The sequence below is a fragment of the Paenarthrobacter sp. TYUT067 genome, from assembly GCF_023656375.1.
Lineage (GTDB): Bacteria > Actinomycetota > Actinomycetes > Actinomycetales > Micrococcaceae > Arthrobacter.
Window position 1 is genome coordinate 1 of record NZ_JAMOIT010000007.1, and the last position, 111,974, is coordinate 111,974.

A 111,974-nucleotide genomic window follows, 5' to 3' on the forward strand; every position below is an offset into this window, starting at 1 on the left:
GGCGATCCAGCCAACACAGGCTGGATCGCCGAGTGGTATGCCGCCGGCCTCGACGCCGGGACCAACCCAGCGAACCCTGACCGCTGGCCGACGCCAAGTGAGCTGGGGCAGGCGAAGGTTGAGGCGGCGTCGTTGGCTGTTGGCTTGGCGCTGACCCGCGACGTCCTGTGGGACAAATTGCCGGAGCGCGTACAGGAACAGCTCATTGCCTGGTTCGAGACCGTGATCGGTGAGGAGTATCCGCCTATCAATTGGGTGTGGTTCCAGATTGTGGTGGAGACCTTCCTGGCTTCGGTTGGTGGCCGGTATTCGGACGAGGACATCGACGCCGGACTCGCCATCCACGACTCCCTGTACCGGGGCGGTGGCTGGTTCGCGGACGGGCCAGAGCGCGCCTACGACCATTACGTCGGCTGGGCCTTTCAGGTGTATCCGCAGCTCTGGGCGTTGATGGCGCCTTCTGATCCCCGGGTTACCGCGCGGAAAACGCTCGACGGCGACCGGCTGGCTGACTTCCTGGACGACGCCGCCTACCTTGTTGGCGCCAACGGAGCACCGCTCATCCAGGGCCGGAGCTTGATCTACCGGTTCGCTGCCGCGGCGCCTTTCTGGGTAGGGGAGTTGTCGGGGCACACGCGTTTGGCTCCGGGTGTTTCCCGGCGAGCTGCTTCAGGAATGCTCGACTACTTTGCCCGGCATGGATCGATCACCGAGGACGGGCTTCTGTCCATTGGTTGGCACGGGGAATTCGCTGGGATGAAGCAGGCCTACTCCGGATTTGGCTCGCCGTATTGGGCGGCGAAGGGGATGCTCGGATTGGCAATGCCCGCCGATCACCGGGTGTGGACTTTCGTTGAAGAGCCCTTGCCCGTTGAAGTTGCTGACACTCAGCGGCTGATCGCGGCTCCGGGCTGGCAGGTTGATGGAACTCGTGCCGACGGTGTGGTCCGGATCCGGAACCATGCCACGGATCACGCTGTTGTTGGGGCCGTGGTGGCTGATTCGCCCCTCTACGCACGGCTTGGCTATTCGACGCACACGTTCCCTGACTTGGTACCGGAGTCCGTGGACAATGCGGTGGCGTTTGTTGATTCCTCTGGCCGGCTGACGCATCGGACGGGTTTTGAGCACCTCGGCTCGTTCTCCGAGGACGGCTTCCAGGTGGGGGCGTCCCGGTTCACGGCTCATTGGATTGAACCCGATCCCGACGCCGGCCCGGATCACGGCAGCGGCGTCGCCGGCACTGCGACTCCTGGGCCGTCGGTGACGGTGGTTTCGGTGACGCGCGGGGCCGTTGAGCTTCGCCTGGTACGTGTTTCCGGTGCTGGGGATTCGGGTGGCTCCCTCCGGATAGGCGGCTGGCCGGTGGATGCTGCTTCGTCCGTGGTCAGCTCGGTGCTTCCCGCGCCGGGCTTCGGCATGGCGTTGGATTCGTCCGGGACGTTTGCCCGCTCCGGCGCCCACCCCATGGGTTCGGAACTCACCATTCCATGGGTGGGCACGTCGGGAACCGCGCACGACGGCGACTACGCCGCCGTCGTGATCCTCGCCGGCGAAGGAGGTGCTTCGCCGGATGCAGGTGTCACGTATGCCGATGGCCACTTCGAATTCCCGGACGGCAAGCGCCTCACTGGTGATCTGCTTGCCCGATTCGATGCCTAGCTGCCGAACGTGCCGTGCGCACGGCACAGTGCGCAGCAAGCCATCGAAGCGGGCAACACCAGGACTTCCAGTAGGCTCGCGGAATGAGCCACAGCGAAGACCGCGCACGTTTCCTTGCCGCCTACGACGCCAACCTGCGCACCGACGCTGAGACACCGAGTGCCCTCAAGGTGACCCGGCACGGGCCCCTGCGCTGGGTGACTTTCATGAAGGGCCGCGGCTTCGTCACGTATCAGGACCTCGGTGGTGCGGATGCGGACACCATCACACGGCTCGTGGCTGATTCAGTGGGCTACTTCCGTGCTAAACCTGACATCACCAGGGTGGAGTGGAAATCCCGCGGGCATGACCACGCGCCGGGTTTGCACGAGGCCCTCATCCACAACGGTTTCACGCAGGATGAGCCGGAATCGATCATGATCGGCGAGGCCCAGGCTTTGAGCGCAGCTGTGCCACTTCCTGACGGCGTGACCCTCCGGCAGGTGACGGAGGAAGCCGACGTGCGGGCCATGAGCGCCATGCAAGACGAGGTCTTCGGCGAGCCGGTCTCAGATGAGATGGCTGATGCCTTGTTGCATCGGCTCTCGCTAGGTGACGGAATGCAGCTGTGGGTGGCCGAGGCTGACGGGCAAATTGTCAGCGCCGGACGTTTGGAGCCAGTTCCCGGCACGGACTTCGCAGGTATCTGGGGTGGTGCCACGAGGGAAGAGTGGCGCGGCAAGGGGATCTACCGGGCATTGACGGCCCGCCGCGCGCAGGCCGCACTGGAGATGGAAAAGACCCTCATCCACAGCGACTCCACGGAATTCTCTCGACCAATCCTCGAGCGTTCGGGACTGCTCAAGGTCTCGACGACGACGCCGTACCGCTGGGCGCGGAGCTGAAAGCTTAGACGGCTTTGGCGGCCAACCGCCTGTTCAGTCGATCTACCTCATCCAAGACTTCCATCGCTGCCCAAGCGCGATTCCGCTGCGATTGCGAGACGAGGGACAGTACACCGGCTTCGGTCATTCGGTTCAGGGTTTTGTATATGGACGTTTCCTCAACACCAGCGATGTATGCTGCCCGGTGCGCTTCGAAAACGGGCTGTTCCAGCAGCCAAGGGATGAGCTTTGCTTCCGCAGAGTTTTTCCTGGGGCGGAGCAAGTCGGTCCACAATGCCGGGAGCTCATCGAGAGCCGCGACCGATTCACTGGCGGCTTGGGAAGCACGCATCGCTGACTTTGCCAGATAGAGGACGAATGGATCCACGTCACCGTTGCGGTAATTGTTGAGTAAGGAAAAGTAGGTCTCCACGTCCGCTACCATCGCAGAGGCTATGGGAGTGACCGTGTTCTTGGTCAGTCTTCTACGACGTGAAATTGAACCGATCAGAGCACGTCCTATGCGGCCATTACCGTCGGTAAAAGGGTGGATGGACTCGAAGTGGGCATGGGCAATGGCCGCCTGCGCCACGATGGGGATGTCCTTCCGGGCACAGAATGCCATGAGGTCGTCCATGAGTTCGGGTACCAGCGCCGGGGGAGGGGGAACGTGGATGGCTCCTCGAGGTGAATAGTCACTTCCGCCGATCCAATTTTGCACATCCCGGAATGAACCAGCGTTGTGCCCGTCCATTGGGTCATCTTTCATCAGGGCCTTGTGGGCCTTAAGCAGAGCCTCCACACGGACCTCGCCAGTGTCCCCCGCATCGCTGATCATGCTCTGCACGGCCTCCGCTGCTGCGACCATGGATCTCGCTTGATCGGTGGCCTTCAGCCCGATCATGGCACGGGCGTAGTCGTTTCGATTGGCGTCGACGTGTTCGATCTTTGAAGAGGAGACCGCTTCGCTTCGCAGCAGAAAGCCGCTGATGGCAGCCATGCGAGAACCCGCCGACACGTCCAACGATGCGACGGCAACAGCGGCCTCTTCGAGTGCCACGATCGTTTCCCGGCTGGGTTCGAACCAAAGCCCCGCAATTTTGGGGGGAAGTGAAACTTCGACTTCGGTGAACAAGCGGTCCTCCCGTGGGGGACGACCTGACGATTTCCAGGGCATGACCTTGTTTCTATGCGCCGGCCAAGCTGCCAAGAGGTGCTCCAAAGCCTAGCAGGGTGTCCTTTACTGTTATTTTAGCCTTTAAATAACAGTAAAGGACACGTAGCTGTTCATTTGCCCGTCTGCATACCACTTGTGTGAAGGCACAGTGAGGCCCCTCAGGATCAGAATCCCAAGGGGCCTCACTAGCTCAGAATTTTCTTATTTCCCAGCCGCGAAGCTGCTCACGCACTGCCCCTGGTTCGTGAACACGGGCTGCGGGCTCGTCTTCCAGCCATCGTTCTTGCACGCGTCCTTGCCCGTGGACACCGTCACTCGGTACTCCTTCGTGGAGCCGTCCGGCGCTGTCACGGTGACTACCGCCGTCGGATTCTCCGCGGTGGGCTGCTGAACTGTCACCTTGGCGTTCGTGTCCAGCGGGTAGCCGACGACGGCGGGAGTCGCCGACGTCGTCAGCGCCCGGTAGTCGGTGGTCGCCGGGGCGAACCCCACAACTGAGGACTGGTTCACGAGGAGTCGGCCAAGATCGGCAAGCCCGGCGTGGGCCAAGCGGGAACCGGCGATAGCTACTTCAGCGATCTTCGTATAAGACGCCGTGGTCACGAACGAAACCCTGATCCCGCGTGTGGTGACGGGATCGAAACGGACGGTAGTCGGTGAAGAGATGGAGAGTCCTGTGATGGTTCCCGCGGAGGTGTCCTTCCAAGCTCCAGAGGCGTCCTGGTACTGGACCTTGAGGCTCTGTGCTGCCTTTTCCGCGGACGTCACGGTCACTGAGGAAACGGTGTAGTCGCGGCTGAAGGAGTAGCTCAGGCTGTCACCGGCACGGCCACCGCTCACCCAGTTGGACCACCGCGTGGAGCCGTTGGCATCGCAGGTGTTCTTGGCGATGTAGGAGCCTTCGGTGTAGCTTGCGGTGGCCGTGGTGGTGGGGTCGTCCTTGCAGATGTTGGCTACTGGAACACGGTCCACCACAATGATGGTCAGCATGGCCGGGAGGCCGTTGGCGGTTCCGGGTACCGTAACGGTTCCCGGAGTTTGCAATGAGGAATCGGAGACTGAGGACCAGTCCCAGGTCACCGCGAGCGGGTTCCGGGCGGGACCATCGGCGATCTGTCCGGGAACGCTGGCCGGAGCCAAGGCCTGTATGGAAGCCACCGATGATCCGGTTCCCACGGTCACGGAAACAGGGTCCGTGGCGATGTAGGAGCCCACCGTGACCGTGAGAACGGCTTCGAAGGTTTGACCGTACGGGTCAACCCCTGAACCGTAGACCGTTTCTTTGCCGGCTTTCTGCCATGAGGAAGGATCCACCGGTGCCCAGGTGACGGCCAACTGCTTGCCGGGGCCTGCCTCGTAAACGGGGGTGACAGTTGCGGGCAGGGCAGGTGCCGTACCTACGGGTGTGCTCAGCTCAACAGGGGAGACACCCAGGAGCTTGAGATCTGCAATGTCCGTGAAAGCCCACGACTGATGAGGGCTGGCCAGGGCTGTTGCAGTGGTGCCGGTAGAGGATGCCAAGGCCACGGACGTACCCGCCGCTGTCTGGTTGCCGGAAACCTGCAGGGCAATCGCCGCCCCGGCGTTCACCAGGGACCACTGCTTGCCGTTCTCCGTGGTCACAATCCACTGTGCAGAAGGAGTGGCCTTGGCTTGCTCAAGAGTCATGGAAGCCAGGGAAGCAGCACCGCTTTGGCTGCCATTCAGCACTCCACCGTTGCCTGTAAGGACCCGTCCGTCTGCGCTGGAAACAACCCAGCGGCGATCGTTGGCGAAGTCATTCCCGCCAACGGCGTTGAACGTCCACATCTGCGGTGCCACGCCGGCAGCGTCCATACCCAGCTCCTCGATCGACGCCGTGCCGTTAGCTCGCGCCGTCAGGTACTTGCCGCTCGCCTCACCGCTGAGGTGGTAGCTGTGGCCGTCCTGCACAGGCGTGGCATCCTCTGAAACTCCACTGACGCCGTCGACGACGAACGTCACCACTGATGCGGCAGGAACCTCGAGCGTGGCGGACTTAGCCGCGGTGTCCACGGCCACCGGCGTACCCTTCACCAGGGCGTTCTTCTCAATGTCATCCAGCGGCGACTTGGTGGTGACCACGGGAGTGACCTTTGCACCGGGTGCGATTGCACCGAAGCGGCTGAGGTCTATGGTGACCTTTTCCGGCGTCGGGGTGTCATTGAAGTGGACCAGTGTGGCGCCGTTGCCGTCGGCGCGGAGGGCGCTGGCGGTCTTGGCGTTGTCATTTTGGATGAGGAAGTCGCCGGGCCGGATGTAGTGCGTGAAGTTCCGGGTGGTGTTGTACTTCTGGTTGGTCAATACCTTGCATTTGGCGTTGTCCAGGGTGGCGCCATCGTTGATGCGGCGGTTGGAGAATCCTTCGCGGCCCTCGTAGTTGCAGTCGAAGTCCACGTAGATAGAGCCCCAGCCTTTGTCGGCCTTCTCTTGCTTGTACGTGTCCTCCACGGGCTGCCAGAACACCCAGGCGTCGGGCTCGAGTTCGCGGAGGTCGTTGACCATGCGGCCTGCGATGCCCAATCCGTTGGTGATGTTGGAGCGGTCCCAGCCGCTGGTGGAGTCGCCGAGCGCTGGGTTGCCCGTCCAGAAGCCCCCAACCTCACTCATCCACAGTGGCTTGTCCGTGGAGCTGGCGAGGTCCCGGACCCGGCGGCGATCATTGGTGCCGTAGGTGTGGACGTCGAGCTGCGCAACGGCGTCCTTGGCCTCCTGGCTGTAACCGTTCCAGTTGGTCATGAACTTGCTGGGATCCGTCTCGTCCATCGCAGAGATGACGGCGTCCGTGCTGCCCTTTTCCAGTTCTGCGGCCAGCAGCTTGGTCACGCGGTCCTGGGCAGCCGGGTAGATCAACGCCCCCTCCTGCTTTTGCGTGTAGGTGGTGGGCGGCTTGCCGGTGGCAGCGCTGATGTCCGTGCCCCAGTAGCCGGAGTTTGGCTCATTGAATGGATCGATGGTGTCCACGGTGATGCCGCTGCCTTTTTCGAGGAGCTCGACGGCGTTCCTCATGTAGGCGGCGAACTTGGCCTCCGCTTCGGGCAGCAGATTCTCGCCCTTGGCGGTGTTCACCTGGCCGGACACGTAGCCGCTCTTGGTCATGAACCAGGGCGGGGAGTTGCTGAAGGCTTCCCAGTGGGTGATCTGCTGGTCCGCGGCGAGGCGTTCCACCCACCAGCGCTGGTTCTGATCGGCGTCGGGGTTGTAGGAAGCGGGATCGTCCGGGTTCCAGGCATTGAGGAAGGCGAGCTTGTTGGCTTGCGTTGCGTCCACGCTGCCGTCAGGTTTGTAGAGGTTCGACGCCGGCTGGCCGGGTTGCGCTTGGGTCACCGGCTTCCACCATCCCTCCACAGCGCTGCCGTCGTTGAGGTAATCCTTGACGTCCGATGCGTTGCCGCCGCCCACGTTATAGCGGGCAATGTTGAGGTTCAGGCCGTCCTCGCCGAAGACCTTTTGGTACAACTCCTCACGCAACTCCGGGGAGTATCCCGCCGTCGCATTCGCGAACCAGACCAAGCTTGTGCCCCAACCTTCGAATGCCTCGCTACGGCTTGCCGGGTTGGGAGTGATGGTGACGGCGGTTGCGTCGGCTGCGTGTGCTTGCGGTGCAGTTGCCGGGCTGAGCGCAAGGCCGGCCGCTGCAGTAACGGCTGCCGCCAGCACTGCCACAGGCCTTCGGATTCTTCGAGCGGTAAACGCCATGGGTGGACCTCATCTTTGGGGTTTCAACGGGTGCTGCCCGGTTTGCGGGAAGCCCGGGCAAGCCGAGACTATGAGGCTCTTGGGGCCACAACAAGGCATTCGAACAGGCTCGTTCGTGGTCAGTCAGAAGTGGTCGCAGGTGTAACCCTTTGCGTGGTCCTCCAAGCTGGGTGTATAGATGTATACAAGTACACTTCCGAGCCGAGGCAGCGATATATGGCGGATCCACAACCACGAAACACAGGGGCACACGTCGTCTACGGCGAGCTGAAACGCCAGATCCTCAGTTTGGAACTCAAACCTGGTGCGCGAATCTACGAGCCCGCCATGGCCGCGGCCCTCCAAGTCAGCCGAACGCCACTGCGGGAAGCCATCCGGCGGCTTATTTCTGAGAGCCTGCTCGAGCAGCAGGCCACCGGGGGAGTTGTTGTTCCGACGCTGGAAAGGAGGGCGATTTCCGAGCTGTACGACGTCCGTGCCGCCCTGGAGTCGCTGATGGCTCGGGAAGCGTGCGCCAACGCAAGTGCCGCGGACCTTGAAGAGCTTCGGGGAATCGTGGCCCGCAATGCCGCGATGGTGGAGTTCGCCGATGAAGCCATGAAGTACGGGGTGGCCCTCCACGCAGCCATCGCCAGGATCGCCGGAAACTCCTGGGCCCAGCGCTTCCATGGGCAGATCAGCAGTCAGGTTGAACGCTACAGATACTTCACCAACAACGCTCCCGAACGCCGCGATGAAGCTCTCGCCAATCACCGGCTCCTGGTCGAGGCCATTGCATCCAAGGATCCGGAAAAGGCCGCAAAGATTGCCTTCGATCACGTGATCGGCGCACGTGATGAGACTTTGCGCGTCATCTCAAGCACCGGCCTGGTGGTCGAATGATCGGCGTCGAATGATCGGCGAACTTGGACGGCGTTCCTCCACCGCACTCCTGATTCACTCGGCACTCATCCAGGCCGTCACGTTCCTGGTCCGGCCCGCCACCACGTACCGCGCGCTTGAATTGGACGTTCCAGGGTTCGCTTTGGGTCTTCTTGCCGCGAGCTACGCGGTGTTCCCCCTGCTGCTTGCCTTGCCCATCGGCGGACTGGTGGACCGCCTCGGTGAGCGCAGGCTCATGGCCATCGGGGCCGCCGTCGTGCTGGGCTGTTCTGCGTTTCTGTTGTTCTGGGGGTCCTCGGTTCCGGCGCTCGTGGCCGGGACAGCGCTTCTGGGTGCGGGGCAACTGGCCTGCGTGGTGGGGCAGCAAGCGGTGGTGGCGAACAATGCTGCGTCCTCGCGCCTGGACTCTGCCTTCGGATATCTGACCTTCGCCGCATCGCTGGGCCAGGCATTGGGGCCGTTGGCCATTTCCGTGGTGGGCGGCGCGTCCGTTCGGCCGAATACGCAGGCCATCTTTGTGCTCGCCACGGCCATGAGCTTGGTGCTGTTCCTGACTACGTTCGTGATTTCGTCAAACGTCAGCAAAGGGAGGCGCACCGCCAAGGGCGGACCAAAGGGCAGTGCGGTGGCACTTCTCAGGACTCCCGGCGTCGTCCGTGCTCTGGCAACCAGCGCCACTGTCCTGGCAGTAGTGGATCTGACCGTTGTCTATCTGCCGGCACTCGGTGCTGAACGGGGCCTGACCGCAGCAACCGTGGGCCTCATGCTGACTGTTCGCGCCCTGTTTTCCATGGTTTCCCGGCTGGGTCTGGGCAGCATGTCCCGCAAACTGGGCCGGATGAAGCTGCTGGTCCTGAGCCTGGCCATCTCCACCGTTGCCCTGGGTGTCGCAGCCATTCCGATGCCGGAGTGGTTGCTGTTCATCGTCATGGCATTCCTCGGCTTAGGGCTCGGAATCGGTCAGCCACTGACCATGTCCTGGCTCTCGGCCCAAGCGCCCGAAGGCCAACGCGGGCGGGCGCTAGCCCTGCGGTTGGCTGGAAACAGGATTGGACAAGTGGTGCTGCCCAGCGCAATCGGCGTGGTGGCGGTAGGCCTCGGTGCGGCGGGCGTGTTCCTGGCATCCGCCGTTGCCGTGGGCGGAACCATGCTCCTGCTGCGGGGTGTGAGGCTGGACGACTGAACCCCTGCTGAGATTTTGTACAGATAACGCGCTTATGGGGTGGCCTTAGGGGCATCAACTGTACAAAAACCAACTACTCCGCGAACAGCGCCGCGAGGTCGTCCGCCGTCAACGAGCCACCGGCCAAGGCATCGCCTTCCATCACGTCCGCGAACAGCTGTGATTTCTTGGCCTTCAACGCCATGACCTTCTCCTCGATGGTGTCCTTCGCCACCAGCCGGTAGACCATCACGTTCCTGGCCTGCCCAATGCGGTGGGTTCGGTCCACGGCCTGGGCTTCGGACGCCGGGTTCCACCAAGGATCCAGCAGGAACACGTAGTCTGCCTCGGTCAGGTTGAGCCCGAATCCACCGGCCTTCAGCGATATCAGGAACACCGGAGCGGCACCGTTCTTGAACTCGCTGACAACATCACCACGGTTGCGGGTGGAGCCGTCGAGGTAGCAGTACTCCACGCCTTCGGCATCCAAGCGCTCCCGGACCTTGCCCAGGAACCCGGTGAACTGGCTGAAAATCAGGGCGCGGTGACCCTCGGAAATGAGGTCTTCCAGCTGCTCGAACAGCACGTCCAGTTTGGAGGAGCGAACACCGGACAACGAGGAATCCACCAACGAGGCATCCAGACTGAGCTGACGCAGCAACGTCAGCGACTGGAAGATGGTGAACCGGTTCTTGTTCACATCATCGATCAAGCCCAGGATCTTCTGCCGTTCGCGCTGCAGGTGCGTCTGGTAAACCTTTTGGTGCCGCGGGTTCAGCACCACTTCAAGGATCTGCTCCTGCTTGGGCGGCAGGTCCTTGATGACTTGCTCTTTGGTGCGGCGCATCATGAGCGGACGCACACGACGCCGGAGCTTGCCCAGCTGGGCGGAGTCGCCGTTCTTTTCCACCGGCTTTTGGTAGTTCTCCGCGAACCGTTTGGGGCTCGGGAACAGTCCCGGCGCCACAATGGAGGTCAGCGCCCAAAACTCCATGAGGTTGTTCTCCAGGGGCGTGCCCGTTATCGCCAGCTTGAACCGCGCCGGCAGCTTGCGAGCGCACTGGTAGGCCTTGGACTGGTGGTTCTTCACGAACTGCGCTTCGTCCAGCATCAGCCCGGCCCACTGGAAGGACGCGTAGGCATCGTAATCAATGCGGAACAGTGCGTACGAGGTAATGACGACGTCGGCACCTGCCAACGCTTCGGCCGGCGACAACCCGCTCTTGGCGAAGGTTTCACCGACGGTCCGCACTACCAATCCCGGGGCAAAACGCTGTGCTTCAGCCGCCCAGTTGCTCACCACGCTGGTGGGCGCAACCACTAGGAAAGGAGCCCGCGGGGTTACCTCGGAAGAGTCGCCCTGAGCGGCAGCAGTAGTTTCCGCGGCCAAGTCCTTCGCCGCGCAGATCAGAGCAATGGCCTGCACGGTCTTACCCAGGCCCATGTCGTCAGCCAGCACGCCGCCCAGGCTGTGCTTGTACAGGAAGCTGAGCCAATTGAATCCTTCGAGCTGATACGGACGCAGCTCAGCGTTAAGGCCCGCCGGGAGGGGAAGTCCGGTCACGCCGTCGTCGAGCAGCCCGCCAACGGCTTCGCGCCACGCGGCGGCCTGTTCGTCCACGATTCCCAACTGCGCCAGCTCGTCCCAGAGGCCGGCCTGGAAGCGGCTGATCTGCAGGGTGCCGTCCTTGTTGTCGGGGTTGTCCTGCAGGGACCGGGCTTCGTCGATCAGCGCGCGGAGCTGGTGCAACTCCGGAAGGTCCAGCGAGAAGTAGGCACCGCTGGGCAGCAGCATGCGGCTCATTCCGGCGGCGAGCGCGGAGAAGACTGCGGCGAACGAAACCGGCTCGCCCTCCAGCGTGATCACGATTCCGAGGTCGAACCAGTCGCCGCTTGCCGTTTCCTTCGTGGAGATGGACACCACGGGTGCTTCGGCGGCCTCACGGTAATCGGCGATGTCGCCGGAGGTTTCCACCACGACGTCGGGCAGGTCCTGAAGCGCGGGCAGCACCTCCTCGGTGAACGCCAACGTGTCCAGGCCACTGAGCTCAGCCGAGGCAGCGATTCGGGGAGCACCCCAGCCGCCTGTTGCCGATTCGGCCAGTGCGGGCACCACGTCCCATGGCCGTCCGAGTGACTCCAGAATCCGTGCTTCTTCAACGTCGTCCCGGTAGCCGCGATCGTCCGGGTGCCGCCACAACGGCTGGGCGGTGACGAGGGTGCCCGATTTGTAGTGCCACTCCCAGTGCAGCCGGACCTTGTGATCGTTGCCGTAGTTGGCCAGCAGGGACAGTGTGGGGACGGCCAGCGTGGGCAGCTCCACCGATTCGTCCGCGGCCTGCACGGGCGTGGACTGCCGCAGCTTCGGGTAGAACGAGGTCAGGAACCGGCTCTCGTCCTCGGCCGGGATCTGCAGCGTTTGGCCATCCATGACAAACTCCAGCAGCTCGTCCGTGATGCCGCCCTCGATGGGGGCAAGGGTGATGAGGTTCTTCTGCTGGGGCACGCCGGGCAGGGTTTCCCCGGAGTGCGTGAAGAAGATTCCGTTGGCCGGTTTGCCCAGGAAACCCACGGATCCGGGATCCACGGCTTCCCCGCCCAGGGTGACTGACGGCGCAAGCTGCAGGCCGCCGTCGGGCGCTTCGTGCTGTGCGGTGTCCGAATCGGTGGCCAGGCGCGCCAAACTGAGGCCGACGACGGCGGGTTGCGTCTCGACGCGAACGGGCTCGCTACCAGCGGAATGGATGAGTGGGATGCCGGCTTTGGTTGCCTCGGCGAGGAGGGTCCAGAGGTTTTTGGCGGCGAAATCGTTCAGGCTCAGCCACATGGCGCCGGAGGGTTGCTGCCGGCCGTTGCTTGAACCGTGCGCAGCCAGGAAAGTCTGAAGCCATTCGACGTGGACCTCGTTGAATTCGCGCCGGAAGCTAACGTAGCTGAGGTTGTTCCAGGAGACGTCGCCGCGGATCCATTTGCCCTTGGCACCCATCATGACCGGGCGCGCTTTGAGCTGGCGGACACTGCGCATGGGATCGCGTCGGCCCGTGTAGGAGAAGTGGGCCGCCGGCTCCTCCACCTCGAACTGAAGCGCCAACTGGATACCCGCCGCGCTGGGCGCTGTGCCGGGCTTGGTGATCAGCCTGTTGAGGGCTTGTTCCCAGGCAGGACGTGCCGAGCCGCCCTGCTGGCCCGAGCCAACCCGTGAGGTTTGAATGCCGGGGGCCTGGGAGAGAAGCTGGGCGCGGATGGTGGGGTGGTCCTCCGCCGTGAAGAGCAATGCGGCCACATGCTTGCAGTCCTTACGGACCGGGCAGCTGCAAATACCCACAGTGCAGCTCCAGCCGCTGGGCTTGCGAACCAGTTTTGCCGACGTCGAATACGGCTGCGGACCGGTACCGCGAACCTTGCCCATCAGGAGGCCTGTGGCCGCGTCGAAAGAAATCCCGTTCACGCGGCTGCCCATGGCATAGGCCAGTCCGGCCGCGAGCGAGCGGTCCGTGATGGCAGGAGTCTGAATGGCCAGTTCCCAGTTTTCGTCTGTGTGGGACGGCATGCGCAGGGCTACTTTCGGCAGGAGGATATCTGTTCAATCTTAGTCAGCAGAAAACGGCTCCCAAACTTCGCCCTCCGTTAACCTCATCCTCGATTGCCGCGCCGCTCCCGCGCGTACGTTGAAAGTGTCCGGAGCACCATCAGCTTTCAGCAGTGAGGATTTCCCATGACTACCAACGAGTACCCCGTTGTCCTGAACAAGACCAGCTTCGAAGCCGGCAACGCGGATGTGGTGGATTCCAATGTCAACGTGGTGAACCACATGTACCAAGAGCTCCTCAACAGCGACGAAATCGCCGCCGCAGCGCTCAACAGCTACTTCGTGGATTTCTACCTCACCCAAGCTTTGTCGGGCGGCTTCGCTCAGTACGTCTTCACCGCGCCGGAGCGTGAAGAAGTTGATTCTTTTGTGCGGGCAGGGCTTGTGGGAATGGGCGCCGTCCGCCACCTTGATCTGTTCAACCGCACCGCGTCGGCGTTTGACGCTTTGAGCGACGACGAAGCCGAGGCCTACCTCGACGGCGAACTGGACGAGTCCGAGACCCCGCCGGCTTCCGTGGTTGCCTTGGACGAGCTCGACGGCGAGTTTGAAGCGCTGTTGGAAGAAGAGGACATCATCGAACTCAGTGCCGCATACCTGCGCGATCAATCCGCCCTGCTGGTGCTCTCCGACGAAGAAATCGAAGAGCACATCGCCCAGCGCGTGGCCCTGATCCCGGACCTCGCAGAGCGCCAAGCCGAAGCAGACGAAGAGGCCCTCGCCAACGCCCCCGAGTTCGAGGTCATCATCCGCGAACTGTGTGACGTTGCCGGCTACGCCCTGGAAAAGATCACCATGGGCGACCCCAACTACGAGCACGACGGCGTCAAGACCCTCGCCTGGCACTTCGCCACCGACCACGGCGACTATCTCATGATCGAGGACGACGACGAGGCCTTCATGATCCACCCGGAGACCAAGGAGATCATCGCGGCCGTAGAGTTCGAAGAGTCCGAGGAATTCGCCGACGCCTAAGCCTTCTCTGCCGAGATCGCCGGAACGCTGCGGAATCGCCGTAGCGTTCCGGCGGTCTCGACGCGTTTCCGGCGAATTCGGCGCTCTAGCGTGGTCTGGCTTGGCGGAACTTAAGGAAGCCCCACACAATGGATGCCTGCCAGCAGACCAACAGGCCCACCCAGATCCAGTCCAGGCCACGCTCAGTGGCATTGATAATCATGGCCACGAGCCCCAAAGTCCACGCGAGTTCCTGCACCCCCAGGAACGTCAAGGTTGGCGCCTTTTTGCTGCTGATGTCCTGTGTCATGTCCTCTCCCCACTGAGTAGCCTGCAGTCTAGCGGACCCATTTGTGGGCATGGACCTCCGAGTTCGCGGGAAGCTCGCGTCTTCGTGCGGAGGCCTCCAGCGAATTCACCGCATTCCCGGAGTTTCGGCGCGGCGCTTTCCACATAGCCGGAAATGCCCGTTCCGGCCACGGTCCGCGGTGGCCAAGCTGAACCGATGAACACACCTTCAACGCGCAAAGGCGACACCCCGGCGGCCTCGGCACTACCTTCGCGGGGCCACATGTGGAGAACAGACGAGTTACTCCGTTTCGGTCTCAACAGTCGAAATATCAAGGCCTTGGTGGACTCCGGCGAACTGCTTCGCTTGAGATATGGCTGCTACATCCTGAGTGACACATGGAAAGCCTTGGGCCCCAGGCGGCAGGCTTTGGAGCGCATCCTGGCACATGCTCATGGAACGCTGACGTCGTCAACAGGTGGTTTCGTCTATAGCCATTTGTCGGCGGCACGACTCCACGGCCTGTTCGTATGGGGTGTTGATGACAAGGTTCATATCCTTCACTCCGCCAGGCCTTCCTCTGACCGTTCGGGGAAGGATGTTAGAGGACACACGCAAAGCTTTACCGAAGACCATGTTGTGGTGGTTCAGGGTTTGCGGGTGACTACGCTTGAGCGCACGATGTCTGACTGCGCCAGGATGCTGAGTTATCCGAAAGCGCTGGTGATCATGGACCATGGATTGCGTGTGGGCGCAGACCGCAGGGTACTTTCCCAGCTGGCGGCAGTTTCGGCCGGAAAACGCGGTGTCCGCACGCTGCGCAAGGCCTTGGACAACGCGGATCCGCGCGCCGAGTCTGCAGGAGAAACGCTGACCCGTGAGTTGATGCAGAGGCTGCGCATCAGGCCTCCACAGCCGCAGTTTGAGGTGCAGTCCCGCCTGGGTCGTCATCGCATGGATTTCGCTTGGGAAGAGGAGAAACTAGCTCTGGAGTTTGACGGGCGCACCAAATACTTCGATTACAGACCAACGGATGAGGTCATCTTCCAAGAGCGGCGTCGGGAAAAGGCTCTCACGGAGGCAGGCTGGCGGTTTATCAGGATCGAGTGGAAGGACCTGTTTCAAGAGCGCGACTTCAAGGAACGTATCCTGCGGGAACTCAGGTGATTGCGCCGAAAACCAGATCGCGGGAAACTTGCGTGGCCGCAGGGAACCTTCCGGTGACGTGGCAGGCTTCCCGCGACCTCGCGTCCCACGGTAGCCCTGGCCGGTTACGACGCCGGTGGGGGAAGAATGGTTCATGAAGCTGAACCTTTTCCTTGCATGCATCGTCGTATAAGCGAAGGGGCAGCGGAGAGAAGGAGGTGGCTATGCCGTTGGACGAGGATGTGGTGGCTGCGATCTACCGCGAGCACGGCACCGCCCTCAAACGCTTCGTACTGAGTTGCACCTCGGACACCCACCAGGCCGATGACGTCGTGCAGGAAACCATCCTCAAGGTGTGGCAGCACGCTCCGCAGATCACGGGGAGTTTGCGCAGCTACCTGTTCCGGACGGCGCGCAACGTGATCATCGACAACTACAGGAAGGCGCAGCGCCGGCCCTCCGAGGCAGGCGAACAAGACCTCCCGGACCATCCTGCGACGGAACGCGTTGATGAACTCCTGAACAGGGTCCTCATGGAGGAGGCGCTGATCCGGCTCAGCCACGAACACCGCCAGGTTTTGGTGGCCCTGCACTACCAGCGGTTCACCGTCACCGAGGCAGCATTGCAGCTGAACATCCCGGCTGGAACCGTGAAATCCCGGGCTTTCTACGCCGTGAAAGCTCTCCGAACAATCCTTGATGAGATGGGGGTGGAACGATGAACGGCAACTCCGTCCACCACTTGCTGGGTGCCTACCTGCTGGGTGGCCTCGAGCCACAGGAGGCGCGCTTGTTTGAAGACCACCTCGCCGCATGCGCTCAATGCCGCCAGGAGTTGGAGCAACTGGAGAGCGTGCCCGCATTGCTTGACGCCGTTCCCGCAGCCGACGCTGTGGCCCTGACTGTCGCCGGTGGCGCGAACGCACTCTCGCCATTGGAACCGAAACCCGAGGTGCTTCCAGAGAAGGTCCTGGTTGACTTGTCGGTCCGCAGACGCAAATCACGACGCCGGTGGGCGGCTCTGGTGGGTGCCGTTGCCGCTGCCTGCCTTGCGGTTGGTTTCCTCGCCGGGCCGCTGCTGAATCAGCCGCCGAAACCGGACGCCAGCTACTCGGTACAGTCAGACGACGGGCTGCAGCTGACCGTTGGCATGGTGAAGAAGAACTGGGGGACCGAGCTCGAGGTGGAGGGACGCAGCATGCCGCTGGAGGGCACTCTCTACCTGTGGGTGAAGGGCCGGGACGGTGCCGAGGAACGTACCTGCGGATGGACGGCCACGGCCAGTGGCCGGATCAAGATCACAGGTGCCACACCGGTGCAGTTGGCTGGCATCGCCGGTGTTGAGCTTCGCGACGAAGCCCAGAAAACGGTGGCCTCGATTTCGGTGCCGTGAGGCTTACCGGTCCGTAACCTCGTTGGCCTGGGTGCGGAGCTCGGCCACCAAAGTTTGGTCTTCGCAGGCCCGGGCGAATGCCTCGATCCGACGCTCAATTTCCCGGCCGAGCACCCAGCTGCCGATCCCCTCGGCTACGGGCTTCAGGAATGCGGGGCGGCAGGAAAAAGTGTACTTCCAGACTGCCCGTGTGCCGTCGCCGTCCGGGGTGAACCGCCAACCGCCTCCGAAGTTCTCAAAGAACCAAGGCCCGGAAACCATGGTCATACCAACATTCCGTGGAGGTGTGTAAGAGACGTATTCGCTGACCATTTTCAGGCCCATGCGCGAGACGGTCCGCGTCCGGACGCCTTTACCGGCTGCCGTGGCTCCGTCCAGAAAAGCCTGGGCTGAGATGAACGGATCCCATTTGAGCCTGAACTCACCGGTGGTCTGGGACAGTGCGAAGGCCATTTCCGGATCCAACCGAATGAACCGCTCGGCGCGTACCTGCGGCATTTAGAACCCCTGACCTGAGCCGAGCACCAGGAACACCATGAGGACAATGCCAAAGATGTTGACCGCCATGATGGCCAATCCGATGATGCCCGTGATGCGTCCTGCGTTCATGCGGCCGGCACGAAAGACGGCGATCAGCCCGCTCACCACAGCAACCAGGGCCAGTAGGACCGCGACACCCGCCAGGATGAGCGCACCAAACCACCAAGCGTCGTTGCCTTGGTTGTATCGGCTAATTGATGAAGCAATGGCTGCAATGCCCAACGGAATGCTGACTACTGCCGCGATCGGCGAGAGCACGGCTGCGACGATGCTCGTGATCCCGGCGCCCAGCCCCCGGTTCCCGGAACGTTGCGGTTGCTGGTAGTACTCGATCGGTGGCTGATAGCTCATGATTCCCCCAAAGTCCTGCGGTTAGATTTTGCGGTAGGTGAGGTCAAAGATCATGCGCCCGGCCTCGTGGGCTTTGTTCTCGAAGCTTGTCCGGATCCGGCCATCGAACCGGGGAGCCCAGCCGCCTTCAACATCCACGCCCTCGTTCGGTCCGGTGTGCTCGGTGCTAACGGGCGCGCGACCTTCCCTGACCGGTGCACCGCCCACCACAGATTCGACGCCGGATTGCCACACCTGCGTCAACGGGCTCTCTTCGCCGCTGCGCTCGCCTTCGTGCATATTCTCGAACTCTGTGGACCCTGCCAGCACTTCGCGAACGTGGACTGCGTAGTTGGACCAGTCGGTAGCGATGCGCCAGTAGCCGCCCGTGACCAGTGCCTTGGCAGCTACGGAAGCGAAAGCAGGCTGGATGAGCCGGCGCTTGTGGTGCCGGGCCTTGTGCCACGGATCCGGGAAGAACACCCAAAGCTCGCTGACCGACCCCTCCGGGAGCATCGACTCCAGGACCTCGGGAGCGTTGGCTTCCACTACGCGCACGTTGGTCAGCCCGCGGCTGTTGATCTTGATGATGGTGTTGGCCAGCCCCGGCGTGTAGACCTCTACGGCAAGGAAGTCCTTGTCCGGGTTCTGCTCCGCGGCGTGAACCACGGCGTCACCCAGGCCGGACCCGATCTCCACGATCAGGGGTGCCTTGCGTCCAAAGACTGCCTCGGCGTCGAAGGTGTAATCAGGGTGAACGGACGTATTGGCTACGTGGCGCGGCACCTGAATGGCCCAGCGCTCGGCGTGCTCTTCCCACGCGGCCTGCCTGCGGCCCTGCAAACGGGTGCCACGGCGCACGAAGCTGACCGGGCGGCCACCGTAGGTTCCGAAGGAGGCCTGGGTGCCGGGCGTGACGGGTCGCGGGGAATCTGGGGTTTCACTCATCACTTCCAGAATACTTGGGTTCGGATGCGAGGATCCTCTGCGTTCCGGATCAGACGATCAGCGCCGGTCCACGGCCGTGGCAGGGAGAGTTGTGACCCTGTGGGTAGAGTTGCCTGATGCTTGAGATCCGCCCGAACTGTGAATGCTGCAACCGTGACATCCCGCCCTCTGGAGAGGCCTACATTTGTACGTTTGAGTGCACGTGGTGCCCGGACTGTGTTGACCGGTTCCCTCATCGGTCTTGCCCGAACTGCGGTGGAAACCTTCAGCTACGCCCTGTCCGGCCCGCTGCCGCCTTGGTCAACAATCCTGCCAGCACCACGCGGGTTGTTTCTCCCGGCTGTCTCGGGCAATGAATACAAGCGAGGAGACGCTGGAGCGGGTTCTGGGATCTCTGGTGGCGGCCACCAAAGGGCGCACCCCTTTTACGCTCGGTTTCCTGGGCACCACGGGAACGGACGGAGGAGCGCGGGTCCGTGCGGTCATCATCCGGGAGGTGGACCGCGCCGCTTACCGGGTCATGGTGGCCACCAACTCCTTGTCCCGTAAGGTCTCGGAGATTGGCCACCAGCCACGGGTGGCACTGACCTTGTACGACGACGAGCGCGGGGTTCAGCTGCGCATCAGAGGTGACGCTGCGGTGGTCGACGATGAGAAGGAACGACGCCGGGCATGGGAGCGGTTCAGCCCGAACAGCCGGCACCTTTATGCGTCCCGGCTGGTTCCGGGGACTCCCTGCCCGGATGAGCGTGTTGATGGCCCGGGTGATGTTGAGACGGCCATGGAGCGTTTTGCCTGGATCAGAATCGACATGACGGATCTGGACTGGTTGGACCTGTCGGGCGATGCCCACATCCGCTGGCAGTTCACCCGCGACGACGACGGCTGGCACGGACAGGAAATTGTTGCCTGAGATCCGGTCACATCCCGGGCAATGGCTGCCAGCTGGGGGCTTAGGAATCACTGGCTGACAGAATAGGGCGGGTGACCTCCTCCAAGACCCCCGGCTACCCAGAGAAGTCTGTCCTCCCTGAGATCGCGGTGGACGCGGAGATCGACGAAGAGCCGGCACCCGATCCCACCCAGCTCCGAGGCAAGAGGGGCCTGGTTTACCTGGGCATCTGCCTGGTCCTGATCGGTCTGAACCTGCGGACGGTCTTCTCCAGCTTCTCCGCCGTCCTGCCGGAAATAACCTCCGACGCCGGTCTGCCGGGCTGGTCGCTGGTGGTCCTCACCACCGTGCCGGTGACGTTGCTGGGCGTCTTCGCCCCGCTCGCCCCCATTCTGGCCCGCAGGTTCGGCGCAGAACGGGTGCTCCTCGGGGCCATGGCTGTGCTTACCGCGGGGCTGGTGATCAGGCCCCTGGAGATCCCCGGCGCCGGACACCTCCCCGCACTCCTCGCCGGAACCGCCGCCTGCGGTGCTGCAATCGCCTTGTGCAATGTCCTTCTTCCCGGCGTGGTCAAACGGGACTTTCCGCACCGCCTGGGTCTGATGGGAGGCCTCTACACCACTGCGATCTGTGCGTCGGCTGCCCTTGGCGCGGGCTTCACGTATCCGGTCTTTACGGCAACCGGCCACTGGACTTCGGCGCTGTGGTTCTGGGCGGTGCCCGCCGCCGTCGTGCTTTTGCTCTTTCTGCCGCTGGCAATCCGGCAACCTTCCGTGAAGCACCAGGCAGTCCACGGCGGCGTGAACGTGTGGCGGTCAGCCGTGGCGTGGCAGGTGACGATGTTCATGGTGCTGCAGGCCATGATGTCGTTCAGCGTATTTGCGTGGATGGCGCCCATACTCCGCGACCGGGGGATCGACGGGGGAACGGCGGGGCTGATCGTGTCGGTGTCGATTGTGCTTCAGATGCTGGGCTCACTGTTTGCCCCTGCGCTGGCTACGCGTTTCAAGGACCAGCGGATCATCAACATGGTGGTGGCTCTGATGACGGGTGGCGGTTTTGCGCTCACGATCTTTGGCCCCACGGAACTCATCTGGATCTGGACCGGGCTCAACGGCCTGGGCCAGGGGTCGTTGACCGCCGTGGCCCTCACTATGATCATGGTCCGTACCCGCGACGCCCACACTGCCGCGCACCTGTCCGGAATGATGCAGGGCGTCGGCTACGGAGTGGGTTCCCTTGGCACGTTGATGGTGGGCCAGCTGCACCAAGCCACAGGAGGGTTCGCGGCCGCCGGAATCCTGTTCCTGGTGGTCGGTTCCCTGGCGGCCTTCTTCGGATACCGGGCCGGCCGCGACCGCTTCGTTTAACGTTGTGAGGCCCACTCTGCATCCCAAAAGCCCAGGGAAGAGCGCAGAGCGGGCCTCACAACGAAAGCCGGAGCAGCTAGACCGTGAGGTCCTTGCCCTTGGTCTCCGGGATGGAGAAGGCAAACGCGATGCCCACCAGCAGCAGGATCACTGCGTACACGTTGAACAGTTGAGCTTGCCCGATGGTGCCGAGCCACGTCTGCAGGTACGGAGCCGTGCCACCGAACACGGCGACGCAGATGGAGTACGGGACGCCGACGCCGATGGTGCGGATGTGAGTGGGGAAGAGCTCTGCGTAGACGGCCGGGACGATCGCAGCGCTGCCGGCGATGAAGAACAGCATCACGGACATGGACACTGCCAGCTGCCAGGGTGAGTCTTTGAGGAGCCACGTCATGGGGAAGTGCATCAGCGCGGCACCTGCGGAGGAAGCGATGATCACCGGTTTACGGCCGATGCGATCGGACAGTTTGCCCCAGAACGGCAGGGCGGCAATGAACACCACGTTGGCGATCACACCTGCCCAGAGCGCCTCTCCGCGGTCCATCTTCAGGGAGGTTGCAGCGTAGCTCGGTGCCACCACGCCCCAGATGTAGTACACAACGGTCAGGCCAACAGTGAGGCCGATGACCTGCATCGCCTGCTTGCGGTACTTCACGATCTGCGGCCAGATGGGCAAGCGCTTCTCGTTGGGAGTCTCAGCCTCAAAAGCCTCGGTTTCCTTCATCTTGGCCCGCATGAACAGGGCGTAGATGCCCAGTGCGCCACCGATCAGGAACGGGATACGCCAACCCCAGGCGCTCATATCGTCCTTGCTGAGGGTCGCGGTGAGGATAGCGCCCAGCAGCGTTCCGGCGAGGATGCCGGCAGTGCCGGAGGTGTAGATGAGGGTGGCCCAGAAGCCGCGGTGTTCCTTGGGCGCCATCTCGGACAAATACGTTTGCGACGACGGCAACTCGCCACCGTGCGCCAGGCCCTGGATGAGCCGGGCCACCAGAAGCGTCACCGAAGCGAAGGCGCCAACAGCAGCGAACGTTGGGGCGATGCCGATGAGGAGGCTGCCCACCGCGCCCAATGCCACAGCCACCGTCATGGAGGTCTTGCGGCCAATCCTGTCGCCGATCCAGCCGAACACGAACCCACCGAACGGACGGGCAACGAACCCGACGGCGAAGATCGCCAAGGTGGACAGCACGGCTGAGGTGGGGTCGGCTTGGCTGAAGAGAGCACTCGCGATGAACGGCGAGAACGTGGCGTAGATTGCCCAGTCGTACCATTCAACGGCGTTGCCGATGCCGGTGCCAACCAGCGTGCGCATGTGGGATTTGTGGACCTTGACGTCGGGGGACGTTCCTACGGTGGTGCTCATGTGGTTCTCCAAGATCAGGCGGGCAGGGAGTTAGTTGCCGGCGAGGGCAGCGATGCGGGATACGGCAAGTTCGGCATACAGCGCCGCGCCGTCGGTGAGGACGCCGTCGTCGAACAGTGCGTACGGCGAGTGGTTGAACGGCGACGTCGTGTGGTCGGCGCCGGGGGCAACGGCGCTGAGCCCCACAAAGGTGCCCGGGACTTCGGCGAGGACGCGGGAGAAGTCCTCGGAACCGCTCAGGGGAGTTGCCATGCGGGTGTGGCGGGATTCGCCGAACATTCCGGCGATCACCTTCTCCGCGGTGGTGGTTTGGTCCTCGTCGTTGATGGTGAGGGGGTATTCCTCTTGGTAGTGCACGTCTGCCTCCAAACCGTGGGCTGCCGCGATGCCATGCAGAAGCCTGGGCACTGCTTCCATCATCTTGCGGCGGGACTCTTCGGAGAAGGTCCTGATGGTGGCTTCGATGCGGGCGGTCTCGGGGATGACGTTGCGCTTGGTTCCTGCATGCAGGACGCCGACGGTCAGGACTACGGGATCGAACATGTTGAACTGGCGCGTGACCATGACCTGGAGTGCGGTGACCATCTCGGCAGCGGCGGTGACGGGGTCCTTGGCGGAGTGGGGGGCGGAGCCGTGGCCGCCCGCGCCAAGCACGGTGACAACGAGTCCGTCGGAGGAGCTGAGCATGACGCCGGGCTTGGTGACGAACTGGCCATGCGGTTCGAGCGCGGAGAACACGTGCATTCCGTAGGCGGTGTCGGCGCGACGACCGGCAGCATCCAAAACGCCTTCCTTGATCATGTAGCTCGCACCGTCAAAGCCTTCTTCGCCGGGCTGGAACATGAGGATGACATCGCCGGCCAGCTGATCGCGACGCTCCGCGAGCAGGGTGGCCGCGCCGGCAAGCATTGAGGTGTGAAGATCATGGCCGCAAGCGTGCATCGCGTTGTCCCAACGGGAGGTGTAGTCCACGCCGGTCCTCTCCTGCACAGGGAGTCCGTCCATGTCGGCGCGCAACAGCACCACCGGCTTCTCGGCTGAAGCGTGAGCTGCACCGCCGCGCAGAACCGCAGTGACCGACGTCGTCTCCTTGCCGAGGGTGATCTCATACGGAAGTCCGTCCAGCGCCTTGAGTACCTTCTCCTGCGTGCGGGGGAGCTGCAGCCCAATCTCCGGTTCGCGGTGGAGGTCGTGGCGGAGGCGGACGATGTCGTCCCGCAGTTCCTTGGCTTCGGAAGCGATGGTCATGAGTTCTCCTGGTCTTTCCCGGTGACTGGTTCCTTATGCCATTCTGAGGTGATGTGATTCACAAGTTCCCAAACAACTGTAAATATGCACATGCAGCCATCATTTGACAGGAAACATGCATGGTTCTGAGAAAATGTACTCATGGAACTCAGTGAGGAAGACCTGCGCCTGGTCAACGCCCTACAGATCTCACCTAGGATCAGCTGGTCCGACGCCGGCCAAGTCCTGGGCGTCCACGCCACCACGCTGGCGTCCCGATGGGAGCGCCTCCGCGCTGCCGGGGCGGCGTGGACCACCGCACACCTCATGGGAGACCCCAAGGACATGTGCCTGGCCATGGTGGACATCGACTGCGAAATGCACCTCAGGCCGGACGTTACCTCGGCCGTCGCTCAGCTTCCCGAGGTGATCACCGTGGAAGAAGCTGCCAGCAACCGTGACCTCATGCTGACGGTGATCACCCAGGACCTGGGGCAATTCAGCACTCAGGTAGTGCCCAGGCTCAAGGAAATTCGAGGACTCACCAAGTACCACACAGCTCTCTGTACGCGGATTCATACCAGCGGCTACGCGTGGCGGCTCAACGTCCTCAGCAAAGCGGAACAACAAGCGCTCAAGGCGCTCGCCGGACCCGAATCAGCAAACCCGTACGACGCCACGGTGGCCCCACTCCCGGACACCCACTTGGCTCTCATCCCGTTCCTGGCTCGCGACGGACGGGCCACGGCAGCAGAAATCGCCCGTGCCCTGAACAGAAACCCCGCCACCGTCCAGCGGCAACTGGGCAGGGTCCTGAGCAGCCGGATGCTGTCCTTCCGCTGCGAAATTGCTCAGCAGTTCTCCGGCTTCCCCATCACGGTCCAGTGGTTCGCGAACGTGCCCGCAGGCGAGCATGAGGCCGCCGCCACGGAACTCAGGGCCATCCGGAACATCCGCTTCTCCGCGTCCACCACGGGCCGCACCAACTTCACCATGATCATGTGGCTGCGATCCCTGGCTGACGTCATGGAAATGGAGCTCACCATCCAGCAACGGATCCCGGGCATCGAACTGGTGGAGAGTGTGGTCATGCTGAACACGGCCAAGCGCGTCGGCTGGATGCTGAACCCGGACTCCACCGCCACCGGAACAGTGGTGCCACCCTACGGTGAGCTACTTCCGTCCGGTATTTAGACGCGCCGGTGTTTAGGCGTGCTTCCTTGCTCTCAGGACTGTGTCCAACGTGGTGCCGGACTCACCGTTAGGTCCTTCAATAGTCCGCGCCCTGTCCGTGAGGACCTCAACAAACCACGGCTCGCGATCCAGCCGCAGGGCACCCGCCAACTGCTCCGGCGTGAAGAACATGCCGGACTCGCGATGGTGACTCCACGGAGGGAGCCCGTGCGGGTGATGCCCCACGATCAACAAGGTGCCACCGGGTGCGACGGCGGCCGCCGCTTTTGACGCCGAGTCCCGCCACGGCAACAAGGGGGAGTGCAGGAACTGTGCCGAGACCAAATCAAACACCGGCTCCGGCTCCCACTCGGTGAGGTCCTGCTGCTGCCACGTGATCCGGTCCGCGTGATCGGTCTCCGCTGCATGGGCTGCTGCCCGTTCCAGCGCGACGGCGGACACGTCCAACGCGGTGACAGTCCAGCCCTGCTGTGCCAACCAGATAGCGTCGCCGCCTTCCCCGGAGCCCAGATCCAGCGCCTTCCCCGGCTTCAGTCCAATGACCTCGGCAACCAGCTGCGTGTTGGGGTTCCCGCTCCAAATTCTGGCGCGTTCCCGGTACATGCCGTCCCACATGTCCACGGCATTGTCAGCTTCCTCGTGGAGGTTCAGGCCGCCCTGCTGAGAGCCATCATGGGTGTGCTGCGCCCCTTCATGGGTGTGCTGACCGTGGTGGTGAGTGCCGGCGTCGTGCGTTTGTTCAGTCATAACCCAAGCGTGCCGCGACGCTGCGCTCAAAGGCAATGCCTGTTGCTATTCCGGCAAAGTCCAACGCTGCGCGCCCGCACCGGAGGCTCCGAGCTCGTCCGACGGATTCTGCAGCGTGCACGACTTCAGGCTCAAGCAGCCGCAGCCGATGCACCCGTCCAGGTCATTGCGAAGGTGCTGGAGGGCTGCGATGCGCTGGTCCAGTTCCTCGCGCCACCGCTGGGAGAGCCTGGCCCAGTCGCGTTTGGTGGGTGTCCGGCCGTCAGGCAGGGAATCCAGCGCCTCGCGGATGTCCTTCAGGGGCAGGCCCACCCGTTGGGAGGTCTTGATGAACGCGACCCGCCGCAGCGTTTCGCGGCGGTAGCGCCGTTGGTTGCCGGCCGTCCGGTCTGCTTCGATGAGCCCGTTCCGCTCGTAAAAATGAAGGGCCGACGCCGACACTCCACTTCGCTCGGACAACTCACCGATAGTGAGGGGCCGGTGCGTTGTGGCTTGTTGCATGGGTTCGCTTTCCTGGCGGGCGGTGGATTGACCTCAACATTAGTTGAGGTTCTAGGCTGGCGTCCATGACCTCTGACACCTCAACGGCCGGGATACTGCGCCGCCCATACCTGCTGGCCACCGTGGGGGCGTGCGCGCTCGTGTTCCTGAGCGCGTTCGAGTCCCTCGCGGTGACCACCATCATGCCGCTCGTCAGCCGCGACCTGGACGGAGCCAGCCTGTACGCGCTGGCCTTCGCAGGCCCGCTTGCTACGGGCGTGATGGGCATGGTGGCCGCGGGTAACTGGTCGGATCGTCGTGGTCCCGCGGCGCCGCTGTACACCTCCGTAGCATTGTTCGTGGCTGGCCTGTTGATCGCCGGAATGGCCGGAACCATGGAAATGCTGGTGCTCGGACGCTTGGTCCAGGGGCTTGGTGGCGGCGCAATGACCGTGGCCCTCTACGTCCTGGTGGCCCGCGTATACCCGCCTGTACTGCACCCTAAAATCTTTGCCGCCTTCGCCGCCTCCTGGGTGGTACCGTCCCTGATTGGTCCCTTTGCCGCGGGTGTGGTGGCCCAGCTCAGCAGTTGGCACTGGGTGTTCCTCGGGGTTGTGGGGCTGGTTGTCCCGGCATTGCTGATGGTGGTGCCGGCCGTGCGGGGGATGGATACGCGGCCTCCCGAGGAGCCTGTCCCCTGGGCCTTCGGCCGGATGGGGTGGGCGGCGCTCGCAGCCGCCGCCGTCCTCGGACTGAACCTGTCCGCAGAGGTTCCGGGCGTGGGTGGGGCGATTGCCGTCGTCGCTCTTGTCCTTGCTCTGGTGGCTGTCCGCCCGTTGGTTCCGCGGGGGACCCTCACTGCCCGGCGCGGCCTGCCCAGTGTGATCCTGGTGCGCGGTTTGGCATCGGCGGCGTTCTTCGGGGCCGAGGTGTATTTGCCGTATTTGCTGACTGAGCGCTACGCGTTCACCCCCACCTTCGCCGGGCTGACGCTGACTGGTGCCGCGTTGGCATGGGCCGGGGCATCGGCCATCCAAGGGAGGCTCGGTGCGCGGCTGGCGGACGATCTTGCCGTCAAGATCGGCGCTGCCTTGGTGCTTATTGCCGTGATCTCCACCCTGGTGACCGCGGCCTTCAGCCTGCCCGCGGCCGTGGCCATTGCCGGGTGGATCCTGGCCGGCGGCGGGATGGGGCTCATGTACCCGAGGCTCTCCGTGATGACGTTGGCGCTGTCCACAGAGGAGAACCAAGGCTTCAACAGTGCGGCCATGTCCATCTCCGATTCCCTCGGCGGGGCACTGTCCCTTGCGGCAACGGGGCTCGTTTTCGCGGCTTTTGCGGCCAGCCCGTTCGCTGCGGTCTTTGCGCTTACCGCAGTGATCGCCGTCGTCGGGGTGGTCATTGCACCCAGGGTTGCCGCCCGCTCTGCCGCGCCCGTGCCTCGTGACGCCGAACCGGAGCTCACGCGCCACTCCTGACCCGTTGTGAGGCCTGCTCTGCGTGCATTGGCGGCCTGGAAGGGCGTAAAGCGGGCCCCGCAACGGGAGGGCGTGTGTTGTGAGGCCTGCTCTGCATGGTTTGGGGGCCGTGAGCCATGCAAAGCGGGCCTCGCAACGGGAGGGTATGTGTTGTGAGGCCTACTCTGCGCACTATGCGAGCCCGGAAGGGTGCAAAGCGGGCCTCGCAACGGGAGGGTATGTGTTGTGAGGCCTACTCTGCGCACTATGCGAGCCCGGAAGGGTGCAAAGCGGGCCCCGCAACGCGAGCCTGAACAGCCCCGATGCGGGTCCGCCGTGGAATCACTGCTAAGCTAGGAACACTTGATGTGCGGTGACGCCCTGAAGCAGGTGGCCGGAAAGGCTACGCGGCGGGGCATTTTTCATGTGAGAGGCACATCCTGCGTCGATGAACGCGTTCTATTTGGTCCCGGCCACCGCTGCTAAAGCGAATCGGTAGACCACCTGACTTTTCCTCGGCGAACCCCTGGCCCAACCGGCGTCGGGGGCCGATGTCCGCACCTGGACACCGCCCGAAAGACATGAAGTTTATGACTACTTTTGCTGCCCTTGGCACGCCCAAGCCCATTGCTGAATCCCTCGCCGCAGATGGCATCGAAGAGGCATTCCCCATCCAGGTCAAGACCCTCCCGGATACGCTCGCAGGCCGCGACGTCCTGGGCCGTGGCCGCACCGGTTCCGGTAAGACCATTGCCTTCGCCATCCCGCTCGTGGCCCGCTTGGCCGAGCGCGAAGCAAAGCACTTCCGCAAGCCCGGCCGCCCCATGGGCCTCGTCCTTGCACCGACCCGCGAACTGGCAACCCAGATCAACGCCACCATTGAGCCGCTGGCCAAGGCCATGGGCCTGAACACCACGGTCATCTACGGCGGCATCTCCCAGGCACGCCAGGAAAAGGCGCTGCGCGCCGGCGTCGACATCGTCATCGCCTGCCCGGGCCGCCTCGAAGATCTGATCCGCCAGCGCATCCTGACCCTCGAAGCTGTTGAGGTCACCGTGCTGGACGAGGCAGACCACATGGCTGACCTCGGCTTCCTCCCGGTAGTCAAGAAGCTCATGGACATGACCCCCACCCAGGGTCAGCGCCTGCTCTTCTCCGCCACGTTGGACAACGGTGTTGACAAGCTGGTCAACCGTTACCTCTCCAACCCGCTGACGCACTCCGTGGACGATCCCCAGGCCGCTGTCACCACCATGGAACACCACGTCCTGGTGGTCAACGATCAGACCGTCAAGAAGCAACTCATTGTTGAACTGGCTTCCGGCGCTGGCCGCCGCGTCCTCTTCATGCGGACCAAGCACCACGCCCGCAAGCTCGCGAAGACCCTTACGGATGCCGGCATCCCCGCCGTCGACCTTCACGGCAACCTGTCGCAGAACGCCCGCGACCGCAACCTTGCCGAGTTCTCCAACGGTGACGTCCGCGTCCTGGTGGCCACCGACGTCGCAGCCCGCGGCGTGCACGTTGACGACGTCGAACTCGTCATCCACGTGGACCCGCCCACAGAGCACAAGGCCTACCTGCACCGCTCCGGCCGTACGGCCCGCGCCGGTTCCGATGGCACCGTGGTTACTCTGACGCTCCCCGAGCAGCAGAGCGACGTCAAGAAGCTCATGAAGGCTGCCGGCGTTGACGTTTCCTTCGAGCGCGTCACGGCGAACTCACCGCTGGTTTCCAAGCTCGTGGGCGACATCGCTGACAAGGTTGATCCCCGCACCCGTGCGGCCCTCCTCGCTGCGAAAACCCAGCAGGGTGGGGGCACCTCCACCGGCGCCAACGCCCAGCGCAAGCGCGCCCGCCGTTCCACGCAGGCTGCTCCCACCGCTGGTGGCCGCGGTGGTCGGAACGGTCGCGGCAAGGTTGGGGCTGAGCCGGTTCGTACGGACACCAACCGTGCAGATCGCCGCGCAGCAATGAACGACGACGTCGCACGCAGCCCCCGCGGTCGCGGCAAGGCCGGCGCTACTCACCGCAATGACGTTCCCGGCTCGCAGGGCCAGAACGGCCGCAGCGGACGTCCGGCTACCGGACAGCGCTCAGCTTCGACTCCGCGCACGGCATCCACCACGAGCACCCGTACCGGCGGAAACAAGGCCGTTTGGTCTTCCGCAACGGGCGCTACGTCCGGCGGATCCTACGGTTCAGGTGCTTCCGGCAACTCCGGTCGCGGTGGCTCGGGCGCAGGTCGTCCGGCACGCAGCGGCCCGCGTCGTGCATCGGCTCCCGCGTCCAACGAGCGTCGCGGCCGCTAAGTCTCGCGTTGTGAGGCCCGCTCTGCACCCTATTCCTTGGGTTTAGGACGCAGAGCAGGCCCCGCAAGTTACCAGCCTCGGGCGCGCCACTCTTCAAGGTGTGGCCGCTCGGCACCCAGTGTCGTGGGCAATCCATGGCCCGGGTGAACCAGGGTTTCGTCCGGATAAGCGTCGAACAGTCGCTCCTGCACGTCGTTCAACAGAGAAGTGAAGCGTGCGGAATCGTTCTGTGTGTTGCCGACGCCACCCGGAAACAACGAGTCGCCACTGAAAATGTGGGCCGGCCCGTCCGGATCCTGGTACACGAAAGCGATCGAGCCCGGGGTGTGTCCACGCAGGTGGACCGCCGTGAGCTCAACATCGTCAAACCGCTCAACGTCGCCGTGACCAAGGCGGACATCCACCGGAACCGGCAACGCATCGGCGTCGTCCGCTCCAGCTGAGGTGCTTGCGCCGGTGACGGCGACCAACTCAGGCAGCGCACGGACGTGGTCCCAGTGCTGGTGGGTGGTAGCAATGCGGACCAGCTTGGGCTGCGCGGCCGTGTCAGCGGCACTGTCCATCAGAAGCTGCTGAATGGCAGGGAGGTCGTCGGCGGCATCGATCAGCACCTGCGTACCCGTGGACTTGGAAGTCAACAGATACACGTTGTTGTTCATCTCGCTGACAGAAATGCTGCGGATAGTGACGTCACGCAGTGAGTGAATAAGTGAATCCATTCGTTCAGCCTACGTTCTTGGCTTCGCGGCCCTGTGACACCCAGTTGGGGTCGGCGGATCGTGAACCCACGACGGCGGCCGCTGCTTGGTCGAGTACCTCAAGATGTGCTGTCCCCAGTTGCAGGGACAGTGCCCCCAGGTTCTCGTCGATCCGGTGCGTCTTGCGCGTGCCGGGGATGGGAACCACCGAAATCCCGAGGCGCTGACCTTGGGTGAACAGCCAAGCCAGGGCTACCTGGGCCGGAGTTGCATCCAGCCCGCTGGCTACCTCGCGAACCGCAGCCACGACGGCCTGGTTCGCATCAAGTGCCTCATCACCAAAACGGGGGATCTTATGGCGGAAGTCATTCTCCCCAAGGTCGCTCGCGCTAACGGTTCCCGTAAGGAAACCGCGGCCAAGCGGCGAATAAGGCACGAACCCAACGCCAAGTTCCTTGGCTGCAGGAACAACGTTGAGCTCAACATCCCTGCTCCAGATTGACCATTCACTCTGGACCGCGGCAATGGGATGGACGGCGTTGGCCTGCCTGAGCTCCTCGGCTGTCACTTCAGACAAACCGAGGTGCCGGACCTTGCCCTCACGGACCAGCTCCGCCATGGCCTCCACGGTTTCCACTATCGGAACGCGGAGGTCACGGCGGTGCATGTAGTAGAGGTCAATCACGTCAGTGCCCAGACGGCGGAGGCTCGCTTCCGCCGCCTGCCTGATGTAAGGCGCATCCCCGCGGACTCCCGTGTACCCGTCCGCGGGGTTGCCCTCAATTCCAAACTTTGTGGCTACTTGGATGTCGTCGCGCCGCTCCTTCAAGAGCCTGCCTACGAGTTCCTCGTTGCTGCCTGCGCCGTATACATCTGCGGTGTCGATGAACGTAATACCGGCGTCCACCGCGTGCCGCAGCGTTTTGAGCCCTTCATCAGGCTCGATTCCGCCATAGACCGGGGTCAGGGCCATTCCGCCGAAACCGAGCTGGCTTACAGTGAGGCCATCGCCGAGTTGAACTTCAGTCATGAACTTCTCCAATACGCGTAGGTGTTCCAGAGTGCCCTTTGATGGCGTGAACCCGGCTACGGGCGCGGGTATTCCTGCGCTCCTTCCCAGTTGGTCCGGTGTTGCCCGGTTTGTTGGCTCGACGGATCCCGTATTTCCGGGGTTTCCGTTTGCTGGTGGAGGGGTGCTGGGGGAAGCAACCGGGATGGAGCGCTGCGGTGCAGGAGACTATTCGGCCTTCGCGGTGGCTTTCTCAGCAGGCAACGCCTTCAAACCAGCAGCACAGCCCACGATTCCCGCGATGAACAGCAACTTGAGCGGGCTGGCAGATTCAACACCCGTGATCATGGCCCAGCCAACGGTCAGTGCCGCACCAACACCCACCCACACTGCATAGGCAGTGCCGAGGGGGATACGTTTGACGGCAATGCCCAGCCCCAGCATGCTGAGGACGGCAGTGACGGCGAAAACCACCGTTGGCGTGAGTTGCGTAAAGCCGTTGGACAGGCCCAAAGCGGTGGCCCATACGGCTTCGAGCAGAGCTGAAGCCAAGAGGATGATCCAGAAGATTCCGTTGCTGGTGTTCTTAGTGTTTCCAGTGTTCTCAGTCATGGCTACGCCACCACCTTCAGGCCGATGACACATGCGCCGATGCCCGCAAGCAAAAGCAGCCGGGCCGTCGTCGCGCGTTCAACTTTGGTGACCATGGCGTATGTGGCGGTCAGGACCACGCCCACGCCAACCCACACTGCATAAGCCGTGCCCGTGGGAATGGATTGCATCGCAATGGCGAGTCCGGCCATGCTGGCTACAACGGACACCAGGAATACAACGGTGGGGACAGGTTTGCGGAAGCCTTTGGAACGGTGAAGAGCCGCAGCCCACACGGCTTCGAGTGCTCCGGAGAGAATCAGAATTATCCACGACATGACGTTTTCCTTTGGCCAGTCTTGTCGCGTGCCGGGTACTGAACCGTCGTCCGGAGGTTCCGGAGGGGAACCTTCATTTCAGGCTAGCAACTCCCATGCGGGGTGGCCACTTCTGGTGGTTAACGTCACCGGTTCAGGAATGCGACGGCTCCACGTGATCGATCGAGATCACCGCTACGAAGCCCCGGCCTGAGATCTCGGGACTGCGGATATCCGAGCCAACCACGGCGTCGTATCTGGACAACTCGACAGGTTCGATGACGCTGGGTGCCCCGCCGTCGTCGTCGGACTTTCCCTCCACAGCGATGTGTTCCTCCACAGCCGTGCCGGGCGCCACCGTGGCCTTACCCTCAAGCAGGACGGCCAGCTGGCCCTCGAAGACCGGGTGCGCGCGTTTCTTGGAGATCTCCACAATGGAGGTGTAGCCCTTGAAAGCACCTTCGCGTGCGATGACGTTCAAATCCCGGATGTCGCCAGTGGGAAGGGTGGCCGAGGATGCAGCCTCGCCCGAGAAACGGAACGGACGGTACTTCTCCAACGGATGCTCCGAGCCGTCCACCGTGAGGAGCAGCAGTTCGCCGTCGATGATGGTGATGACCCGCTCCATGCCCGGAAACACAGAAAATTCCCCAGCCTTGGAAACGTCCGCGATGCTGACGCGCCAATCCCAGGTGCCATCCTGTGCGGAGGCGGCCTTCGGATGGCTAGCGAGTTCGCGCGTCACCCCGCCCCCATTACGCCACGGTTCGGGACGGATGTCGGCAAAGCGGATAATCTCCATTCGACCAGCCTAGTGGTGGACGCGGCTTCTGCGTTGGCTTTGCAGCTTGCTAACGTCATATGTGGAAAACGTTCTGACTACGGCTGGAGGCATGGGAATGTTCGTCAAAGTGTGCGGCTTGAGCACGCCCGAATCCGTCCGTGAAGCGGTGGACTCCGGTGCGGACGCGGTCGGGTTCGTACTCACCGCCAGTCCGCGCGAAGTCAGCCCGGACCAGGTGCGCATTTTGCTGCCGCTGGTGCCGGAGGGTGTCCATGCTGTGGGTGTTTTCCGGCATGAGGAAGCCGATGCGGCGGTGGCTACGGCTCGTGCCGCCGGCCTCGAATGGGTGCAATTGCACGGTCACCGGACAGCCAACGACGTCACAACAGTGCACGACGCCGGGATGCGGCTCATCCGGGCCGTCACCATGGGTGCCTCGCAAGATGAGTTCGCTGATCTGGGCGAGGACATTTTCCTGATCGATGCCGCTGTTCCCGGCTCAGGGGAGTCGTGGGACTACGCCTCCGTGCGCGCAAAAGAGCTCGATGGGCGCGAGTGGCTCCTTGCCGGCGGGCTTGAACCCGGCAACGTGGCCTTCGCAGCAGCGGCGGCCGGTGCATGGGGAGTGGACGTGTCCTCTGGCGTCGAAGCATCCCGCGGAGTGAAGGACCTGGCCAAGATCCGTGCCTTCGTCGAAGCAGCCAAGGCCTGACGCTCTCTCACTTCTCGTTGGCTTTTCGCGGACGTTCTCGCACTTCCCGTTGGCTTTTCGCTGACGCTCTCGCAGTTCCCGTTCTTCCTGGTGGTGATGTGAGAAGGATCGGTGGAAACCCGCGATTTAGTGAGAGAGGATCGGTGGAAACCCGCGATTTAGTGAGAGAGGATCGGTGGAAACCCGCGATTTAGTGAGAGAGGGTCTGCCTGTCGCGGGCACCCCCTAGACTCACTTCCAAGAGCACGATTAACCTCGAAACTTCGAACCCACGGAAGCCAGGAGTCACGCAATGAGCACCGAACAGCACACCTTGACCATGAGCCGCGAATTCGATGCTCCGCGCGAGAAGGTTTTTGAAGCCTGGATGGAGCCGGACAAACTCACCCAGTGGTTCGGGCCCGTGGAAGTGGAGGCTCCCCGCGATCAGATCATCGTTGAGCCCCGGGTTGGCGGCGTGTGGCAGGTAGTCATGGTGTGGTCGGATGAGAACGGCGAGCAATCGGCGCCCATCGAGGCCACCATCACCGAGCTCAACAGTCCGGCTCTCCTGGTGGCGCAGGCCAAAGCTGCTCCCGACGCTGATCACGAGTACGAGGAAATGCACCTCGAATTCGAGGACCTCAACGGACGTACCCGGATGAATCTCACCCAGGGGCCGTTTGCGTCCGAGGAGTGGGTAGAGATGACCCGCGACGGCTGGGCTACCTCGTTCGACAAGTTGGACGGCGTCCTGGCCGGCTGAGTCGATGCCCTGTGGCGTGACACAGGAGTACGCGCGCCACTGGGCGCCGCTGGAAGTCAGGGAAGATTCAGGGCAGACCCCTAGGCTTTTTGTCGGGCCTGCAGGGGAGAATGAAGACTATGAAAACGCTCCTTAACATCATCTGGCTTGTCTTCGGTGGGTTCTGGCTGGCCTTGGGTTACTTCGCGGCAGGCATCATTTGCTGCGTGCTCATCGTCACCATCCCGTGGGGCATCGCTTCGTTCCGGATCGGTGCTTACTGCCTGTGGCCCTTCGGCCAAATGGTGGTTGAGAAGCCGGGCGGTTCCGGGGTGTTTGCGCTCTTGGGCAACGTGATTTGGCTTCTGGTTGCAGGTATCTGGATTGCGATCGGTCACGTGGTCACGGCAGTTGCCATGGCCATCACCATCATTGGAATCCCGCTAGCCATTGCCAACCTGAAACTGATCCCGGTATCGCTGATGCCCCTCGGTAAGCAGATTGTGCCCACCAGCCAGCCGTTCGTCAGCACCTACCGCTAAGCAGCACCTACCGCTAAGACGCAACCACTGCGCCGGTGAGCAGGTCGAACCGGAAGGTGCGCTCCGAAAGCACCCTTCCGGCGTCGGCCTCTGCCGTGAAAGTGAGGTCCAGCGTTTTCCGGGCCAGATCGGTCTCCGTGATGGTGTACGTCGGGGTGGAGTACAGCGCGTGTTCGCCGGGTTGCAGGTCCGTTGGCGGGAAATTGTCGGGGTTGTTGTGCGGTCCGAGAAGCACGACGCCGGCAGCCGGCTCGGTGCCGCGGTTGCTGATGCGTCCGGTGAAAGCCAAGATGTCCCCGGCCTTGTAGCCAGCGATGATGGGGCCGTAGTTGAGGTCTTGGGCTTCGCGGGTGCCAAGGACCTGGTTACCGGCGTAGCCTTGGCCGATTTCCTTCCAGGTCTGCACGTCCCATTCGCCATCGCTGTTGGCCGGAATCACGTGGTAGTCACCCGCGTTTTGCCATTCCGCGGGCCTGCCCGGAGTGATGGACCGCAGCTCCATGTCGAAGACGAGCCCCGCAGTGTCCGAAGAGTCCTGAACCGCTGCAGCTCGGTGAAGCTGCCCCGTCAGTTGCCGGGCAGGGATCGACGCGAACACGATCTCGCGGTAGCCGTGCCGCTCGTACAGCACCCCGATGTTTCCATTTGGCAGCCGCGTAACCGTCGAGTAAGCGGAACTGCCCTCGCACAGCAACAGCTTGGCCGGCCAGGTGGCGCCGTTGTCGGGGGAGAGGCTCAGGACCGTGTTCCGACGAAGATGAGGGTCCTGATTGTTGCTGGCGATCAGCCACTTGGAGGTCGCAGGTGTCGCGTAGGGATCAACGCTGGGAAGGCCGTCGAAGCGCGCCACGGAGCCGTTGTCACTGGGGTCGGGTAGTTCCGGGATGGCCTGCAGCGGGCTCCATGTCTGACCGCCGTCCTCGGACACAGCAGACAACCTGCACGGCGTTGCCCGCGAATGCAGGAGCAGCCGGCCATCGTCCAAGCACACAACCTTGTTTTCGTTGGGCCCAATGCCGCCGGGACCGGTTCCGATCATGTCTCCGAGGGACCAGGTCCCGCCGTGGTCGTCGCTGTATGCGGACGCAGCCATGATGGCTCCGTCTGCCAACAGCACATACTGTTGCACCAGCCGGCCTGCAAAAGGGCCGGTGTGTATCTGGATTCCCTGACCAGCCGCGGCGAACAGTCCAGTGACGGCACCGTGCTTGAGCTGTCCGGTGAGCCGGCGGTGTTGCCAGGTGTCGCCGTCGTCGTCTGAGAAGCTGACGTCCGCATGCTGCACCTCGTCCTCGGGCTCCAAGCCGGTGACGGCTTCGAAGAAGCCCGCATGCGTGCCTGCGGCGTGGAACATGAAAATCCGCCCGGTTTCCGTGTCAACCAGCAAGCTTGGATCGCCGAAGCCGTGGAGCCCCGAGCCCGTGCGCACAAGCTGCTGAGGCTCCCAGGTAACTCCGTTGTCGTAGCTGCGGCGCAGGAGAAGATCTATGGGATTGGGGAGGTCGTCCAAGTTGGGTCGGCCGTCGTAGGCAGCCAGCACGGTTCCCCGAGTACTGACGGCGAGGGCCGGGATGCGGTACTGGCGGTAGCCGCCCACGCCGCGGACAGCCAGGACGTGTTCGACGTCGGGTACAGCCAGCGGGAGTTTGGGGGAATCCAGGAGGTAGGAGGTCACACCTCCATGGTAGCCCCGGCCGCAAAGACCACCAGAAACGTTGTGAGTAATCTTGGCGGGTGACCACCAAAGCCCAGCCCAGCGCCCAGCACCGAGCCGAAGCACTTAAGGAGCGGGTCTATGTGACCTTCGCCGGGCTGGCGGTTGTCCTCGCCCTGCAGTCGCACGCGGAGACACTCACTCCAGGGGAAGCCGCTTCGACGCTGGCCATCACAGTGGTGGGAACATTGCTGGCGGTGTTCGTGGCCGACTTCGTCTCGCACCTGGCCGTGCATGCGAAGACCCCCAGCCGTTCTGAGCTGGCGCATATGGCGCGGACCAGCTTCGGCGCCTTCGGGGCGATTGTTCTCCCATTGATCTTTATCGCGGTGGCCGCCATGGGCCGGTGGAGCGTCGAAACCTCATTGCGCGCATCAACGGTCGCCCTGATTACTGCCCTGGTCCTCATCGGCTATCTGGCGGTTCGCCGGGTGAAGATGTCTTGGTGGAAGAAGGTGATTGTGCTCGGTGCGGAGTTCCTCCTGGGCTTGGCGGTGGTAGGACTGGAACTCCTCGCGCACGGCTGAAGCGCGGAACTCGCGCGGGGCGTCGAGCGAACCGCTCACCCGAGTTCGCCGGTGAGGTTCCGTCGCGCGGCCGTCAACCAGAGTGCCTTGGCGCGTTCGCTGTGGAACAGGGGATCCAGCCTCAGGAGGTCACGTACGACGGCGGCGCGCCCCTTCGCGAAGTCGTCGTCACTGACGTGGGCGTAGTCTTCGCGGACGGCGGCACGATAGCGGGCATAGGACTGCTGGTCGCTGCCGAGCACCGAGAGGTCTGCGTCGCACAACATTGCACCCGCGTAGTCGCCTGTCTTTGGACTGTGTGTGGCGGTGAGCCGGACCAAGCGTGCCACCTCGGCCACCTCGTGCGGAGCCAAACCAGTGGACGTTAGCCGGTCCTCTGCCAAGCGAGCGGACTCTTCTTCGTCCTGCCCGGCCACACCTTCATAGACGGCATCGTGAAACCATGCTGCCAGCAGGACGGTTCGGGCAGGCTGGTCCGGTTCGGCCAGCACATCCAAGGCCTCAAGGACTGCCAGGAGATGTGTCCGGCTGTGGTACTTCCTGCGGTCCTCTCCCCAGCGTTCCAGCAACTCAAGGCCCAGCTCCTCGTGGCCGGGATAGGTGCTGTTCCATCGTTCCATTAAAGGTATTGTCAAGGCCTTGCTCCGTTCACGAGCGGGGATGCGGAGTCCGCTGGCTATGAGTTTGCGGACCAGGATGCGGGCCTCCACAGGGATGGCGCCCGCGGATACGAGGTCGTCGTATCGTCGTTCGGGGACGTCGTAGTGGTCTCCGTCGAAGGCTCGTTCGGGAACGCCGGCGGAGGCTGCGAACGAGTGCAGCTCTTCCAGCGACGTGTCCGAAACCAGGTGTGAAAAAACGGTTCCATGCGCTGGCCACAAGGGCGGATCCACGTAGATGGCCATGGCCAAAGTGTAGTCCCGGACGATCCTTCCCAGTTGCCGGCCATCGGGACGTCTACCGCCGTGCTACCGTCCCGGAAGTACAGGCTTCACTGCCCGCGCTGATCACGGCAACTGGGAAGGAGTGCAGGAAACTCAGCGCTCGGCCGGCAGGATGTTCTGGTTGCCGCGGAACACGTTGTCGGGGTCGAACTCGCCCTTCACCAAGGACAGCCGGCGGTAGTTCTGTTCGCCGTAGGCCGCCATGATCCGGTCTTGACCCTCGTCACCAATGAAGTTCAGCCATACGCCGCCCGTGGTGTGGGGAGCGATGTCCTGCCGGAACTGTTTGACCCAAGCCTTGGCTTCCTGCCCGCCCTCACGGGTCTCGGACAGGCCGAACGGGTGGCTGACCCACGAGGCTCCGCGGTGTTGCAATGGTGTGTTCGCGGCAGCCGGTCCGCCCACGGCTCCGCCCCAACGAGCCACCAGCTGCTGCGAGTGCGGGCCTGGAAGGCGCTGTGCCGAGTCCACCAGGAGGTCCAGGGCAGCATCGGACAGTTCGTCGTGGTAGTCGGCGCTCCAGTAGTTGTAGAGGTCCGGAGGGTCATCGATCATGCATTGGAAGTCCGCGTATCCCATGGGTGAAACCAGGTCCACCGAGGGGCCGAGGTCCTTGAACGGCTTTGCATGCTCCTCGCCGGCCTCAAGATCGCCCGCGTAGATGTATGCCATCCCGACGGCGAGCTTGCCCACCATCTCTTCGGGGACGAACTCTTCCGGCGGGGCGGTGAGGTACACCAGTGCTGTCCCCACGGCGTCGGGTGCCTCCAAAGCAATCTGCCGGTAGGCGCGCGACAGATCCGGTGCGTCGTCCCCGGGGAACAGCATGAGGCCGGCCACCACCGAAGGTCCGAGGTCGTGGAGCTGGAACGTCAAGGACGTAGCCACGCCAAAGTTTCCGCCGCCTCCGTGGAGGGCCCAGAACAGCTCCGGATTCTCGTCCCGGCTGGCGGTCACGCGATCGCCGGAGGCTGTGACGAGGTCTACCGAGAGCAGGTTGTCGCACGCGAATCCGTATGAGCGCTCCAGCCATCCGGAACCACCGCCAAGTGTGAAGCCCGAGACTCCCGTGGTAGAGGCGCGTCCGCCCGTCACGGCCAGCCCGTACTGCTGGGTTGCGCGGTCGAACTCGCCCCACGTGAGTCCAGCGCCGGCCGTGGCGGTCTTGGAATCGGGGTCCACGCTGATGGACTTCATGGGGCGGACGTCAATGACCAAGCCGTCGTCGTTGGTGGACATGCCGGCCACCGAGTGCCCGCCCGAGCGCACAGCGACGTCCAGATTATGGTTGTGCGCATAGAGCAGCGCTTCGGCAACCTCGCCGGAATCCGAGCATTTAGCGATGACAGCCGGCCTGCGGTCGATCATCGCATTGAAGAGTTTTCGGGCGTCGTCGTAGTCCGGGCTGTCCGGCCGAATCCATTCCATGGGACGTTCCTTTGAATATGAAACTCTCCCCTAGAACAGGGTACGGCGGCCGGTCCCCGTGGACCATGGGTAACGCAAAGAAGTACGACGACGGCGGCGCACCACTTTCCGCCATGCGCACCAGAGCTTACGGAAGCGTCGGGCGGCATCGGATGCGCCAAGAATGCAAAAGGCTGCGGGCGACGGAAAAGGGTGCAGCCAACGGGCGGCCCGCTGTCCGCGGTCATCTTTTGTTTGCGGATCAACAGGTGCCCCAGATCCGCAAATACGGCACTATGATGCATTTATGCCGCACATACGAATTTCCGAAGCCGCGCGTTTCCTAGGTGTCAGCGACGACACCGTGAGGCGATGGACGGAAAATGGAACTCTCACTGCCCTGAGGGACTCAGCCGGGCGGCTCGCGGTGGATGGACTGGAACTGGCCACCCTTGCCCGCGGGCAGTCCCATCTCCCTGATGATCCTTCCCGCGCGGCAAGCTCAGCACGTAACCGCTTCGTCGGCTTGGTCACTGGCATCACCGCGGACAAAGTGATGGCCCAGGTTGAGCTTCAATGTGGCCCGTTCCGCGTGGTGTCGCTGATGAGTAGCGAAGCCGTCCGGGAACTCGGGTTGGAGCTCGGCTCGGTAGCCACAGCCGTAGTGAAGGCCACCACTGTCATCATCGAAACACCGCAGGGAAAGAGCGTCATATGAGCATCCTCCGCAAGCCTCTTGCCGCACTAATGGTTGCAGGTGCGGTCGCGGCAAGCTTGGCGGCCTGCGCCTCGGGCACCACACGTCCGTCCACAGGCTCGGCCAACCCGGGGTCGTCCATGTCCGGAGAGATCACCGTTTTCGCTGCGGCATCCCTGAAAACCACCTTCACCCAGTTGGCCAAGGACTTCGAAGTTCAGCACCCGGGCACCAAAGTGACTCTCAGCTTTGCGGGCTCCTCAGATCTGGTCACGCAGATTACCCAAGGCGCTCCCGCGGATATTTTCGCTTCGGCCGATACCAGGAACATGACCAAGCTCGCCGACCAGGACCTTGTGGAGGGCACCGCAACCAACTTCGCCACCAACGTCCTGGAGATCGCCGTCCCGCCCGGCAATCCGGCGTCGATCTCTTCTTTTGCGGACCTTGCCAAGCCTGGCGTCAAAGTGGTGACCTGCGCCAGCCAGGTTCCCTGCGGCGCTGCAACGGAGGCCGTTGAAAAGGCCGCGGGAACAACGTTGAGCCCGGTGAGCGAGGAATCGTCAGTGACCGATGTCCTTGGCAAAGTCACCTCGGGCGAGGCTGACGCCGGCCTGGTCTACGTTACGGATGTAAAGCGGGCCGGCGACAAGGTCAAGGGCATAGCATTCCCGGAATCGGACAAGGCCGTCAACACTTACCCGATTGCCACGGTTGGCACTAGTAAGAACAAGGAACTCGCAGCCGCCTTCATCGCAAACATCACCAGTGAAGCAGGCAAGAAGGTCCTCAGGGATGCCGGCTTCGGAACGCCTTAGCGGAGGCCACGGGGAATGATCAGGCATAGCGGCTACCACGGCGTCCCGCGCTGGATTTATGTGGTCGCGGCCGGGGGTGGACTTTTGATGGTGCTTCCCTTGGCGGCGATGGTGTTGCGGGTGAACTGGCCACAGTTCATCCCGCTCATTACCTCCGAGTCCTCGCTGGCCGCGCTTGGCCTGAGCCTGCGGACCTCGGCAGCCAGCACCGTTCTGTGCATCGTGCTGGGTGTTCCTTTGGCGTTGGTCCTGGCGCGTGGCGATTTTCCGGGGCAGCGGTTACTGAGGGCGTTCGTCCTCTTGCCGCTGGTGCTGCCGCCGGTGGTGGGGGGCATTGCGCTCCTGTACACCTTCGGCCGGCAGGGTCTCCTCGGCAAATCCCTGGAGCTGGTGGGAATCCAGATCGCGTTCACTACTACCGCTGTTGTTCTGGCTCAGACGTTCGTGGCCTTGCCGTTCCTTGTGGTGAGCCTGGAAGGCGCGCTCCGTTCAGCTGGAAGTAAGTACGAGGCCGTCGCGGCTACCTTGGGCGCACGGCCCACCACCGTTCTTCGTCGGGTTACGCTGCCGCTGGTTTTGCCCGGGCTTGCGTCCGGAGCAGTGTTGTCATTCGCTCGCAGTTTGGGCGAGTTCGGCGCTACCTTGACCTTCGCCGGCAGCCTCGAAGGGATTACCCGCACCTTGCCGTTGGAAATCTACTTGCAGCGCGAGACCGACGCCGATGCCGCCGTCGCACTTTCCTTGGTGCTGGTGGCGGTGGCAGTGGCGGTGGTTGGGCTGAGCTACGGTCGCCGCCGCAGCGCCCAGCCCGCGGAGGTCCGGCCATGAGCTTCGAGCTGCAGGCCAGCATGCCTGGCAGGAACTTCCACATGTCCCTCAGCCTCCGCGAGGGCGAGACGGTGGCCGTCCTGGGACCCAACGGCGCGGGCAAGTCGACGCTGCTGGGGGTCATTGCCGGATTGCTGCGGCCGGACACCGGTTCGGCACGCATCGGGGATAGGGAGCTCTTCAGGCTCGACGGCGGAACCCGCCTGTGGAGCCCGCCGCACCTTCGCGGGACTGCGCTTTTGGCCCAGGAAGCGTTGCTGTTTCCGCATTTGACCGCCCTGGACAACGTGGCTTTTGGGCCGCGCAGCTCCGGCATTTCGAAGGCAGCGGCCAGGGAAACTGCGCGCCACTGGCTTGCTGAGGTGGACGCCCTCCCGTTGGCTGACCGCAAGCCTGCCCAGCTGTCTGGTGGGCAGGCTCAGCGGGTGGCGGTTGCCCGGGCCTTGGCCGCCGATCCCGAACTCCTGCTGCTTGACGAACCGATGGCCGCGCTGGACATCCATGCTGCCCCGTTGCTGCGCCGTGTGCTCAAGCGGGTCCTCAGGGATCGCAAGGCCATTGTTGTCACGCACGATGTCCTGGACGCCTACATGCTGGCCGACCGCGTGGTGGTGGTGGAGGGTGGCTGCATCACCGAAGAAGGGCCCACGCGCCAAGTGCTTGAACGGCCACGAAGCCACTTCGCCGCCGGACTCGCAGGGCTGAACCTCGTCACCGGGATCATCACCGAGGAAGGAATCACGACGCCGGATGGCCGGGTTTTCGCTGGCCAGCACGATCCTGACTGGTTACCCCTGCCCGGCCAGGCAGGCGTGGCCGCGTTCCCGCCGTCGAGTGTTTCCGTCTTTTTGGGTGAGGTGCACGGAAGCCCGCGCAACTCTTTTCCCGTGGTCATCACTGACCTTGAACCGCATGGTGATCAGATCCGGGTTCGCGCAAGGACCGGAGATCCCGTCCAGGCTTTGTCCGCCGACATCACTCCGGCAGCGTCCGCTGACCTGGGCCTGGCGCCGGGCATGGAGGTGCGGTTCGTGGTGAAGTCCGCGCTGGTGTCCGTCTACCCGGCCTGAGCCCATGGTCATTCCCGGTACATCCTTTCGGCGTAGGACGGCCCGTAGTAAGACTCCAGGTCTTCCAGCGGCGTTTCGGGCTGGGTGTAAGTCTTGGCGAGGGCCGCGATGCTCGGCAGGCCGTCGGTACCCCAGGTTTCGGGCTGCCACAGGCCACTGCGCATGAACGCCTTGCCGCAGTGCGTGAACACTTCCTCCACCGAAACTACGACGGCGGCGCGCGGCCGGTGCCCTTTGACCACCATGAGATCGAAGAAGTCGGCATCGCGGACAATCTGTGCGGTCCCGTTGATCCGGAGGGTGTCGGTGCGGCCCGGGACGACGGAAAGGATGCCGACGTTCGGGTTTTCAAGGATGTTGTGGAAGCCGAACACCAGCTTGTTGCCGGGCCGCTCCGGGATGGCGATGGTGTGCTCGTCCAGGACCTGAATGAAGCCCGCGGGATCGCCCTTGGGTGAGGCGTCCACGCGACCCTGCGCGTCCGTCGTCGAGATCACGCAGAAGGGGCTGGCTGCCAGCCATTGGCGGTCGAAATCGCTGAGGACTGTGCGCACCTTTTGGCGCACGCGATCGAGGGGCAATCCGATGAGTTCTTCAAGTTCGGCCGCGGTTGAAATGGTCTCCATGGCCCCAGCCTACCCACACGATTCCCGCGGACTCTGGACACTGGTTTCGCCGTGGGCAAACATGGAACACAGTGGGCCAAAATTAAAGTTGAGCGTAGTAGACTCAACTTTGAAAGTATTGGTTCAACTCCAGAAAGGGAGCACTCTTTGGACGTCAAATTCACCACCAAAAGCCAGGAGGCCCTTTCTGCGGCCGCCATGAACGCCTCGACTGCGGGCAACCCGCAGCTCGAGCCCGCCCACCTGCTGAAGGCCCTCATGGACCAGCGCGAGGGCGTCGCTGTGGCACTGCTGCGTGCTACCGGTGCAGACCCTGATGCAGTGAGCGTACAGGCCAGCTCGGCCATCAAAGCGCTTCCCTCCTCCTCGGGTAGTTCGGTCCAGCAGGCGCAGTTGTCCCGCCAGTCCATGCAGGCCATCCAGGCGGCCCAAGCCGAGGCCGACAAACTCGGTGACTCCTTCGTGTCCACCGAGCACTTACTGCTGGGGCTCTCGGCCGGAAGCGACGCCGTCGGGAAGTTAATGCGCGACGCCGGTGCCTCCCATGAGGCGCTGCTCGCCGCCTTGCCGGGTGTCCGTGGCGACAGGAACGTCAACTCGCCGGATCCGGAGAACACCTTCCAGGCCTTGGAGAAATTCGGCACTGACCTCACTGCTGTGGCCCGTTCCGGCAAACTGGATCCCGTCATCGGGCGCGACAGCGAAATCCGACGCGTCGTCCAGGTCCTGAGCCGCCGCACCAAGAACAACCCCGTGCTGATCGGCGAGCCCGGCGTTGGCAAGACTGCCGTCGTCGAAGGCCTCGCCCAGCGCATGGTGGCCGGTGACGTTCCGGAGAGCCTGCGTGGCAAGACCCTCATCGCCTTGGACCTCGCCTCCATGGTGGCCGGCGCCAAATACCGTGGCGAGTTCGAGGAACGACTCAAGGCTGTCCTTGAGGAAATCAAGAACTCCAACGGTCAGATCGTCACGTTCATTGATGAGATCCACACGGTGGTGGGGGCTGGCGCCACAGGTGAGAGCGCCATGGATGCCGGCAACATGCTCAAGCCCATGTTGGCCCGCGGCGAGCTGCGCCTGATTGGTGCCACCACTTTGGATGAGTACCGCGAGAACATCGAGAAGGACCCTGCGCTGGAGCGCCGCTTCCAGCAGGTCTACGTCGGCGAGCCCAGTGTTGAGGACACCATAGGCATTCTGCGCGGCTTGAAGGAGCGCTACGAGGCACACCACAAGGTGGCTATTGCCGACTCAGCGTTGGTGGCAGCCGCAACACTGTCCAACCGGTACATCTCTGGCAGGCAGCTTCCGGACAAGGCAATCGACCTCGTTGATGAGGCCGCGTCAAGGCTCCGCATGGAAATCGATTCGGCGCCGGAGGAGATCGACCAGCTTCGCCGTGCCGTGGACCGTCTGACCATGGAGGAACTGGCCCTCCAAGGCGAGACCGATCCTGCCTCGGTGGAACGATTGGCGGCGCTCCGTGCGGACAAAGCCGACAAGAACGAAGAACTGAGTGCCTTGAATGCGCGCTGGGAAGCCGAGAAGGCCGGGCTCAACCGAGTTGGTGATCTTAAAGCGAAGATCGACGAACTGCGTTCCGTCGCGGACAAAGCCCAGCGTGAAGGCGACCTCGAATCGGCGTCGCGGATCCTTTATGGCGAGCTGCCGGCCCTGGAGCGGGAGCTGAGCGCCGCTGCCGAGGAGGAGTCAGCCCGCAGCGATTCCAAGCCCGAGCTCATGGTGGCGGAGGACGTGACTGCGGACGACATCGCCGAGGTCATCTCCGCATGGACCGGGATTCCGGCCGGACGCATGCTCCAAGGCGAATCGCAGAAACTGCTGCACATGGAAGAGGAACTCGGCAAGCGGCTCATCGGACAGACCAAAGCCGTCCAAGCTGTGTCCGACGCCGTGCGCCGTGCCCGTGCCGGCATCAGCGACCCCAACCGTCCCACAGGTTCTTTCCTGTTCCTTGGGCCCACCGGTGTGGGTAAGACCGAGCTGGCCAAGGCACTCGCGGACTTCCTCTTTGACGACGAACGCGCCATGATCCGGATCGACATGTCCGAGTACAGCGAGAAGCACTCGGTGGCCCGCCTGGTGGGTGCCCCTCCGGGATATGTCGGCTATGAGGAAGGTGGCCAGCTGACCGAGGCTGTCCGCCGCAGGCCCTACTCCGTGGTGCTGCTGGACGAGGTGGAGAAGGCCCACCCCGAGGTTTTCGACATCCTCCTGCAGGTTCTGGACGACGGACGACTCACCGACGGCCAAGGCCGCACCGTGGACTTCCGCAACACCATCCTGGTGCTGACGTCCAACTCCGGCAGCCAGTTCCTGGTGGACCCGACCATGGATGCCAAGGCGAAGCGTGAGGCTGTCATGGCGGTGGTCCAGGCATCCTTCAAACCGGAGTTCCTGAACCGCCTGGACGAGATCGTGCTGTTTGATCCGCTGTCCGTGGAGGAACTGGCCCGGATTGTTGAGTTGCATGTGGCCGAGTTGGGCAACCGGCTCCGTGAGCGCCGCCTGAGCCTGGAAGTCTCTGATGGCGCACGTGCGTGGTTGGCCATGTCCGGCTTCGATCCCGCCTACGGTGCACGGCCACTACGCAGACTGGTGCAACGGGAGATCGGCGACCGCCTCGCCAAGGAGATTCTTGCAGGCGAAATCAGCGACGGCGACACCGTGCTGGTGGACACCGCCGCTGATCTGGACGAACTCACCGTTGAGGGCTTCGAAGCGCTGACGGGTCCCGACGGCGGCACTCCCGCCGGTACGGGCCTCACGGTCCGCAGGAAGCAGGGATAGCGGGCTACTTCTTGAGGAGATCCTCCTTGATGGTGTTGCCTGAATCCACCACGATGAAGCAATCAACGCGGCGGTCGCCCCGATCCCAACTAGTGGTGCTCGGGTAGACGTTCTGCTGGAGCAGTACGTAGTTGTCGGCCGCCTCGTTGAGCTTCACGTCCTTGCAAACCTCGCGTCCTTTGTCCCTCAGGGCGTTGGTTCCCGGGAAGGACTCATCAGCCGCATAGCTAAAGACGGCACCCAGTTGGGCGGAGTGCTCCGTGTCGCAGGCAACGGTTCTGGCTTTTGAAGAGTTGGCATCAAAGTCTGAGAAGCAGTCGCCCACTTGGAAGTCCTTGGCCTCCGCGTCGCGGGGGAGCGGCCCGGCTGTGGGGGCTGCGCTGGGCGTAGACACGGCCGCTTCAGGGCGCGTCCCCAGCAGGTTGAGCAAAACCCAGATGACAACACCAATAAGTATGAGAACGCCCACGACGATCCCGCCGATCACCAAACGTTGGCGCTTGATGGGGTCTCCGTGAGGTTCCGGCTGCCCATCCGGGGCCGGCCATTGTTGTCCTGGGTAAGGTTGCTCGCTGGTATACGGCTGCTGGCCTGAATAGGACGGCTGTGCGTACGGCTGCTGGCCCTGGTAAGCCTGTGAGCCCGGCTGCTGGCCCTGGTAAGGCTGTGAGCCCGCGTAAATGGGTGCGGCGCCGTCTTTGCCTGAGTCTGCTTCCGTGGGTGGCAGCGCGGGGTCGGGCTGCTCTGCCGGGTTGGGCACAAAATCCGGGTCAAGCTCAGGGGCGGGATCCGGTTGAAGGCCTGACGGCGGCGCCCAAGGAGCTGCTGGCGGTTGTTGGCTTGGTGACGGCGGCGTTTGGGGCGCGGAAGGTACTCCATCCTCGCCTTGATCGCGTGGTGAACCATCGCGGGGTGAAGTGTTGTCCTGGCTCATATTCCGGGGTGTGCCTTCCTGCTGTGGAGCCGCATTGAGGCCGACTCTACCCAATTTTCGCCTCTCTTGGAGGTGCGTCGGCGTGGTTTCGACTGTAGTCGGCCCGGGCGCGGGCTCCCGGTGGCGCGCAGGCACCCTCGAAAGCATGTAATCTAGACATACGACAAATTGACCAAACATTCCGGGGCCTCACCGATAGCCAAGGTGACCACCTCCGGTCCAAGTACAAAAGGGGGTCACGCCATGGGGCGCGGCCGTCAAAAGGCAAAAGCTACCAAGCAGGCTCGGGATATTAAGTACTACTCCCCGAACACTGACTATTCGGCACTTGAGCGGGAGCTCACGGGTCCGTCCAGTCGTGTAAAGAGCCACTTCCCCGACGATCCCCCGGAGCCGGACTACTCGGCCTACGAGGATAAGTACGCGGAAGATGACGACGACGAGGTAGACACCCGTCGGATCGGATAGCTGTCGCAACCAACAGGTGCCTTTGGCGCTGAGTTGCGGACCGCCGTCGTACATTACGGTCATCGCGCATTTTTGAATGCCGTATTTCTTTTGAAAAGGGCCCTCAGGCCACGCCGATCATTGGCGTACCCTGGGGGTCCTTTTTTGCGTAGGCTGGAGTCCGAGCGCATCGAAAGGGTAATCCATGCCGGAGGTCCAGAGTTATCAGCAGGGAACGCCGTGTTGGGTGGACCTGTCCTCCACCGACATTGATGTTTCCAAGAAGTTTTACAGCGACCTCTTCGGATGGGAGCTGGACGCCATGGATGCTGGAAATGGCATGACTTATTACATGGCCAAACTCCACGGCCGCTACGTGGCCGGGATGATGCAGCACCAGCCTGATGCACCCGAGGGAATGCCCTCCTATTGGGCCAACTATCTTGCGGTGGACTCCGCCGACGAAGCCGCACGGCGGGTGGAAGCTGCGGGTGGGACCCTTCTCTTCCCGCCTGACTCGGTTCCTAACGGCAGCGGCCGTATGTTCTTCGCCACAGATCCCACCGGTGCCCAGATTGGTTTCTGGGAAGCCGGCAGCCATCCCGGGTCGGGTCTGGTCAATGAGCCGGGAGCCATGATTTGGAATGAACTGCAGACAAATGATGTCCCCAAAGCCGTAGCCTTCTACGAAGCTGTGACCGGGTGCAGCAGCGAAACCGGGCCAGCCGGTGAGCTGCAGGAGTACACCAGCCTGCTGGTGAGTGGGAGACGAATTGCCGGTGCGCTCAAGCTGCCCATTGAGGGGCTGTCCCCGTTCTGGATGACGTACTTCAACGTGGTGGATATTGACGCCACGGTGGAGCAGGCCGTTGAGCTGGGGAGCCACGTGATCGCCCCGGCCTTCGACGTAGCGGGAGTTGGACGAATGGCAGTTCTCATGGACCCTGCGGGCGCAGCGTTCAGCATCATGACAGGTTTGACGGCATGAGCTCCCGCAAGCATTACGCCAGTGGTGAGCCGTGCTGGGCCGACCTTCAGACGAGGGACGTCGCGGCAGCCAAGACCTTCTACGGGCAGGTGTTCGGCTGGACCTTCAAGGACCTGCCCACCCCGGACGGCCGCAGCTATGCGCAGGCGTTCGTCAAGGATCAGCTGGTGGCCGTCATTGCGCCGCAAAATCCGAGGCAGGAGGCCGCTGGCACGCATGGCCAGTGGAACATCTATTTATCGGCCACTGACACCGACGAGATTGCCGAGGACGCGGTCCACGCTGGTGGCAAGCTTCAGTTCGGTCCCGAGCCCGTTGCGGACACGGGAGTCCTGGCGTTCATTGAACCTCCGGGCGGTGGGACCACCGGGATCTGGCAAGCCGGAACCCACACAGGTAGTCATTTGTTCAACGAGCCAGGGGCGTTGGCGTGGGCTGAACTATTGACGCCTGAGCCGCAGGCCGCCGTCGCGTTTTTCCAGCAGCTTTTCAAGCACGAAGTCACTGAATATCCCCAGGACGACGGTGGCAGCTACAGCACGTTGATGGTCAACGGTGACGAAGTGGCCGGCGTTGTTCCTGCCGATGAGGGCGATGACGCCGGCTGGCAGATTTACTTTGGCGTAGCGGATCTGCGCGCAGCAGCTGAGGCGGCCGTGGAAGCCGGGGGAGAGCTTCTGGTGGAGCCGGAAGACAAGCCTGAGACGGGCTCCCTCGCTACCATCCGGGATCCGCAAGGCGGGGTACTGAGCCTGATTCAGGTCTAGGAAGAGCAAAAGAGCAGAAGGGGAGCGGCCGGGCACTGCCCGGCCGCTCTCTCTACAAAGCAATAACGCGCTTAGGCGTAGGCGTTCACCAAACGGACAGCGCCGCCGTCGACGCCCTTGGCGCCCTGGACGTAGTCCGGGCCGGTCTTGTCGATCGAGTCAGAGTCCGCGGAAACGGTGCCCATCACCCAGGACGGCAGGCCGCGGTCGTTGAGGCGGGCCACTGCGGTGTCTGCTGCTTCGGCCGAAACAATGGCAACCATGCCCACGCCAAGGTTCAGCGTGCGCTCCAGGTCGGCCAGCGGAACGTTGCCCAGCTCGGAGACCAACTTGAAGATGGCGGGCAGTTCCCAGGTGTTGCGGTCAACCGTGGCCACCAGGCCCTGCGGGAGGACTCGGGCCAGGTTGGCGGCCAGGCCACCGCCTGTGACGTGGCTGAAGCCGTGAACCGCGTTGGCCGAGTGCACCGGGAAGGCGCGGGCCAGGTCCAGGCAGTCGGCTGCGTAAACGCGGGTGGGCTCCAGAAGTTCCTCGCCCAAGGTGCGTCCGAGTTCGGACACCTGGCGGTCCAGGGCCCAACCGGCGTGGTTGATGACGCGGCGGACCAGGGAGTAACCGTTGGAGTGCAGGCCGGAGGAGGCCATGCCGATTACGACGTCGCCGGCGCGGACGCGGTCCGGGCCCAGCAGGGCGTCGGCCTCCACGATGCCGGTAGCGGCACCTGCCACATCATACTCGTGTTCACCCAGGAGGCCCGGGTGCTCAGCGGTTTCGCCACCCACCAGGGCGGTCCCAGCTACGGAGCAAGCAGCAGCGACACCGCGGACAATGTCAGCGATGCGCTCCGGGACAACCTTGCCGCAGGCGATGTAGTCGGTCATGTAGAGCGGCTCAGCACCCACCACAACGATGTCGTCCACCACCATGCCCACAAGGTCGAAACCGATGGTGTCGTGAATGTCCATGGCCTGGGCAATGGCCACCTTGGTGCCAACACCGTCAGTGGAGGTTGCCAGCAGCGGCTTCTTGTAGGTCAGCAGCTTTGAGACGTCGTACAGGCCAGCGAAACCGCCGACGCCGCCAATCACCGAGGTGTTGTGGGTCGCCTTGATGGCGCCCTTCATGAGTTCGACGGCGCGGTCTCCCGCTTCGACGTCGACACCCGCGGAGGCGTAGGTGATACCGGAGTTGTTCTCAGCGGCGGGTGTTGCGGAGCTCATACAGACTCTTTCTTGTCGGCGTCGGTCAAACGATCAGCGTCGGTAAGCAGGTTTTCGAATTCAGCGTCAGGTCCGGGATCGCAACCCGTGGCACCCGGCTTGTCGGCAGGGTCCTCGGTATCGTCCACGGACTCGGTCTGGGCGGCCGATTCCAGGCCACCAAGATCGGTGCGCTCCAGCAGGTTCTTGCCCAACTTGTCCGCGTGCGGCAGCTCGATGGGGTATTTGCCGGTGAAACAGGCCGTGCAGAGGCGTTCGCGCGGCTGCTGGGTAGCGCCGATCATGCCGTCCTCGGAGATGTAGGCCAGCGAGTCAGCGCCGATAGCCTGGGAGATCTCCTCAATGGTGGCGCCGTTCGCAATGAGTTCTGCGCGGGACGCGAAGTCGATGCCGTAGAAGCAAGGCCACTGAACCGGAGGGGAGGAGATCTTCACGTGCACGGCTGCCGCACCGGCTTCGCGGAGCATCCGGACAATGGCGCGCTGGGTGTTGCCGCGGACGATCGAGTCATCCACCACAACAATGCGCTTGCCACGGATCACGGATTCCAGGGCGTTGAGCTTCAGGCGGATACCCAGCTGGCGCAGCGTCTGCGAGGGCTGGATGAAGGTGCGGCCCACGTACGCGTTCTTGACGAAGCCGTGCGCGAACGGGATGCCGGACTGCTCAGCGTAACCAACAGCCGCGGGGGTACCGGACTCGGGAACTGGAATGACCAGGTCTGCCTCATGCGTGTTTTCGCGGGCCAACTGGCGGCCCATCTCAACACGGGCCTCGTACACGGAGCGGCCGGCAATGGCAGCATCCGGGCGGGCGAGGTAAACGTACTCGAAGACACAGCCGGCGGGAGTTGCCTCGGCGAAGCGCTGCGAACGGACGCCGTCCTCGTCGATGGCAATGAATTCGCCGGGCTCGATCTCACGGATGAAGCTGGCGCCAACAGTAGCCAAGCCGGCTTGCTCAGAGGCGACAACCCAGCCGCGCTCCAGGCGGCCCAGACACAGCGGGCGGATGCCGTACGTATCGCGGGCTGCGTAGAGGGTTCCTTCATCCATGAAGACGAAGCAGAAGCCACCCTTGATCTTGGGCAGCAGCTCCAGTGCGGTCTGCTCCAGGGTCTTTCCCTCTTCGCCCTCAAGGAGAGCGGTCACCAGTGCGGTGTCCGAGGTGTTGCCCTGCTTCATTTCACCAGTCAGCTGGCCGTCGTTGCGCTCCAGGATCATTTCCCGGAGTTCAGCGGTGTTGGTCAGGTTGCCGTTGTGGGCCAGGGCAACAGTGCCTGTTGCGGTAGCGCCCAGGGTGGGCTGCGCATTGGCCCAGTGGCTTGCACCGGTGGTGGAGTACCGGCAGTGGCCAACGGCCAGGTGCCCGGTCAGGGTGTTCAGGGTTGTCTCATCGAAGACCTGGGACACAAGGCCCATGTCCTTATAGACATTAATGCGCTTGCCGTCACTGGTAGCAATACCAGCCGATTCTTGTCCGCGGTGCTGCAGCGCATACAGCCCGTAATAGGTGAGTTTTGCTACTTCTTCACCGGGAGCCCAAACCCCAAAGACGCCACAAGCGTCCTGAGGGCCTTTTTCGCCGGGGAGAAGATCATGAGAAAGTTTTCCGTCGCCACGTGCCACTGGTCGATTGTCTCATGATGTAGGCGTGGTACGTTCCCCCGCGGGCTATGTGACCCCGCGAACTGGCGTGTTCCCAAGAAAATGCGGTGTGTCTCACATCCGACGAGCCTCCGAAGAGGCGGGTCAAGCGCCTGACTCAGCGGCCGTCGTCGTGCTCTGGCCCTTCATCCGGAACCGAGTCCGGAACGGGCTCAACCACGGCGCGCTGGGTGCGCTTGACGCTGATGCGGTCCAGGATCAAGGCGAGAATCGAGAACAGGATGACGCCGCCGCCCGCGCAGACGATCAGGAAGAAGCCGAACACTGTGCCGGCGTCGAAAGCGGGATCGGCCTGGCGGCCATAGGCGATAATTGCGGCCACGATCGCACCAACCACGGCCCCCAAAATCATGAAGGGTACAAACTTGGGTGCCCGGCGAACCGTGATCTCGCGTCGGGCGGAGTTGGGGGTGGTGTCCTCTGAAGCCATGCCTTCAAGCGTACCGTTCCGCGTTTGTGTACAGATAATGCCCCTAAGGAGACTCCTTAAGGGCATTATCTGTACACAAACTGCTGGAGTTAGCTGCCGCGGTACGTCGAGAACGCGAACGGGCTCAGCAGCAGGGGCACGTGGTAGTGCTCGCCGGCGTCGGAGACTGTGAAGTTCAAGTCCACTTCCGGGAAGAATGTTTCGGTGCCCAGGCCTTCGTAGTAAGCACCCGTGGCGAAGTTCAGGCGGTAGGCACCGCCCGGAATCCGTTCCGGTCCGAGCGTTTTGATGCGGCCGTCGGCGTCGGTTTCGCCCTTCGCCACCAGGGTCCAGCCGTCACCTTCGCGGACGTAGAGTACGACGGCGACACCCGCCGCCGGGCGTCCGGAACCGGTGTCGAGAATATGGGTTGTTACTTGTGAAACGCTCATGCGTTGGCTCCTTCGCTGATCAGTCCGGAGAGGCGCAGCAGTGCGATCTCCCGCAACTGGCCAGCCACGATCGTGTCTTCTTCTTCAGGGGTGTGGGTGATGCGCTCCTGCAGGGTGCTGAGGATTTCCTCGGCGCTGCGACCGGCAGCACGAATCAGGAAGACCCTGCCGAACTTCTCCTCGTACGCCCGGTTGCCCTCGGCGAGTGCGGCTGTTGTGTGATTGTCGCCGGGATCAACTCCTGCCTGCTCCGAACGCGACATGGCCGCCTCGGTGGTCTGGGCTTTGGGGCGTTCGCCGATTCGGGGGTGGTGCGCCATGGCGGACTCCACCTCGGCCGCTGTGAATGGCTCGGCGGCACGCTGGGCCTGCCCCAGCAGTTCGTCGACGCTGGCGTAGGGACGCGCGTCCACGATGGTCTCCACCCAACGGCTGATATCCAGGCAAGGGGTGAGGGTCCTGATGGCCTGGTCCCGGTCAACACTGTTGAATACTGCAAGCTCCATGCTTGTGTCATCCTCATGCAAAATGCTGGCATCCATGGTGTGGGCTATGCGGAACCCCTGCTGCTGCAGGAGGAAGCCCGTGCTTCAAGCTTCCGCATCATGGAACTGTTATTTCAGCATACGTAATTCAGTTAAGCCGAGTTGGCGGGTCGGTGTCAAGAGGCTACCGCGCTGTGACGGCGCGTTCGCGCCGTGAGGTAGAGGCGATGCGCCGTGATGACCAACGCCAGCCAAGCGATGCCAATAGCCCACGCCGCCAAGACATCCGTCAGCCAGTGGTGGCCAAGGTAAACCCGACTCAGGCCCATGGTGAAGGCGAACACCGACGCGACCAGCACGGTGATAACCCTCGCTTTGGTGGTCTTGAGCCTCAGGATGATCAAGTAGGCCACGATTCCGGCAATCACAATCGAGTTGAGCGAATGGCCGCTGGGGAATGATGCCGAGTGTTCGTAGGGTGGAATTGCGTCGGCGATGTCCGGGCGGCTGCGGCCGAAGATGGGCTTGCCCAGGAGGGTGATGACCAGAGAACCCAGCCCCGCTGCGAGCATCAGGATCACAGGAGTCCACGACCTCCGTTTGGTGGCGAGGAATATCATGATGCCCACGGCGATGAGGGGCATGCCTACCGTTCCGCCGATGTTCGTATATGCCGTGGCAGCCACGTCCAAGGCGGGGGAGCGCACGCTCTTGGCTGCTGCCAGCACGGGATCATCAAGCCCGGCGACGCCGTCCGCCTCCGTCACGGACTCATAGACCTCACCAAACACCAATGCCAGGGACAAGGCAACGGCAAGTCCAGCAACAAGGGTGATGATCAGCGCTGCGTAGGGGCCCAGTAGGGAGGTGACCTTCTCAGCGCCTCCGGCCAGTATCCGTCCAGCAGGGGATTTCCAGCGCGTCAGATCCTGGCCGGCGACGAACCGGTCCTGGCTAACCTCGCCCGTGACGCCTTGCTCGGGTGCCCCGTTGCCTTCGGTTTTTCCTTCAGTCGTCACTCTCGTCCCCTATCCGTGGCGGCCTCAGTATTGGTGAGTAACCTTAGCAGTTAGGCCTTGGAGGATTGGTTTTGGCCCTCTCCCAGAACGTTGCGAGGCCCACTCTGCGCGCTATGGGGGCGTTTTAGCGTGCAGAGCGGGCCCCGCAACGTTGGGTGGGGCAGAATGACCTCAAGCAACTGAAGGAGTTCGCACATGCCCGAGATTCTGACGTCCAGGTTCCTGTTTGGTCCCGGCCCCAGCAATTGCTACCCCGAAGCCATGGCCGCCCTGGCCTACCCCGTGCTGGGCCACCTCGATCCCGTGTTCATCGAGCGGCTGGACCGCACCTGCGAGGGCCTCCGCACCGTCTGGGGTACGGCCAACGCGCGGACGCTTCCGTTGAGCGCCACCGGTTCCGGCGGCATGGAAGCGGCCTTCGTGAACACAGTGTCCGACGGCGACGTGGCAGTGATCGCTGTCAACGGACTTTTTGGGGTGCGGATGTGCGAAGTTGCGCGACGCTGTGGAGCCACAGTGGTCCGGGTTGATCACGAATGGGGCCAGCCCGTGGATGCCGAGCGGGTACTCGCAGCGCACCCTAATCCAAAGGTGATCGCTGCCGTCCATGCCGAGACGTCGGTGGGGGTGCTCTCTGACATCGCCGCATTGGGTGCCGGCAAAGGGGATGCGCTGCTGATCACCGACGCCGTCACCTCCATCGGCGGTTTGGAGCTCCGGGCAGACGACTGGGGGATCGACGTCGGATATGCCGGCACCCAGAAATGCCTCGGTGTGCCGCCGGGCTTGTCTCCCTTCACGGTGTCTGACCTTGCTTTCGACCGTCGCATCAAGGACCCGCGCTCCTGGTACTTGGACATTGGGCTGCTCGGCGGGTACGTCGGCGCGGCCAGCGGCGCACGGACCTACCACCACACCGCGCCGGTCACCATGATCGCGGGCCTGGAAGCCGCGCTGGACCGCATCCTCGCCGAAGGGCTGGATGTTGTCCAGGCCCGGCACCGGGCGGCTGGTACTGCTTTGCAGGATGGGCTGCAGGACATGGGGCTGGAACTGTTCGCCGCCGAGGGTTCCCGGTTGCCGAGCCTCACCACCGTCAAAGTGCCCGACGGCGTCAACTCGGCCGCCGTCCGCGCTTACCTTTTAGAGAACTTCAGTATGGAAATCGGCTCGGGCGTCGGAGAGTTCGCGGACACGGTGTGGCGCATCGGCATGATGGGCCCGAACGCCAACAGCGCCTCCGTGACCCTGGTGCTCGGCGCGCTGAAAGAGGCCATCGCCAAAGCCTGATCCTCTCTCACATCCAGGGCGTTTAACCGGATCGCTCTCTCACGTTCCGGGCGTTTAATCGGATCGCTCTCTCACCCCGTCCGGCGCCGACGCTCAATCGGTGACGTTACCGGCGTCGTACGTTAAGGTCGCCGATGCGGCGGTGGTTCCTTCCGCGGGTTGGATCGACGTGACCGTCAGCAGGCCAGCACCCGGAAGGGTGACCGACTGCCCCTCGCGGAAGGCCTGCTTTCGCTGCTGTTCGGCGGTCCGGATCCAGAACTGGATGGCCGGAGCGCCGTCCGCGATGCCGATTTTGACCACTCCGACCTTGACGCCGTCGAAAGTGGGCTGCATGCCTTGCTTGACTGTTACCAGCTGTTCCACGGCCATCCTTACTTCACGTCCACGGAGTACACGGAGTCAAAGTTTTCCTTGTACTCATCCTCGGTCAGTTCCAGGGTGCCGGACTTGAGGTCGTCGTCGCCTTCCATGTAACCGCCGGAGGGTCCCCACGGGTTGGCCAAGACGATCACTTTTTCGCCGTCGTCGTTGGTTTTCACATCAACCACAACGTACGCATGGTTGGGCACGACGTCGGTTCGGTTGACTTCGTCGGACTCCCAGACCCAGTCGAAGTCGTCGTCCTTGACGTCCTCGGTGCCCACGGAAATGGCCTGGCCGTCCGAGAGTTTGTCCTCAATAGCATCAAAGTTCAGTTCGCCATCCTTGTCAGCGGACTGCCCGGTCATCAGCTCCATGGCTTCGTTGCTGAAGCCGCCGTCGATGTCGTCATAGGACCCGCCGCGGTGCTCGGCTGCCGCGCGTTCGTAGATGGAGAGCCAGTTGGGTTCGCCGTCGGCGCCGCGGACTCCGCCGTCAACCGACTTGGCCTCCACAGTGACCTCCACGGGTTCGCCGTCCTCGTAGAGGGTGACCACCCAGTGTGTGGGCGGGTCGCCCACTGGACGCATGTGTTCTTCGAGGAATTCGTCGAGTTTGCCTTCGCGCTCCAGCACCTGGGCCACCGAACCGATTCCTGCCAACAGCCAGCAGTCGCCAATCTGTCCTTGATTGATATCGCTGGGATCGCCGGCATCAGGGTCATTGCGCACATCGCCGGGCACATCGACGTCGGGTTTGTCCGGGTCCAGCGGGCCGGGGTCGCCGGGAGGGTTCGAATCTCCCCGCCCGGAGTGATCCGCACCAGAGGACCCCGAGCTGGATTTGTCCTGCTCGTCGGCGTTGCGCGTCAGTTCAGTGGCTTGATTCTGCAACTCGCTGGAGATTTTCCTCAGCATGGGACGGTGCTCGGAGTCCCAAGCGGTGCGGAACATCACGGCGTCGCGACCATCCCACGGCGCGTTGCTGATGAGGTTGCCCAGTTCCATGGACAGCGAGGTCAGCCGTTCGGACTGCCTCGACATCGTTTTGGCGAGTGCCCGCAATTGGGCAATATCAGCACCGTAGAATCCCGCCATTTATCTGTCCCCCTGAGGAATTTCGTTGGAATCGCAGTTCTCGGACTGAACCGGAACCGATATTCGCAGGTACGCCGGGCTCTTGGATTCGATGGTCACCGTGGCCCCGGAGCCATTCGTGCTGCGCGTGACCACCCAGCCGCCGGGTACTGGATCTGTGCCGTCGAAGGCAGGGAATCCGTGCTTTTCCAGGACGGGATCGGCTGCGGCGAAGACGTCCTCAAAGTTCTTGGAGGGCTCCACGATGTCTGCGCTGCTTTTCATGCTTCGCGGCGAGAGCATGCACCTGCCGTCTTGGGTGCGGCTCATCCTTGCCGGATCATCCACGGTCCAGGTGATGGCCGGCATCTTCGCTTCCAAGGCTGCAATGAGGTCAGCGGTCAGTGCGTTGTACCTGGCGGCGCTTTCGGCCACCGGGCCAGGCTCGGCAGTAACGGGCGGCGCCTCGCTGGGCACCCGTTTGGGTTCGTCGGGGGTGTTGCTGCAACCTGCAGCAACAGTCACCACCGCAAGGGCAGCGGCCAACGCCCAAGCGTTTCGGTGCATGCGGCGGTTCATTTCGTTCCCCAATGTTGTTAGTGCTCGACGGCGGATCTCACCGAATGCTGTCACGCTTAGTTGCGCTTTGGCCATGGGCAGAACAACCCGTTGCACTTCAATGTTCGGCTCAAGCGGGTGGGATGTGAGAGAGCGTGCGGTTATGACCGGTGGGATGTGAGAGAGCGTGCGGTTATGACCGGTGGGATGTGAGAGAGGGTTAGGTGTTGCGGGTGAGGATCCAGGTGTTGGTGCCATCCTGGCGTTCGAAGGTCACTGTGGTCACCAAGGCTTCGATGAGCGCCAACCCACGCCCGGACTCCGCCTCCGCATCCGGCATGGACGCCTGCATGTCATCCGCGAAGGGCTCCCGGGCGTTGTGGGCGCTGACCCGGGCAATCAGCCGGGAGGGCTGGACGCTGATGTCGACGTCGATCTCCACGGGCTTCTCCGCCACAGGCTCCGCATGCTGCACGATGTTCGCGGCGGCCTCGATCACGGCCGTAGCGAACGTCATCCGGTCCATGTCCGGCACGAAGGATGCGTCGTCCCAGAGGGCATCAAGCTCGTTGTGGATGGCTTCGATTGCTTCCTCATTGGACGGCCCGTGGAATCCCCGGCGGGCAATGACCTCAGTCATCGCCGAACGCCTCCTCGGCTGAAGGGTAGGCCGTGAGTACCCTGTCCATGTTGGTCAGTTCCAGGACCATCTTGACCTGTGGCTGAACGCCGGCGATCCGGAGGTCCCCGCCGGCTTGTCGGGCGGCTTTAAGGCAGCCGATCAGGGCGCCGAGCCCGGAGGAATCCATGAAGTCGGTCTCGGCCAGGTTCACCACAACACGGCTGGACCCACCGGCCACCACTTCGTTCACTACTTCGCGCAGCTTGGGCGCAGCAACCATGTTCAGCCGGCCCACGCTCTTCACCTCCGCGTAGGAGTCTTTGACCTCGTAGCTAAACTGCATCTGCATTCCTCTCCTCGGGGCGCTCGGGCCCAACACCTTCAGGCTCAAAACCCTTGTACAAAACTGCCTTGACCAGAACGCTCAGGACCACAAGGTCGAACGCAACCCATGCCACGTTCACCAGTGTGCCCAAGGGCTCGGACATTCCGGCAAGAAGCCGGATAAGGCCAACAACCAGCGCTATGGCAAGCAGCACCGCCACAATGATCTGGGGACGGATGAGGCTCCAACTGGGTCCACCGCTCTGGCGTGCCTTGGGGGTGACCGCGAACCCGAGGGGACGCCCGAACCAAACGTTCCGCGCCGCCGTCGTGCAGGCCTTGATCCAGGTGGGGAACAGCGCAAGGCTGTACTGCTGCCCGCGCCAGGTGGGAATGCCGTGCCCGGCCACAAGGAACAAGAGTTGGTTCACCACCATGAACGGGATGAAGCGGATGAAGAAGTCGTAGCTGAGGCTGCTCACCGGGAGGATGCCGAGCGTCAGGTAGATGATAGGCGCGGCGAAGTAGACGACGGCCGCGAATCCGCTCAGGTAGCTCCACATGGTGGAGAAGTACATCAGCCTCTGGCCCCACGTGAGCCGGCGTTGCACCAGCGGATTCTCGCGGAGCAGCACCTGCATGGTGCCCTGGGCCCAACGGAGGCGCTGGGTGAGCATGGTTTTGAGGTCCTCGGGCGCCAGACCGTTGGCCAGGATTTCGTGGTGGTACACGCTCTTCCACCCCAGGCCGTGCAGGCGCATGGCGGTGGCCATGTCCTCCGTGACGGAGATGGTGGCCAGCGGCATGATCGGCTGGGCTTCGTCGGAGCGTTCCACGGAGATGGCGTCAAGGACGGCGTGAACCGACTCGAGCGCGCCCAAGGGGGACCAGTCGCGTCCGGACATGCGGTCGACGGCGTCACTCGCCACGGTGGTCACGCCCGACTCTCCGACGTGGGCGAGTTCCATGGCGGCGATCTCTTCGAGGTCGGATTGGAGTGCGGAGAAGTCGGCGGCCACGAGGGTGCGCACAGCGTCATCCACTTGGCGGCGGACCCGGTAGGTGATTTCGCTGAGGGATGCCCCGGCTTCGAGTTCCTTCTGTGCGGATTCGGTAGCAGCCTCAACCTCGTTGAGCATCTGCTCCACCAGCGGATTCTCCGCCTCGGGTGACCGCCGGGCCTTCTTGATGGCGGTCCGGGATGCAGCGAGGGCACGCCGGATACTCTTTTCGGTGGCTTTGACGTAGCCCACCAGGCCCAGTTGCATGAGGGCCTCCCGGCGGAGGATCGCGTTGGAGCCGCAGAAGAACGCGGCGTTCCACCCGTCCTTGCCCTGCTGGATGGGTCCGTAGAACAGAGGTGCCTGGCTGCCCAGAGGGTCGTCGGCGGGGACGTTGATGAAGTATTGCGGGGTCTGGACCAGTGCCACTTTGTCGTCGTTGAAGTAGCCCAGCGTCTTGTCCAGGATGTCCGGCTCGGGGATCTGGTCGGCGTCGAGGATCAACAGGTACTCGCCCGAGGTGAGCATCAGCGCGTTGTTCAAGTTGCCCGCCTTGGCGTGCCGCGGCATGTCCGGGGTCCAATCGGCGGTTCGCGTCACGTAACCGATCCCGTTCGACTCGGCGAGTTCGCGCATCTCCGGGCGGTTGCCGTCGTCCAGGATCCAGGTGCTGTGGGGCCAGCGAATGTCCTTGGCGGCCAGGGCGGTGGTCATCACCAAGTCCAATGGCTCGTTGTAGGTGGTGATGAAAACGTCCACGGTGGCAGTCTCGGGGGCCGGAGGCGGTGGCTTGCGAAACTTGATGTTCCACACCGTCAGGCCGAACAGCATCACGTCGATCAGGCTGTATGTCTCGGCCAGCACCAGCGGGACCGCGATCCACCACGCGTCCCAGTTCAGCGAGGCCATCCAGCGCCACGCAACATAGTTGACGCCCAAAATGACTGTGAGAAGAACGATCAGCCGAGTCCAGAAACGTGTCACAAATCCCCCCTTTTGTTATCTACAGTTCTGCGTGTGGTTTTCGGCGTACGACGACGGCAGTTACATCATCTTCAGCGGTTGACGCCGGTGCCAACTCCAGCAGGGCGGCGCACACGTCGTCTGACGTAGGCCCGGTGCGCGCCACTTTCTCCACGTTCCGTTGGAACTCCTCCAGGGAATCGTGCGCGTCCAGCACGCCATCGCTGACGATCACCAAGGAATCGCCCGGCTCCAGTTGCAGCTCCGAAGCAGGCCACTGTTGGTCGTCCAGGATGCCGACAGGCGGGCCCGCGGAAACCAACCTCCGCGCCGCCCCCTCAGCAGGAACGTGCAGTGCGAGGCCGTGACCGGCGTCGATGTAGCTCATTGTCCCGCTGGCGCTGTCCAGCCGCGCGTGGAACATGGTGACGAAGGACCCCGACTGGTCCAAGTCAGAAGTGATGGTGGCGCTGGCTGAGCCAAACGCGGCGTCAATGGCCGGGGTGTCAGCTACCGAGCGCATCACTGCACGGACCGTTGCTGCGATGAGGGCGGCTCCCATTCCTTTGCCCATGGCGTCGGCGAAGGTGAGGTGCATGCCGTCGCGGGTCTGGTACCAGTCGTAGAAGTCCCCGCCCACGCTGCGCGAAGGGCGGAAGGCGCCTGCGACGTCGTAGCCCTTGAGGCGGACCGTTTCGCGCGGCAAAAGGCTCTGCTGCACCACCGCTGCGCGGGCGAGCTCGTCCGTTTGGCGCTGATCCTCGGCGGGTGCGGCAGGCGTGCGGGCCCGGCGGAACAAGGCGCGGATACGGGCCTGAAGTTCCTTGGGGCTGAACGGTTTGTTGATGTAGTCGTCGGCGCCTGTGTCCAGGCCGTTGAGCCTGTCGATCTCGTCTGCCCGGGCCGTGAGCATCAGGATGTACGCGTCCGAGAATTCGCGGAGTCGGCGGCAGACTTCCATGCCATCGATGTCCGGAAGGTTGATGTCCAGCGTCACCAATTCGGCGTTGGTTCTGCGGACAGCCTCGACGCCGGAGAGACCGTCAGGTGCTTCGGTCACCACAAAGTCGAGCTGCTCCAGTACGAGGACGAGGAGGCCGCGGATGTCAGCGTCGTCTTCAACAACGACAGCATGGCGCACGGGTGTGGGAGAGACCATGGCTCCATTAACTAATGCTGCTGGGTATTTGTCACGTTTAGTCACGACACATGAAACGCCCGCTCACAAAAGTGGGCGGGCGTTACACGTTTTGTGCAGTTATATGAGAGAGCGATTCGCTCAAGCACGCGGGATGTGAGAGAGGGTTAGACGCCCAGCTCTTCCTTGAGCGCCTGGACGTGGCCCTGGGCGGCAACCTGGTACTGGGTGAGCTTCACGGTGCCTTCGCCGTCCACCACAACGGTGGAGCGGACCAGGCCTTCGTGGATTTCGCCGTCAACCAGCTTCTCGCCCCAGGCGCCATATGCCAGGGCAACCTTGTGGTCTTCGTCGGAGAGCAGCGGGAAGGTCAGCGCAAAGTCACCCGTGAACTTGGACAATGCCTCCGGAGCGTCCGGGGAGATCCCGATAACCTCGTAGCCCTTGCCCTGCAGGCTGGCCAGGTTGTCGCGGAAGTCGCAGGCCTCGGTGGTGCAGCCGGGGGTGGCGGCCTTCGGGTAGAAGTACACAATGACGTTGCGTCCGCGGTAGTCGGACAGCGAGACCTTGGTGCCGTCGGCGTCGAGAAGCGCGAAATCAGGTGCTTGCGTTCCGACGAGGAGTTTCTGGGTCATGGCGATCCTTTACGTTTCACCGGCAAACAGCCGGCATTCATCATTCAAAAAACGGATTGTCTATAGGACAGAACAGCGAACTTAGATGCTGTATTCCGCAGGTCCGCGCACTGTGGCATAGGGGCCTGGCACGAACTGGTAGCCGCCACCACGGACGGTGGCGACGGTGTGTCGGGCGGAGCCGAGCTTCCGCCGCACCCTTCCAACATAAACGTCGATCGAGCGAAATGCCGCGCCGGGAAGGTCAAATGACTCCAGAAAACGTTGCAATTCTTCACGACTGATGGCCCGGGAGCAGTTCACCACGAGGTAGCGGAGCAGCTTGTATTCCATGCCAGTAAAGGCAACCGGCTCGCCGTCCAGCAGCACTACTTCAGCGGCGAGGTCTACCGCAAGTTGGCTGCGGCGGCTCGCCAACGTTACGGGCTCGACGGCGGTGCTGTCACCCGTTTCGGTGCGTCCCCCACTACCGGTTTCGGTGCGTCCCCCTCTTCCGGACAAATCACCCTCGCGTGCGCTGGTGAATTGTCCGTTGGAGGGTGAATTTCCGGCAGCGCGGGCGTCCGAACGGGCGTCCGCGAGGGCATCGGCGAGTGACAGCGAATCGTTGGTACCGGCGTCGGCGGCTTCCTGCGGAGTGCCGCCCCAGGAAGTGTCGCCGACGCCGGAGTGCTCTGCCCCGGTGGCGGGCCAGATGCGGACTTCCGCCTCCGGGGCAAGTTTCATGGCACGGGCCAGCACAAGGCGTGCTGCCCGCTCCCAGACTTCAGGATCGATCTCGTCGCCCTCGGCGGGGTTGACCCAGAGGGCCAGCCCGTGCGCTGTCAGGCCGGCGCGCCGCGCGGAGACGCCGCGTGCTGCGGGTCCTCGCGACGGCGGTGGCCCGTAGGCATTGACTGCCATGACGGTTGACCTAAACGTTGCCGCGGCGGAGCAGCTTGCCGCCGGGGTTCTGGCCGTCGATGGGGGTGCCGCGCAGGTAGGTCTTGCGGACGACGCCGGCCAGCGGACGGCCGTCGTACGGCGTGATCGGATTCTTGTGCTTGAGCTTAGTGACGTCCACAACAAAGGCTTCGTCCGGGGCGAAGACGGAGAAGTCGGCGTCATAGCCCAGAGCGAGCTGGCCCTTGTTGTGCAGGCGGGCCAGGGCAGCGGGCTTCTCGGCCATCCAGGAAACAACCTGTTCCAGCGGGATGCCGCGGTGACGGGCTTCGGTCCAGATGAGGGACAGGCCCAGCTGCAGCGAGGAAACGCCGCCCCAAGCGACGGCGAAGTCGCCGTTTTCCAGGTCCTTCAGGTCCAGCGTTGAGGGGGAGTGGTCCGAGACGATGCAGTCGATGGTGCCGTCCTGCAGTCCCTTCCAGAGGAGCTCGCGGTTGGAGGCTTCACGGATGGGCGGGCAGCACTTGTACGCCGTGGCCCCGTCGGGGATTTCTTCGGCCATGAGCGTCAGGTAGTGCGGGCAGGTCTCAACGGTGAGGTTGACGCCGTCGCGCTTTGCCGAAGCGATCATCGGCAGCGCGTCGGAGGAGGAGAGGTGCAGGATGTGGGCGCGGGCGCCGGTCCAGCGGGCGCGCTCGATGACCTCGGCGATTGCCTTGTTCTCGGCGCCGCGGGGGCGGGAAGCCAGGAAGGTCTCGTAGTGGTCGCCGCCGGGGTGCGGGGCGCGGTCGATCGCGTGGGAGTCCTCGGCGTGCACGATCATGAGGGAGTCGAAGGACTTGAGTTCCTTCATGTCCTCTTCCATCTCGTCAGCATCGAGGTGCGGGAACTCGTCCACGCCGGAGTGCAGGAGGAAGCACTTGAAGCCGAAGACGCCTTCGTCGTGCAGCGGGCGGAGGTGGGCCTTGTTGCCCGGGATGGCACCGCCCCAGAATCCGACGTCCACGAAAGCCTGGTCCTTGGCGACCACGCGCTTCTGCTCCAGGCCGTCCACGGTGGTGGTGGGCGGGATGCTGTTCAGCGGCATGTCGATGATGGTGGTCACGCCACCGGCAGCTGCGGCACGGGTGGCGGAGGCGAAGCCTTCCCACTCGGTGCGGCCGGGCTCGTTGACGTGGACGTGGGTGTCCACCAGGCCGGGGATGAGGGTTTCGTCGTCTGCGAGTTCGATGACCTCGTTGCCCGTCAGGCCGTTGCCCAGGGGTTCGATGGCCACGATGATGCCATCGCGGATGCCGACTTCGCGGGCTGCGATACCGGCGGTGGTCAGGATGCGCTGGCCCCGGATAACGAGGTCATAGGCGCCGATTGCTTCAGACATTGAGGTACTCCTTGTTTTCGGTCCGTTCCGCCAGGTACACGCCTATGTGCTTACCTAATTGTTCAAGCAACGGACCTGCTTCAGCGATACATTTTTGGACATCTTTTTCCAGATCGGTCAGTGCGTGGACCGTGTGGAAGCCGGCATCCGTGAGTTGTTCCCGGCTTAGGGTACTCCGCCCGCACACTGCGATCACGGGAACCCCGTTCCGCTGCGCTGCACGCGAGACGCCCATGGGGGTCTTGCCTAGCAGGCTTTGCTCGTCCAGGCTGCCTTCTCCGGTGATCACCAGATCGGCGCCCTTCAGGCGTTCTTCCAGTTCAGTGAATTCAAGCACGACGTCGATGCCCGGCCGCCGCTCTGCCTTCAGCGCCGCGATGGCAATGTAGCCAACGCCGCCTGCTGCTCCTGCGCCTTCTGCCTTGGCCGCGAATTTGGCATGTTGCCCGGTTGTGGATGCAAGGACGTCGACGAAGTGGCTCAGTGCCGCATCGAGCGAGGTGACGTCGTCCGGCGTCGCGCCCTTCTGCGGACCGAAGATGGCTGGGGCTCCGCTGGCCCCCAGAAGGGGATTGTCGACGTCGGACGCCAACACGAACTCCGTGGCCTCAACGCGGACGTCGAAGTTGGAGAAGTCGATGCTGCTCAGCTGTGCCAAGGCGGCACCGCCGCCGGGGAGCTCGTTGCCGTTCTCGTCCAGGAAGACGGCGCCGAGGCCCTGCAGGACTCCTGCGCCGGCGTCGGTGTTGGCGCTTCCGCCGACACCCAGAATGATCTTGCGGCAGCCGAGGTCCAGCGCGGCGCGGATGAGTTCGCCCGTGCCGATGCTGGTTGCTGTCTTGGCCGTTTCCGACGTGGGGCCGTCCGGGAGGAGGGCCAGGCCGGAAGCCGCCGCCATCTCGATGACAGCTTCCTGGTCCCGCACTGCGAAGTCGGCCTTCACAGGCTCGCCGAGCGGGCCGGTGACGGTGGTGGTCCGGCGGGTGAAGCCGGAGCCGATGGCGGCGTCGATGGTTCCTTCGCCGCCGTCGGCCACCGGAATGCGTGTTGCTTCAATGCCCTGGCCGAACCCCGCCTGCAGGCCTGTTGCCAGGTGCGTGGCGACGTCGGGCGCGGACAGCGAGCCCTTGAATTTGTCCGGGGCGATGACAACGCGCATTCCGGTGCCTCCTTACTGTTTTCTCTAGGCCTTGGTCAGGATCGCGGTGGGTGCGTCCGCCGCGGTCTCTGCCAGCTCTTCGAACTCGTTCACGCCATTGATCTCAACGCCCATGGAGATGTTGGTGATCTTTTCCAGGATCACTTCAACCACCACGGGAACCTTGAACTCGCCCATCAGTGCCTTGGCCTTATCGAAAGCGGCAGGCAGATCGTTCGGGTCCTCAACGCGGATGGCTTTGACGCCCAAGCCCTCGGCAACCTTGATGTGGTCCACGCCGTAGCCCGCTGCGTTCGCAGAGAGCCCAGTCGAGTTGATGTTCTCGAAGGCCAGGGAAACGTTCTGTTCCATGTTGAAGCCGCGCTGGCTCTGACGGATCAGGCCTAGGTAGCTGTTGTTCACCACAACGTGGATGTACGGCAGGTTGAACTGTGCGCCTACGGCCAGTTCCTCGATCATGAACTGGAAGTCGTAGTCACCGGACAGTGCAACAACGGTGGCGTCCGGGGTTCCACGAACAACGCCCAGAGCAGCGGGAGCGGTCCAACCCAGCGGGCCGGCCTGGCCTGCGTTGATCCACTTGCGGGCACCAAACACGTGCAGCATCTGAGCGCCGGCGATCTGCGACAGGCCAATGGTGGACACGTAGGTGGTGTCGCGGCCGAAGGCCTTGTTCATTTCCTGGTATACGCGCTGCGGCTTGATGGGCACGTTGTCGAAGTTGGTCTTGCGGTGCAGGGAGCTCTTGCGCTCCTGGCACTCGGCAACCCAACCCGAGTAGTCCGGCAGGGTCTTGGCTGCCTGGCGTTCGCGAGCCAGCTCCAACAGACCGTCCAGCGCCGCACCGGCGTCGGACGCAATGCCCAAGTCCGGGGAGAACACGCGACCGATCTGCGTCGGCTCGATGTCGATGTGCACGAACTTACGGCCGGCCGTGTAGGTGTCCAGGCCACCCGTGTGGCGGTTGGCCCAGCGGTTGCCGATGCCGATAACGAAGTCGCTCTGCAGGAACGTCTCGTTGCCGTAGCGGTGCGAGGTCTGCAGGCCGACCATGCCAGCCATCAGCTGGTGGTCGTCCGGGATGGCGCCCCAGCCCATCAGGGTGGGAATAACGGGAACGTTCAGGATCTCGGCCAGCTCAACCAGCTGGGCCGAAGCGCCGGCGTTGATGATGCCGCCACCGGCAACGATCAGCGGGTGCTGGGATGCGGTCAGCAGGTCCAGTGCCTTTTCCAGCTGCTTGCGGGAAGCCTTGGGCTTCTCGATCGGCAGGGGCTCGTAGGCGTCGATGTCGAACTCGATCTCCGCCATCTGAACGTCGATGGGCAGATCCAGCAGGACCGGGCCCGGACGACCCGAACGCATCAGCTGGAAAGCCTTCTGGAAGGCGCCCGGAACCTGGCCCGGCTCCAGGATGGTCATGGCGAACTTGGTCAACGGCTTGGCGATGGACTCGATGTCCACAGCCTGGAAGTCTTCCTTGTGCAGCTTGGCAACGGGTGCCTGGCCGGTGATGCAGAGCATGGGGATGGAATCAGCCTGGGCTGCGTACAGGCCGGTGATCATGTCCGTGCCTGCGGGGCCCGACGTGCCGATGCAGATGCCGATGTTGCCATCAGCTGCGCGGCTGTAGCCGTCGGCCATGTGGCTGGCGCCTTCAACGTGGCGGGCCAGCGTGTGGCGGATGCCGCCGTGGGCACGCATTGCTGAGTAGAAGGGGTTGATCGCTGCGCCGGGCAGACCGAAAGCTTCGGTTGCGCCTTCCTTTTCCAGGATGGCTACGGCCGCATCAACGGTGCGCATCTTTGCCATGGTGTACTCCTTGTTTTTTGCCCTTTCGGGCGAAGTCTGTGGTGTTTTTGGGTGTGGTGAGGGAGCCGCCGTCGTTTAAGTACGACGGCGGGTTCCCTGCTTTCGTTTCTGTCCGGCTTTTGCCGGGGTGCTTACTTGCGGCCGCTGAGCTGGAGGACCTGCTTGAAGAGGCCCGAGTGGTCGAGGCCGCCGTCGCCCTGGTTGACGGTTGCGGCGACGAGCTGGGCGACGACTGCGCCGAGCGGGACAGCGACGTTGGCTTCGCGGGCTGCGGAGGTGACGATGCCGAGGTCCTTGTGGTGGAGGGCCAGGCGGAAGCCGGGGTCGAAGTTGCGGTCGAGCATCTTCTGACCCTTCTGCTCGAGGACCTTGGAGCCGGCCAAGCCGCCGCCGAGGACCTTCAGTGCTGCGTCGGTATCTACGCCGTAGGCTTCAAGGAAGGCGATGGCCTCGCCGAGGACCTGAATGTTGACGGCTACGATCAGCTGGTTTGCTGCCTTGACGGTCTGGCCGGAGCCGGACGGGCCGACGTGGACGATGGTCTTGCCCACTGCGTTGAGGACATCCTGTGCTGCCTCGAAGTCAGCCGCTTCGCCGCCGACCATGATGGACAGGACGGCGTCGATGGCGCCCTGCTCACCACCGGATACGGGAGCGTCGAGCGGACGGATGCCTGCTGCGACTGCGTCGTCGGAGAGGCGCTTGGCGACGTCCGGGCGGATGCTGGATGCGTCGATCCAGATGGTGCCCTTCTTCGCGTTAGCGAAGACGCCGTCCTTGCCGCTGACTACGCCCTCAACATCGGGGGAGTCCGGGACCATGGTGATGACGACGTCGGCGTCCTTGACGGCGTCAGCGATGCTCGTGGCACCCTGGCCGCCTTCGGAGACGAGCTTGTCGATCTTGTCCTGGCTGCGGTTGAATCCGGTGACCGTGTGGCCGGCCTTGACGAGGTTGATGGCCATGGGGAGGCCCATGATTCCGAGTCCGATGACTGCAACGTTGCTCATTGTGGTTCGCTTTCTGAAAGTCTTTTTAGCTCAGGTGTGCTTGTTGAGCTGGGTGCTTAGTTGGCGTTGGCGCGCTGGCGGATGGCCCAGCTGAAAGCCGATTCCTGCGGTTCCTTGTACTCAAGGCCGATGTAGCCGTCGTAGCCGAGTTCGCGGCTGCGGGCGATCCATTCGCCGAGAGGGAGCGTGCCGGTTCCGGGAGCTCCGCGGCCGGGGTTGTCGGCGATCTGGATGTGGCCGAAGTCCTTGGCGTGGTTCTCGATGACGGATTCGACGTCGTCGCCGTTGACTGCCAGGTGGTAGAAGTCGGCGAGGAGCTTGATGTTCTGTGCGCCGGACTCTGCCTTGACGCGGGCGATGACCTTGAGTGCGTCTTCGGCGGTGAGGAGCGGGTACTTGGGTGCGCCGCTGACCGGCTCGAGGAGGACGGTGCCGCCGATGCGGGCGACGCCCTCTGCTGCTGCGGCGAGGTTCTTGGCCGCGAGTTCGTCCTGCTCTTCAGGGGTGAACTCGTCCTGGCGGTTGCCGTAGAGGGCGTTGAAGGCCTTGCAGCCCAGGCGCTCACCAATGCCGGCTACGACGTCGATGTTGTCCTTGAACTCGGAGCAACGTCCCTTCCAGGAAACCAGGCCGCGGTCGCCGCCAGGCATGTTGCCTGCGTTGAAGTTCAAGCCCGTGAGCTGAACGCCGGCGTCCTTGATGGCTTTTTCAAACTCGGTTGTCTCTTTGTCGGTGGGAACCGAAGTGGCGAAGGGCCACCAGAACTCGACGGCGTCAAAACCGGCTGCCTTCGCGGCGGCGGGGCGCTCGAGCAAGGGCAGCTCCGTCAGGAGGATGGAGCAGTTCACTGTGTACGTCATCGTAGGTCCTTCCGAGGAGGGGCTTTGATCTATCTTCCTCTGTGCTTCGACTGGGCCTTGGTGCTTGGCCTCAGTTTCCGCTTTGTGGAATTTAGATTCTGCTTTATGAAAAGTTTAGGGAAGGTGGGGGTGGGAGTCAAGGGGGTGGGTGGGCAGGTGGGGGTTTGGGATACCAAGTGTGGCCTAGCTGAGGTGTGTCGCCGCTTTGCATGGCGGGTCGTTGCTCCAGTCGTGCAAAATACCTTCGCGGGATTTCAGGCCGACGATCAGGGAGGGAAAGCGCTGATTAGCCTTACTTCCTGCGTGCCTGGGTGGTCCGTAGGATTGCCATCGTGTCAGAAGAACTTCAGCCGTCCCGCCACGTCCGCTGGGCGTCGGAGACATCGTCGTTGGTCCGAATGATCTCGTCGGTGAGTGGGTGGGGGCCCAAGTCACGAGTATCGATCCAAGTTGGAAAAAGGTGGGTGTCCTTAACCTGGATTGGTCAGGTCCGGAGCCATCATCAACCGATGACTTGGACGTCATTGAGCCTCTTGTACTGACGCACAATTCGTGGAATGGCCGATTGTCCTACGTCAATTGCGACTAGGTGCTTCCTCGAAGCTTTCGCGTCTTTGGCAGTCTGCCGCTGATTCACGACCAACCGTCGAATAGCTACACCAACAGCTGGAGAGTGGGTTATCAGCTGGCCCGGCAACGCGCTTGGGACAGGGGCGAACGTGAGTGGAACGAACCAGGGGAACTTGTAATGACCCCCGCAGACCTGGACTGTGCCCTCGCCGAGGGAGCGCCCGTTCAAAATGATGTGCGCAGCCTGAAGGCAACTGGGTTGTCCGAAGTGGACTGTCTTCGGATAGCGTCTACGTTTCCCAACCTGAAGAGACTGACTCTCGGAGGCAATCTCGGACAGGTCACAAACGCTGGAATGCTTAACAGGCTCGGCCGGCTCCAGGACCTCTTCATCTCCGACCTGTTCGGCATAACGAAGGCCGAATGCTTGCTTCCTATCGAAGTTCCCAACCTCGAGTACCTCTACCTAGACAGCGTCCCTCATGAATTCGCCTCTGCGATGCGGAGTCGGTGGCGGTCTGAGGCGGCCAACGGCACAAGTGTCAGCATCACCAAGGCACGCAAGCCTGAATGGGTTCAAGAGAATCTTGAAAACCCGCTTCGTGACTGGGACGGACGCGAGCACATTAGTTCTGGTCGGTTCAAGAAAGCTGTGGCGCAATTCAAGAAAACACGAAGCGAGGTGCTCGCAGCGCTCTCAGGGGAGTCCGACGAGTCCACCGTGGGACGATTGGAGGACGTTGGGCGTGATTACGCCAGCGCCTTCAATCGCCTCGACGGACGGTCCCCATTCATTGAGACAGAGGAGCGCGAGGAATTGTTCGATGCGCTCGACAAGGTCATGGCTGAGTCTGAATTGGAGTTGGGTCGTTCCCTCGCGGCCGAGCGGCTGGCCCTTTTGTCGGGAGTAGAGGCCGCACGGGACTGGTGAGCCTTGCCTTGCCCCGGGGATCGGCCTACGATGCACTTCGTCAAGAAGCTCGAACCGCCAGCCCTGTTCAAGGTCCGTCGCGCTGGTCCATCTGCTGAGGTGCCCCGGCTTTTACACGACAGATGCGTCGTTATAGGCCCTTTGAAAGTGCTGCGCTGGCCATAGGGATAGCACTCAGCTCTGTTCGGTGAGTTGGTTATTGCCTCGCTGGGGCCAGTAACCGACAGACTGGAAGTATTCGGTTGAGTCGGCATGTTCTGTGAATTCGAGCAGGTTGCCGATCTTATGCTCCAGGACATCGCGTACCTCGGCTGGTGTAGCGAAGAAGAACTCTTTTCGGAGATTGGACTGGTTCAGGGCGCGGGCGGCGAAGTGTTTGTGGAGTTCGTTCTCAAGAGTGACGGCATCTTCGGAGAAGTACAGGGTGTGGATGTCGAATCGGAAGGGGACGGATGCACCACTGAGTTCGGCTACGCGTTGTTCTGGCTCCAGCCTGCGTGTGAGACCGATCTTCACGACCCCCTCGCCGAAGGCTCCTCGGTTTGAGATCACGTAGATGTACCCGGCCCTAATATTGGCCGCACGGAAGTCGTTCTGGGCGATGGCCTCGTCGACTTCTCTAAGACGCTGTTCAAGTTCTTCGTCGTGTTGGCCGGAGGCGCCGAGGGCAGCAAGGGCATTGAGGAGGTGTGAACGTTCTTTGTCCAGTCGAGAGCGTTCCTCGGCGAGTTCCCTTTCGACGCGTTGTTCTTCGCGTAGGCGGGCGCGCTCTTCACGTTGCGCTTCTTTTTCTTCCTGCTTCTTCATCAGCCAGTCGGCTGTAAGCTCAATCTCTTCGAGTCGGAGGTCATGGAATTCATCGCTGATGTACATTTCCATTAGTGCGCCCAGCTTGGCGATGGCCACTCGTGACGCTTCCAGACGCCGTTTGGCGGTTATGACGTTGCCGAGTTTGAGTGACCTGATGCTGCTGTCTGCTTCGGCGTTGTATGCCCTGAGCATGAGCTTTGCCAAGTCCTCGGTCATCCGTCTGCCCTTGGCCAAGGAGTTGTCAAAGGTGAACATGTTGGACTTGATGATGGCGCCACCGGCCCGTACCAGGTCGGCGATGCGTGTTTCGATCTCACTTAGCCGGTCACGGTAGGAGGCTGCGTTCTCGAGTGGGTGATGGTAGCGGTAGATGCCGACCTCTTGAAGTACCAGTCCGTCGTTGAGTTCAACATACGACGCTGCGGCAGTCGGGGTCTGTTCAAGACGTTGCTTCAAGAGGCTGTTTTCTGCCTCGAGGAACTCGATCCTGGCTGATTCTGAAGACTGACCGCCGGAGGTGCTAACGACCGGTTGGTCTTGCCTGTCGACCGCCGCTGGCGGCGTTTGAGTTAGGTCATCCCCGTCAGTGTTGGCGGGTAGCCATAATTGCCAGCCCTCGGGTGGGGCCGGCCATGTTGGATCGGGCGTCCACCCGGCAGGAGGGCGCCACGAGAGCGGGGGCTTGGGCCACCCGGGCGGGGGATTGAAAATCATTGTTTGCTCAGCCGACATCAGGAAGTACGCACTCCAGAGACATTGGCTGGAACCAGACCGAGCGGATTCTTCGAGACTGAAGCCCCAAGATGCTCAAGAGTGGCGGACGGTACGACGGCTGAAAGATCAATGTCGGCGAAGGCGTCGCGTGGGACAGCTACAGCAACGAACGGAATGTAGGTGTCGCGGCCGGTCGCCGGGTTGATGGTATTCGTTCCCACTTCCAGAGAGATGCTCTGGATCAAACCGCGCCGGTCCGCTTCAAAGACCTCGTGCAGTGTACGCAACGCGACTTGGTGCACAGCGCCGGAATACCGGTCCTTTGAGTCCTTCTGAGACAAAGCAACCGGCGTGATTTCATCCGATGCTTTGACGTACTTGTAGGACTTGATCGTTGGGACACTGTCCGGGCCCGGTACGAGCGTTCGCAAGGCAAGCTCAGCAGTCGCAGGATCGAATTCGGATTCGTGCTCCACCTCGAAAGCTTCGGGGTACACGGAGTTCGCGAGCACGATTCCAACGTACTCCTGCACTGCGTCGACGACGCCATAACCCAAGCCCGCGATCAACTGATCCAGGGAGGCGTTGTGTTCGGCGACTTCTGTTTCGCGAGCGGCGCACTCGGCCTCGTAGACCTTGCGCGCTTGCGCAAGTTGCTCTTGCCGTCTCGTCTCGGCTGCCGCATGACGTTCCGCGAGTTGACGACGGCGCTCGGGCAGCCGCTTCATCTCAACCTCCCAGGCACCACGGGCAGCTGCGTACTCTGCTTCAGCCTGGGCTTGCGCTTCAGCTAGCTTCTTCTTACGGCCAAACAACCCAGCCGGGGGAGCAGGAGGCTGAAATATTGGCTCCTCGGGATCCAAGAGGACAACGGGGGGAGGCGTCGGAACCTCGAGTGACCGATCAAAAGGAGGATGCTTTGCTGTCTGCCGGAGTGATTCAAGATCCACGTAGTCGTCAACGTTGAGAGTTGCTTCCAGAAGAGAATCGACTTGGTCGTATACGGCAATAAGCTCGGCGTTCAGTTGCTCCACTTCAGCCTGTTTGGCAGCGACGTGGGCATCTGCGGCTTCCTTCTCCAAACGCTTCCGCTCAGCCTCTGAAGCCCGCTGGAACGCAGCAGTTGCTCGTTGTTCCGCCCTAAAGGCTTGCTCTGCCCGCCGGGCTGCGGCCGCCTGCTCACGGACTGCGGCCCGCTGCCGCTGTTCAGCCAGCCGCGCCTGATGCTGCATTTCTGCGAAGAATCCCCGACGACGCCCCATTACCAACCTTTCACTGAATTTTCGTTCACCATATCAAGGGGGTACGACGTCTCTTGTCCGAACTTCGAGAAACGACGAACAAGGGACAGAAATAGTGGTCTATGCCATTAAGAAACAGCCTCTAGCGTTGGGACATGAGCATGGATGTTTTCAGATCGACCTTGTCCTACTGTGTTTGCGAAACCGGGGAGCGGTCTTCGCAAGCGCTGCACGAAGGCCCGTCTCCTGAGAGAGGACGGTGCCCATGTGACAGGCTCCACGTTTGAACTTGCCCTATTCAACGCAAGCCAGCACCGCCGGAGACCGATGCCAAGTGCGCCCAGGAAATTGCCAACTGGCCGACCGTAAACTGCACGATCACGGTGGGAGACTTTGCTGTTAGGAACGAGCGGAGATGGGGCATCGGACCACGTTGTGATGCGGGTGCTGCCCGGTCAAAAGCAGCTCCGATTGGTGTGTGGAGCGGTCGCTGCTCTGCGGGAAGCGGTTCCTGACGTGCCAACCGCTGGAATGCTGGGCTTGGCACTAGTCTTTGCACAGTAGTGAGAAATCAAAGGAGGGGCATGAGGTCTGGGAGATCACGCTGGATGGCTTGGCGGTCTGTCGGCATGGGGGGCGTTGCGATCCTGCTGTCAATGATGCTGAGTTCCTGTAGTTCGTCGGGCGGGTCCGCGACATTGCCTGTCCCGACATCGTCGAATGATACGGCGACCTTCAAAGACTCAGAGATGGGGCTTAGTTTTAACTACCCTTCCGTGTGGTCGGTGACGAAACCTTCAGACCCCCGGATCAAGACGGGGGCCGAAGTTCGCGACTCCTCAGGCAGATCTATAGCGGTACTGAATTTCGATACGCCACTCGATTTTCAGCCTTGCGCAACGCTCAAGCCCTATCAGCTCCTTGACTCCACGCCCGCAAACATCCCGGGAATGGATACATCAGCCGCGCCGACAACCATAAAGACAGAGATAGTGAATGTGGGGTCGGACGCATCCTACTACCCAGACGGTAAGCCGCTGCGATTGGGCATTTCTCTGTATTCGGGTCCTGGGCAACCTGTGGGGACTACGAAGGTGTGCAACTTGGCAGCCTTTTTTCAGTCGAACGGAAAGTATGGCTTCTTTTCGGCTGGCCTTGGTTTTAATACGATGCACGAAGTAACGGAATACACTACAACGAGCGAATACGCACAGATTCGGGGGATGCTAGCGTCACTTCGGTTTTTCTAGGTCTAAAGCTATAAAATGAGACTTCTTTGCTTACGTGTTGCCCTCTGTTCCATAATTAAGTGCTCAAATGAACACACAGACCCTTCGTGCGGAAAATGGTGTTTAGTTTTTTCACAAGATGGTCCGCACGATGCGTGCTGGCTCGTCTGAAGATGCCGTTGGTGGAATAAGTTGTACGACGGTGTGACCGTCCGGGCTGATCTTGACCAGGCGAGCGTCGGCCTTGGTCGCAACTTTGGCAATGGGTTGAAGGTTTTCACCGTCTACGACCCACACAGAGAAACTTCCTGTGAGAGCAACCAACAGCGTGTGACCGTCTTCGGATACTTGTATGTCAGCGGCCATAGGTCCAAACATCTGTGAGTTGAGAAGTTGCAGGTCCTTCGTATATTTGTTGATGCGTCCGCTTCCACCGACAACGACGACGGTGTGATCCGGAAGAACTCTCGCATGGGTAATTCCAGCGACGCCAGTGGCTGCGCGAGCAATGATGTTGCCGACACCATCTACCACGAGGACATTTCCAAAGGAAGTGGCAAGGATCTGGCGGCCTTCGTCCAGCACGACGGAGGACACCAATTCTCCATTTGAAAGCTTTGGCAAGGAAATCTCCTGCGCCGGGGTCGAGAAATCTAGGCTGAGCTGAGCAACGAAGCCCGATCCGGAGACAATGACAGAGTTTCCCTGATCCGCGGTTCTCATAGTGCTGATAGTTCCGGGCATCTTTGGCGATGCTCTTATGCCATCAACTGTGATGGCAAAGACCCTGTCGCCAGCTGCAACGTATGCGGTACCCCCATGTGTAACCGTCCATGGGGACGGTGCGGACTCGAGGCTACCGAGGCTTGAGCTGCCGGCACTATTAACTAGTTGCGCTTGGCCCGACGAAGTCACCGTCACAACGCCGTCACGAATGGGTACTGCAACGACGGCGTTAGCCACGGCTGAAGCCCACGGAACTGACTTGATGGTGAGTAAGTCGACTCGACCATCGGCGTGGACAACTATGGAGTGGCTGCTGTCTGCAGAGTTCGCGATGACGACTCGAGTAGAGCGGTCGCGTTCATCGATGCCGTCGGCGGGAACGGAACCACCGCTAGGTAGAGCTTGCGGTCTGGCGTCCAACATCGGAACGCCCCAGGCCTTGCCGTCGGGCGCGCATCCGAGGCCATTCAGCTCGGTACCGACGAACTTTTTACTGACGGGTTCTCCCGCTAATGACAATGCGACGTGGGCGCTGGTCTTTAGCGGGCCCTTAAACCCGGCGACAACATGAACTACTTCGCCGCATTGAAAAAGCCTATTCGTAGATGCACTGTCAGGAGTGGTCGTGTTACGAGAGGAATCGCTGTCCGCTGGGACCAAGCCGACGGTGATTTCCTTAGACGGAGGACCAGCAGTTGTGGCTGAAGGTGCAAATTTCCTCACGTGGACAACACCATTAGTAGTAAGCGTAAAAATGTTTGCGGGGGAGGCTGTGATATGAAATGCCGCCACAGAGCCGAAGCCGCTCGAGACTGGCCGCGAAGCCTCAGTCGGGCACCCCATTGACCGGAAAAGGCTTCCATCGGCGTTAATCCACCATAAGCCACCTGTTTCATCGACATCAATTGCAACGACTTTGGTCTGCACAGACTCCGTAATCCGATGATCAGGGACATCGATGCAGCCCAGCGCTCCCGAGGTGCTAATCCAGAAACCGAACCGTCCATCGGGACTTATCGCGAGAGGAAGTGAGGATCCTGATGTGAGGGGCAGCGTCGTTACCTGCCCGGCAGCCACGTCAGTTACGTAGAGAGAAGAGCCCTGAATGACTAGCGCGGATCTTCCATCGTTGGAGATAGCAGCGGATGATGCTGTACCGGATGGTACAACAACGGTTGAGCGGTAGGTTCTCGCGTTCACAGCCTTGAGGGCCGCTCGAGTGGCGTCGTTATTGTCGAGGTCGTATCCGCGCTGGGCCAACTGGACCGAGTCAGATGTCGTCTGTGCTTGCATCGCTTGTTGCGCCAACTGCAGAGACGCCGTGTAATTGGCGCGGTTAACTGCAGCCGCGCTGCTTACACCAGCCTGCTGGCTCGCCACGGACGCCACAACACTTAGCGTTGCTAACGTCGCGATGACTACGGCCAACGAAATACCTAGCCATCGTCGGCGTCCCCGCCCGACTTTAAGGAGCTTGTCCACTCGCGCTGTAAGCTCACTGTCCTTCGCGAGGCCAAACTGTGGTAGCTGAGCCATAGACAGGAGTTGCGCATCCTTTATTTGTAGACGCCCGAATCCAATTCGGGGGGACGTTCCTGAATTCAGTTCTGCCACCAAACGTGCATGGGCGGCCGCTACGTTGTTGCCCTCAGAGAGTTGCGGCAGGAGGTCTAGGGGCTGATGCTCCGGCGCCCTGGCAAAGACCTCAAGCGGTTTTTCTTCGATCCCATCCCCTAGGGCTGCAACACGTTTGCCCATATCCTTTGCATGTTGATGCTCATCAGCGCAGTACTTCGACTGATGCCACGCCGCGGTCTCCAGGATAAGGAACGTAGAGGCATCGTCAATTGCAGCTTGGATGATCTTCCAGTGTTCCTGTCCACCTGGAATGCCGCCCCGGATGAGTCCCCCGGCGTCGGTTGCCTTGTCCATCCAAACGCTGTGCCCACTTGATCGGAGGGTTTCGACAACCTGCTGAGCACGATTTCTCTCGACGGATGCGTAAGAGATTACGAAGTCGGCCATCAGCCAGCTCCTGTGGTGATCACAGTATTCTTAAGAGAAACAGCCTCTTCGCCCGATAGTTCTCGCGGTGAATCCCGTTCCAAGGTCTGGAGCAGCTGATCTTCAGTAGAGAGGTTCAGTTTTTGGAATCCACCGTCTGCCCTCAACAACCAGACCGTACCGCCGTCAATCACCAAGTCACGGATGACCGCAAACCGTGCTTCCTGAGGAGTGAGGTCTAGTAGCACATGTCCATCCACAGGATTCACTACTGCCCCTCCAGACAGGCCTATGACGGCAACTTGCGAGCCATCGTTGGAGACTCGAAGTGCAAAAGCCCCCAACCCGGCGTCGAGTTGCAGGATCTTTCGCAACTCTCCATCGGATTCTTCCGCCAGCGTTCCGTTAGTGCCGATAGCAAAAATGCTACCTCCAGGGGCAGCACCAGCTGCGGCAACCGGCGAGCCGAGCTCTGCCAACGAAATGCTGGGTGCATCGTCGCGAAAAATCCTTCCATCACTTAGGACCGTCGCCGTCGAGTCGTCAGTTACCCCAATCCAAACCGGTGTTGCCGTCGAGTTGAAGGATGTGGTGTGGAACGAACCATCAGCTCCGATCGTAACCATCTCAGTGGACGTAGCGAATCCGACGCGGGTGCCTTTATCGTTAGCAGCGGCAACTAGTGGATCGAACGAGTCACTAACCTTGGTGCGCCACAACACCTGTAATTTTTGTACGTCGATGACAGTGAAGACATGGTCCGGCACGTAATGGAGAGTGACTTTTCCGGGCAGAGGTATGGTTGCGGACGGACTGTTTCCGACGAACATACCGGCGATCTTTCTGAAATCAGATGAGTCAAGGATCGCGGCTGTTCCATTGGACGCATTTGATGCGACGATGGCAGTTCCATCAGTCGAAAGAACTGCTTGAGGTCGGTCCATCGCCCTCTTTGAGGGAGCAGCCCGCGAAAACAAATCCGAACGAAGCTGATCGCTGCCGTTTGGATATGCGATCGATGGGGGCGATTCCCAGAGCCTCAAATACCCGTCAGCCCCAATTGTTGCTGTCCGTCCATTCGGTAAAGCGCCAATTCCAACGACTGGACCACGGTGCGACACATAACTGCTAAGAATTGTGCCGGAACTAATTCCAATCTGAGTCGTCGGACGTACGTTGTCGCCAATTGCCCAAGTCGTGCCGGTGCTCACGACCATGCTCCCGCTTCCACGGACATCCACGGAGGTTAGGCCGGCATCAGTTCGTTTGAAGCCCTTCGCGCCGTCTGACAGCGCAACATAGACCAGGGTCCCGTCATCGCTGGTAGCGAGGTCACGACCGCCGGTAACATCGATGGTTTTTGTGGCCATTGCTGTTCCGGTTGTTAAGTCCACTGACAAGAGCTGGTTTCCGTCTAGCACCGTAGCCACCGGCACATGTGCCGCCGTCGAGAAAATTAATTGCTCTGGATTGTTGATGGAAACCTGTGTTTGAGTCACAACGCCTGCCGGGATATCGCGGATCCCCAAACGGCCGTTTTTTAGGAACACGGCTCTGGAGTCGTTGGTCCAGCCGCAGAAACTGCCGTCTACCTCATCGATTGTGTTCCCAGTTCCACTGTCAACCAAGCGCGTTCCTAGGGCAAGGAGCTTTCCGCCAGGTGCCAAGGCTACGCCGGGTGAGTCCATCGGGTTTGAAGGGATGGAACGGATGAGTCGACCATCGTCACCACGTCGAATTTCAGTGATTCCGTCGACATACTGAACAGCGATTGTTCCCGACTCTCGGTCAGTGGACAGAAAACGCGGAAGGGCTTGGAGACGGACGCTCAAATGGGTCGGAGCGCTTTGAACTACACGGCGGGCCGCTGCTATTGCTTCAGCAGTGTTGCTCTGGTGGAGAGCCTCTTCCGCAAGCAACCACGGCAGATCTGGATCCGTTCCGATAAGACTCGTGGCAAGACCAGCCAACCGCACGCTTTCCGCGCCGGCAGTTCTGTTATTGGCCAGAAGGCGGGACGCATCAGCCTCGTGCTGTTGGATCAATGCGATCCCGGATGCAGCAGTCAAAGCCGCCGCGACAACTCCGGAGATCCATGCCAACAGGCGGTTTCTGCGTTGCCGTCTGTCAACGCCGGCCCTGACATAAAGATTCACGTTCCTCGTGGCTACGGATGAAGCCTTACTGAGTACCCGGATTGCTTCATCAACAGCTGCTCCTCGGAGGAGGTGGCTGGGTGCCTTGTCAGCCACACTCCATTGGCGTGCCTTGTCCTCGAGAAGTGTCAGAGCCGCGAGCGAACCGCCACCGATGCTCCAAACAAGCATGATGTGGTCAGCAACGTGCTCGACTCCTAACTCACCGAGGTAAAGCTGGGAGAGGTCGCTGAATACGGGGGAGGCGTCTAAACCTTCGACGACGGGAAGGATCCGACCCTGAAAAGGGCGTAGGGCGTCAACTTTGATTTTTGAGTCCCCAGAATGCCGGCTGATGGCAACTACAACGACACCGCTCGTACGCGTCGGAATGTTCGTAGTGGGTCCCGTCACCACGACACCTCGAGATCTGAGTTCCTGTGCGAGATGCTCAAAAATATCGGCGGGATCGCCAGCGCTATAGATCCAGATGGGTTCACCTTGCGGCATGAGCAAAAGGTTACTAAGCCAATCGGTCACACCATGTGTGAAGGGCCGTGTCGGCGAATTATGAAGCCTTGTAAGAAGTGGCGACTACGCGCCAAAAGGACAGCCAGCAAGACAGCTTTCCGGAGGTGGTTGCGATTGCGGTTCTGGACGGCATGACTTGGCTAGCTTGTCCGGGCGGGACTTCTAGGGTAGTGCGGACAAACGATCCAGTGACCGAGCCAGTCCAGCGATATGGGGCGGACCACTCCTGCCATATGGGCCGGGTGTGCCGTCGAGGCAAGCTCTCCTCTGCGCGTTGAAGGACGTCTATTCCGGAATGATCGTCGGGTCCTAGATGGACAGCGGATGAAGTCCTCGCTCGCCGTGGCCGCACTGGAAATCGCCGCACGGGGCGGCAAACCTGCAGGAAATGTAGGGCGTTCGGACCGCGGCTCCCAGTTCAGGACACGCCGGTTCGTCGAATCGCTTCGTCACCACGAGCTCACCGGATCGATGGGCAGGGTCGGTGCGGGCGCGGACAGCGCCGCAATGGAATCGTTCTTCTCGCTGCTGCAAAAGAACATCCTGGATGTAAGCGGTGGCTCACAAGACAAGAACTCAGACTGGCCGCCACAATCTGGATCGAAGGGACCTACTCCCGCCGACGAAGGCAAAGACGGCGGGGAGCTCACGCCCATCCAATATGAAACAATCAACCTGACCGTGCTCACAGCGGCCTAGGACCCCGAGTCAAAGAAAGCCGGGGCTTTTCCTTCGTCTGATGACTAGCCCTCATAAGCGGGCTAGCTTGCGCTCAGAACCGTTCAATGTCATCACGATTCGCTAGAGTCGAAACAACCTATCGGAAAGGCCCTTCACCATGGCGAGTATCCTCAAGTCATTTACGCGTCACAAGACCTTCGTCTCCTACCATCATGCCGACGAAGCTGAGGTATCGACTTTCATCGACCACTTCGATCACGACCACGACGTATTGATTTCTCGCGGCATCGGCGCATCCATGGCTGGTGATGTTATTAACAGCACCGACGCTGACTACATCAAGCAGCGAATTCGGAGCCTATACCTCCGGGACAGTTCGGTCACGCTCGTGCTTGTTGGAGCCGAGACGTGGGGGCGGCGTTTCGTTGACTGGGAGATTGCAGCTTCCTTGCGGAATACATCCACATCGTCGCGCAACGGCCTCCTTGCCATAACACTTCCATCAGTGGCGAACCTCACTCGCCAACTTCCTTCCAGACTCGCGGACAATGTTGATTCGTCCGATGTTGACCTTGCCTACGCTCGGTGGATGAAATATCCATCAAATGCGGCCACTTTAGCTGAGTGGATTGATGCAGCCTACAAGCGCCGTTCGACCCACGATCACTGGGTCAACAACAGCCGCCCTCTCCGACTGCGCAATGCAAGCTGAGAAACCGCACCTCAGTGATGAGCAGCTTCCGGCATTCTTTCTCGCCTCCGACGCAGCTTCTGGAAAGGCTCAACGAGCAGCCTTGAACGCAAACCGTGTCAGGCTGATTGGCGCGATCGGCGCGGCAGTAGGTGGCGCCTTTTCTCTTAGCATTGGACACTTGGATTTATGGGCGCTGGTCGCCCTTGTCGGTTTCATTGCAGCTTTCAGTGCTGAACTATATTTGGCGTCTCAGCAACCAGAGCGTGACTGGTACCAGGCCCGTGCTGGTGCGGAGTCAGCTAAGACTCTGAGCTGGAGGTACGCAGTGTGTGCTGACCCCTTCTTCGTAGACCTACCAGCTAAGGAAGCCGATAACTTATTCCGAGCCAGGATTAGTCAGGTTGCGAAGCAGGTCTCCCCAGCCGTTGCGCTGCCCTCGGGTGACGGGAGCTCCCCAACCCCGGCTATGAAACTTGTCCGAAATCTAAGCCTCGGAGAGCGTCGGGAGATATACCTTACGGGCCGAACACGTGCCCAGCGCGATTGGTACACGCGGAAGTCTGCAGCCAATAAGAAAGCGGCTGCATGGTGGCGTGGAAGCCTGCTTGTTGCTGAGGTAATCGCAGTTACACTCGCCGCAGGTCGATTGTTTGGCGGGTGGGAGCTTGATCTTGCTGGCGTATTGGCTGCAGGAATCGGTGCAGGAGCGGCCTGGTTAGCTTTAAAGCAACATACTGTGCTGCGCTCCGCATATGCACTCACTGCTGCCGAACTCGAGAAGCAGGTTGCCACTCTAACTGCGGCGGAGGACGCCAACTGGTCCGAGTCTGTTGCCGATGCCGAGGAAGCGATAAGTAGAGAGCACACCATGTGGCTTGCCTCTCGTGGCGAAGTTAATGAGGTGACTGGTTAGAGAATTCGTTTGGTTCGGGCGTAATGAGTGCCGCAGAGCAGGCTCTAACGTCCCTGATTCTTGATCAACAGGACCTCAAACGACAAAAGCGGACTATCTTCCCAATCCGTGGACGCAAGAGATGAAACCACGGTGAGAGTCGCTGGACAACGTCCTACCAGGGGGCATCCGTAAGTCGATAAATACGAGTGAGGGGCTAGTCTCAATCGGTTCGCCGTAGTGGAATGTTTCACTGCCAAATCGAGATCCTGTCGTCTGGACGAAAATCGTTGTCTAGCCAGGTCGGACCGTATGATTCAAGCATGGTTCGACCCGATCCCCTGCAAGCCGCTGCCAGCTACTACACCGCAGAGCGGTGGCAAGAACAGGAATGGCGTCAATTCGGTCGAGAGACCGGTACTTCTGACATTCTGTCCTCACACCCTCGGCTGTACCGGTCCCTTTCTTTCGGCGACGACGATTACCCGGACGCAGCCGGGGAAATTGTTGCTCGGATTCTCGACGAGGGTGTTAGCGATAACGCCAATGAAGCCGAACGTATGGATCTAATCGCCGACGCAATGCCCGACTTACCGACGTGGACAGCTGAGCACGCGCCCAGCCGGACTAAGCGCCTGTTTCAGGATTACCTCGATGCCAGAGATCCTTCTGAGATTCCACCGTCGTGGTTAGACACATCCACACAAGGAGCCGACGTCTCACCGATCGAGCAGACTTTCTCTCAATCAGGCTCACCAGAGAGCTTTTGGGTGACGCCGGCGGAGAAAGCCTGGGACCCGCCGCGATTCGACACGATGTCGCCCCCTACAACCACGGGCTCACCAGCAGAACAACCCTCGGAACGACGTATTTTCGTGGTGCACGGCCACGATGAACCGGCACTGCACTCAATCCAGGTCTACGTGCACCGGGAGACGGGCATCATGCCAATATCCCTCGCGCAGGAGGCTGGCGCCAGCATGACCATCATCGAGAAATTCGAGAGTTACGGAGAGAAGACGTCATATGCGATCGTCCTGCTCACCCCGGACGACGTAGGCCAAACCCTTGGCGATCACAGCGCAGGGCTTCCACCCAGTCCGCGAGCACGTCAGAATGTGGTGCTCGAACTCGGTTACTTCATCAGCGCCCTTGGGCGAAAAAACATTGTCGTAGTGAATGCCGGAGTTGAACGCCCATCTGATTTGGCGGGCGTTGGTTACGTGCAGTACCCGGGGACTAACTGGAAAGATGACCTGCGTAAGGAGCTTGTAACGGCCCGTCTCACTATGCGCTAGGAGGTTCTAATGGCTCGGCCGACAGTGCAGGACGTCGCCAGGACTGCTGGCGTGTCTGTAGGGACGGTGTCGCGCGTCTTGAACGGGAGCCCGGCTGTCAGCGAGGCGGCCAAGGAGAAGGTCAACGCGGCCATCCGGGAGCTCAGCTACCGTCCCCTCGCCTCAGCAAGGGATCTCCGAAGAGACCGCACGATGCGCGTCCTGGCCCTTGCCAAGAACCTGGATTCTCTCGTCATCAGCGAAGTCTTCCGAGGTGTCGGGGATGCTGCGGCGGATTCCGGCTACGTCAGCCTCATCGCAGCCACCGACGGGGACTTGGACCGCGAACAGCAACTCGTGGATATGCTGCGCAACGGCTCCGTGGACGGCCTGGTGATTTTCTCGCCCACTATGCTGGACGACGATGTCAACACCGTCGCCGAGCAACTCAGCGTGATCCAGGTCTGTGAAGTCGTCGACGCCGAAGCGGCTTTTGGAGTGTCCATCGATGACCGCCAAGCGGCCTACGACATCACCAAACACCTGATCGACACGGGTGCCAAGAAGCTGGCTATGCTCGCCCACAGAGGTGCCCGCTCAGGCAGGCTCCGTGAGGAGGGCTTCCGGCAGGCGCTTGAAGAGGCGGGCTTGGAGTCGGACCAGATCCTGTTCGGTGAAGGCAACTTCGGCTTCCACGCCGGCCGGACCCTCGCCAAGAAGCTTCTCAAAGCAAAAGACCGCCCGGACGCCGTTTTCTGCGGGACCGACGTCGTCGCCGCCGGTTGCGTTCGGGAACTCACGGATGCCGGACTACGAGTTCCCGACGACATCGCCGTAGCCGGTTTCGATGACTCTGCCCAAGCAGAAATGTGCGTCCCGGAGCTGACCACGGTGAGGCAGCCGGCCTATGAAATGGGCCGAGTCGCCTTCGCTGAACTCTTGGAGCGGATGACCGTCGAGGGCTCACACCGCAAAGGAAGAACCTTCCTCCCGCACGAACTCGTCATCCGAGACTCCACCAAATAAAAGAGGGTTGACAGCCTTCAGTGGTCCCTGTCACACTATTTTGGAATCGATTCCACGGCCGCAAGGCCGATTCTTTTGAACACATTTGGAATCGATTCCACAGCTCAAAGGAACCACCGGCAAAGAAGCCACCCTCAGCACGCGGGACAGCCAAACCGCGCACTGAAACTCGCCGCCCACAGACCCCAAAGGAGCCACTTGTGGACTTGAACCGACCTGCTCTACCGCTCCAGAACAAAGCCACAAACCGAAAAGCACTGGCGGCGACAGCAATCGCCGCAGCCCTCCTCCTCAGCGCGTGCGGCGGGGGAGCAGCACCCCAAGGGGCCGAGCAGGCGGCAGCTGCCGATCCGGCGTCGGGCGCTAATGCCAGCGGTGCCGTGAACATCTGCGGCGTCAAGGACGCGAGCGGTATCTACAAGGGCACGGCGGAGGCGTTTACGAAGGCGAACGGCAAGGTCACGGCCAAGTACACCGAGATCGGCGCCACCACGGATGAAGCCCGCACGCAGATCGTACAGCGGCTCGAAGGTAAGTCCACTGAGTGCGACCTCTTTGTCACGGATGTCATCTGGACCTCCGAGTTCGCCTCGCAGGGCTGGCTGCTGGACCAGACCAAGCTGGTGGAGGCCAACAAGGACCGGCTCATTCCCTCCACTGTGGAAACTACCAAGTACCAGGACAAGTACTGGGGCTCGCCGTTCTTCACCAACGCCGGGTTGATCTACTACCAGAAGGACAAGGTGGCCAAGCCCGAGTCCTGGCAGCAGCTCTACGCAGAAGCCGCCAAGGCTCCCGGCAACGGCTACGTCTACCAGGGCAAGCAGTACGAGGGCCTCACGGTGAACTTTCTCGAAATGCTCTACAGCGCAGGCGGTGAAGTCCTCAACGACCAAGGCGACGTCAAAATCGACTCCAAGGAAACCCGCGACGTCCTCAACTTCATGAGCGACGGCCTCAAGAACGGCTCAGCCGACCGCGCCGTCCTCACCTACAACGAAGACCCGGCCCGCCTCGCCTACGAGTCCGGCGACTTCGGATACCAGCGCAACTGGCCGCACGTCTACCGCCTGCTCAATGCAACACCGCTCGCGTCCAGCTTCGCGGTTGCGCCGCTGCCGGCATGGGAAGGCGGCAAGGCCTCCGGCGTGCTCGGCGGCTGGAACCTCGCGATCTCGGCCCACTCCACCAACGAGGCCGGGGCTGTCGCGTTCATCGACTTCGCCACCACCCCGGACTGGCAGAAGCACGTGGCCATGGACTACTCCCAGGCACCCGTGAATGAAGCTGCCTACTCTGATGCCGCGGTACTGCAGAAGATGCCGTTCGCCACGGAACTCCTCGCCTCCGTGAAGGGTGCCAAGCCGCGCCCGATCTCCCCGGTCTACCCGCAGATCTCGCAGGCGATCTACAAGAACGTCTACGCCGTCCTCTCCGGCACCGCCTCCACCGAAGAAGCCGTCCAGAAGATGGCCGAGGAAATTACCACCGCCAAGGCGAGCTTCTAACCATGGCCATCAAAACAATCCCGCCAAGCCGCGGCCCAGCAAAAACAAGCGGCCGCGATCGCGCCGAACGCAAGCTCGCGTTCCGCATGACCGCCCCGTCGCTGGTCATCATGGCGCTGGTTGCGGCGGTCCCCATCGGCTACGCGATCTGGCTCTCGCTGAACCAGTACAGCGTCCGCACCGCAGGCTTGTCCCGTTTTGTCGGCCTGGAAAACTACATCAACGCCCTCGCAAGCCGAGAGTGGTGGGCGGCGTTCGGCCAGACGTTCCTCTTCGCGGGTCTCTCCGTCAGCCTGGAACTCATCCTCGGCACGGCCATGGCGCTCCTGCTCAACCTCGCGTTCAAGGGCCGGGCCGTCCTGCGCACCGTGGTTCTGTTGCCCTACGCGATCATCACCGTGGTCAGCGCCATCACCTGGCAAACCATGTTCCAGCCCAACATGGGCCTGGTCACCAACGTCCTCTCCGCACTGGGGCTGCCGGGCGGCGACGTCGTCTGGCTCGGTGAGCACGGCTACGCGATGGCCGTGATCGTCATGGCCGACGTCTGGAAAACCACCCCGTTCGCGGCACTCATCATCCTGGCCGGCCTGCAGGTCATCTCCGCCGAAACGTACGAGGCCGCGGAACTCGACGGCGCCAGCAAATGGCAGACCTTCGTGAACATCACCCTGCCGCTCCTGCGCCCGGCAATCGTCCTCGCCGCGATCTTCCGCACCATGGACGCCCTACGCGTCTTCGACCTGCCGTTCGTCCTCACCCGGGGCGCCAACGGCACCGAATCCATGTCCATGCTCGCCTACACGCAACTGCGCGAAAATCGGCTCGTGGGCGAAGGCTCGGCGCTGTCCATCCTGACCTTCCTCACCGTCATGGTGGTCTCGGTCATCTATGTCCGCTTCGCCGGCGGCAACATCCGCGACGTCGCGAAGGAGGAACAATGAGCACGCTGACTGCAGAACGCCCGACGGCGGAACTCACCACCGGGCGCAAGGCGCCGAAGCGTCGCTTGCGTGGGGAATCGAAGCTGCACCCCTTGGTTTGGGTGTTCGTGGTGGCCGTCATGGCTTTCTCGCTCATCCCGTTCTACTGGCTGGTCAACACCTCCCTTAAGAAGGGTGCGAGCCTGTCCCAAGGCGAGCTCTTCCCGAGTCAGCCGACGCTCGAGAACTATCTGGTGGTCTTCCAGAACCCCGAGTTCCTCCTGGCCTTGCGCAACTCGGTGATTATCGCCGTCGTGACTACAACGGTGGCGCTGATATTCGCGTCCTTCGCCGCCTATGCGTTGGCCAGGCTGAAGATGCGCCGCAAGGCGATGATCCTGACGCTGATCCTCTCGGTCACCACGTTCCCGGCCATCGCCATCGCGGCCCCGATGTTCTCCATCTGGCGCGAGATCGGCCTGTACGACACCTTGCTGGGCCTCATCATCCCGAAGCTGACGTTCGCGTTGCCGTTGGCGATCTACACGCTGACGTCCTTCTTCAAGGAGATCCCGCGTGAGCTGGAGGAATCCGCGTACATGGACGGCGCCACACCGTTCGTCGCCTTCCGCAAGGTCATCCTGCCGCTGGCGGTCCCCGGCCTGGCGACCACGGCGATCCTGGTGTTCATCTCGGTCTGGAACGAATTCCTCCTGGCCGTCACGCTGACCACCTCGCCCGAAGCCCGACCCGTCCCGGTGGCGATTGCGTTCTTCAGCGGCACCAGCGAGTTCGACCAACCCCTCGGCACCATCAGCGCAGCGTCGGTGATCATCACCGTCCCACTCGTGATCCTGGTGCTCGTGTGCCAGAAGCGGATCGTTTCCGGCATGACGGCCGGCGCGGTCAAGGGCTAACCCCAAACCTAGTAACCACAGAAAGAACAGGAACAACGTGAGCATTCAGCAGCAGGCCCCGTCCGCAACCCTCAAGGTGGGAGTTGTGGGCATCGGTTGGGCCGGCCAGCAGCACCTCAAGGCGTACAGCAACATCGACGGCGTCGAGATCGTCGCCGTCGCCGGCATGGAAGCTGACCTTCTTGCCCAGCTGAAGGAGGAGTACAGCATTCCGCACGCCTTCGCCCGTTGGGAAGACATGATCGAGCTCGAAGGCCTCGACGCCGTCAGCGTCGCCGTGCCGACGTTCCTGCATGCGCCCATCGCCATTGCCTCGCTCGAGCGGGGACTGCATGTGCTGAGCGAAAAGCCGTTGGCGCGCAACGCCGTCGAGGGTCAACAAATGGTGGACGCCGCCCGTAAGGCCGGCCGCGTGCTGGACGTCGCGTTCAACCACCGCCGCCGCGGCGACATCCAGGCGCTCAAGGAAGTGATCGATGCCGGCACGCTCGGTCGCCCGTACTACGCCAAGGCATCGTGGCTCCGGCGCCAAGGCATTCCGATGCTGGGCAGCTGGTTCACTAACCCGGAACTCGCCGGCGGCGGCCCGCTTGCCGACATCGGCGTGCACGTCCTGGACTACTCGCTGCACCTCCTGGGCGAGCCCAAGGTGCTGGCCGTCTCGGCGTCGACCCATTCCGAACTCGGCCCGCGCGGCCTCGGCGGCAACGCCCGGTACACGGCGTCGAACTCCAGCCACAAGTTTGAAGTGGAAGACTTCGCTTCGGCGTTCATCCGGCTGGAAGGCGGCGGTACCTTGATCCTGGAAGCGGGCTGGGCCACGTACCGCGACGAGCGGGACCTGATGGACTTCACCGTTTACGGGACCGACGGCGGCGCGGACTTGCGCTCGGTGGGCGCCTCCGAGAACCCGGTGGCGGACGTTCACGTCTTCACGGAGAAGGACGGCGAAAACGCCGACTTTGAGGTGGTGGCCGAACCCGGGCGAGCCCACCAGGCCGTCGTCGACGATTTCATTGCCGCGGTCCGCGGTGGGGAGACCGTGTGGGGAAGCCATGACGGGTCCCTCGCCCTTAGCCGTGCCCTGGTACTCGATGCTTGCTACAAATCCGCCCTTGAACAACGTGAAGTGGTGCTCTGAAATGTCTGATGCGAAATTGAAGATTGTCGTCTGGAACGAGGCCGTGCATGAGGCCCGCAACGAGCCTGCAACCATCGGCGAGATGTACCCGGAAGGGATCCACGGCGCCATCGCCGCCGGTTTGCGCGGTTACTACCCGGACTCCGAAATCTCGACGGCGACACTCGCCGATCCCGAGCACGGGCTCTCCGAAAAAGTCCTGGAGCAGACCGACGTGCTGCTGTGGTGGGGACACATTGCCCATGGGGAAGTCGCTGATGAGGTGGTGGAGCGCGTGCAGCGTCATGTGCTCGGCGGCATGGGACTTGTGGTGCTTCACTCCGGGCACTTCGCCAAGATCTTCACCCGGCTGCTGGGGACCACGTGCTCGCTGAAGTGGCGCAACGAGGGCGAACGCGAGCTGGTGTGGACGGTGAAGCCTTCGCACCCGATCGCGGCCGGCATTGAGAGCCCTATCGTGATTCCGCAGCAGGAAATGTACGGCGAACTGTTCGACATTCCAGAACCCGATGACCTGATCTTCATCAGCTCGTTTACTGGGGGAGAGGTGTTCCGCTCCGGCGTGACGTTCTCCCGCGGCAAGGGACGGATCTTCTACTTCAGCCCCGGCGACCAGGAATACCCGGTGTACCACCAGCCGCAGATCCAGAAGGTCATCGCCAACGGGGTTGGCTGGGTGGCGCAGCCCGGCGTTTTCCGGGAAGCGCCCGAGGTCTCCAACCCGGCGCGGGGCTGGTTCGAGGAAGCCTAGCGCAGAGGGCTTCCACTCGTGAATCCTCTGTTCCACACTGGATTTATCTGCTTGTACTGAGCGGTGGATCGGGGAGGGCCGAATCGAGGGAAGGCTATGCAGAAAGCGCGTGTGGCGGCCGTGCTGACCTGGATTTACGCGGCGGCGTTCGGGATTCCTGCGATTCCAGTCAGCATCTACCTCCTCCAAAACGGGTATCTACCAATGTTCATGGACCTGTTCCCGATGTACGCGGGACCGTGGGACGGCCTGGACGGCTGGGTCTTCGTGACGCTGCTGATGGCATTCCTGGTTGTGGTGTTGGTGGCGTCGTGGGCTGCTTGGCTCGCATGGAAGGGACGCCGGTCTGGGCTTATTCTCGGGCTGGCACTCCTACCTGTCGAAGCAGTGTTCTGGCTAGGCTTTGATCTGCCGTTCCCGTGGTTGTTCGGTGTGGCCCGGGGGCTGCTGTACGCGCTCGTTGTGATGTCCTTGCGTCAACGTCCGGAGGGGCGGCTGGTGGCGTAAGTGCGTTCACTCATGCTCTCCCGCGATTAGCCGTTGCCTTCGGCGCAACCCAATAAATCGATCTACTGCGACAGCAATGGCCATCACGACGAGTCCTATTCCGAAGGCGGTCATCGGGCCATATATTGGCCAGAATATAGCGAATGTGAAAGTGATTTATACGCACTCATGAATCGATTGAGGCACCAAGGATTAGCCACCTATAAGTGGGAAATATCACCTACCGGTCCGCTGCGAAAATGTTATCAACTGACAAATGCGGGGTTTGAAGAATTGGAGCACCGGCACGCAACGTGGAAAGAGCTCCGAAAATCCTTGCTGGAACTTTTGGAGACAGCGTCGTCAAATATTTCGGGGCCAAATTCTCGTGGGGTAGTACCCAGAAAAAGAACGGAATGATGTTCAGATGGAGTCTAAAGGGAGGCTGAGGTGTCATCCATGCCCGCCCACGTCCAACCCCGCACCCACAGCAGCCACAAACGCATCCCTCTCAGTCCCGGCACGTGTGGAGGAACGAGTCAGACAAGGTGGGTGCCACAGCAATTCATTGGTTTCAACTTATGCTCCTCGTTTTTTAGATTTCAGTTGTCTGCTTGTCTGGGCGCGAGCATCCGTCCAGACGCTAAGTACGGCGCACCCGGTGAGAACGATCAGCCCCGTGATCTGTCGGCCGTCCAAGTACTGGTTAAGGCCTAGTACGCCGACGATCGCAGCCAACGCGGGGTCCAAAGCCGACACCATTGCGAAGGGAAGCGCGCGAAGACGCTTCATGGCGAAAAGTTCCAGAGAAAATGGAATAGCTATGGTCAGCAGTGCCACGACAAGCGCCTGGCCCACCCACCGGTCTGCTGTCTGCAAGTCGGGAACTGGGGTTAGGATCTGCCCTGCTAGAACAACTAGGAACGCGACCCACAAAGCCTTGGATAACACTGCCAGCGGATGGGACGCAGTCGGCATAGTCGTCCCCACTTTGATATAAACGCTCAACAGAATCCCGGTAGCCACGGCCCACAGGATTCCCGCGGGATCCGGTCGGCTGGCGTAGTCCACAATGAGGAAAAGTCCTGCCACGGCGCCCAAAACCGCAAGCCGGACCGCCCGAGGACGCGTACACAGACAGCCGAGTACCAAGGGGACAATGAATTCAATGGAAACCGCTAGAGACAGCGAAATATGGGAAATTGCTTGATAGAAGCAAAGCTGCATCAATCCCAAAACGACACCGTAGCCGACGATGCGGCGCAGGGATACCACAGCGGAGCATCTCACAAACCAGAGGGTAGGAAGGAGCGCCAAAGCTCCGATTCCTACTCTCAGGCATGTCGCAATTCCTGCGCCAACAGCTCCAATGAGCCCAACGGCCATACCGTTACCGAGCTGAAGCGCGGCCAGGCTCAAGGCCACGGCAGCCACACCCGCCGAGGAAGCCCTTGGCGTCCTCATGTAAACCGCGCGAACGACAAAACCACGGCTGCTGTCCCCCATGCCGCCATAGGCCTATATCCCCCAATACGTCGTACCATCTGCCTGCGTACAAGGGAGCCGCTGCTGTATCAGCACAGAAGTGCTGCGCCGACGGTCCGCCTGTAAACCGAACCCAAGATGCCTGAATGCGCTTACAGGGGCGCGTCGATGCTCCCACTATCGAGTGCGTGCAGCTTGCAGTTCGTGACGCAGCTATCCATGCAAACATGCGAGGACACCGAAGCGTACAAGCTTCTAGGCCGTTTAGGTTTCATCTGACGGGACAACCACTGGCGTCGGCCGCGCAGTTATGTAGTAGAGGGCAGCCCCGCCGCAAACGCCTCTATCCGATCGAACACCTCGGTTTGAGCTAGCTGGGAGGCTCGCCAGTCTTCCGGGATTTGCAGGGAATGATCGGCCCCGGGCACCTCAAAGAACGTCCCGGCACTCTCAGACTTACGTCCGCCGTCCCACAGCTTGTCCAATGAACCGCCGATAAAGAGATCGTCCTTTGAAGACATGCTGATAGTACTTCTGACCCTCTCGTCTGTGAGCAGCGGCGTCAGCCAGATACCCGGGACGCGCTCTTCCTCGGCCCAAGGGATACACAAAGTGCTTAAGGACTTGGCGACAATCAATCGTTGATCGGCGTCTGGTGCGGCCGCGAAAGCCGTCTTAGCGGCAGCCGCCGCGAACTCTTGAGGGCCAGCACCGGGCAAATCGGCAGGAGTCCACCGGACAGCCTGAACATGCCAGCCCAGTGCTCCCAGCATTTCACCAACCCAGAAGAGGACTGGGCCCTCAACCGGGTACCCGGAACCGGGAAGCAGGACGGCTACCTTGGTTCGTGCCGAGTGATCAGTGGAGGGTTTAGCCCAGGTGAAGGATTCCATAAGGCATGCTAACCGGCGGCCGATGACGCGAGCCTGACCGCCGGAGATCAGCCTGCGTGCTCCCTTTCCTGATTGAGCGAAAACTCGGGGGCACTCCGATGGAAGTGACCATAACGGCGTAGGCAAAGGTACGTGCCGACGAAGGTGGCAAAGCCCAGAAGTGGCCCGGCCCAGGCGACGATGGGTGAGCCGCGCAGGAACATCGCCACGATGGCAAATGCCGTGGCTGTGATGACGATCGCCGGTTTTTCCGGGGCGAGGTGGTACTGGACCTTCCGGCCGATCTGGCCGTAAAAGAACCCCACGATCAAGGGGAAGACGATGAAAACGCCGCCCACAATCAAAAGCCACGGCATCGCTGCCATGGTGGCGGCGCCGATGGTCAGCCCGTAACAGCCAGCCAGCGTCAGCCAATAGCTGTTGGCACTTTTACCGTGTTTCTTCTTCATGTTCAGACGTCCCCAAATCGGCGAGGGCCCCAGCATAGCGGCTCCCAAGCCGAGCCCGAAGTCATGCAATCAGACGCTGGCTCCGCACACCTAGGCCATCCCAAAACGCCACCTAGTTGCTCCAAATTGACCCCTAATTTCGGCCAAATCACCACCTAGTTTCGCCTTTCCGCCCTGTGGGCCCTGAACCCGCCCATAGTGTCCTTCTCAGAACGCAGCCCCAGATTAAATGCGGAGCTGCCGGTGAAGACAACTATGGGGTTGGGGAAATGAAGCTGAGTCAGGAACAGAGCATTGCCGCCGGTGTGGATCAGTGGATCACAGGGGTACCCGGACGGATACCGGGTCACGTTATTTTTGTTGAGAATCCCGAGCACGCCGATTACGCGAAGACGCTCGCCGGCGACGGCTCTACGGTTGTGGTTCTGAACGGGGATAAAGCCGACGGCGGCATCGTCACGGCATCGGGGTCATTCGACGCCGCGGGGGAAGAGCTCCTGGTGGACGGCACCCTGAGCTTGGAGATTCAGGACTATGTGGCTATCCCCTTCGTCAATCTGGTGGGTGTGACGGTAGTCAGGATCACCACCAAGGAGGACTGGCAAGCCTTTTTCGACGATGCAGAAGAAGCTGTCCGCTCCGGTCATTTTGTCCAACAACTCACTGAGGTCAACGCCGTTCTGGCGGAGCGCGGGTTGTTGAGCGGGGCCGCGAAGGACACCCTGTTGCTGACGCGGCTTCACATCACCTGGGATGGTTCCGTCAGGTCCGGTCCCTATGGAACCAAAATCGGCAAGGTAGGTGACTCGCTTCCGGACATCAGGGTCCGGGCCGTTTCTCTGAGGCCGGAGTCCGCCGTTGCCGCTGTCTACTACCCCTGGGACATTCAGGACTCCCTTGAGGCCAGGACCTGGATCCCGCGCTACCTGGCCGCCTTGGATGCTTGGAAGTTCATTCCCCGTGAAGACCGGGCCACCACAAGTCTGGTCGGATTCGGCACCAGCCTTTACGGCGCCACTCTCAATGACGGCCTCCCGTCAGCGGACGCTCCTTTTATCCTCAAGCGGGCTGCCGAATACACTCTGCTGGACCCTAAGACGGGCCGGCTCTTCAAGATCGGCACGGACGCCGCCGCCATTATTGAGGCCGTCTCCACCATGCGAGACATCAAGGTTGCTGCCAGGGTGGTGGCACCCGCACTCAAGGTTTCAGCTGGTGTGGCTGAGAGTGCCGCCAGAGCGGTGGTCACGCATTTTGAACAGCTGGGCATCGACATCATGGGTGCGGGCCGATGACTGTTGAGCCGGTCCTGCCAACCCCGCGGACACAACTTCCCCTCTGGGTTCCGCTAACCACCCAGCATGACTTCGACGAGGCCGGCTACACGGCGGTCAGCGCCAACGGCGTGCATGTCACCTTCGAGGACGGCCAGCAACGGATCTGCGCAAAGAGCGGCCTGTGGAACACCAATCTCGGTTACGGAAACCAGCAAATAGCTGAAGCCGTGGCTACGGTACTTCACGCCGCCTCCTACCTTCCGCTGTTCCGCACGTCCCACCGGAAAGCGATCGAGGCTTCAAGGGCCCTCCTGAGTCTGCCTGCACATGACTTCCAACGAGTGGTGTTCTCCACCTCTGGCGGTGCGGCCAATGACGCAGCGATGAAGCTCGCCCGCCAGTATTTTGTTTTGAACGGCCAGCCCGAGAGGAAGCTCATTGTTGGCCTGAGTGGCAGCTACCACGGGCTGACCTATGGAAGCCAAGCCCTCAGCGGAGATGAACTCGGACAGGCAGTTTACGGCGTGGACCGGCGCAATATCCGCCACATCAGATTCGATGACGACGCCGCGGAACTCACCCGGCTGATGCAAAGGGAAGGCCACAGGATCGCGGCCGTCATCATGGAACCGGTCCTGGGTTCAGGCGCGGAATCAGTGCCGGACGGCTTCATTGAGGAGGTCATCAAACACCGGGACCACCACGGCTACCTGGTGGTCGCCGACGAGGTTGCCACCGGCTTCGGCAGGGTGAACGGTTGGTTCGCCTCGGATGCATGGCCTCGACAGCCGGACATTATTATCACGTCAAAGGGCCTGACCAATGGCACCAGCGCTTGCGCCGCCCTCTTGATAGCCCACCGCGTAACCCAACTCTTTGACGCATCAGAGTCCATCTTTGTTCACGGGGAAACCCAAGCTGGAACCCCGGCAACATGTGCCGCGATCCTCAGCACCATCGCAGAGATGAAGCGCTTGGACCACCACACCCTGAACAAGCAGGTGGCTGAGGGTCTCAACCAACTCATTGAAGACCTTCAACACACCCCTGGTGTAGGCAACTCAACGGGTCGCGGCTGTATGCGCGGCCTCAAGCTTCACGCAAAAAACGGCATGCCGCTTTCTTCCGACGGCGTCCTGGCTGTAGTGAGGAACATTCATCAAGCCGGTGCCATAGTCCAGCCGGGGCCTGGGCGGATCCAACTGCTGCCTGCCCTGACTTACACGGAGGACAACTTTGCAGAGCTCCGGGCCGCGGTAAAGGCAGGCCTGCTCAGTGCCGAACGCGACGGAGTTTTCGAGTGATTGCCGATCACGGGTTGAGGACCCGTTGCGTCATTGCCGACGACGGGACGGCACCAAAGTACGTGGGCGGCCTCACTCGCGGCAGAACGGGCTTGGTAGTCGACCGCGACCTCAAAGTGCACCGAGACAAACTCCTTGAAGGTGACCTCAAAGGTTCAGCTGTCCTGGAACTGACTGCGGAGCCCGTCACCGTGGAAACGCTGAGGACCGTGGGCCGCTTCATCCGCGAAAACGGACTTCAGACGGTGGTGGGACTCGGCGGCGGTTCAGTCCTTGACGCGGTAAAGCTCGCCGCAATCTTTACCGCTGACCCCGCTTTGACCATATTTGCTGAGCGCCACGCCAAGCGCTCCGGACTGTTGGTGTTGCCGCCGATCACTAACCCCAACGATCGTCCGAAGACCATTCTCATGCCGTCCACGGTGGGGACCGGCGCTGAAGTCAGCGCTGTAGCGTGCCTGGACACCGCCGTCGGACGCCGCTTGATTGCCTCGCGCAACTTGGCGGGTGACGTGGCAATGCTCGACGCCGGGCATCTGGCCACCCTGCCCAAGTATCTGGTTTTTGAAGGCCTGCTTGAAGCTCTGCTGAGAGTGGCGGGGACCATGGTTGGCAGCCAGCACAGCATCTTTGACGACGACGGCCATGTCCTCATCCAACGGATGGTCCGGTTGGGAGAGCGGCTGACTCTTTACGATACGGCGGAACTCCGCCTAACTGCGGCCCGCCTCAGCATGGAGACGCACACCGGATGGGCACTCATGGGCCGCAACCCCTACGGGGCAAGGCACTGGTACCTCGCAAACGAGCTCGCGTACGTGACAGGGGCGAGAAAAATGACGGCGACAGCGTCCGTGATTGGGCCAATCTGGGACGAAATCACCAACGGTGCAGCAGCCTGGGGTGACCGCCGGCGGCTCCAACAACTGTGGTCCGTGGTCACCGAGGCGGTCCCTGAGCTGGACCCGGATCCGGCTCCTGGTATCAACCACCTGATGCGGCGGTGGGGTATCGCCGGACTCGAGAACATCGGCGGCGAAACGCTTCACCTAACCACGGAAGCTGCTATCCGAAACTGGGGCGGATCACTGCCCATGCTCCGCGGCATCGACGCCGCGCAGATTCAGTACGTCCTCCATAGCGCGGCGAGGACACACAGTCTTGTCCGCCCAACCGGGTGATCTACGAGCGACAAGAGGAAGGAGGTGAGTACATGAACAGCACAGCACTCAAAGCCTTGGACCTCAACATCCAAGAGCTGGAGGCCATGGACGTTCCGGACGACTGGGACGAACGCATCAAGGGCATCACGGCGGGACTGGCATTGGTGGGCATCGCGGTGGCCATCACCTGATCGCGCAGCCAACTCAAAATGCGCACTGAAGGGAGGTGAAAACGAATGCAAAATCAGCTCAACATCTCCGTCCAGGAGATCGAGTCGATGGATACCCCGGACTTCAACAACTGGTTCATCGGTGTGTCCCAAGGAGTTGCCATCGGCCTGATCGCCGTCAGCATCACCTAATCAGGGGTCCGCTACACAAGCTCCGCTCCGTATCCAGAGACCTAAGAAAGGAGAAGTCAATGATCGCAGCCTCGAACCTTCAGCTGACCATCGAAGAGCTGGAAAACCTCGACACCCCGGACGATACACCGTGGTACATCCGCGTTGGTGACGTCATCATCATTGCCGGCGTCGTCGTCGGCCTCGCCGCTACCTAAGCAAGTCCACGCGGGTGGTGCCATCTTGGCCACCACCCGCGTGAACCCACACCACCACACCGACTCCCGGAGAGCACGAGCTGATGAACACCGCACCAGATGAGACCGCCGACGCCATTTTGCGGATCCTTGGACACGTCGATCCTCCTGAGGATCTGTATAGCGTTTCGGGATCGAGACTCTACGACCAGATCACCGCCAACGACCTCACCGAGCTTCCCGAGATCCTGGCCGCTGCGCGGAAAACCTCCGGGCCTATCTTGGAACTTGCGGCAGGATCCGGACGAATCACGCGACCCCTCCTTGCCTTGGGGCGTCCACTCACCGCAGTCGATTCGTCACCGGAAATGTTGGCCATGCTGAAGGAGAAAGCAGGCACCAAAGCCTTCAACCCCCGCGATGTGAAGGTTGAACTGGTGGAAGCGGACATGTCCCGCTTTGAGATCGACGGCGGTTTCGGTTGTGTGGTTCTCGGTGCCAGTTCCATCACGCTCCTTGATCCGGCGGGGCGCTGGGAGTTGTTCCGTAGAGTGCGCGAATGTTTAACGCCGGACGGTCAATTCCTACTGACGGTCCTGAACGCGGACAACCACCAAGCCCCAATAGACAGTGGAGGCCGCTGCACGGTTTCAGCTCTGGGGGACGATTCGTTCCTGATCACTGCGGAAGGCCGGGACGCTGCCAACGGAGCGCGTCACGTGACCATGATCCATGTCAGTTTTGGCTTGGACGGGACATATAGATCCTCCGCCTACGCAAGCGACGTCGCTTTCCTGAGCAACAGCCTCCTCGAGGAAGAGATCGGTGCAGAAGGACTCAAGATTATTGAGCGCCGCCCGGTACGGATAGCGTCGCCAAGCCCGGGTTTGAATGATGTGGAGCTATGGGTTTGCGGCAAATGAGCGTAGATCCCGTACGAACGCTGCACCCTTCCCTGGGGCTGGTGTCTGAAGCCTCCATCTATGTACCCAATGACGTGGGACTGTGGCGAACCGTGGGGCGATTAGCCAACAGCACACCGGGTGCTCGGATCGCTTCTGCAGTAGGGGCCTTCGATGTCACAAAGCGGGCGTCTCTGACGAGAGGCGCCGGCGAAGCGGTTGAACGATTCGCCCTGGTTCCCGTGCCGGAAGATTCCAAGTATCTGCTGGCCGGGAACGGCAGCCCCGGCACCAGGATTGACTTTGTCGGCGCCGGCCTGGGATGCGCCTCCGCCTTGCACTGGGACTTCCCTTGGTACCGTGCCATCGACTTGCTGACTGGCGAGCCCACGCTAGTTCCCGCCCCTGTTGTGGATTACTCCCCTGGATGCGGACAGACGAAACCGTGGGACAGGTACTTCGATCCCTCGCCCAACGGCGCGGCGTCCGGACCCTCGGAATCCTTCGCCCAGCGCTCCGGGATCGCAGAAGTCATGGAACGCGACGCCTTCCTCACAGCGTGGCGTCAGAGGATCCCCCTGGAAAAGTTCGACGCAGAGAGCATGCCCGTGATGGTGCGCCAGTCATCTGAAGCCAGAGGACTTAGCCTGCTCCTTGTGGCTGCCCGGGCAGCCGGTGTTGAGCCCATCCTCGCCTTCATTCCGAGCAACGATGCTCCGCTGTTGACCGCCGTGTGCATCATTACTGAGGAAAACGGTTTAGCCGGATTCGGCGCTGTGGGACTCAAATCTGCCTCGGACCCAGTGGTGGCGTTGAGGGGAGCGCTTCAAGAAGGGCTCCAAATCCGGGAGTTGTTCCACACACGCATGCCTTCTGCCGGGCGGGTCCCAACCGGTTCGGATTCCGGCCGCTCGCCCACCGCAGGGACGTATGCACCCGTGACCGACGACGATTCCCGCGCTGACTTCTGGGCGACTGCACCGGCGGTAGCCGAATTGCGGCAGTGGGTTGGGTCCTTCAAACCATCCAGCTTTCCTGGATGTCGGCCCACGCCCGACGTGGATGGTCTGGTGCAGTACCTGGCCGGACGAAACATTCGCACCCACTGGGTCAACCTCACGCACAGGCTTCCTCGAGCTATCCAAGAGCTGGGTTGGACGGCCGGCAAGACCATCTGCCCGGGGACTGTCCCCTTGACCATGGACGAGACCAAGGAGCTGTTCGTGATGCCGGGCTGCCCTGCAACGCCGCATCCGTTGATATGAGCAGGTCCGGGAAGGCGGTACATGGCGGGCTCGAATGGCCGGTGCAGCTCGCGTCGGCAGCTTCCATCGACCGGCCGTTGCAGGAAGGCGGGCCGTGGATTGTCGCCATCAATGGCGTGCCGAAAGCGCGGGTCTCCTCCGACGTCGCCGATGTCTTGAAAGCGGTGGACGGCTCCATGCAACCGGCCCAGATCGCCCAGCTGCTGGGACCACTTTGGACGCCCGCGGACGTGGAAGGGATTGTGCGCCAGCTGGCGCACACGGGAATTTTCGACGATGGTGCGGGGCCGGCTGAGACTCGACTGGTCCAGTTCAGACCGCCCTTCACAGTGCAGTTCACCCTTTTCAATCCGGCACAGCTGTTGGAGAGTTTCCGCCCGGCAGTCACAGCCATGATCAGACCTGCAGGCGCCGTCACAGCGTTGCTTCTCCTGCTCAGCGGGTTGATCGGTGCGTCTTTTGCGGGGCCCAGCATGTGGCGTGTCCTGTCTACCCCTCTTCCTTTGGAGGCCTATCTGTACGTGGTGGCAGCGATGTTCGCGTCGACGTTGCTGCACGAACTGGGCCATGGCATGGCGCTTACCTACTTTGGGGGCACACCGCGGCGGATCGGGATCATGCTGTTCTACCTCTCACCTGCCTTCTTCTGCGACGTTACCGATGGGTGGCGGCTAAGTTCGCGCAGGCAGCGGGTGTTCGTCGCCCTTGCCGGTCCTTTGGTGCACGTTGCCTTGGGGAGCATTGTGATGGCGGTGCAAGTGTTCCTCCCGGAGTCGTCAGTGAAGGACGCAGCTGTTCTCTACGGATTGATTTGCTACGCCGTGGCGGTGTTGAACCTCTTTCCCTTCATCAAATTGGACGGTTATGTGGCTTTGATGTCCGCCGTGGACCTTCCCCATCTCCGGAAGAAATCGATCGATGCGCTGGCCGACGTCGTCAGCTCCCGTGTTCTTGGATCCCGGCGCTGTATTCCGAACCAAGGTCTCTTGCCCTGGTTCGGTCTAGCAAGCTTCCTGTCAGGGATTGCCTTTATGGTGATCGGCTACCAAAGGCTTGTGCCCATCTTCCTGCAACTTGGATATGCAGGGCACCTGGTTGTTTTCGGTGTTCTTTGCCTGCTGCTGGTGATGGCCGCCAAGGGTGTCGTCGGCTTTTTCCGTGCAGCAACCAAGAATGGAAGCCCAGCGTGGAGGCGGGTTCTGGTTGTCGGTTTGGGTGTTGTGGCCGCCGGAGCGCTCATGGCTTCCATTCCAGTAAGACCCGTGACCGTAGCCGGCTACACCTACATAAACGGCGAACTGAATATCGTGGCATCGCTGCAAGGTTCCGGCGCCGCGTTCGAACCCGGCGATCACGTCACACTCCAATCCCAGGGAATGATCATCCACGAGAACCTGGGCCGGGCCACCATTGGTGACCCGCCGCCGTCGAACGCCATGGCAGCGCTGGACACCATCGCCCCGGTTGCACTGGCCGGGAACAACCTGCCGGTACTTGCCTACCCAAGCGAGTTGGAATCAGGCATGAACCTGTCCTCGTCTGGTCGTGCTGAAGTGACAAGCCAGCGGGAGATGAGCTTGGGGGAGTGGCTGCTGGACACGGCCATGAATTCGCCGCTGTGGCCAGTGCAGTCCGGGCAAACCACCGAATCCAAGGGAGGGCACTCATGATTGTCCACGCCAGCTTCGAGGCGTTTAGTAAGAAGAGAGGCCCGCGGTTTGCTGTTGAAGACCTAACTTTCGATGTCCCGGCCGGGCGGGTGGTGGGCCTGATTGGACCCAACGGGGCGGGAAAGAGCACAGCGCTCGCAGGGCTGACCGGCCTTGTGGAGGCCACGTCGGGAAGTGCAACCGTCTTCGGGCGTAACTACCGGACACTGCCCCGGCCCGCCACCAAAGTTGGCGTGAACCTGGACGGAATGGACGTGGAGCCCGGGCTGACAGGACGCCGGCACCTGCAGATCTGCCGGCTGGCCGTGGGGGCTGAGCCGGAGACTGTGGAGCGCGTACTGGAATTGGTGGATCTCGCAGCTGAAGGAAACAAGAAGGTACGGGACTACTCGCTGGGAATGCGGCAACGTCTGGGGATTGCTTCCGCATTGGTGGGCAGTCCGGAGATGCTTGTTCTTGATGAGCCCGCTAACGGCCTGGACCCTGAGGGTGTCCAGTGGCTCCGGAGGTTCCTCCGGGAATTCGCCGCATCCGGCGGGAGCGCCCTCGTTTCCAGCCATCAACTCATGGAGTTGGAACAGGTTGCGGACGAGGTTGTGGTTCTCAGGCAAAGGACCCTGTTTCGAGGAACCCTCAAGGAGGCCAAAGCGCTCGGTGGGGGCAGCCTGGAATCCGCGTACTTCAAGATTCTGGAGGGCAATCGGTGAATGGAACGGCAGTAAGTTCCATGGGCAGTGGACTCCGTTCAGAGCTCCTGCGGTATGTCAGCGGTTATTCAGTGCTCGGCATTCTGGCTTTTACCGCATTGGTCCCTTGGTTCGTTGCAAACTTCCTGGGCTGGCCAGATAACTCGGAAGGGCTATCCGCCGCGGACAACGTCCGGACATTTTGGACTCTTTCAGCAAGCATTGCACCCGTGGCTACGTTCGCAGGAAGCTATGTGGTCACCCGGGAGTCCTATTACGGAACCCTCCGGCGCAGTGTGGTGTTGTCAGGGCTGAAGCAGGTGCTGATATCCAAATACTTGGCCGCAGCGATTGTTGGCCTCGCCACGGTCACCACAGGAACAGTGCTTTGGGGCGTCAGTGCGGCGTTTTCGCTGCCCTCGGGTGTGCTGGGCAAACTGCTGGCTGCAGAGTCCTGGAACCAGATGCCGGGTGTGATGCTGGCCGCGACCATGGGTTCATTGTGGGGATGTTCGCTGGGTTGGATCATCCGGCACTACTACGCGACCACCATACTCACCTTGCTGATTCCACTGGCCGTCGAGGTGCCACTCATGGCAAGTGCACCGGAAGTAGCGCGCTGGCTTCCCTCCGGAGCTCTGGCGGGAATTGCGTCCCTCCCCTTTGACGGACTTCTGGCACCATTTCCTGCTCTCCTTGTATCCCTGGGCTGGCTCATGGCGGCAGGTCTATGTGCCGTGCGTCTTCTCCTAGGGAAGGAGTTCTAGATGGTGTCAGCCTTTCTCTCTGACGTCAGAAGGCCCTGGTTGTGGCTGGGATCAGCCCTCTGCGCCCTCTTGGTGGCAGGGCTCGTGGGCGTACTCATTTGCATGGCGCGACTCGAATCTCAAACATCACCGGGGTTCGACCTTGTTCTCCGCCAAGCCGGCATGTCGCTCATGCTCACAGTGGCTGCGGTGATGGGGTCGTTCTCCTTTACCTCGGACTATAGGGCGGGCTGTTTCACGCGCAGGGTCTTGCTGTTTCAGCGCGCACCGGCGTTCACTGCCAGGTTAGTCAGCACCGTCCTGGCGGCGCTCCTTGCGGGAGCAACCGTAGGAGTGCTGTTCGGAGTTTCCGGAGAACTCATGGACAGCGCTTGGGGAATTACACCTCATGCAGTTCTGGCTTTCACGGGCACGGCCGCTATGGGATCGCTGTGGGGCTTTGCGCTGGGATCCCTCATCCGGAGCCAGATGGTGAGCCTCTTCGCGGTGCCGTTGAGCTTGGTACTTCCTGACCTCCTATCAGCCCCCTCAAGGAACGTCGAACAATTCCTCTTCCCAGTCTTGGCCGCTGACTGGGCTGACCACGTAGCAATCCACATACCAGCCACAGGTTCTTTTCTAGGGGCCATGATCTGGCTTGTAGTGGTTACAGCGGTTGCGTTCGGGATGTTCCTGAAGCGGGATCTGGCATGACATTTCATCTACTTCAATAAAGGAATTCGCAATGAACCGCAGTCCGTTGGTATGGCTCTTTCTGGCATTGGTCCTGGGCGCCTATGCCGTGACCATTTTCGTCTCCGATTCAGAGCAAACGTGGTGGTCCATCCTTTCCGGGATCTTCATAGCGGCCGCGTCCTTGGTGACACTGTGGAGGTTCAACCGGGAGGTCAGGAAAAACCGCCAACCGTGAATGGATCTACTGCGCCAAGGTTTACTTTCCAGGCTTTGCCGGTTTCACCACCATCGCCGAACCTCCGCCACGGCGTTGGGGCTCGGCTGCCGCGGTCAAAGATCCGTCCGGATTGAACTCGACGGCGGTTGCCGCCCCGATTTCAGCCGCGGACGTGAAAGCGTCCCCGGCCGGAACCAGATCGTGCCCCAACGACTCCAGCGCAGGGCCGTACGCGTCAATGAAGGCTGGCTCCGAACTGATGGTTGCACCATTCCGGGGTGCAGCCCGCGGGGCAGCCAAGGCCTCCGAAACCGTCATGCCCAAGTCCACGCGGTTCAGGATGGTCTGCAGCACAGTGGTGATAATGGTCGATCCGCCGGGGGAGCCCAGTGCCAGGAACGGCTTCTGGTCCTTCAAAATGATGGTGGGCGACATCGAGGACCGCGGCCGCTTGTTCGGTTCGATCCGGTTGGGGTCCTTGGGGTCATAGACGGTGCTGAAATCAGTCAGCTCGTTGTTCAGCAGGAAGCCCCGGCCCGGAACAACGATTCCCGAACCGCCCGTCTGCTCGATCGTCAGCGTGTATTCCACCACGTTGCCCCACTTGTCGGCGACCGTCAGGTTGGTGGTGGAAATGTTCTCTGTATCCGTCTCATTGGCGAGCGGTGCAGCAGCAGCCGGGCACGCGCCGTCGTATGTTTCTACGTTGCCGGGGGCTACTGGCTTGGGGGCTGCCGCCGCCGGATCTATTTCGCAGGAGCGTTCCTTGGCGAAGACGTCGTCCAGCAGCGTGCTGGTGGGGACCTTCACGAAAGCAGGATCACCAACGTAAGCGCCGCGGTCCGCGAAGGCCAACGAGCTGGCCTCGAAGTAGTGGTGCAGGGCATCCACTGGCGTCATGCCCTTGAGGTCGTAGTTTTCCAGGATGTTCAGGGACTCACCCACCGTGGTGCCGCCGCTGCTGGAAGGAGCCATGCCGTAGACGTCGTACCCCCGGTACTCAACCTTTGTGGGATCTTGGTCCACCACCTTGTAGTTGGCCAGGTCCTGGGTGGTCATGGAACCAACGGGGACAGGAAGCTCTGTTGTTGCCGTCTTGGGTGGAGCTTGCACGGTTTTGACGATTTCCTCGGCGAGAGGGCCGCCGTAGAAGGCGTCAGTGCCCTCCTTGGCCAGTTGCCTGTACGTCGCCGCAAGATCGTGGTTCTTGAAGACACTTCCGACGGCGGGAGCGTCACCACCGGGCAGGAACAGGTCCCGTGTGGAGGTGAAAGCGTCGAAGCGGAGTTTGTTGTCCAACGTTTGCTGGCGGAAGGTCTGGTCCACAACAAAACCGCGGTTTGCCACCTTGATGGCTGGTTTCAGCGCGTCTCCCAAGTCCATGCTTCCCCAGCGTTCCAGCGCGCGCTCCCACGTGGCGGGCGTGCCGGGGACGCCCACGGAGACTCCGCTGGTGACCAGGTCCGGTGTGAATTTGTAGGGCTTGCCGTCGGGGTCCGCGGGGTTGATGAAGGCGTCCGGCTTGATACCCGCCGGAGCTGTCTCGCGCCCGTCAATAGTTCCCACCTGCTTGGTCTTCGCGTCATAGAAGACGAAGTAGCCACCGCCTCCAATGCCGGCGCTGTAGGGCTCGGTAACACCCAGGGTTGCTGCTGCGGCCACGGCGGCGTCGGCAGCATTGCCGCCCTTTCGTAGTACTTCGATTGCGGCTGCGGAAGCCTCTGGATCTACCGTGCTGACGGCACCGCCGTAACCTGTGGCCGTGGCTGTCTTGTCGGTTTCGCGGGGGTCGGCGAAGGCCGGACTGGCCATCGCGCCGCTCGTCGCGGTCAGTGCCAATGCTGCCGTGACCGCAGCCAATTGACGTCTCACATGAGTCATGGTGTCTCCCAGAGTTGTTCCAGACGGTGATGTGGTGGACGGTCCGGTCACCCTACCCCGAGGCTCTGCAAGGGGACAACGGTTGATATTCGAGGGCTATTGGGGGTAAGGCGCCGGGCCGGCGCGGGGGGTCCCGCCCCCGTTCCTGGCCCCACACGACGCCACATCGTGCACCCTGGACGCTGCCGGTGTCTGCATGCTTGTGTGGCTCACGGACTGGCAAATTGCGGAAGATCATCTGCTCATCGAAGTGGGCGACTCCGTGGAGTGGACGGTCTACCCAGCCGACCGGGATTGGGTTTGGCGGTTGTTCGGCGATCGCCTGGCGATAGATTGGCAGCTCGATTCGTACGGGGAAGCTGTGGAGCAGCCTTCGCGTCGGGTTTCGGGGAAAGTCGCACAGCTAAGCAGCATCCGCTGTCGCCAGGAACGGGCGCGCGAAGGCCGCTTCCGGCTTAGTGATCGCTGAAGCGGGCGTCCCGCTCGTAATCTTCGAAACGCAGTTTCAGCGCCGCCTTCACCTGACCCGGTGCGTCGTCACCAATAAGAAGTCGAAGTCGCGGATCATCTACGTCCCCTACGTGCGCGAGGATCACGGCTGCCACATCCTCTGGTGAAGTTCCCCCGGCGGCTTCCGACGGCGGCCAAGGTACGCTTGCGGTGCCGAACAGTTCGGTTCGCAGTCCGTCATAGGCGGCAAGCGGAGCGCAGAAATGCATGCTGCCGCCGGCCCAGTCTGTATCGATCGCACCGGGCTCGGCCAAGGTGACCCGGATGCCGAACCGGCCCACCTCGGCAGCCATCGCCTCGGTGAATCCCTCCAGGCCCCACTTGGCCGAGTTATAGAGCCCCAGCATAGGCATGGTCCCCACGGCTCCGACAGTTGAGATCTGGACGATGTGCCCACGTCCCTGGTGGCGCATGACCGGAATCGCGGCTTGGCTAAGCCAGAGTGGACCTAGGAGGTCCGTGTCGAGGATGGCGCGTGCTTCGTCCTCGGTTGCTTCTTCTACCGCACCGATGAGGCCGTATCCCGCGTTGTTTACGAGCACATCCAGCCGCCCAAATTCCGCGACGGCCTGATCGACGGCGGCGAAGGCGCCCCGCCGGTCGCGAACATCGAGTTCCTGCACCAGGAGGCGTTGGTGGTCCGGCAGCGAGTGAGCACCTCGTGTCGTAGCAACTACTGCATGACCTGCTTCGAGTGCAGCGAGAGTCAGAGCGCGTCCCAGCCCTCGGTTCGCGCCAGAGATCATCCATGTTTGGGGTGAAGCCATGATTCCACCATATCAATAACTGGACGGACCGTCTCGTTTTAGCGGGTACCCTAGGAATATGGCGCGTCTGCGAACTCGAATATTGGTCTTTGAGGCGGCACTGACCCTGGTCCGGGAAGGCGGCCTCGGAAGCATTTCGATGGAAGGTGTGGCGGCGCGGGCCGGAGTGAGCAAGCAAACGCTGTACCGCACCTGGCCCTCGACCGGGGCGATTCTGTTCGATGCACTCCTGGCGCGGAGCTTCGGCGAGGACGGCATGGTCCACGTCCCCAACTCGGGCGATCTGGCGGTTGACCTGGAAGCACTCGTCGTTGCGACGATCGTAGAGTTGACCAACTCTACGCAGGAGCCCCTTCTGCGAGCCGTCACCGCAGCCATCCAGTCTGATGAGGTGCTGGCCTCCCAATATCGGGAACGGCTGCTGCTGCCTCAACTCAGGGCAATTGCTGACCGGCTTCGTCAAGGGGGTGTCGATGATCCGGACTCAGCTGCAGAACTGCTCTTGGGTCCGGTTTTCCACCGATGGCTCCTTCGCACCCATGCCTTTGAGCCCGATTGGGCGGGCCTGCACGTCCAACGCGTGCTTCGAGCCACCACACCACGGACGGAATTGTTGCCACCTGTTGCGGGTGGCCTGTGAGCTGCCGAATGCGGCGTCCATAACAGGACTCCGCATTCGGACCGCGTCCACCACTAACTGTGGGAAACCCTCGCGATGCCTCAGGCGCGGCGAACAGGCTGCTGCAGCTCGGTCACCCAGTCGGATTGATCGTCTGACACCGCCCGGACGTACAGTTCCCGGCACGGACCGGAGTGTACGAGCCCCCGGGCGAAGATCTCCGAATGAAGCGCCTGCCAGCTCTCCGCAATGTGTTCCATGGAGCCTAAGTGAACGCCACAGACGGCATTCTCGACCTGGGGCAGTTCAACGATCTCGAAGCCTTCGCGGGCTGGTCCCGAATAGGCATAGCCTGCGATGATTTGCAGGCCGTCTTCAACTGTCTCGTAGAGCGCAACCGGTGTCTCCAACGTTCCATTTTCGCCCCCGATGATCTGCGAGACAGCGTCAAAGGCGGGCCCCACGGTGCCTGCAACCTCGGGTTGTTCGGCTACGACCGCGCGGCGGGCTGCCAAGCGTACGGCCGGCAGGGATTTTTCGATAATTTCAATCTGTGACATGTGATTCTCTTTCTCGATGAGATGGAGCCGGCGTTGCACGTCCAGGAGCCTTGCAGCAGCGATCCGGTGTTCCTGCTCAACTTCTGCGCGGCGAATCCGCAAGAGAGCCGCGATCCGATCAGCCTCGACGCCTTGGTCAAGAATCGACGAGATGTCGTTGAGGCCGAAGCCAAGCTGGCGCAGGGCAACAATGCGGTGCAGCCGCTCAAGTTGAGACGGATCATAGGACCGGTAGCCGCTGAACTCGTCAACGTGGGCTGGTACGAGCAAACCCGCGGTGTCCCAATGCCGCAGCATCCGATGGGTCACCTGCCCGATCTGCGCGAAAGCTCCGATGGATAACATGACTCAGTTCTCTCGTCTTCCACAGTGTCAGAGTCAAGTATCGCCCGAACGCTGCTTTGTTTTGCTGAACATCGACGTCGGTGCGCACAGGATTGCGTTGACGGCGTAGCCTCGGCTTTATGGGGAAATCATGTGGTGTCACTGTTGTGGGCTTGGCCGCGATACTCGCAGGATGCGCGGCCTCACCATCGTCCATTTCCGAGTCTGATTTCAGGGGCGGACTTCCGTCGGAGGCGATTACCGCTGATCTGGATACCCACGCCAAGGAGCCGTACCTTTCCTTGGGTCCAGCGGCCGGATGGTTGGACGCCGGTGCAAAGTTTGCGGTCGCCCTCAGCGGCAGTTCCAGCTGTCCGGCTTTCCCCTCGTCGATTCAGGTGCTCAATTCACAGCACGTGAAGTTGGAGGTCGCGACCGATGATGCACAGGCCTGCACAGCCGACATGGCCCCACATACCTACGTCATCAAGACTCCCGCAGACGTGGACTCATCCCGTGAGGTCACGCTTGACGTCGGTGAGACGCGGGTGCTGCTGCCTCCATTGCCCCGGTAGCCAGAGCAGGAGGCGACTACAACGTCGCCGCGGTAACCAAGAGTCCGCCGGCGGATGCTCTACTGGCTGGCTCCCTGCCGGGAACCCCGGCGGGACAATATTTCCTGGACGCCGACGCCCACCAATCCGATGGCAAGAGCCAGCAGGATCGTGGGCAAGGCCCCTCCGTCCGGGCCAAGGGCTGCCGACAGAACTTGCCTGCCCATCAGCAGCATCTCCGGAATATCTCCGGCCAGCACTCGGGTTCCGAGGACGGCTTGGACGGCGGTGAACAGTGCCGGAAGCAGCCATAGGAGTACGAGGTTAAGCACCCAAGCAACCGCTCGACGGGCGGGTCGGAGGCCACACCACGCCAGCGCGGAACCCACCAGGACGGCGGGGACCCATCGCGCGATGGTCGGCACGGCAGTGGGTACATTGAGGAACCCCACCACGCTCACTACCCACACCACTGCCCACGAAGTGAAGGGAACAGCCATGAGCCCGAATCCGATGGTGGCTTTGACCTGGGAGGGTGAAGCGATGAGCAGCATGGCAACAAATGCCGCGATCACGGAACCGACGACGCCCGCGAGGAGGCCACCGAAGTAAAGGCTGGCCAAGGTGCCTGTGGCGAGGCCCTGGTGCATTACAGAAAATGATTGGACGGTGGCTGTGAAGTGCACCGCGAAAACACCGGCAGCCGTGCACCCCATGACGAGTCGACTGCGGGCGGGTGACCAGATGCGAACAGCAAGCCCGGCCAATGCTCCGCCAACCGTCAGCAGCGCGACAATGGTCGTCGCCTCGTACTGGCTCAGGGGTAGGAGAGCGGGAGGCATCTGAGCTGGCATCACTTGTGTGGCCCACAAGTTCTGAAGTGGCAGTGTGCCGCCCGTGATCCACCATGGCACCAGACCGACAATGCCGGCGAGAAGACCGATCAACCACCCCCACAAGGCGACCCGGCCGGGCGTTCTAGGAGGGTTCGGGGCTGGGGCGGAAGTCTGGGCAGTGTTCTCAGGGTGGCTCACGAGGCTCCTGGTATGAGTCTGAACGGAGTGCCGCCTAATTTAGGCGGGCAAGCCACCCATACTACACCGAATGGATTAATGGGCGTTGGGGGGGCGAGAGGTGAATATTCGCCTCCCGCCCCAGGGTCAGAGGTAGCTCTTTACGCTGGCCCGGAGAACTTCTGAGTGTTCGTAGATCTCCTCCAGTGAACTGATCGGAACTCTGGTCTCTTCTTTGTTTGCGTCAAACACGCCGATGTATTTCTGGGATCGGTTGAAGTGAAGGCGGGCTATTGGCTTCCTATTGTTGTCGTCCAAAAGCACCGCAAAATACGATTTAGCATCGCGTTGTACAACCCTGGTCGGCTTCACTTCACTGCAAACGATGGCCCTAACGATTTGGTATCCCTCGATTTCTTCAAGTGTTGTCTCGACGGCGTCGACTTCTGCAAGGTCCGCCTCTGCCGCGGGCTGACTCGACACTGCCGCAGATGCGATTTCGTCAGTGGGCGCATAGGCTTGAGCGCCAAGGGCTTTCTTCAATCGTTCGTTGACTTGGTCATTCAGAAACTGCTTTGTGGCTTTGCTGACCAATGCCGTGAACTGCTCGCGCACTCGCTGGGTATACGCGCCCGTATAAACGCGGGAGGTCAAAAACTTGATCCATTCGTCTTCGGGCTCGCGGAACTGCGCTGCGAGAGTTCTCTTCAGTTCACCGATGTATTTGAGCTCGTTTGCCGCACTGATAATGGAATCCAGATCAAAGACATCTTTGGAAAGTTTCTGAAGTTCAGGCAGGAGACTCTCGTCTATGTCGTTCAAATCCAGGATGAGGAAAGGCTTAGCATCCATGCGGTTTGGGGCATCGAGATCAGTAAAGAACTGATAAATCTCACCATTGGTCAGGATGGCGATCCGCGCATTGGTCACGGCAAAATATCGAAACAGCTGTGACGCATGCTCAATTTTAACAGGCTCAATCGACTTCTTGCACTCAATGAGTATCTGTACTTCGCCATCTTTCACGATGGCATAGTCAACTTTTTCACCCTTCTTGACGCCAACATCGGCGGTGAACTCAGGGACAACTTCCAGTGGATTGAAGACGTCGTAGCCGAGAATCGAGGAGATAAAGGGCATCACGAATGCATTTTTTGTTGCCTCTTCAGTCTCGATCACGCCTCGTTGCTGTCGCACTTTCGCGGCCAAAGCTGACAGTCGCTCTGCAAATTCCATTTGACCCCCATGGTCTAGATTTCGACACGTGAGCCAAACCTTAGCGGAGGG

106 protein-coding genes, 2 pseudogenes and 1 riboswitch are annotated in these 111,974 nt (G+C 61.9%); of the genes and pseudogenes, 55 read left to right on the forward strand and 53 right to left on the reverse strand.

Annotated elements, in window-relative coordinates; genetic code table 11:
- Both MOD31_RS07775 and MOD31_RS07780 read left to right on the forward strand, forming a co-directional pair.
- Positions 1–1,662, forward strand: a 1,662-nt coding sequence (locus MOD31_RS07775; RefSeq protein WP_250820242.1) for a DUF2264 domain-containing protein, incomplete at its 5' end; no start/stop codon positions are given.
- Between the two features lie 83 nt (positions 1,663–1,745).
- Positions 1,746–2,546 (forward strand): GNAT family N-acetyltransferase, encoded by an 801-nt coding sequence (locus tag MOD31_RS07780; protein WP_250820243.1) that lies wholly within the window; start codon positions 1,746–1,748, stop codon positions 2,544–2,546.
- Between the two features lie 4 nt (positions 2,547–2,550).
- Here MOD31_RS07780 and MOD31_RS07785 read toward each other — a convergent pair whose 3' ends face one another.
- Positions 2,551–3,702 carry a Fic family protein gene (locus MOD31_RS07785; protein ID WP_243753305.1) on the reverse strand — a complete coding sequence of 384 codons (1,152 nt, stop codon included), beginning with the start codon at positions 3,700–3,702 and terminating at the stop codon, positions 2,551–2,553.
- A 201-nt stretch (positions 3,703–3,903) separates the two neighbouring features.
- Positions 3,904–7,419 carry an Ig-like domain-containing protein gene (locus tag MOD31_RS07790; protein ID WP_250820244.1) on the reverse strand — a complete coding sequence of 1,172 codons (3,516 nt, stop codon included), beginning with the start codon at positions 7,417–7,419 and terminating at the stop codon, positions 3,904–3,906.
- A 216-nt stretch (positions 7,420–7,635) separates the two neighbouring features.
- Between MOD31_RS07790 and MOD31_RS07795 the strand changes: the two genes are divergently transcribed.
- Both MOD31_RS07795 and MOD31_RS07800 read left to right on the forward strand, forming a co-directional pair.
- Complete coding sequence (locus MOD31_RS07795; protein ID WP_166842256.1) at positions 7,636–8,301, forward strand: GntR family transcriptional regulator; 666 nt, start codon at positions 7,636–7,638, stop codon at positions 8,299–8,301.
- 10 nt (positions 8,302–8,311) lie between these two features.
- Positions 8,312–9,484, forward strand: a complete 1,173-nt coding sequence (locus tag MOD31_RS07800) for an MFS transporter (protein ID WP_142937853.1) — start codon at positions 8,312–8,314, stop codon at positions 9,482–9,484.
- A 73-nt stretch (positions 9,485–9,557) separates the two neighbouring features.
- On the opposite strand, the gene MOD31_RS07805 is transcribed toward MOD31_RS07800, so the two are convergent.
- Positions 9,558–13,013, reverse strand: coding sequence for a DEAD/DEAH box helicase (locus MOD31_RS07805; protein WP_250820245.1), 3,456 nt, complete (start codon positions 13,011–13,013; stop codon positions 9,558–9,560).
- A gap of 165 nt (positions 13,014–13,178) precedes the next feature.
- On the opposite strand from MOD31_RS07805, the gene MOD31_RS07810 reads away from it, so the two are divergent.
- Positions 13,179–14,027: a hypothetical protein gene (locus MOD31_RS07810; RefSeq protein WP_223940998.1), complete on the forward strand. Its 849-nt coding sequence runs from the start codon at positions 13,179–13,181 to the stop codon at positions 14,025–14,027.
- 85 nt (positions 14,028–14,112) lie between these two features.
- Here MOD31_RS07810 and MOD31_RS07815 read toward each other — a convergent pair whose 3' ends face one another.
- Positions 14,113–14,316 (reverse strand): hypothetical protein, encoded by a 204-nt coding sequence (locus MOD31_RS07815; protein WP_250820246.1) that lies wholly within the window; start codon positions 14,314–14,316, stop codon positions 14,113–14,115.
- A gap of 195 nt (positions 14,317–14,511) precedes the next feature.
- On the opposite strand from MOD31_RS07815, the gene MOD31_RS07820 reads away from it, so the two are divergent.
- The 3 genes from MOD31_RS07820 (at position 14,512) to MOD31_RS07830 (ending at position 16,834) form a co-directional block, all read left to right on the forward strand.
- Positions 14,512–15,462, forward strand: a complete 951-nt coding sequence (locus tag MOD31_RS07820) for a DUF559 domain-containing protein (RefSeq protein ID WP_250820247.1) — start codon at positions 14,512–14,514, stop codon at positions 15,460–15,462.
- A gap of 203 nt (positions 15,463–15,665) precedes the next feature.
- The gene (locus MOD31_RS07825; RefSeq protein ID WP_142937857.1) at positions 15,666–16,163 is read left to right on the forward strand and encodes a sigma-70 family RNA polymerase sigma factor; all 498 of its coding nucleotides are present in this window, start codon (positions 15,666–15,668) and stop codon (positions 16,161–16,163) included.
- Positions 16,160–16,834 (forward strand): anti-sigma factor, encoded by a 675-nt coding sequence (locus tag MOD31_RS07830; RefSeq protein ID WP_166842260.1) that lies wholly within the window; start codon positions 16,160–16,162, stop codon positions 16,832–16,834. The genes MOD31_RS07825 and MOD31_RS07830 overlap by 4 nt, the downstream gene beginning before the upstream one ends.
- 3 nt (positions 16,835–16,837) lie before the next feature.
- On the opposite strand, the gene MOD31_RS07835 is transcribed toward MOD31_RS07830, so the two are convergent.
- The 3 genes from MOD31_RS07835 to trmB are packed head-to-tail and all read right to left on the reverse strand — an operon-like array spanning position 16,838 to position 18,652.
- Positions 16,838–17,332: a type II toxin-antitoxin system RatA family toxin gene (locus MOD31_RS07835; RefSeq protein WP_142937859.1), complete on the reverse strand. Its 495-nt coding sequence runs from the start codon at positions 17,330–17,332 to the stop codon at positions 16,838–16,840.
- Complete coding sequence (locus MOD31_RS07840; RefSeq protein ID WP_250820248.1) at positions 17,333–17,725, reverse strand: hypothetical protein; 393 nt, start codon at positions 17,723–17,725, stop codon at positions 17,333–17,335.
- 21 nt (positions 17,726–17,746) lie between these two features.
- Positions 17,747–18,652 carry a tRNA (guanosine(46)-N7)-methyltransferase TrmB gene (trmB, locus tag MOD31_RS07845; protein WP_166842262.1) on the reverse strand — a complete coding sequence of 302 codons (906 nt, stop codon included), beginning with the start codon at positions 18,650–18,652 and terminating at the stop codon, positions 17,747–17,749.
- A gap of 116 nt (positions 18,653–18,768) precedes the next feature.
- Between trmB and MOD31_RS07850 the strand changes: the two genes are divergently transcribed.
- From MOD31_RS07850 to MOD31_RS07860, 3 genes are all read left to right on the forward strand, one after another.
- Positions 18,769–19,008, forward strand: coding sequence for a DUF1272 domain-containing protein (locus MOD31_RS07850; protein WP_142937862.1), 240 nt, complete (start codon positions 18,769–18,771; stop codon positions 19,006–19,008).
- Positions 19,005–19,565 (forward strand): pyridoxamine 5'-phosphate oxidase family protein, encoded by a 561-nt coding sequence (locus MOD31_RS07855; RefSeq protein WP_166842264.1) that lies wholly within the window; start codon positions 19,005–19,007, stop codon positions 19,563–19,565. The genes MOD31_RS07850 and MOD31_RS07855 overlap by 4 nt, the downstream gene beginning before the upstream one ends.
- Before the next feature lie 71 nt (positions 19,566–19,636).
- A complete protein-coding gene (locus MOD31_RS07860; RefSeq protein ID WP_250820249.1) occupies positions 19,637–20,914 on the forward strand; it encodes a CynX/NimT family MFS transporter in 1,278 nt (425 codons plus the stop codon).
- A gap of 76 nt (positions 20,915–20,990) precedes the next feature.
- Here the strand turns inward: MOD31_RS07860 and MOD31_RS07865 are convergent, their stop codons facing one another.
- Complete coding sequence (locus MOD31_RS07865; protein ID WP_250820250.1) at positions 20,991–22,283, reverse strand: MFS transporter; 1,293 nt, start codon at positions 22,281–22,283, stop codon at positions 20,991–20,993.
- A gap of 30 nt (positions 22,284–22,313) precedes the next feature.
- Positions 22,314–23,531 (reverse strand): M20 family metallopeptidase, encoded by a 1,218-nt coding sequence (locus tag MOD31_RS07870; protein WP_250820251.1) that lies wholly within the window; start codon positions 23,529–23,531, stop codon positions 22,314–22,316.
- 141 nt (positions 23,532–23,672) lie between these two features.
- Between MOD31_RS07870 and MOD31_RS07875 the strand changes: the two genes are divergently transcribed.
- The gene (locus tag MOD31_RS07875; protein ID WP_250820252.1) at positions 23,673–24,704 is read left to right on the forward strand and encodes an Lrp/AsnC family transcriptional regulator; all 1,032 of its coding nucleotides are present in this window, start codon (positions 23,673–23,675) and stop codon (positions 24,702–24,704) included.
- A 12-nt stretch (positions 24,705–24,716) separates the two neighbouring features.
- Here MOD31_RS07875 and MOD31_RS07880 read toward each other — a convergent pair whose 3' ends face one another.
- Entirely contained in the window at positions 24,717–25,451 is a 735-nt protein-coding gene (locus MOD31_RS07880; protein ID WP_374206982.1) for a cyclopropane-fatty-acyl-phospholipid synthase family protein, read from the reverse strand.
- A 45-nt stretch (positions 25,452–25,496) separates the two neighbouring features.
- Positions 25,497–25,952 carry a redox-sensitive transcriptional activator SoxR gene (soxR, locus tag MOD31_RS07885; RefSeq protein ID WP_142937869.1) on the reverse strand — a complete coding sequence of 152 codons (456 nt, stop codon included), beginning with the start codon at positions 25,950–25,952 and terminating at the stop codon, positions 25,497–25,499.
- Between the two features lie 65 nt (positions 25,953–26,017).
- Here soxR and MOD31_RS07890 point away from each other — a divergent pair, with 65 nt between their 5' ends.
- Together MOD31_RS07890 and MOD31_RS07895 are read left to right on the forward strand one after the other, a co-directional pair.
- Positions 26,018–27,409, forward strand: a complete 1,392-nt coding sequence (locus MOD31_RS07890) for an MFS transporter (RefSeq protein WP_250820254.1) — start codon at positions 26,018–26,020, stop codon at positions 27,407–27,409.
- A 569-nt stretch (positions 27,410–27,978) separates the two neighbouring features.
- Positions 27,979–29,700, forward strand: coding sequence for a DEAD/DEAH box helicase (locus tag MOD31_RS07895; RefSeq protein ID WP_250820255.1), 1,722 nt, complete (start codon positions 27,979–27,981; stop codon positions 29,698–29,700).
- Positions 29,701–29,768: 68 nt separating this feature from the next.
- Here the strand turns inward: MOD31_RS07895 and MOD31_RS07900 are convergent, their stop codons facing one another.
- The 5 genes from MOD31_RS07900 to MOD31_RS07920 all read right to left on the reverse strand — a co-directional run bounded on the left by MOD31_RS07900 (position 29,769) and on the right by MOD31_RS07920 (position 33,117).
- A complete protein-coding gene (locus tag MOD31_RS07900) occupies positions 29,769–30,419 on the reverse strand; it encodes an MBL fold metallo-hydrolase (protein WP_250820256.1) in 651 nt (216 codons plus the stop codon).
- Between the two features lie 4 nt (positions 30,420–30,423).
- Positions 30,424–31,428, reverse strand: coding sequence for an aldo/keto reductase (locus tag MOD31_RS07905; RefSeq protein ID WP_250820257.1), 1,005 nt, complete (start codon positions 31,426–31,428; stop codon positions 30,424–30,426).
- Positions 31,429–31,635: 207 nt separating this feature from the next.
- Positions 31,636–32,019, reverse strand: coding sequence for a multidrug efflux SMR transporter (locus MOD31_RS07910; protein WP_284705320.1), 384 nt, complete (start codon positions 32,017–32,019; stop codon positions 31,636–31,638).
- A gap of 2 nt (positions 32,020–32,021) precedes the next feature.
- On the reverse strand, positions 32,022–32,336 hold the full coding sequence (locus tag MOD31_RS07915; protein ID WP_166842273.1) for a multidrug efflux SMR transporter: 315 nt from the start codon (positions 32,334–32,336) through the stop codon (positions 32,022–32,024).
- Positions 32,337–32,346: 10 nt separating this feature from the next.
- Positions 32,347–32,412: riboswitch (guanidine-III (ykkC-III) riboswitch) on the reverse strand.
- Positions 32,413–32,469: 57 nt separating this feature from the next.
- Positions 32,470–33,117, reverse strand: a complete 648-nt coding sequence (locus MOD31_RS07920) for a HutD family protein (protein WP_250820258.1) — start codon at positions 33,115–33,117, stop codon at positions 32,470–32,472.
- 97 nt (positions 33,118–33,214) lie between these two features.
- Between MOD31_RS07920 and MOD31_RS07925 the strand changes: the two genes are divergently transcribed.
- The 3 genes from MOD31_RS07925 to MOD31_RS07935 all read left to right on the forward strand — a co-directional run bounded on the left by MOD31_RS07925 (position 33,215) and on the right by MOD31_RS07935 (position 35,077).
- A complete protein-coding gene (locus MOD31_RS07925; RefSeq protein WP_250820370.1) occupies positions 33,215–33,811 on the forward strand; it encodes a phosphoribosylanthranilate isomerase in 597 nt (198 codons plus the stop codon).
- A gap of 292 nt (positions 33,812–34,103) precedes the next feature.
- Positions 34,104–34,556 carry an SRPBCC domain-containing protein gene (locus MOD31_RS07930; protein WP_250820259.1) on the forward strand — a complete coding sequence of 151 codons (453 nt, stop codon included), beginning with the start codon at positions 34,104–34,106 and terminating at the stop codon, positions 34,554–34,556.
- A gap of 119 nt (positions 34,557–34,675) precedes the next feature.
- A complete protein-coding gene (locus MOD31_RS07935) occupies positions 34,676–35,077 on the forward strand; it encodes a YccF domain-containing protein (RefSeq protein ID WP_062068115.1) in 402 nt (133 codons plus the stop codon).
- Between the two features lie 13 nt (positions 35,078–35,090).
- Here the strand turns inward: MOD31_RS07935 and MOD31_RS07940 are convergent, their stop codons facing one another.
- Positions 35,091–36,752, reverse strand: coding sequence for a sialidase family protein (locus MOD31_RS07940; protein WP_250820260.1), 1,662 nt, complete (start codon positions 36,750–36,752; stop codon positions 35,091–35,093).
- 59 nt (positions 36,753–36,811) lie between these two features.
- Here MOD31_RS07940 and MOD31_RS07945 point away from each other — a divergent pair, with 59 nt between their 5' ends.
- Positions 36,812–37,318, forward strand: coding sequence for a hypothetical protein (locus tag MOD31_RS07945; protein ID WP_250820261.1), 507 nt, complete (start codon positions 36,812–36,814; stop codon positions 37,316–37,318).
- A 35-nt stretch (positions 37,319–37,353) separates the two neighbouring features.
- Here MOD31_RS07945 and MOD31_RS07950 read toward each other — a convergent pair whose 3' ends face one another.
- Positions 37,354–38,223 carry a DUF4031 domain-containing protein gene (locus MOD31_RS07950; protein ID WP_250820262.1) on the reverse strand — a complete coding sequence of 290 codons (870 nt, stop codon included), beginning with the start codon at positions 38,221–38,223 and terminating at the stop codon, positions 37,354–37,356.
- Between the two features lie 132 nt (positions 38,224–38,355).
- Positions 38,356–39,690 (reverse strand): FAD-binding oxidoreductase, encoded by a 1,335-nt coding sequence (locus MOD31_RS07955; protein ID WP_250820263.1) that lies wholly within the window; start codon positions 39,688–39,690, stop codon positions 38,356–38,358.
- A gap of 286 nt (positions 39,691–39,976) precedes the next feature.
- On the opposite strand from MOD31_RS07955, the gene MOD31_RS07960 reads away from it, so the two are divergent.
- From MOD31_RS07960 to MOD31_RS07975, 4 genes are read left to right on the forward strand one after another with little or no spacing between them, the layout of a single operon-like run.
- The gene (locus MOD31_RS07960; RefSeq protein ID WP_250820264.1) at positions 39,977–40,387 is read left to right on the forward strand and encodes a molybdopterin-binding protein; all 411 of its coding nucleotides are present in this window, start codon (positions 39,977–39,979) and stop codon (positions 40,385–40,387) included.
- Complete coding sequence (gene modA / locus MOD31_RS07965; protein WP_250820265.1) at positions 40,384–41,184, forward strand: molybdate ABC transporter substrate-binding protein; 801 nt, start codon at positions 40,384–40,386, stop codon at positions 41,182–41,184. The genes MOD31_RS07960 and modA overlap by 4 nt, the downstream gene beginning before the upstream one ends.
- A 15-nt stretch (positions 41,185–41,199) precedes the next feature.
- Positions 41,200–42,012 carry an ABC transporter permease gene (locus tag MOD31_RS07970; protein WP_223940980.1) on the forward strand — a complete coding sequence of 271 codons (813 nt, stop codon included), beginning with the start codon at positions 41,200–41,202 and terminating at the stop codon, positions 42,010–42,012.
- Positions 42,009–43,082 (forward strand): sulfate/molybdate ABC transporter ATP-binding protein, encoded by a 1,074-nt coding sequence (locus MOD31_RS07975; RefSeq protein WP_250820266.1) that lies wholly within the window; start codon positions 42,009–42,011, stop codon positions 43,080–43,082. The genes MOD31_RS07970 and MOD31_RS07975 overlap by 4 nt, the downstream gene beginning before the upstream one ends.
- An 8-nt stretch (positions 43,083–43,090) precedes the next feature.
- Here the strand turns inward: MOD31_RS07975 and MOD31_RS07980 are convergent, their stop codons facing one another.
- Positions 43,091–43,708 carry a pyridoxamine 5'-phosphate oxidase family protein gene (locus MOD31_RS07980; protein ID WP_250820267.1) on the reverse strand — a complete coding sequence of 206 codons (618 nt, stop codon included), beginning with the start codon at positions 43,706–43,708 and terminating at the stop codon, positions 43,091–43,093.
- A gap of 147 nt (positions 43,709–43,855) precedes the next feature.
- Between MOD31_RS07980 and clpB the strand changes: the two genes are divergently transcribed.
- Positions 43,856–46,519: an ATP-dependent chaperone ClpB gene (gene clpB, locus MOD31_RS07985; protein WP_142937887.1), complete on the forward strand. Its 2,664-nt coding sequence runs from the start codon at positions 43,856–43,858 to the stop codon at positions 46,517–46,519.
- A 4-nt stretch (positions 46,520–46,523) separates the two neighbouring features.
- Here the strand turns inward: clpB and MOD31_RS07990 are convergent, their stop codons facing one another.
- Complete coding sequence (locus MOD31_RS07990) at positions 46,524–47,453, reverse strand: septum formation family protein (RefSeq protein WP_250820268.1); 930 nt, start codon at positions 47,451–47,453, stop codon at positions 46,524–46,526.
- Positions 47,454–47,696: 243 nt separating this feature from the next.
- On the opposite strand from MOD31_RS07990, the gene MOD31_RS07995 reads away from it, so the two are divergent.
- The 3 genes from MOD31_RS07995 (at position 47,697) to MOD31_RS08005 (ending at position 49,655) form a co-directional block, all read left to right on the forward strand.
- Positions 47,697–47,921, forward strand: a complete 225-nt coding sequence (locus MOD31_RS07995; protein WP_011776148.1) for a DUF3073 domain-containing protein — start codon at positions 47,697–47,699, stop codon at positions 47,919–47,921.
- Positions 47,922–48,105: 184 nt separating this feature from the next.
- Complete coding sequence (locus MOD31_RS08000; protein ID WP_250820269.1) at positions 48,106–48,888, forward strand: VOC family protein; 783 nt, start codon at positions 48,106–48,108, stop codon at positions 48,886–48,888.
- Positions 48,885–49,655 (forward strand): VOC family protein, encoded by a 771-nt coding sequence (locus MOD31_RS08005; protein ID WP_250820270.1) that lies wholly within the window; start codon positions 48,885–48,887, stop codon positions 49,653–49,655. Before MOD31_RS08000 ends, MOD31_RS08005 begins: the two co-directional genes overlap by 4 nt.
- 71 nt (positions 49,656–49,726) lie before the next feature.
- Here MOD31_RS08005 and purM read toward each other — a convergent pair whose 3' ends face one another.
- The 6 genes from purM to MOD31_RS08035 all read right to left on the reverse strand — a co-directional run bounded on the left by purM (position 49,727) and on the right by MOD31_RS08035 (position 54,907).
- Positions 49,727–50,875 carry a phosphoribosylformylglycinamidine cyclo-ligase gene (gene purM, locus MOD31_RS08010; RefSeq protein WP_250820271.1) on the reverse strand — a complete coding sequence of 383 codons (1,149 nt, stop codon included), beginning with the start codon at positions 50,873–50,875 and terminating at the stop codon, positions 49,727–49,729.
- Entirely contained in the window at positions 50,872–52,503 is a 1,632-nt protein-coding gene (purF, locus tag MOD31_RS08015) for an amidophosphoribosyltransferase (protein WP_250820272.1), read from the reverse strand. The genes purM and purF overlap by 4 nt, the downstream gene beginning before the upstream one ends.
- A gap of 136 nt (positions 52,504–52,639) precedes the next feature.
- Positions 52,640–52,972, reverse strand: a complete 333-nt coding sequence (locus MOD31_RS08020; protein ID WP_142937893.1) for a hypothetical protein — start codon at positions 52,970–52,972, stop codon at positions 52,640–52,642.
- Positions 52,973–53,061: 89 nt separating this feature from the next.
- Positions 53,062–53,403: a hydroxyisourate hydrolase gene (gene uraH, locus MOD31_RS08025; RefSeq protein ID WP_250820273.1), complete on the reverse strand. Its 342-nt coding sequence runs from the start codon at positions 53,401–53,403 to the stop codon at positions 53,062–53,064.
- Positions 53,400–53,909, reverse strand: coding sequence for a 2-oxo-4-hydroxy-4-carboxy-5-ureidoimidazoline decarboxylase (gene uraD / locus MOD31_RS08030; RefSeq protein WP_250820274.1), 510 nt, complete (start codon positions 53,907–53,909; stop codon positions 53,400–53,402). Before uraD ends, uraH begins: the two co-directional genes overlap by 4 nt.
- Before the next feature lie 155 nt (positions 53,910–54,064).
- A complete protein-coding gene (locus MOD31_RS08035; RefSeq protein ID WP_223940971.1) occupies positions 54,065–54,907 on the reverse strand; it encodes a phosphatase PAP2 family protein in 843 nt (280 codons plus the stop codon).
- A 195-nt stretch (positions 54,908–55,102) separates the two neighbouring features.
- Here MOD31_RS08035 and MOD31_RS08040 point away from each other — a divergent pair, with 195 nt between their 5' ends.
- The gene (locus MOD31_RS08040) at positions 55,103–56,197 is read left to right on the forward strand and encodes an alanine--glyoxylate aminotransferase family protein (RefSeq protein ID WP_250820275.1); all 1,095 of its coding nucleotides are present in this window, start codon (positions 55,103–55,105) and stop codon (positions 56,195–56,197) included.
- Between the two features lie 93 nt (positions 56,198–56,290).
- On the opposite strand, the gene MOD31_RS08045 is transcribed toward MOD31_RS08040, so the two are convergent.
- The 14 genes and pseudogenes from MOD31_RS08045 to MOD31_RS08110 all read right to left on the reverse strand — a co-directional run bounded on the left by MOD31_RS08045 (position 56,291) and on the right by MOD31_RS08110 (position 69,981).
- A complete protein-coding gene (locus tag MOD31_RS08045) occupies positions 56,291–56,563 on the reverse strand; it encodes a hypothetical protein (RefSeq protein ID WP_250820276.1) in 273 nt (90 codons plus the stop codon).
- Positions 56,564–56,571: 8 nt separating this feature from the next.
- On the reverse strand, positions 56,572–57,657 hold the full coding sequence (locus MOD31_RS08050; RefSeq protein WP_250820277.1) for a C2 family cysteine protease: 1,086 nt from the start codon (positions 57,655–57,657) through the stop codon (positions 56,572–56,574).
- Positions 57,658–58,203, reverse strand: coding sequence for a hypothetical protein (locus MOD31_RS08055; RefSeq protein ID WP_250820278.1), 546 nt, complete (start codon positions 58,201–58,203; stop codon positions 57,658–57,660).
- A gap of 211 nt (positions 58,204–58,414) precedes the next feature.
- A complete protein-coding gene (locus MOD31_RS08060) occupies positions 58,415–58,834 on the reverse strand; it encodes an ATP-binding protein (RefSeq protein ID WP_142937900.1) in 420 nt (139 codons plus the stop codon).
- A complete protein-coding gene (locus tag MOD31_RS08065; RefSeq protein WP_142938005.1) occupies positions 58,827–59,159 on the reverse strand; it encodes an STAS domain-containing protein in 333 nt (110 codons plus the stop codon). Before MOD31_RS08065 ends, MOD31_RS08060 begins: the two co-directional genes overlap by 8 nt.
- The gene (locus MOD31_RS08070; RefSeq protein ID WP_142937901.1) at positions 59,149–61,125 is read right to left on the reverse strand and encodes a glycosyltransferase family 2 protein; all 1,977 of its coding nucleotides are present in this window, start codon (positions 61,123–61,125) and stop codon (positions 59,149–59,151) included. Before MOD31_RS08070 ends, MOD31_RS08065 begins: the two co-directional genes overlap by 11 nt.
- A 19-nt stretch (positions 61,126–61,144) precedes the next feature.
- Positions 61,145–62,263 carry a PP2C family protein-serine/threonine phosphatase gene (locus MOD31_RS08075; RefSeq protein ID WP_250820279.1) on the reverse strand — a complete coding sequence of 373 codons (1,119 nt, stop codon included), beginning with the start codon at positions 62,261–62,263 and terminating at the stop codon, positions 61,145–61,147.
- Between the two features lie 146 nt (positions 62,264–62,409).
- Positions 62,410–62,877 carry a thioredoxin-dependent thiol peroxidase gene (gene bcp, locus MOD31_RS08080; protein ID WP_142937903.1) on the reverse strand — a complete coding sequence of 156 codons (468 nt, stop codon included), beginning with the start codon at positions 62,875–62,877 and terminating at the stop codon, positions 62,410–62,412.
- Between the two features lie 81 nt (positions 62,878–62,958).
- Positions 62,959–63,780 (reverse strand): winged helix-turn-helix domain-containing protein, encoded by an 822-nt coding sequence (locus MOD31_RS08085; protein ID WP_250820280.1) that lies wholly within the window; start codon positions 63,778–63,780, stop codon positions 62,959–62,961.
- A gap of 10 nt (positions 63,781–63,790) precedes the next feature.
- Positions 63,791–65,140: an allantoinase AllB gene (gene allB, locus MOD31_RS08090; protein ID WP_250820281.1), complete on the reverse strand. Its 1,350-nt coding sequence runs from the start codon at positions 65,138–65,140 to the stop codon at positions 63,791–63,793.
- Entirely contained in the window at positions 65,133–66,299 is a 1,167-nt protein-coding gene (locus tag MOD31_RS08095) for a glycerate kinase (protein WP_250820282.1), read from the reverse strand. The genes allB and MOD31_RS08095 overlap by 8 nt, the downstream gene beginning before the upstream one ends.
- A 24-nt stretch (positions 66,300–66,323) precedes the next feature.
- On the reverse strand, positions 66,324–68,111 hold the full coding sequence (gene gcl / locus MOD31_RS08100) for a glyoxylate carboligase (protein WP_250820283.1): 1,788 nt from the start codon (positions 68,109–68,111) through the stop codon (positions 66,324–66,326).
- A gap of 131 nt (positions 68,112–68,242) precedes the next feature.
- Positions 68,243–69,139, reverse strand: a pseudogene (locus MOD31_RS08105) (2-hydroxy-3-oxopropionate reductase); the annotation flags it as partial.
- Between the two features lie 38 nt (positions 69,140–69,177).
- Positions 69,178–69,981 (reverse strand): hydroxypyruvate isomerase family protein, encoded by an 804-nt coding sequence (locus MOD31_RS08110; RefSeq protein ID WP_250820284.1) that lies wholly within the window; start codon positions 69,979–69,981, stop codon positions 69,178–69,180.
- Between the two features lie 925 nt (positions 69,982–70,906).
- On the opposite strand from MOD31_RS08110, the gene MOD31_RS08115 reads away from it, so the two are divergent.
- On the forward strand, positions 70,907–71,482 hold the full coding sequence (locus MOD31_RS08115) for a hypothetical protein (protein ID WP_250820285.1): 576 nt from the start codon (positions 70,907–70,909) through the stop codon (positions 71,480–71,482).
- A 174-nt stretch (positions 71,483–71,656) separates the two neighbouring features.
- Here MOD31_RS08115 and MOD31_RS08120 read toward each other — a convergent pair whose 3' ends face one another.
- The 4 genes from MOD31_RS08120 to MOD31_RS08135 all read right to left on the reverse strand — a co-directional run bounded on the left by MOD31_RS08120 (position 71,657) and on the right by MOD31_RS08135 (position 80,851).
- On the reverse strand, positions 71,657–72,748 hold the full coding sequence (locus MOD31_RS08120; protein WP_243753317.1) for a DUF4041 domain-containing protein: 1,092 nt from the start codon (positions 72,746–72,748) through the stop codon (positions 71,657–71,659).
- Between the two features lie 275 nt (positions 72,749–73,023).
- On the reverse strand, positions 73,024–74,268 hold the full coding sequence (locus MOD31_RS08125; protein ID WP_243753318.1) for a hypothetical protein: 1,245 nt from the start codon (positions 74,266–74,268) through the stop codon (positions 73,024–73,026).
- Between the two features lie 1,340 nt (positions 74,269–75,608).
- Positions 75,609–78,227, reverse strand: coding sequence for a toll/interleukin-1 receptor domain-containing protein (locus tag MOD31_RS08130; protein WP_166842318.1), 2,619 nt, complete (start codon positions 78,225–78,227; stop codon positions 75,609–75,611).
- On the reverse strand, positions 78,227–80,851 hold the full coding sequence (locus MOD31_RS08135; RefSeq protein WP_250820286.1) for a hypothetical protein: 2,625 nt from the start codon (positions 80,849–80,851) through the stop codon (positions 78,227–78,229). The genes MOD31_RS08130 and MOD31_RS08135 overlap by 1 nt, the downstream gene beginning before the upstream one ends.
- Before the next feature lie 286 nt (positions 80,852–81,137).
- On the opposite strand from MOD31_RS08135, the pseudogene MOD31_RS08140 reads away from it, so the two are divergent.
- From MOD31_RS08140 to MOD31_RS22150, 12 genes and pseudogenes are all read left to right on the forward strand, one after another.
- Positions 81,138–81,571, forward strand: a pseudogene (locus MOD31_RS08140) (DDE-type integrase/transposase/recombinase); the annotation flags it as partial.
- A gap of 139 nt (positions 81,572–81,710) precedes the next feature.
- A complete protein-coding gene (locus MOD31_RS08145; protein ID WP_166842320.1) occupies positions 81,711–82,265 on the forward strand; it encodes a TIR domain-containing protein in 555 nt (184 codons plus the stop codon).
- Entirely contained in the window at positions 82,255–83,160 is a 906-nt protein-coding gene (locus MOD31_RS21915) for a DUF4231 domain-containing protein (RefSeq protein WP_166842321.1), read from the forward strand. The genes MOD31_RS08145 and MOD31_RS21915 overlap by 11 nt, the downstream gene beginning before the upstream one ends.
- Before the next feature lie 302 nt (positions 83,161–83,462).
- Entirely contained in the window at positions 83,463–84,437 is a 975-nt protein-coding gene (locus MOD31_RS08155; RefSeq protein ID WP_166842322.1) for a TIR domain-containing protein, read from the forward strand.
- A gap of 9 nt (positions 84,438–84,446) precedes the next feature.
- Positions 84,447–85,442 (forward strand): LacI family DNA-binding transcriptional regulator, encoded by a 996-nt coding sequence (locus MOD31_RS08160; protein WP_250820287.1) that lies wholly within the window; start codon positions 84,447–84,449, stop codon positions 85,440–85,442.
- Between the two features lie 200 nt (positions 85,443–85,642).
- Complete coding sequence (locus MOD31_RS08165; protein ID WP_250820288.1) at positions 85,643–86,950, forward strand: ABC transporter substrate-binding protein; 1,308 nt, start codon at positions 85,643–85,645, stop codon at positions 86,948–86,950.
- A gap of 2 nt (positions 86,951–86,952) precedes the next feature.
- Entirely contained in the window at positions 86,953–87,894 is a 942-nt protein-coding gene (locus MOD31_RS08170) for a carbohydrate ABC transporter permease (RefSeq protein WP_250820289.1), read from the forward strand.
- A complete protein-coding gene (locus MOD31_RS08175; RefSeq protein WP_250820290.1) occupies positions 87,891–88,790 on the forward strand; it encodes a carbohydrate ABC transporter permease in 900 nt (299 codons plus the stop codon). The genes MOD31_RS08170 and MOD31_RS08175 overlap by 4 nt, the downstream gene beginning before the upstream one ends.
- A 37-nt stretch (positions 88,791–88,827) precedes the next feature.
- Positions 88,828–89,931, forward strand: coding sequence for a Gfo/Idh/MocA family protein (locus MOD31_RS08180; protein ID WP_039242955.1), 1,104 nt, complete (start codon positions 88,828–88,830; stop codon positions 89,929–89,931).
- A gap of 1 nt (position 89,932) precedes the next feature.
- On the forward strand, positions 89,933–90,682 hold the full coding sequence (locus MOD31_RS08185) for a ThuA domain-containing protein (protein ID WP_250820291.1): 750 nt from the start codon (positions 89,933–89,935) through the stop codon (positions 90,680–90,682).
- A gap of 96 nt (positions 90,683–90,778) precedes the next feature.
- A complete protein-coding gene (locus MOD31_RS08190; RefSeq protein WP_250820292.1) occupies positions 90,779–91,189 on the forward strand; it encodes a hypothetical protein in 411 nt (136 codons plus the stop codon).
- Between the two features lie 33 nt (positions 91,190–91,222).
- The gene (locus MOD31_RS22150; RefSeq protein WP_374206983.1) at positions 91,223–91,588 is read left to right on the forward strand and encodes a PadR family transcriptional regulator; all 366 of its coding nucleotides are present in this window, start codon (positions 91,223–91,225) and stop codon (positions 91,586–91,588) included.
- Positions 91,589–91,747: 159 nt separating this feature from the next.
- On the opposite strand, the gene MOD31_RS08195 is transcribed toward MOD31_RS22150, so the two are convergent.
- The 3 genes from MOD31_RS08195 to MOD31_RS08205 form a co-directional block, all read right to left on the reverse strand.
- Positions 91,748–92,443 (reverse strand): DMT family transporter, encoded by a 696-nt coding sequence (locus MOD31_RS08195; protein ID WP_160147627.1) that lies wholly within the window; start codon positions 92,441–92,443, stop codon positions 91,748–91,750.
- Positions 92,444–92,961: 518 nt separating this feature from the next.
- Entirely contained in the window at positions 92,962–93,546 is a 585-nt protein-coding gene (locus tag MOD31_RS08200; protein ID WP_250820293.1) for a hypothetical protein, read from the reverse strand.
- Between the two features lie 47 nt (positions 93,547–93,593).
- Entirely contained in the window at positions 93,594–93,995 is a 402-nt protein-coding gene (locus MOD31_RS08205) for a hypothetical protein (RefSeq protein ID WP_238703337.1), read from the reverse strand.
- Between the two features lie 269 nt (positions 93,996–94,264).
- Between MOD31_RS08205 and mpaB the strand changes: the two genes are divergently transcribed.
- The 13 genes from mpaB to MOD31_RS08265 all read left to right on the forward strand — a co-directional run bounded on the left by mpaB (position 94,265) and on the right by MOD31_RS08265 (position 104,477).
- Positions 94,265–95,290 (forward strand): daptide biosynthesis RiPP recognition protein, encoded by a 1,026-nt coding sequence (gene mpaB, locus MOD31_RS08210; RefSeq protein ID WP_250820294.1) that lies wholly within the window; start codon positions 94,265–94,267, stop codon positions 95,288–95,290.
- Entirely contained in the window at positions 95,287–96,576 is a 1,290-nt protein-coding gene (mpaD, locus tag MOD31_RS08215) for a daptide-type RiPP biosynthesis aminotransferase (protein ID WP_250820295.1), read from the forward strand. The genes mpaB and mpaD overlap by 4 nt, the downstream gene beginning before the upstream one ends.
- On the forward strand, positions 96,573–97,757 hold the full coding sequence (gene mpaC / locus MOD31_RS08220; protein WP_250820296.1) for a daptide-type RiPP biosynthesis dehydogenase: 1,185 nt from the start codon (positions 96,573–96,575) through the stop codon (positions 97,755–97,757). Before mpaD ends, mpaC begins: the two co-directional genes overlap by 4 nt.
- A 32-nt stretch (positions 97,758–97,789) precedes the next feature.
- Positions 97,790–97,930, forward strand: a complete 141-nt coding sequence (locus MOD31_RS08225; RefSeq protein WP_160147628.1) for a daptide-type RiPP — start codon at positions 97,790–97,792, stop codon at positions 97,928–97,930.
- A 45-nt stretch (positions 97,931–97,975) separates the two neighbouring features.
- Entirely contained in the window at positions 97,976–98,101 is a 126-nt protein-coding gene (locus tag MOD31_RS21920; protein WP_274595832.1) for a daptide-type RiPP, read from the forward strand.
- 59 nt (positions 98,102–98,160) lie between these two features.
- The gene (locus MOD31_RS08230; protein ID WP_160147629.1) at positions 98,161–98,298 is read left to right on the forward strand and encodes a daptide-type RiPP; all 138 of its coding nucleotides are present in this window, start codon (positions 98,161–98,163) and stop codon (positions 98,296–98,298) included.
- Between the two features lie 83 nt (positions 98,299–98,381).
- On the forward strand, positions 98,382–99,200 hold the full coding sequence (mpaM, locus tag MOD31_RS08235; protein ID WP_223940947.1) for a daptide-type RiPP biosynthesis methyltransferase: 819 nt from the start codon (positions 98,382–98,384) through the stop codon (positions 99,198–99,200).
- On the forward strand, positions 99,197–100,444 hold the full coding sequence (locus MOD31_RS08240; RefSeq protein WP_250820297.1) for a YcaO-like family protein: 1,248 nt from the start codon (positions 99,197–99,199) through the stop codon (positions 100,442–100,444). Before mpaM ends, MOD31_RS08240 begins: the two co-directional genes overlap by 4 nt.
- Positions 100,441–102,114, forward strand: coding sequence for a daptide biosynthesis intramembrane metalloprotease (gene mpaP, locus MOD31_RS08245; RefSeq protein ID WP_250820298.1), 1,674 nt, complete (start codon positions 100,441–100,443; stop codon positions 102,112–102,114). The genes MOD31_RS08240 and mpaP overlap by 4 nt, the downstream gene beginning before the upstream one ends.
- On the forward strand, positions 102,111–102,821 hold the full coding sequence (locus MOD31_RS08250; protein ID WP_166842337.1) for an ABC transporter ATP-binding protein: 711 nt from the start codon (positions 102,111–102,113) through the stop codon (positions 102,819–102,821). Before mpaP ends, MOD31_RS08250 begins: the two co-directional genes overlap by 4 nt.
- A gap of 209 nt (positions 102,822–103,030) precedes the next feature.
- The gene (locus MOD31_RS08255; protein WP_250820299.1) at positions 103,031–103,567 is read left to right on the forward strand and encodes a hypothetical protein; all 537 of its coding nucleotides are present in this window, start codon (positions 103,031–103,033) and stop codon (positions 103,565–103,567) included.
- A complete protein-coding gene (locus tag MOD31_RS08260) occupies positions 103,568–104,260 on the forward strand; it encodes a hypothetical protein (protein ID WP_250820300.1) in 693 nt (230 codons plus the stop codon).
- A 31-nt stretch (positions 104,261–104,291) separates the two neighbouring features.
- Complete coding sequence (locus tag MOD31_RS08265) at positions 104,292–104,477, forward strand: SoxR reducing system RseC family protein (RefSeq protein WP_250820301.1); 186 nt, start codon at positions 104,292–104,294, stop codon at positions 104,475–104,477.
- Between the two features lie 21 nt (positions 104,478–104,498).
- Here the strand turns inward: MOD31_RS08265 and ggt are convergent, their stop codons facing one another.
- Together ggt and MOD31_RS08275 are read right to left on the reverse strand one after the other, a co-directional pair.
- The gene (gene ggt, locus MOD31_RS08270) at positions 104,499–106,340 is read right to left on the reverse strand and encodes a gamma-glutamyltransferase (RefSeq protein WP_223940942.1); all 1,842 of its coding nucleotides are present in this window, start codon (positions 106,338–106,340) and stop codon (positions 104,499–104,501) included.
- Between the two features lie 455 nt (positions 106,341–106,795).
- Complete coding sequence (locus tag MOD31_RS08275; protein ID WP_243753323.1) at positions 106,796–107,617, reverse strand: SDR family NAD(P)-dependent oxidoreductase; 822 nt, start codon at positions 107,615–107,617, stop codon at positions 106,796–106,798.
- Between the two features lie 58 nt (positions 107,618–107,675).
- Here MOD31_RS08275 and MOD31_RS08280 point away from each other — a divergent pair, with 58 nt between their 5' ends.
- Positions 107,676–108,257, forward strand: a complete 582-nt coding sequence (locus MOD31_RS08280; RefSeq protein WP_250820302.1) for a TetR/AcrR family transcriptional regulator — start codon at positions 107,676–107,678, stop codon at positions 108,255–108,257.
- An 80-nt stretch (positions 108,258–108,337) separates the two neighbouring features.
- On the opposite strand, the gene MOD31_RS08285 is transcribed toward MOD31_RS08280, so the two are convergent.
- Positions 108,338–109,141 (reverse strand): MerR family transcriptional regulator, encoded by an 804-nt coding sequence (locus MOD31_RS08285; protein WP_250820303.1) that lies wholly within the window; start codon positions 109,139–109,141, stop codon positions 108,338–108,340.
- A 119-nt stretch (positions 109,142–109,260) separates the two neighbouring features.
- Here MOD31_RS08285 and MOD31_RS08290 point away from each other — a divergent pair, with 119 nt between their 5' ends.
- Positions 109,261–109,695 carry a hypothetical protein gene (locus MOD31_RS08290; RefSeq protein WP_250820304.1) on the forward strand — a complete coding sequence of 145 codons (435 nt, stop codon included), beginning with the start codon at positions 109,261–109,263 and terminating at the stop codon, positions 109,693–109,695.
- A 59-nt stretch (positions 109,696–109,754) separates the two neighbouring features.
- On the opposite strand, the gene MOD31_RS08295 is transcribed toward MOD31_RS08290, so the two are convergent.
- Both MOD31_RS08295 and MOD31_RS08300 read right to left on the reverse strand, forming a co-directional pair.
- Entirely contained in the window at positions 109,755–110,516 is a 762-nt protein-coding gene (locus MOD31_RS08295; RefSeq protein WP_250820305.1) for a hypothetical protein, read from the reverse strand.
- A gap of 318 nt (positions 110,517–110,834) precedes the next feature.
- Complete coding sequence (locus MOD31_RS08300; protein WP_223940940.1) at positions 110,835–111,923, reverse strand: type I restriction endonuclease; 1,089 nt, start codon at positions 111,921–111,923, stop codon at positions 110,835–110,837.
- Between the last annotated feature and the right edge of the window lie 51 nt (positions 111,924–111,974).

What these genes read in the sequence shown, in the direction of transcription:
- MOD31_RS08265 (WP_250820301.1), top strand. Translation starts at nt 104,292, where the DNA reads ATGAACCGCAGTCCGTTGGTATGGCTCTTTCTGGCATTGGTCCTGGGC.
- trmB (WP_166842262.1), bottom strand. Translation starts at nt 18,652, where the DNA reads ATGAGTGAAACCCCAGATTCCCCGCGACCCGTCACGCCCGGCACCCAG.
- MOD31_RS08175 (WP_250820290.1), top strand. Translation starts at nt 87,891, where the DNA reads ATGAGCACGCTGACTGCAGAACGCCCGACGGCGGAACTCACCACCGGG.
- ggt (WP_223940942.1), bottom strand. Translation starts at nt 106,340, where the DNA reads ATGACTCATGTGAGACGTCAATTGGCTGCGGTCACGGCAGCATTGGCA.
- MOD31_RS08085 (WP_250820280.1), bottom strand. Translation starts at nt 63,780, where the DNA reads ATGGCAGTCAATGCCTACGGGCCACCGCCGTCGCGAGGACCCGCAGCA.
- MOD31_RS07800 (WP_142937853.1), top strand. Translation starts at nt 8,312, where the DNA reads ATGATCGGCGAACTTGGACGGCGTTCCTCCACCGCACTCCTGATTCAC.
- MOD31_RS07955 (WP_250820263.1), bottom strand. Translation starts at nt 39,690, where the DNA reads ATGGAATGGATTCGGCCGGACAGCCCGGACTACGACGACGCCCGAAAA.
- MOD31_RS07905 (WP_250820257.1), bottom strand. Translation starts at nt 31,428, where the DNA reads ATGACTGAAGTTCAACTCGGCGATGGCCTCACTGTAAGCCAGCTCGGT.
- MOD31_RS08115 (WP_250820285.1), top strand. Translation starts at nt 70,907, where the DNA reads ATGCTTAACAGGCTCGGCCGGCTCCAGGACCTCTTCATCTCCGACCTG.
- gcl (WP_250820283.1), bottom strand. Translation starts at nt 68,111, where the DNA reads ATGGCAAAGATGCGCACCGTTGATGCGGCCGTAGCCATCCTGGAAAAG.
- MOD31_RS08300 (WP_223940940.1), bottom strand. Translation starts at nt 111,923, where the DNA reads ATGGAATTTGCAGAGCGACTGTCAGCTTTGGCCGCGAAAGTGCGACAG.
- MOD31_RS07980 (WP_250820267.1), bottom strand. Translation starts at nt 43,708, where the DNA reads ATGGAGACCATTTCAACCGCGGCCGAACTTGAAGAACTCATCGGATTG.
- MOD31_RS08275 (WP_243753323.1), bottom strand. Translation starts at nt 107,617, where the DNA reads ATGGCTTCACCCCAAACATGGATGATCTCTGGCGCGAACCGAGGGCTG.
- MOD31_RS07820 (WP_250820247.1), top strand. Translation starts at nt 14,512, where the DNA reads ATGAACACACCTTCAACGCGCAAAGGCGACACCCCGGCGGCCTCGGCA.
- MOD31_RS08145 (WP_166842320.1), top strand. Translation starts at nt 81,711, where the DNA reads ATGGCGAGTATCCTCAAGTCATTTACGCGTCACAAGACCTTCGTCTCC.
- MOD31_RS07850 (WP_142937862.1), top strand. Translation starts at nt 18,769, where the DNA reads ATGCTTGAGATCCGCCCGAACTGTGAATGCTGCAACCGTGACATCCCG.
- MOD31_RS08200 (WP_250820293.1), bottom strand. Translation starts at nt 93,546, where the DNA reads ATGGAATCCTTCACCTGGGCTAAACCCTCCACTGATCACTCGGCACGA.
- MOD31_RS08170 (WP_250820289.1), top strand. Translation starts at nt 86,953, where the DNA reads ATGGCCATCAAAACAATCCCGCCAAGCCGCGGCCCAGCAAAAACAAGC.
- MOD31_RS07880 (WP_374206982.1), bottom strand. Translation starts at nt 25,451, where the DNA reads ATGACTGAACAAACGCACGACGCCGGCACTCACCACCACGGTCAGCAC.
- MOD31_RS07865 (WP_250820250.1), bottom strand. Translation starts at nt 22,283, where the DNA reads ATGAGCACCACCGTAGGAACGTCCCCCGACGTCAAGGTCCACAAATCC.
- MOD31_RS07790 (WP_250820244.1), bottom strand. Translation starts at nt 7,419, where the DNA reads ATGGCGTTTACCGCTCGAAGAATCCGAAGGCCTGTGGCAGTGCTGGCG.
- MOD31_RS07990 (WP_250820268.1), bottom strand. Translation starts at nt 47,453, where the DNA reads ATGAGCCAGGACAACACTTCACCCCGCGATGGTTCACCACGCGATCAA.
- MOD31_RS07825 (WP_142937857.1), top strand. Translation starts at nt 15,666, where the DNA reads ATGCCGTTGGACGAGGATGTGGTGGCTGCGATCTACCGCGAGCACGGC.
- MOD31_RS07915 (WP_166842273.1), bottom strand. Translation starts at nt 32,336, where the DNA reads ATGTCGTGGATAATTCTGATTCTCTCCGGAGCACTCGAAGCCGTGTGG.
- MOD31_RS07925 (WP_250820370.1), top strand. Translation starts at nt 33,215, where the DNA reads ATGTTCGTCAAAGTGTGCGGCTTGAGCACGCCCGAATCCGTCCGTGAA.
- MOD31_RS07785 (WP_243753305.1), bottom strand. Translation starts at nt 3,702, where the DNA reads ATGCCCTGGAAATCGTCAGGTCGTCCCCCACGGGAGGACCGCTTGTTC.
- MOD31_RS08240 (WP_250820297.1), top strand. Translation starts at nt 99,197, where the DNA reads ATGAGCGTAGATCCCGTACGAACGCTGCACCCTTCCCTGGGGCTGGTG.
- MOD31_RS07815 (WP_250820246.1), bottom strand. Translation starts at nt 14,316, where the DNA reads ATGACACAGGACATCAGCAGCAAAAAGGCGCCAACCTTGACGTTCCTG.
- MOD31_RS08000 (WP_250820269.1), top strand. Translation starts at nt 48,106, where the DNA reads ATGCCGGAGGTCCAGAGTTATCAGCAGGGAACGCCGTGTTGGGTGGAC.
- mpaD (WP_250820295.1), top strand. Translation starts at nt 95,287, where the DNA reads ATGACTGTTGAGCCGGTCCTGCCAACCCCGCGGACACAACTTCCCCTC.
- MOD31_RS07970 (WP_223940980.1), top strand. Translation starts at nt 41,200, where the DNA reads ATGATCAGGCATAGCGGCTACCACGGCGTCCCGCGCTGGATTTATGTG.
- MOD31_RS08060 (WP_142937900.1), bottom strand. Translation starts at nt 58,834, where the DNA reads ATGACTGAGGTCATTGCCCGCCGGGGATTCCACGGGCCGTCCAATGAG.
- MOD31_RS08290 (WP_250820304.1), top strand. Translation starts at nt 109,261, where the DNA reads ATGGGGAAATCATGTGGTGTCACTGTTGTGGGCTTGGCCGCGATACTC.
- MOD31_RS07960 (WP_250820264.1), top strand. Translation starts at nt 39,977, where the DNA reads ATGCCGCACATACGAATTTCCGAAGCCGCGCGTTTCCTAGGTGTCAGC.
- uraD (WP_250820274.1), bottom strand. Translation starts at nt 53,909, where the DNA reads ATGGAGCTTGCAGTATTCAACAGTGTTGACCGGGACCAGGCCATCAGG.
- MOD31_RS08005 (WP_250820270.1), top strand. Translation starts at nt 48,885, where the DNA reads ATGAGCTCCCGCAAGCATTACGCCAGTGGTGAGCCGTGCTGGGCCGAC.
- MOD31_RS07795 (WP_166842256.1), top strand. Translation starts at nt 7,636, where the DNA reads ATGGCGGATCCACAACCACGAAACACAGGGGCACACGTCGTCTACGGC.
- MOD31_RS08295 (WP_250820305.1), bottom strand. Translation starts at nt 110,516, where the DNA reads ATGCCTCCCGCTCTCCTACCCCTGAGCCAGTACGAGGCGACGACCATT.
- MOD31_RS07830 (WP_166842260.1), top strand. Translation starts at nt 16,160, where the DNA reads ATGAACGGCAACTCCGTCCACCACTTGCTGGGTGCCTACCTGCTGGGT.
- MOD31_RS08280 (WP_250820302.1), top strand. Translation starts at nt 107,676, where the DNA reads ATGGCGCGTCTGCGAACTCGAATATTGGTCTTTGAGGCGGCACTGACC.
- MOD31_RS07895 (WP_250820255.1), top strand. Translation starts at nt 27,979, where the DNA reads ATGACTACTTTTGCTGCCCTTGGCACGCCCAAGCCCATTGCTGAATCC.
- MOD31_RS08065 (WP_142938005.1), bottom strand. Translation starts at nt 59,159, where the DNA reads ATGCAGTTTAGCTACGAGGTCAAAGACTCCTACGCGGAGGTGAAGAGC.
- MOD31_RS08260 (WP_250820300.1), top strand. Translation starts at nt 103,568, where the DNA reads ATGGTGTCAGCCTTTCTCTCTGACGTCAGAAGGCCCTGGTTGTGGCTG.
- MOD31_RS08160 (WP_250820287.1), top strand. Translation starts at nt 84,447, where the DNA reads ATGGCTCGGCCGACAGTGCAGGACGTCGCCAGGACTGCTGGCGTGTCT.
- MOD31_RS07910 (WP_284705320.1), bottom strand. Translation starts at nt 32,019, where the DNA reads ATGACTGAGAACACTGGAAACACTAAGAACACCAGCAACGGAATCTTC.
- MOD31_RS07810 (WP_223940998.1), top strand. Translation starts at nt 13,179, where the DNA reads ATGACTACCAACGAGTACCCCGTTGTCCTGAACAAGACCAGCTTCGAA.
- MOD31_RS08130 (WP_166842318.1), bottom strand. Translation starts at nt 78,227, where the DNA reads ATGGCCGACTTCGTAATCTCTTACGCATCCGTCGAGAGAAATCGTGCT.
- MOD31_RS21920 (WP_274595832.1), top strand. Translation starts at nt 97,976, where the DNA reads ATGCAAAATCAGCTCAACATCTCCGTCCAGGAGATCGAGTCGATGGAT.
- mpaM (WP_223940947.1), top strand. Translation starts at nt 98,382, where the DNA reads ATGAACACCGCACCAGATGAGACCGCCGACGCCATTTTGCGGATCCTT.
- bcp (WP_142937903.1), bottom strand. Translation starts at nt 62,877, where the DNA reads ATGACCCAGAAACTCCTCGTCGGAACGCAAGCACCTGATTTCGCGCTT.
- modA (WP_250820265.1), top strand. Translation starts at nt 40,384, where the DNA reads ATGAGCATCCTCCGCAAGCCTCTTGCCGCACTAATGGTTGCAGGTGCG.
- MOD31_RS08205 (WP_238703337.1), bottom strand. Translation starts at nt 93,995, where the DNA reads ATGAAGAAGAAACACGGTAAAAGTGCCAACAGCTATTGGCTGACGCTG.
- MOD31_RS21915 (WP_166842321.1), top strand. Translation starts at nt 82,255, where the DNA reads ATGCAAGCTGAGAAACCGCACCTCAGTGATGAGCAGCTTCCGGCATTC.
- MOD31_RS08225 (WP_160147628.1), top strand. Translation starts at nt 97,790, where the DNA reads ATGAACAGCACAGCACTCAAAGCCTTGGACCTCAACATCCAAGAGCTG.
- MOD31_RS07995 (WP_011776148.1), top strand. Translation starts at nt 47,697, where the DNA reads ATGGGGCGCGGCCGTCAAAAGGCAAAAGCTACCAAGCAGGCTCGGGAT.
- MOD31_RS08250 (WP_166842337.1), top strand. Translation starts at nt 102,111, where the DNA reads ATGATTGTCCACGCCAGCTTCGAGGCGTTTAGTAAGAAGAGAGGCCCG.
- MOD31_RS08125 (WP_243753318.1), bottom strand. Translation starts at nt 74,268, where the DNA reads ATGGGGCGTCGTCGGGGATTCTTCGCAGAAATGCAGCATCAGGCGCGG.
- MOD31_RS08135 (WP_250820286.1), bottom strand. Translation starts at nt 80,851, where the DNA reads ATGCCGCAAGGTGAACCCATCTGGATCTATAGCGCTGGCGATCCCGCC.
- MOD31_RS07870 (WP_250820251.1), bottom strand. Translation starts at nt 23,531, where the DNA reads ATGACCATCGCTTCCGAAGCCAAGGAACTGCGGGACGACATCGTCCGC.
- MOD31_RS08050 (WP_250820277.1), bottom strand. Translation starts at nt 57,657, where the DNA reads ATGGCGGGATTCTACGGTGCTGATATTGCCCAATTGCGGGCACTCGCC.
- MOD31_RS08040 (WP_250820275.1), top strand. Translation starts at nt 55,103, where the DNA reads ATGCCCGAGATTCTGACGTCCAGGTTCCTGTTTGGTCCCGGCCCCAGC.
- MOD31_RS07855 (WP_166842264.1), top strand. Translation starts at nt 19,005, where the DNA reads ATGAATACAAGCGAGGAGACGCTGGAGCGGGTTCTGGGATCTCTGGTG.
- MOD31_RS07890 (WP_250820254.1), top strand. Translation starts at nt 26,018, where the DNA reads ATGACCTCTGACACCTCAACGGCCGGGATACTGCGCCGCCCATACCTG.
- MOD31_RS08075 (WP_250820279.1), bottom strand. Translation starts at nt 62,263, where the DNA reads ATGGTCTCTCCCACACCCGTGCGCCATGCTGTCGTTGTTGAAGACGAC.
- MOD31_RS08055 (WP_250820278.1), bottom strand. Translation starts at nt 58,203, where the DNA reads ATGCACCGAAACGCTTGGGCGTTGGCCGCTGCCCTTGCGGTGGTGACT.
- mpaP (WP_250820298.1), top strand. Translation starts at nt 100,441, where the DNA reads ATGAGCAGGTCCGGGAAGGCGGTACATGGCGGGCTCGAATGGCCGGTG.
- MOD31_RS07950 (WP_250820262.1), bottom strand. Translation starts at nt 38,223, where the DNA reads ATGGCCATCTACGTGGATCCGCCCTTGTGGCCAGCGCATGGAACCGTT.
- MOD31_RS08155 (WP_166842322.1), top strand. Translation starts at nt 83,463, where the DNA reads ATGGTTCGACCCGATCCCCTGCAAGCCGCTGCCAGCTACTACACCGCA.
- MOD31_RS07875 (WP_250820252.1), top strand. Translation starts at nt 23,673, where the DNA reads ATGGAACTCAGTGAGGAAGACCTGCGCCTGGTCAACGCCCTACAGATC.
- MOD31_RS07935 (WP_062068115.1), top strand. Translation starts at nt 34,676, where the DNA reads ATGAAAACGCTCCTTAACATCATCTGGCTTGTCTTCGGTGGGTTCTGG.
- MOD31_RS07930 (WP_250820259.1), top strand. Translation starts at nt 34,104, where the DNA reads ATGAGCACCGAACAGCACACCTTGACCATGAGCCGCGAATTCGATGCT.
- MOD31_RS08095 (WP_250820282.1), bottom strand. Translation starts at nt 66,299, where the DNA reads ATGCGCGTTGTCATCGCCCCGGACAAATTCAAGGGCTCGCTGTCCGCG.
- MOD31_RS07835 (WP_142937859.1), bottom strand. Translation starts at nt 17,332, where the DNA reads ATGCCGCAGGTACGCGCCGAGCGGTTCATTCGGTTGGATCCGGAAATG.
- MOD31_RS07805 (WP_250820245.1), bottom strand. Translation starts at nt 13,013, where the DNA reads ATGCCGTCCCACACAGACGAAAACTGGGAACTGGCCATTCAGACTCCT.
- uraH (WP_250820273.1), bottom strand. Translation starts at nt 53,403, where the DNA reads ATGAGCGTTTCACAAGTAACAACCCATATTCTCGACACCGGTTCCGGA.
- MOD31_RS07780 (WP_250820243.1), top strand. Translation starts at nt 1,746, where the DNA reads ATGAGCCACAGCGAAGACCGCGCACGTTTCCTTGCCGCCTACGACGCC.
- MOD31_RS08185 (WP_250820291.1), top strand. Translation starts at nt 89,933, where the DNA reads ATGTCTGATGCGAAATTGAAGATTGTCGTCTGGAACGAGGCCGTGCAT.
- purM (WP_250820271.1), bottom strand. Translation starts at nt 50,875, where the DNA reads ATGAGCTCCGCAACACCCGCCGCTGAGAACAACTCCGGTATCACCTAC.
- MOD31_RS07920 (WP_250820258.1), bottom strand. Translation starts at nt 33,117, where the DNA reads ATGGAGATTATCCGCTTTGCCGACATCCGTCCCGAACCGTGGCGTAAT.
- MOD31_RS07900 (WP_250820256.1), bottom strand. Translation starts at nt 30,419, where the DNA reads ATGGATTCACTTATTCACTCACTGCGTGACGTCACTATCCGCAGCATT.
- allB (WP_250820281.1), bottom strand. Translation starts at nt 65,140, where the DNA reads ATGTCTGAAGCAATCGGCGCCTATGACCTCGTTATCCGGGGCCAGCGC.
- MOD31_RS08190 (WP_250820292.1), top strand. Translation starts at nt 90,779, where the DNA reads ATGCAGAAAGCGCGTGTGGCGGCCGTGCTGACCTGGATTTACGCGGCG.
- MOD31_RS07975 (WP_250820266.1), top strand. Translation starts at nt 42,009, where the DNA reads ATGAGCTTCGAGCTGCAGGCCAGCATGCCTGGCAGGAACTTCCACATG.
- MOD31_RS08285 (WP_250820303.1), bottom strand. Translation starts at nt 109,141, where the DNA reads ATGTTATCCATCGGAGCTTTCGCGCAGATCGGGCAGGTGACCCATCGG.
- MOD31_RS08230 (WP_160147629.1), top strand. Translation starts at nt 98,161, where the DNA reads ATGATCGCAGCCTCGAACCTTCAGCTGACCATCGAAGAGCTGGAAAAC.
- MOD31_RS08110 (WP_250820284.1), bottom strand. Translation starts at nt 69,981, where the DNA reads ATGACGTACACAGTGAACTGCTCCATCCTCCTGACGGAGCTGCCCTTG.
- MOD31_RS07840 (WP_250820248.1), bottom strand. Translation starts at nt 17,725, where the DNA reads ATGAGCTATCAGCCACCGATCGAGTACTACCAGCAACCGCAACGTTCC.
- MOD31_RS08020 (WP_142937893.1), bottom strand. Translation starts at nt 52,972, where the DNA reads ATGGCTTCAGAGGACACCACCCCCAACTCCGCCCGACGCGAGATCACG.
- soxR (WP_142937869.1), bottom strand. Translation starts at nt 25,952, where the DNA reads ATGCAACAAGCCACAACGCACCGGCCCCTCACTATCGGTGAGTTGTCC.
- mpaB (WP_250820294.1), top strand. Translation starts at nt 94,265, where the DNA reads ATGAAGCTGAGTCAGGAACAGAGCATTGCCGCCGGTGTGGATCAGTGG.